The organism is Pseudomonas sp. 14P_5.3_Bac1 (assembly GCF_025466135.1).
GTDB lineage: Bacteria > Pseudomonadota > Gammaproteobacteria > Pseudomonadales > Pseudomonadaceae > Aquipseudomonas.
The window spans coordinates 115,344-198,982 of the sequence record NZ_JANLOF010000085.1; the positions used below are offsets into that span (position 1 = coordinate 115,344).

At 59.8% G+C, this 83,639-nt stretch carries 83 protein-coding genes, 9 tRNA genes and 2 pseudogenes (1 of these 94 only partly in view); 26 read left to right on the top strand and 68 right to left on the bottom strand.

Features of this window, described 5'->3' with window-relative positions; translation table 11 throughout:
- The 3 genes from NTD89_RS25275 to NTD89_RS29625 all read right to left on the bottom strand — a co-directional run.
- A protein-coding gene (locus NTD89_RS25275) for a Fe(3+) dicitrate ABC transporter substrate-binding protein FecB (RefSeq protein ID WP_410017229.1) crosses the window boundary here: on the bottom strand, window positions 1–814 show its 5' portion. 101 nt of this gene lie to the left of the window's left edge; only the first 814 of its 915 coding nucleotides appear in the window; it begins with the start codon at window positions 812–814; its stop codon lies off the left edge, out of view.
- A gap of 356 nt (window positions 815–1,170) precedes the next feature.
- On the bottom strand, window positions 1,171–3,576 hold the full coding sequence (locus NTD89_RS25280) for a TonB-dependent receptor (RefSeq protein WP_262210319.1): 2,406 nt from the start codon (window positions 3,574–3,576) through the stop codon (window positions 1,171–1,173).
- A gap of 97 nt (window positions 3,577–3,673) precedes the next feature.
- On the bottom strand, window positions 3,674–3,928 hold the full coding sequence (locus tag NTD89_RS29625) for an Lrp/AsnC ligand binding domain-containing protein (protein ID WP_410017230.1): 255 nt from the start codon (window positions 3,926–3,928) through the stop codon (window positions 3,674–3,676).
- 120 nt (window positions 3,929–4,048) lie between these two features.
- Here NTD89_RS29625 and NTD89_RS25285 point away from each other — a divergent pair, with 120 nt between their 5' ends.
- On the top strand, window positions 4,049–4,675 hold the full coding sequence (locus NTD89_RS25285) for a CatB-related O-acetyltransferase (protein ID WP_106580540.1): 627 nt from the start codon (window positions 4,049–4,051) through the stop codon (window positions 4,673–4,675).
- Window positions 4,676–4,773: 98 nt separating this feature from the next.
- Here NTD89_RS25285 and NTD89_RS25290 read toward each other — a convergent pair whose 3' ends face one another.
- Window positions 4,774–6,396, bottom strand: a complete 1,623-nt coding sequence (locus NTD89_RS25290) for a methyl-accepting chemotaxis protein (RefSeq protein WP_262210322.1) — start codon at window positions 6,394–6,396, stop codon at window positions 4,774–4,776.
- Between the two features lie 494 nt (window positions 6,397–6,890).
- The gene (locus NTD89_RS25295) at window positions 6,891–7,529 is read right to left on the bottom strand and encodes a lysis system i-spanin subunit Rz (protein WP_410017231.1); all 639 of its coding nucleotides are present in this window, start codon (window positions 7,527–7,529) and stop codon (window positions 6,891–6,893) included.
- Between the two features lie 152 nt (window positions 7,530–7,681).
- Between NTD89_RS25295 and NTD89_RS25305 the strand changes: the two genes are divergently transcribed.
- Window positions 7,682–8,215: a hypothetical protein gene (locus tag NTD89_RS25305; protein WP_262210323.1), complete on the top strand. Its 534-nt coding sequence runs from the start codon at window positions 7,682–7,684 to the stop codon at window positions 8,213–8,215.
- 33 nt (window positions 8,216–8,248) lie between these two features.
- Here the strand turns inward: NTD89_RS25305 and NTD89_RS25310 are convergent, their stop codons facing one another.
- The 4 genes and pseudogenes from NTD89_RS25310 to NTD89_RS25325 form a co-directional block, all read right to left on the bottom strand.
- Window positions 8,249–8,437, bottom strand: coding sequence for a hypothetical protein (locus NTD89_RS25310; RefSeq protein WP_262210325.1), 189 nt, complete (start codon window positions 8,435–8,437; stop codon window positions 8,249–8,251).
- Window positions 8,437–8,667 carry a hypothetical protein gene (locus NTD89_RS25315; protein ID WP_262210326.1) on the bottom strand — a complete coding sequence of 77 codons (231 nt, stop codon included), beginning with the start codon at window positions 8,665–8,667 and terminating at the stop codon, window positions 8,437–8,439. Before NTD89_RS25315 ends, NTD89_RS25310 begins: the two co-directional genes overlap by 1 nt.
- 57 nt (window positions 8,668–8,724) lie before the next feature.
- Window positions 8,725–9,063, bottom strand: coding sequence for a hypothetical protein (locus NTD89_RS25320; RefSeq protein WP_262210327.1), 339 nt, complete (start codon window positions 9,061–9,063; stop codon window positions 8,725–8,727).
- A pseudogene (locus NTD89_RS25325) lies at window positions 9,063–9,191 on the bottom strand (chemotaxis protein); the annotation flags it as partial. The gene NTD89_RS25320 and the pseudogene NTD89_RS25325, both read right to left, overlap by 1 nt.
- On the opposite strand from NTD89_RS25325, the pseudogene NTD89_RS25330 reads away from it, so the two are divergent.
- Window positions 9,185–9,967, top strand: a pseudogene (locus NTD89_RS25330) (tyrosine-type recombinase/integrase); the annotation flags it as partial. The pseudogenes NTD89_RS25325 and NTD89_RS25330 overlap by 7 nt on opposite strands.
- Before the next feature lie 69 nt (window positions 9,968–10,036).
- Here the strand turns inward: NTD89_RS25330 and NTD89_RS25335 are convergent.
- From NTD89_RS25335 to thrS, 9 genes are all read right to left on the bottom strand, one after another.
- Window positions 10,037–10,113 (bottom strand) — tRNA-Pro (locus NTD89_RS25335).
- A gap of 90 nt (window positions 10,114–10,203) precedes the next feature.
- Complete coding sequence (locus tag NTD89_RS25340; RefSeq protein WP_003174972.1) at window positions 10,204–10,560, bottom strand: MerR family transcriptional regulator; 357 nt, start codon at window positions 10,558–10,560, stop codon at window positions 10,204–10,206.
- Window positions 10,541–10,843: an integration host factor subunit alpha gene (ihfA, locus tag NTD89_RS25345; RefSeq protein ID WP_002553164.1), complete on the bottom strand. Its 303-nt coding sequence runs from the start codon at window positions 10,841–10,843 to the stop codon at window positions 10,541–10,543. The genes NTD89_RS25340 and ihfA overlap by 20 nt, the downstream gene beginning before the upstream one ends.
- 3 nt (window positions 10,844–10,846) lie before the next feature.
- Window positions 10,847–13,225, bottom strand: coding sequence for a phenylalanine--tRNA ligase subunit beta (gene pheT, locus NTD89_RS25350; protein ID WP_262210330.1), 2,379 nt, complete (start codon window positions 13,223–13,225; stop codon window positions 10,847–10,849).
- Between the two features lie 26 nt (window positions 13,226–13,251).
- Window positions 13,252–14,268: a phenylalanine--tRNA ligase subunit alpha gene (gene pheS, locus NTD89_RS25355; protein WP_057721572.1), complete on the bottom strand. Its 1,017-nt coding sequence runs from the start codon at window positions 14,266–14,268 to the stop codon at window positions 13,252–13,254.
- 109 nt (window positions 14,269–14,377) lie between these two features.
- Window positions 14,378–14,734, bottom strand: coding sequence for a 50S ribosomal protein L20 (gene rplT, locus NTD89_RS25360; RefSeq protein WP_053257052.1), 357 nt, complete (start codon window positions 14,732–14,734; stop codon window positions 14,378–14,380).
- A 30-nt stretch (window positions 14,735–14,764) separates the two neighbouring features.
- A complete protein-coding gene (gene rpmI / locus NTD89_RS25365; RefSeq protein WP_002553160.1) occupies window positions 14,765–14,959 on the bottom strand; it encodes a 50S ribosomal protein L35 in 195 nt (64 codons plus the stop codon).
- Between the two features lie 60 nt (window positions 14,960–15,019).
- Window positions 15,020–15,571 (bottom strand): translation initiation factor IF-3, encoded by a 552-nt coding sequence (gene infC / locus NTD89_RS25370; protein WP_015884933.1) that lies wholly within the window; start codon window positions 15,569–15,571, stop codon window positions 15,020–15,022.
- Window positions 15,571–17,493 carry a threonine--tRNA ligase gene (gene thrS, locus NTD89_RS25375; protein WP_119742672.1) on the bottom strand — a complete coding sequence of 641 codons (1,923 nt, stop codon included), beginning with the start codon at window positions 17,491–17,493 and terminating at the stop codon, window positions 15,571–15,573. The genes infC and thrS overlap by 1 nt, the downstream gene beginning before the upstream one ends.
- Before the next feature lie 368 nt (window positions 17,494–17,861).
- Between thrS and NTD89_RS25380 the strand changes: the two genes are divergently transcribed.
- Window positions 17,862–18,173: a hypothetical protein gene (locus NTD89_RS25380; protein WP_106580537.1), complete on the top strand. Its 312-nt coding sequence runs from the start codon at window positions 17,862–17,864 to the stop codon at window positions 18,171–18,173.
- Between the two features lie 292 nt (window positions 18,174–18,465).
- Window positions 18,466–18,678: a cold-shock protein gene (locus NTD89_RS25385; RefSeq protein ID WP_003234260.1), complete on the top strand. Its 213-nt coding sequence runs from the start codon at window positions 18,466–18,468 to the stop codon at window positions 18,676–18,678.
- Between the two features lie 74 nt (window positions 18,679–18,752).
- Here NTD89_RS25385 and NTD89_RS25390 read toward each other — a convergent pair whose 3' ends face one another.
- Both NTD89_RS25390 and NTD89_RS25395 read right to left on the bottom strand, forming a co-directional pair.
- A complete protein-coding gene (locus tag NTD89_RS25390) occupies window positions 18,753–19,073 on the bottom strand; it encodes an I78 family peptidase inhibitor (protein WP_262210337.1) in 321 nt (106 codons plus the stop codon).
- Window positions 19,074–19,216: 143 nt separating this feature from the next.
- The gene (locus tag NTD89_RS25395; RefSeq protein ID WP_262210338.1) at window positions 19,217–19,522 is read right to left on the bottom strand and encodes a hypothetical protein; all 306 of its coding nucleotides are present in this window, start codon (window positions 19,520–19,522) and stop codon (window positions 19,217–19,219) included.
- A gap of 157 nt (window positions 19,523–19,679) precedes the next feature.
- Here NTD89_RS25395 and NTD89_RS25400 point away from each other — a divergent pair, with 157 nt between their 5' ends.
- Window positions 19,680–19,892: a hypothetical protein gene (locus NTD89_RS25400; protein WP_032886978.1), complete on the top strand. Its 213-nt coding sequence runs from the start codon at window positions 19,680–19,682 to the stop codon at window positions 19,890–19,892.
- A 33-nt stretch (window positions 19,893–19,925) separates the two neighbouring features.
- On the opposite strand, the gene NTD89_RS25405 is transcribed toward NTD89_RS25400, so the two are convergent.
- Genes NTD89_RS25405 through NTD89_RS25435 form a run of 7 tightly spaced genes read right to left on the bottom strand, consistent with a single transcriptional unit; the run spans window position 19,926 to window position 26,893 of the window.
- A complete protein-coding gene (locus tag NTD89_RS25405; RefSeq protein WP_262210340.1) occupies window positions 19,926–20,954 on the bottom strand; it encodes a nucleoside hydrolase in 1,029 nt (342 codons plus the stop codon).
- Window positions 20,955–20,980: 26 nt separating this feature from the next.
- Window positions 20,981–21,385 carry a D-ribose pyranase gene (gene rbsD, locus NTD89_RS25410; RefSeq protein WP_145165845.1) on the bottom strand — a complete coding sequence of 135 codons (405 nt, stop codon included), beginning with the start codon at window positions 21,383–21,385 and terminating at the stop codon, window positions 20,981–20,983.
- The gene (gene rbsK, locus NTD89_RS25415; RefSeq protein WP_262210342.1) at window positions 21,382–22,299 is read right to left on the bottom strand and encodes a ribokinase; all 918 of its coding nucleotides are present in this window, start codon (window positions 22,297–22,299) and stop codon (window positions 21,382–21,384) included. Before rbsK ends, rbsD begins: the two co-directional genes overlap by 4 nt.
- 23 nt (window positions 22,300–22,322) lie before the next feature.
- Window positions 22,323–23,345, bottom strand: coding sequence for a LacI family DNA-binding transcriptional regulator (locus NTD89_RS25420; RefSeq protein WP_145165843.1), 1,023 nt, complete (start codon window positions 23,343–23,345; stop codon window positions 22,323–22,325).
- Between the two features lie 3 nt (window positions 23,346–23,348).
- Entirely contained in the window at window positions 23,349–24,326 is a 978-nt protein-coding gene (locus NTD89_RS25425; RefSeq protein ID WP_145165842.1) for an ABC transporter permease, read from the bottom strand.
- Window positions 24,323–25,876: a sugar ABC transporter ATP-binding protein gene (locus NTD89_RS25430; protein WP_145165841.1), complete on the bottom strand. Its 1,554-nt coding sequence runs from the start codon at window positions 25,874–25,876 to the stop codon at window positions 24,323–24,325. Before NTD89_RS25430 ends, NTD89_RS25425 begins: the two co-directional genes overlap by 4 nt.
- A gap of 57 nt (window positions 25,877–25,933) precedes the next feature.
- Entirely contained in the window at window positions 25,934–26,893 is a 960-nt protein-coding gene (locus NTD89_RS25435; RefSeq protein WP_145165840.1) for a sugar ABC transporter substrate-binding protein, read from the bottom strand.
- A 496-nt stretch (window positions 26,894–27,389) separates the two neighbouring features.
- Between NTD89_RS25435 and NTD89_RS25440 the strand changes: the two genes are divergently transcribed.
- The 3 genes from NTD89_RS25440 to NTD89_RS25450 all read left to right on the top strand — a co-directional run bounded on the left by NTD89_RS25440 (window position 27,390) and on the right by NTD89_RS25450 (window position 29,579).
- Window positions 27,390–28,478: an asparaginase gene (locus tag NTD89_RS25440; RefSeq protein WP_262210344.1), complete on the top strand. Its 1,089-nt coding sequence runs from the start codon at window positions 27,390–27,392 to the stop codon at window positions 28,476–28,478.
- Window positions 28,479–28,633: 155 nt separating this feature from the next.
- The gene (locus NTD89_RS25445) at window positions 28,634–28,885 is read left to right on the top strand and encodes a DUF1654 domain-containing protein (RefSeq protein WP_106580525.1); all 252 of its coding nucleotides are present in this window, start codon (window positions 28,634–28,636) and stop codon (window positions 28,883–28,885) included.
- A gap of 4 nt (window positions 28,886–28,889) precedes the next feature.
- Entirely contained in the window at window positions 28,890–29,579 is a 690-nt protein-coding gene (locus tag NTD89_RS25450; RefSeq protein WP_242195142.1) for an endonuclease, read from the top strand.
- 31 nt (window positions 29,580–29,610) lie between these two features.
- On the opposite strand, the gene NTD89_RS25455 is transcribed toward NTD89_RS25450, so the two are convergent.
- Window positions 29,611–29,976: an SPOR domain-containing protein gene (locus NTD89_RS25455; RefSeq protein ID WP_262210394.1), complete on the bottom strand. Its 366-nt coding sequence runs from the start codon at window positions 29,974–29,976 to the stop codon at window positions 29,611–29,613.
- A gap of 262 nt (window positions 29,977–30,238) precedes the next feature.
- Here NTD89_RS25455 and csrA point away from each other — a divergent pair, with 262 nt between their 5' ends.
- The 3 genes from csrA (at window position 30,239) to NTD89_RS25470 (ending at window position 31,297) form a co-directional block, all read left to right on the top strand.
- The gene (gene csrA / locus NTD89_RS25460; RefSeq protein ID WP_003192511.1) at window positions 30,239–30,433 is read left to right on the top strand and encodes a carbon storage regulator CsrA; all 195 of its coding nucleotides are present in this window, start codon (window positions 30,239–30,241) and stop codon (window positions 30,431–30,433) included.
- Between the two features lie 209 nt (window positions 30,434–30,642).
- The gene (locus tag NTD89_RS25465; protein ID WP_262210347.1) at window positions 30,643–30,906 is read left to right on the top strand and encodes a hypothetical protein; all 264 of its coding nucleotides are present in this window, start codon (window positions 30,643–30,645) and stop codon (window positions 30,904–30,906) included.
- Window positions 30,907–31,000: 94 nt separating this feature from the next.
- Window positions 31,001–31,297: a hypothetical protein gene (locus tag NTD89_RS25470; protein ID WP_242195145.1), complete on the top strand. Its 297-nt coding sequence runs from the start codon at window positions 31,001–31,003 to the stop codon at window positions 31,295–31,297.
- A 37-nt stretch (window positions 31,298–31,334) separates the two neighbouring features.
- On the opposite strand, the gene NTD89_RS25475 is transcribed toward NTD89_RS25470, so the two are convergent.
- The gene (locus NTD89_RS25475) at window positions 31,335–32,012 is read right to left on the bottom strand and encodes an HAD family hydrolase (protein ID WP_262210350.1); all 678 of its coding nucleotides are present in this window, start codon (window positions 32,010–32,012) and stop codon (window positions 31,335–31,337) included.
- Between the two features lie 215 nt (window positions 32,013–32,227).
- Between NTD89_RS25475 and NTD89_RS25480 the strand changes: the two genes are divergently transcribed.
- From NTD89_RS25480 to NTD89_RS25500, 5 genes are all read left to right on the top strand, one after another.
- Window positions 32,228–32,998: an alpha/beta fold hydrolase gene (locus tag NTD89_RS25480; protein WP_262210352.1), complete on the top strand. Its 771-nt coding sequence runs from the start codon at window positions 32,228–32,230 to the stop codon at window positions 32,996–32,998.
- A gap of 111 nt (window positions 32,999–33,109) precedes the next feature.
- Window positions 33,110–33,370 (top strand): DUF2790 domain-containing protein, encoded by a 261-nt coding sequence (locus tag NTD89_RS25485; protein ID WP_262210353.1) that lies wholly within the window; start codon window positions 33,110–33,112, stop codon window positions 33,368–33,370.
- Window positions 33,371–33,412: 42 nt separating this feature from the next.
- Entirely contained in the window at window positions 33,413–34,084 is a 672-nt protein-coding gene (locus NTD89_RS25490) for a heavy metal response regulator transcription factor (RefSeq protein ID WP_145165833.1), read from the top strand.
- Window positions 34,081–35,481 carry a heavy metal sensor histidine kinase gene (locus NTD89_RS25495; protein WP_262210355.1) on the top strand — a complete coding sequence of 467 codons (1,401 nt, stop codon included), beginning with the start codon at window positions 34,081–34,083 and terminating at the stop codon, window positions 35,479–35,481. Before NTD89_RS25490 ends, NTD89_RS25495 begins: the two co-directional genes overlap by 4 nt.
- A 203-nt stretch (window positions 35,482–35,684) precedes the next feature.
- A complete protein-coding gene (locus tag NTD89_RS25500) occupies window positions 35,685–35,930 on the top strand; it encodes a hypothetical protein (RefSeq protein WP_145165831.1) in 246 nt (81 codons plus the stop codon).
- 15 nt (window positions 35,931–35,945) lie between these two features.
- Here NTD89_RS25500 and pcp read toward each other — a convergent pair whose 3' ends face one another.
- The 5 genes from pcp to NTD89_RS25525 form a co-directional block, all read right to left on the bottom strand.
- Window positions 35,946–36,590 carry a pyroglutamyl-peptidase I gene (gene pcp, locus NTD89_RS25505; RefSeq protein WP_262210356.1) on the bottom strand — a complete coding sequence of 215 codons (645 nt, stop codon included), beginning with the start codon at window positions 36,588–36,590 and terminating at the stop codon, window positions 35,946–35,948.
- An 8-nt stretch (window positions 36,591–36,598) separates the two neighbouring features.
- Window positions 36,599–37,549, bottom strand: coding sequence for a DUF979 domain-containing protein (locus NTD89_RS25510; protein WP_262210357.1), 951 nt, complete (start codon window positions 37,547–37,549; stop codon window positions 36,599–36,601).
- Complete coding sequence (locus NTD89_RS25515) at window positions 37,546–38,262, bottom strand: DUF969 domain-containing protein (protein WP_242195166.1); 717 nt, start codon at window positions 38,260–38,262, stop codon at window positions 37,546–37,548. Before NTD89_RS25515 ends, NTD89_RS25510 begins: the two co-directional genes overlap by 4 nt.
- A gap of 241 nt (window positions 38,263–38,503) precedes the next feature.
- Window positions 38,504–38,929: a GNAT family N-acetyltransferase gene (locus NTD89_RS25520; RefSeq protein WP_262210359.1), complete on the bottom strand. Its 426-nt coding sequence runs from the start codon at window positions 38,927–38,929 to the stop codon at window positions 38,504–38,506.
- Window positions 38,896–39,333 carry an ROK family protein gene (locus NTD89_RS25525; RefSeq protein ID WP_262210360.1) on the bottom strand — a complete coding sequence of 146 codons (438 nt, stop codon included), beginning with the start codon at window positions 39,331–39,333 and terminating at the stop codon, window positions 38,896–38,898. Before NTD89_RS25525 ends, NTD89_RS25520 begins: the two co-directional genes overlap by 34 nt.
- Window positions 39,334–39,605: 272 nt before the next feature.
- Between NTD89_RS25525 and NTD89_RS25535 the strand changes: the two genes are divergently transcribed.
- Entirely contained in the window at window positions 39,606–40,961 is a 1,356-nt protein-coding gene (locus tag NTD89_RS25535) for an MFS transporter (protein WP_410017232.1), read from the top strand.
- Window positions 40,958–41,155 (top strand): hypothetical protein, encoded by a 198-nt coding sequence (locus NTD89_RS25540; protein WP_145165826.1) that lies wholly within the window; start codon window positions 40,958–40,960, stop codon window positions 41,153–41,155. The genes NTD89_RS25535 and NTD89_RS25540 overlap by 4 nt, the downstream gene beginning before the upstream one ends.
- Before the next feature lie 433 nt (window positions 41,156–41,588).
- Here the strand turns inward: NTD89_RS25540 and NTD89_RS25545 are convergent.
- A tRNA-Val gene (locus NTD89_RS25545) sits at window positions 41,589–41,665 on the bottom strand.
- Between the two features lie 184 nt (window positions 41,666–41,849).
- On the opposite strand from NTD89_RS25545, the gene NTD89_RS25550 reads away from it, so the two are divergent.
- Window positions 41,850–43,133 carry an NAD(P)/FAD-dependent oxidoreductase gene (locus NTD89_RS25550; protein WP_106576691.1) on the top strand — a complete coding sequence of 428 codons (1,284 nt, stop codon included), beginning with the start codon at window positions 41,850–41,852 and terminating at the stop codon, window positions 43,131–43,133.
- Window positions 43,134–43,291: 158 nt separating this feature from the next.
- Here the strand turns inward: NTD89_RS25550 and NTD89_RS25555 are convergent.
- The 19 genes from NTD89_RS25555 to leuC form a co-directional block, all read right to left on the bottom strand.
- Window positions 43,292–43,368 (bottom strand) — tRNA-Asp (locus NTD89_RS25555).
- Window positions 43,369–43,472: 104 nt separating this feature from the next.
- Window positions 43,473–43,549 (bottom strand) — tRNA-Asp (locus NTD89_RS25560).
- A gap of 55 nt (window positions 43,550–43,604) precedes the next feature.
- Window positions 43,605–43,680, bottom strand: a tRNA-Val gene (locus NTD89_RS25565).
- Between the two features lie 107 nt (window positions 43,681–43,787).
- A complete protein-coding gene (locus NTD89_RS25570) occupies window positions 43,788–44,552 on the bottom strand; it encodes an SDR family oxidoreductase (protein ID WP_106576690.1) in 765 nt (254 codons plus the stop codon).
- 11 nt (window positions 44,553–44,563) lie between these two features.
- Complete coding sequence (locus NTD89_RS25575) at window positions 44,564–45,775, bottom strand: O-succinylhomoserine sulfhydrylase (protein WP_099583998.1); 1,212 nt, start codon at window positions 45,773–45,775, stop codon at window positions 44,564–44,566.
- 65 nt (window positions 45,776–45,840) lie between these two features.
- Window positions 45,841–47,346 (bottom strand): amidophosphoribosyltransferase, encoded by a 1,506-nt coding sequence (gene purF / locus NTD89_RS25580; protein WP_058426877.1) that lies wholly within the window; start codon window positions 47,344–47,346, stop codon window positions 45,841–45,843.
- 41 nt (window positions 47,347–47,387) lie between these two features.
- A complete protein-coding gene (locus tag NTD89_RS25585; protein ID WP_003192538.1) occupies window positions 47,388–47,945 on the bottom strand; it encodes a CvpA family protein in 558 nt (185 codons plus the stop codon).
- Between the two features lie 254 nt (window positions 47,946–48,199).
- Complete coding sequence (locus NTD89_RS25590) at window positions 48,200–48,877, bottom strand: SPOR domain-containing protein (RefSeq protein ID WP_262210364.1); 678 nt, start codon at window positions 48,875–48,877, stop codon at window positions 48,200–48,202.
- Window positions 48,861–50,168, bottom strand: a complete 1,308-nt coding sequence (gene folC, locus NTD89_RS25595; RefSeq protein ID WP_262210365.1) for a bifunctional tetrahydrofolate synthase/dihydrofolate synthase — start codon at window positions 50,166–50,168, stop codon at window positions 48,861–48,863. Before folC ends, NTD89_RS25590 begins: the two co-directional genes overlap by 17 nt.
- Window positions 50,165–51,085 carry an acetyl-CoA carboxylase, carboxyltransferase subunit beta gene (gene accD / locus NTD89_RS25600; RefSeq protein WP_262210367.1) on the bottom strand — a complete coding sequence of 307 codons (921 nt, stop codon included), beginning with the start codon at window positions 51,083–51,085 and terminating at the stop codon, window positions 50,165–50,167. Before accD ends, folC begins: the two co-directional genes overlap by 4 nt.
- 243 nt (window positions 51,086–51,328) lie before the next feature.
- A complete protein-coding gene (locus NTD89_RS25605) occupies window positions 51,329–51,961 on the bottom strand; it encodes a phosphoribosylanthranilate isomerase (RefSeq protein WP_262210368.1) in 633 nt (210 codons plus the stop codon).
- A gap of 64 nt (window positions 51,962–52,025) precedes the next feature.
- A complete protein-coding gene (gene truA, locus NTD89_RS25610; RefSeq protein ID WP_106576685.1) occupies window positions 52,026–52,850 on the bottom strand; it encodes a tRNA pseudouridine(38-40) synthase TruA in 825 nt (274 codons plus the stop codon).
- A gap of 234 nt (window positions 52,851–53,084) precedes the next feature.
- Window positions 53,085–55,679 carry a FimV/HubP family polar landmark protein gene (locus NTD89_RS25615; RefSeq protein ID WP_262210370.1) on the bottom strand — a complete coding sequence of 865 codons (2,595 nt, stop codon included), beginning with the start codon at window positions 55,677–55,679 and terminating at the stop codon, window positions 53,085–53,087.
- 161 nt (window positions 55,680–55,840) lie between these two features.
- The gene (locus tag NTD89_RS25620) at window positions 55,841–56,851 is read right to left on the bottom strand and encodes an aspartate-semialdehyde dehydrogenase (protein ID WP_262210371.1); all 1,011 of its coding nucleotides are present in this window, start codon (window positions 56,849–56,851) and stop codon (window positions 55,841–55,843) included.
- Between the two features lie 239 nt (window positions 56,852–57,090).
- Window positions 57,091–58,203, bottom strand: a complete 1,113-nt coding sequence (gene asd / locus NTD89_RS25625) for an aspartate-semialdehyde dehydrogenase (RefSeq protein ID WP_058412147.1) — start codon at window positions 58,201–58,203, stop codon at window positions 57,091–57,093.
- 64 nt (window positions 58,204–58,267) lie between these two features.
- Window positions 58,268–59,350 (bottom strand): 3-isopropylmalate dehydrogenase, encoded by a 1,083-nt coding sequence (gene leuB, locus NTD89_RS25630; protein WP_262210373.1) that lies wholly within the window; start codon window positions 59,348–59,350, stop codon window positions 58,268–58,270.
- Window positions 59,351–59,402: 52 nt separating this feature from the next.
- Complete coding sequence (locus NTD89_RS25635; protein ID WP_262210374.1) at window positions 59,403–60,167, bottom strand: class I SAM-dependent methyltransferase; 765 nt, start codon at window positions 60,165–60,167, stop codon at window positions 59,403–59,405.
- 129 nt (window positions 60,168–60,296) lie between these two features.
- Window positions 60,297–60,941, bottom strand: coding sequence for a 3-isopropylmalate dehydratase small subunit (gene leuD, locus NTD89_RS25640; RefSeq protein ID WP_094953214.1), 645 nt, complete (start codon window positions 60,939–60,941; stop codon window positions 60,297–60,299).
- 10 nt (window positions 60,942–60,951) lie between these two features.
- On the bottom strand, window positions 60,952–62,370 hold the full coding sequence (gene leuC / locus NTD89_RS25645) for a 3-isopropylmalate dehydratase large subunit (protein ID WP_145166122.1): 1,419 nt from the start codon (window positions 62,368–62,370) through the stop codon (window positions 60,952–60,954).
- A gap of 147 nt (window positions 62,371–62,517) precedes the next feature.
- On the opposite strand from leuC, the gene NTD89_RS25650 reads away from it, so the two are divergent.
- Both NTD89_RS25650 and NTD89_RS25655 read left to right on the top strand, forming a co-directional pair.
- Entirely contained in the window at window positions 62,518–63,408 is an 891-nt protein-coding gene (locus NTD89_RS25650; RefSeq protein WP_106576678.1) for a LysR family transcriptional regulator, read from the top strand.
- A gap of 65 nt (window positions 63,409–63,473) precedes the next feature.
- The gene (locus NTD89_RS25655; RefSeq protein ID WP_262210375.1) at window positions 63,474–66,752 is read left to right on the top strand and encodes an EAL domain-containing protein; all 3,279 of its coding nucleotides are present in this window, start codon (window positions 63,474–63,476) and stop codon (window positions 66,750–66,752) included.
- A gap of 3 nt (window positions 66,753–66,755) precedes the next feature.
- Here the strand turns inward: NTD89_RS25655 and NTD89_RS25660 are convergent, their stop codons facing one another.
- From NTD89_RS25660 to NTD89_RS25690, 7 genes are all read right to left on the bottom strand, one after another.
- Complete coding sequence (locus NTD89_RS25660; RefSeq protein WP_262210377.1) at window positions 66,756–68,039, bottom strand: hypothetical protein; 1,284 nt, start codon at window positions 68,037–68,039, stop codon at window positions 66,756–66,758.
- 104 nt (window positions 68,040–68,143) lie between these two features.
- Window positions 68,144–69,094, bottom strand: a complete 951-nt coding sequence (locus tag NTD89_RS25665; RefSeq protein WP_262210379.1) for a CsgG/HfaB family protein — start codon at window positions 69,092–69,094, stop codon at window positions 68,144–68,146.
- A gap of 89 nt (window positions 69,095–69,183) precedes the next feature.
- Window positions 69,184–70,179, bottom strand: a complete 996-nt coding sequence (locus tag NTD89_RS25670; protein ID WP_262210381.1) for a hypothetical protein — start codon at window positions 70,177–70,179, stop codon at window positions 69,184–69,186.
- A 364-nt stretch (window positions 70,180–70,543) separates the two neighbouring features.
- Window positions 70,544–71,503 (bottom strand): tRNA dihydrouridine synthase, encoded by a 960-nt coding sequence (locus tag NTD89_RS25675; protein WP_145166116.1) that lies wholly within the window; start codon window positions 71,501–71,503, stop codon window positions 70,544–70,546.
- Window positions 71,504–71,558: 55 nt separating this feature from the next.
- Window positions 71,559–71,993 carry an acyl-CoA thioesterase gene (locus tag NTD89_RS25680; RefSeq protein ID WP_106576673.1) on the bottom strand — a complete coding sequence of 145 codons (435 nt, stop codon included), beginning with the start codon at window positions 71,991–71,993 and terminating at the stop codon, window positions 71,559–71,561.
- A 38-nt stretch (window positions 71,994–72,031) separates the two neighbouring features.
- On the bottom strand, window positions 72,032–72,865 hold the full coding sequence (locus NTD89_RS25685) for an alpha/beta hydrolase (RefSeq protein WP_262210382.1): 834 nt from the start codon (window positions 72,863–72,865) through the stop codon (window positions 72,032–72,034).
- A gap of 15 nt (window positions 72,866–72,880) precedes the next feature.
- Window positions 72,881–73,420, bottom strand: a complete 540-nt coding sequence (locus NTD89_RS25690) for a TetR/AcrR family transcriptional regulator (protein ID WP_083357717.1) — start codon at window positions 73,418–73,420, stop codon at window positions 72,881–72,883.
- 270 nt (window positions 73,421–73,690) lie between these two features.
- Between NTD89_RS25690 and NTD89_RS25695 the strand changes: the two genes are divergently transcribed.
- Window positions 73,691–73,987: a hypothetical protein gene (locus tag NTD89_RS25695; protein ID WP_262210385.1), complete on the top strand. Its 297-nt coding sequence runs from the start codon at window positions 73,691–73,693 to the stop codon at window positions 73,985–73,987.
- 160 nt (window positions 73,988–74,147) lie between these two features.
- On the opposite strand, the gene NTD89_RS25700 is transcribed toward NTD89_RS25695, so the two are convergent.
- From NTD89_RS25700 to uvrB, 6 genes are all read right to left on the bottom strand, one after another.
- Window positions 74,148–74,223 (bottom strand) — tRNA-Glu (locus tag NTD89_RS25700).
- Window positions 74,224–74,302: 79 nt separating this feature from the next.
- Window positions 74,303–74,378: transfer RNA gene (locus NTD89_RS25705), tRNA-Ala, on the bottom strand.
- 50 nt (window positions 74,379–74,428) lie between these two features.
- Window positions 74,429–74,504 (bottom strand) — tRNA-Glu (locus NTD89_RS25710).
- A gap of 78 nt (window positions 74,505–74,582) precedes the next feature.
- A tRNA-Ala gene (locus tag NTD89_RS25715) sits at window positions 74,583–74,658 on the bottom strand.
- Between the two features lie 147 nt (window positions 74,659–74,805).
- A complete protein-coding gene (gltX, locus tag NTD89_RS25720) occupies window positions 74,806–76,287 on the bottom strand; it encodes a glutamate--tRNA ligase (protein WP_262210387.1) in 1,482 nt (493 codons plus the stop codon).
- Window positions 76,288–76,472: 185 nt separating this feature from the next.
- Window positions 76,473–78,488, bottom strand: coding sequence for an excinuclease ABC subunit UvrB (uvrB, locus tag NTD89_RS25725; RefSeq protein WP_106576669.1), 2,016 nt, complete (start codon window positions 78,486–78,488; stop codon window positions 76,473–76,475).
- Window positions 78,489–78,831: 343 nt separating this feature from the next.
- On the opposite strand from uvrB, the gene NTD89_RS25730 reads away from it, so the two are divergent.
- On the top strand, window positions 78,832–80,028 hold the full coding sequence (locus NTD89_RS25730) for an amino acid aminotransferase (protein WP_262210388.1): 1,197 nt from the start codon (window positions 78,832–78,834) through the stop codon (window positions 80,026–80,028).
- A gap of 314 nt (window positions 80,029–80,342) precedes the next feature.
- Window positions 80,343–80,552: a hypothetical protein gene (locus tag NTD89_RS25735; RefSeq protein ID WP_078738148.1), complete on the top strand. Its 210-nt coding sequence runs from the start codon at window positions 80,343–80,345 to the stop codon at window positions 80,550–80,552.
- A 109-nt stretch (window positions 80,553–80,661) separates the two neighbouring features.
- On the opposite strand, the gene ptrR is transcribed toward NTD89_RS25735, so the two are convergent.
- Window positions 80,662–81,534, bottom strand: a complete 873-nt coding sequence (ptrR, locus tag NTD89_RS25740; RefSeq protein WP_262210390.1) for a putrescine utilization regulator PtrR — start codon at window positions 81,532–81,534, stop codon at window positions 80,662–80,664.
- Between the two features lie 102 nt (window positions 81,535–81,636).
- Here ptrR and NTD89_RS25745 point away from each other — a divergent pair, with 102 nt between their 5' ends.
- Complete coding sequence (locus NTD89_RS25745) at window positions 81,637–83,028, top strand: aldehyde dehydrogenase family protein (RefSeq protein WP_262210391.1); 1,392 nt, start codon at window positions 81,637–81,639, stop codon at window positions 83,026–83,028.
- Window positions 83,029–83,639: the final 611 nt, after the last annotated feature.

Genomic DNA, 83,639 nt, shown 5'->3' on the forward strand with positions numbered 1-83,639 from the left:
CGTCGACTTCGGCCACATGGTGGTTACGCACCGCACCAAGCACTTGCCACAGCGGCTGCTTGCTCCAGGTGTCGACGATGCTTGGGCGGCGGTAGTGACCGACCAGCAACCAGCCCGGATCCAGCGCGAGCAATTGCTCCAGGCTGACAAACTCGGTGGGGGCGGCGTTGGCGCGCACCGAAGGTACTTTCAGGCCAATGGCTTGCAGCACGCTGCCGGCGTAGGAGTCCGGGCCGTGCACGGAAAAGCTGTCTTCCCGGGCGACGCCGAACAGCACGCTGGCACCGGCGGGTATCTGCTTGGCAATCGCCTGCAAATGCTCGCGGTTCTGCGCAATACGCGCCTCCATCTGCGGGCTTTTGCCCAGGGCCTTGCCGATCAGCTCGGCGGATTTGAGGCTGCCCTGGTAATCCTCACCACGCGAAGGCAACAGCAAGGTGGGCGCGATGCTCGACAGGTCGCTGTACAGCGCCTGGTGGCGATTGAGGTCGGCGACGATCAGGTCCGGCTTGAGCCGGGCGATTTCCTCGATGCTCGGCTGCGAGCGCAGGCCCACCGATTTCCATTGGCCGATGGCCTGGCGCACGCGTGGCAGCACTCGGTTGGCGTCGCCATCATCGGCAGCGCCTACGGGCGTAACGTCAACAGCGGCGAGGCTGTCGAGAAAGGAAAACTCCAGCACCACCACGCGCTTGGGCACATCCGGCAAGTGCACTGCGTGCTGACCATCATTGAGGTCGATGGGCGCAGCGCTTAACACACTGGAAGAGAACGCCAGGAGGCAGGCGGCAAGGGTCGGGATGGAGCGCAGCATTCGCATGACAGGGACCTCGGCGTTGGAACACCCCGGCTGGACAGGCTGGGGAAAACGGCGGGTACTATTCCATATCGGGACGATGCAATCAAAAAACATTCTTATTAACGCCTTTTCATTTACAAGCGCTGTACATCCTGTTGGCAGTTGGGCTGTTGTGGCGAGCGGGCTTGTTGTGGCGAGCGGGCTTGCCCCGCGTTGGGCTGCGCAGCAGCCCCTATTCAGTCACCGAAGTTTTTTCAGTCAGAACTCATTGGCAGGTTTTGGGGCCGCTTCGCAGCCCAACGCGGGGCAAGCCCGCTCGCCACATCAAGCACGCTTGCCTCGACAAGCCCGCTTGCCCTCAAGTTGCGCAGTTAGAAGTCGACGGTGGCCGAGAGCAAGTACGTACGCGGTGTCGACAGGGTCAATCCCGGTTCGCTGTCATCCGAGGCTCCGGCCGAGCTCCAGTAGCGTTTATCGGCGACGTTCTCGATATTGGCGCGCAAGGTGATGTGTTTGTCATCCACCTTGAAGGCGTAACGCGCGCCGACGTCGATGCGGTTCCAGGCATCAATTTCTTTCACGTTGGACTGATCCAGGTACTGCGAGCTGGAATAAATGCCCCGGCTGGTCAGGGTCAAACCCTCGAGCGTCGGCACATCCCATTCCGCCCCCAGGTTCACGTTGTACTTGGGTGTGGCCGGTGCGCGGTTGCCGTCGTAGGTGCCGTTGGTGGTATGGGTCAGCTCGCTGTCGATGTACATCACGCCACCGAGCAGGCGAAAGCCCTTGAGCGGCTCGCCAAACACACTCAGCTCCACCCCGTCGTTCTGGCGTTTGCCGTTGGGGCCGAACACTCGCGTGGTGGCGTTGGTTTCATAGGCTGGCTGTTTGATGCGGAACACGGCGGCGGTGACGGCAAAGGCGCCCGCGTCGTATTTGGCACCGACTTCGACCTGCCGGCTGATAAACGGCGGGAAGATTTCGTCTTCGTTGATCGAGGTAGAAGGTGCGATTTTGCCCTGGCTCAGGCCTTCCATGTAGTTGGCATACAGCGACAACGTGTCGGTGGCCTTGAAGAGGATGCCACCCGACGGCGAGACTTTTTCCTCGTCATAGGCGGTGTCACCTTTGACGTTGTCGGTCCAGTCATCCACCTTCACCCGCTGCCAGCGCGCGCCGAGGGTCAGCAGCAATCGGTCGTCAAAGAAACCCAGGGTGTCGGACAGCGCGACACCGCTGAACTTATTCTCTGTGTAGACCTTGGAATCGAAGCGCGTCGGCCGCGAGGGGGTCGGGGTTTGCACGGGGTCGTAAAGGTTACTTGGCGCCGCCGCGTAGCGCGCCCCGCCATTTTCAAAGTCCATATAAAAGTAGCTGGCAGCCAGGTTGAGCTCATGGCTGACGGGGCCGGTGTGCAACCAACTGCGCACGCCCGCCGTGGCGGTGCGCACGTTTTCGTCACGGGTAAAATCACGCGGCTGCACGCTGAAATCCCCGGCGTTGTTGGTGACGGACACCGCGTGGCGCAGGAAGTCGTGATTACTTTTCCGCGCGCCAACACCGCCGTAGAGCATCACGCTATCAGTGAGGTCGAACTCGCCGTTGACGGTGCCGAACGTGTCGTTGGTGCTGGCCTTGCTCCAGGGTTGCGCGTAGTTGCGGCGCACATCGCTGGCACTCGGCACGCGGGCATTCGGGCCGATCTGGACACGCTCCTGCGGGGCATCGGTGTCACGCTCGGTGTGACCGATGTCAGTGGAAAGGCGCAGGCGATCGCCACGAAAATCCAGGCCCAGAACGGCCATCTCACGGTCGACACTCTGGTGGTCCCACTCGGTGTCGCCAGACTGCTTCACGCCGTTGAAACGGATGCCGAATTTGTTGTCCTCACCAAAGCGCCGACCCACGTCCACCGCGCCGCCAGCCTGGCTGCCGGAGGCCCAGGTACCGGTAAACGAATTGATGTCTTTGTCGGTGGCGCGCTTGGGCACCACGTTGATTCCGCCGCCGACGCTGCCGCGTGGTGAGATGCCGTTGAGCAACTGGCTCGGGCCTTTGAGGATATCGACGCGCTCGGCCATTTCCATGTCGATGGTGTACGTCGGCAACACGCCGTACAGGCCGTTGTAGGCCACATCACTGTTGAACAGACTGAATCCGCGAATGGTGAACTGCTCATAGCGCCCACCGGCCGGGTTGGTGGCGCGCACTGAGGGGTCGCTGGCGACCAGGTCGCCGAGGGTGCGCGCCTGCTGGTTCTTCACCGCTTCCTCGGTGTAGGTGGTCATGCTGAACGGCGTTTCCATGAAGTCCCGCGAACCGAGCAAACCCTGCGAGCCACGACGCGCCACTTGCCCGCCAGCGTAGGTATCGCCGCCCTCCTGCCCCGCGCTGCCGATGATTGACGTCGGCGCCAATTGCAGGCTGCTGCCTTCGGGCACCGGCACCAGCCTGTACGCCTGCTCACCCATCGGTTGCAATTGCAGGCCAGAGCCTTGCAACAGGTGAGCAAAGCCCTCCTCCACGCCATATTCGCCGGCCAGGCCACTGCTGCTGCGACCGCTGACCAACGCAGGATCTACCGACAGATTGACCCCCGACAACCCGGCGAAACGGGTCAACGCCGCGCTCAGGCTGCCGGCCGGCACCTGGTAGCTGCGCCGAGCACTGCTGTCTTCGGCATAGCTGATCGGGACGAATAATGGGCTGGCACTGAGGCTCAGCATCAGGCTCAAGTTCAGTAACGGGCGCAGGCGCAAGGGTGGGACGGCGGGCATTGGCGGAAGCTCTCGATTTGATTCACTTGCCATGAATGACAGGCGAGGTGAAAAAAAGGGACAGGCATCGGCCATTTTTTTTCAGACAATGAAGCGCTCAACTGATCGGTACTTTTAGCCCCACCTTGCCCCGGTCCAGCGCCTGGTATTCCCGCAGGCTGGCGACATTCAGTATCAGCACGAAATCCACTTCGCCGGTGACGGGGTAGCAATGGCGCGCCTGGGGCAGGATCGACCCGTCGAAACTGTCCAGGACCAGGGTGGAGAAGAAGGTCAGTGGGTGCGCCTGGCGTGCCTGATCAACCCTGCTGGTGACGTTGATGGGACTGTTGCTGCTGGCGGTGGTTGGCAGCTAAACGCTTATGTGCCAGGGTTCTCCCGGCCATTACCCTGAGCATTTTCGTCTTGCATAGAAGCCACCCATTGCTCAGGATGGCGGCCTGATTTCAACCTCTGCAAGAAGGCTCGACGCATGAAACTATTGCGTAAATGGCGCGAACATCAAGCGCGCAAGGCATTACGCGCGCTCTCCCCCCTGGAGCGTTCGACGCAGAAACTGCGCAACCGTTACCCCGACTACAGCTTTGGCATAGGGACCTACGGGGACCTGAAGGTTCACGACTGGCATGAAGGCACGACCTTGCGCGTGGGTGCCTACACGTCCATTGCCGGCAATGTCGAAGTGTACCTGGGGGGCCATCATCGCACCGATTGGCTCAGTTGCTATCCCTTCCCGGCCAAGGTCAAAAGCCTCGCGCACATCACTGATTTTGGTGGCAGCAAGGGCGACGTGATCATTGGCAATGATTGCTGGATCAGCTCGCACGCGAAGATTCTGTCCGGCGTCACCATCGGCAATGGCGCGGTCGTCGCGGCCGGCTCCATTGTGACCAAGGACGTTGCCCCGTACGCCATCGTGGGCGGCAACCCCGCCAAACATATCCGCTGGCGCTTCGATGAGCCCACCCGCCAGATCCTCGAACAGTCCGCCTGGTGGGAATGGCCGGAAACCGAGGTGCGCGCGATCGCTCATTTGCTCTGCAGCACGGATATCGACCCGTTTGTGGATTACCTCAAGCAGCGCGCCACTGGCGCCTGACGGGTGCCGACAGGCAGCCCACGGAAAAAATAGCGCGCATGAAAAAGCCCAACCTTTTCAGGTTGGGCTTGATCAAGAATATGGTTTCTGCCACTCCATTACAGACGAAACCGACCTACTTCCTGTTTAAGTCCTATCGCCAACTGATTCAAATCGTTGCTGGTGCGCAGAAGATCTTGCACAGACTGATTATTTTGCTCAGCCATCTGTGCAGATCGTTCGACGTTACGTGCGACGTCCTGACTTGCAGCTGTTTGCTCACGCAAGGCCAAAGAAATCTGTTCGACCACCTCGAGCACTTGGCCAGAGCTTTGACTAATTTCAGTAATAGCCTTGCCAGCTGACTCCGCCATTTCCACACCCTGGCTAACTTCCATCACGCCGCTGCGCATACTCTCCACAGTCTCACGGACTCCGAGTTGGATCTTGTCGATCATGCCGGCAATTTCCTGGGTAGATTTACCGGTGTTCTGCGCGAGCAACCGTACCTCGTCGGCGACTACTGCAAAGCCGCGGCCTTGTTCACCCGCTCGAGCAGCCTCAATGGCAGCGTTGAGGGCGAGGAGATTGGTTTGATCTGCGATGCCTTGAATAACACTGATAATGGTAGATATCTGCTCGGAATGGTGGCCCAACTCTGACACTTTGGTTGAGGCATGCTGCACGGTCTTCGCGATACCATTCATGCTGGTCAGTGTGTTCTGGATGACGGTGGATCCATCTATTGATTGCTGACCAGAGCGATGAGCGAGTCCGCCGGCCTCGCCTGCGTTATTGGATACATGGTTGATACTTACCGTAAGTTCTTCAACCGTGGCCGCCATCGCGGATGCCGAGTTTGATTGTTCGTTTACCGCGCTGGAAAGCTGCTCCGAAGCTCCTGAAATCTTCTGTACGGATTCAATCAATTGACTGGCAGCTTGATTGATCTGCTGAATCATTTCCCGCAGGCGCGTTTGCATGCGATCAAATGCCCTGGGCAGTTCATCGCTGCTGCTGGTATCAATCACGGTGTCCAATCTACCTTCGGCAACCGCTGTCGCCGCGTCTATAGCCACTTGCAGGCGGGCGCGCGTGGTGCGGCCTAAAGCATAGGCGAGGATGACCGCCAAAAAGGCCGCAATCAAACCACCGGCCACCAGAATCGTAATCGCGCGATCCTTGGCGTTGTTCATCTCTTGAGTGCGGCTTGCCAACAGAACGTCTTCTGCCTGCGATAGCTCTGCAATAATGCCGCGCATGCCATCCATTTTGGCTTTGTCTGCGCCGCTGCTTATGCGCTGATTCAGCGAATCACCGGAGGTGCCGCTTTGCGTCAGCTCACGCCGTTGCGCGATGATCGAATGAACGTCTTCGTCCAGCCACCGCTTTTGTAGCTGCTCCAATGAGGCAAGCCGTTTCTGCTGCTCGGCGTTATCAATCGTCAGTTCTTTGAGCGTCGCAAGACTGCTAGAGAATGTACTTTCACCGGCAATCTGGGGCTCAAGAAAGTTGTCCTTGCCGGTGATGACGAAGCCGCGCATACCGGTCTCGATATTGATCAACTGTTCAAGGGCTATCTTGGACTGACTTAACACGCGATAACTGTGGACGTTGCTGCTGATCGCACTGTCGACCTGTCCGAACCCACGGTATGCGCTGATGACAAGGATGCCCAACAGAAACACGATGGCGGCAAAGCTGAGGTAGAGCCTTTGGGAAATACTGAGTTTGCTATACATATGTATGCTCGAATGGTGGAGCATCCTTGGCTCGGACTTTTAGATTTTTAATGCAAAGATCGAATGATGTCGTATCGACATCACTCTTTATCGACTGCTAGTGCCCTAGCTTGAGTGGCGCTCTCAACAGGCATCAAATTTACTGGAGTGCGCCTTAAGACATGAGTCTGGGCATCACGTTTAGTCAACAGAAAGCCCCCCATAGCAGGCTGCCACCCCTCACGGGAAGCGGAGCCAAAGCTGCAGAATGGTTGGAGTCCGCTCGATCACTGCTTGTCTCCCACTCATAACCTGTAGCCGCTGGTGGACCGGTGATCGAGCCTCTAGCAAAACAATGGCTCATTGACATCATCGCAACCGTCAGACAACCCCTATTTAAGTAAAGGAATGTTGAAACAGCGGTTAGGAAAACCCCTACCCCAATGCGCTGGTCACAAAATCGACGGCAGCGATGAGCAAGACAAAAGCGCCAAAAAGGACTGCTTACCCATAACTTAATAACTCCTCCAGTGCGAAGTTAAAATGCTTTTCACATAACCCTGACAGGCCCGCAGCGCGATCAATCCTTGGTCGCCGGCGTCGGTGATGCCGATAATTCTTTGAGCATGCGCTGGGTCAAGTTGGGCTCGACGGGCTGCATGAACCACGCCGACGGTGCCGGCGGCGGTAGGCACGTTGCAGCCACTGGCTGGATCGTCGGCAAGGAGGACTGACAGCCGCACATCAGCAGTGGCAAGGCGATCGCGCAGCAGAGCCTGGTTACGTTGAGCATCGGATAGTTCTCGAGTGTGTTGTTGGTCCTGGGCCGCGAGATCCTGCTCGATGGCCAGGCGCTTGTTCTGTTCTGCGCGGGCTTGCGCGCTGGCGGCTTTAGCTATTGCGGCCAAATCATCCTTGTGCAGGCCGGCCTGCTCGGCGAACCAATCACGCATCTGTTGCTCCATCCGGGCTTTCTGCCAACCGCCGGCGCGGAAGGCTACCTGTTCGGCCTGGCCAAGAACTGTTCTGCCCTGCTTCTCGAAGCTCGATGACGCCCACATCACCCGGATGTCTGCATCCAATAGGTGGGCATGGTCTTCGTTGTGAATGCTACCGGTTTCGGCAAGGATCTCGGCTTGGAGCCAGTCCCACACCTCTGGAGCTGGGGTCAGGCGAATATTGTGAGAAGACAAAATCTAAGGGATCGAGCAACGAAGCAACAGGCATCGGCCTTTTCACGACTCCCCCATAACGTCTTTGAGATGGTAGGTTCTCGTGCGTAACGAACGACCTAGAGCTTAATGAAATGAAAGACCTGAGCCATCAAGAACCTAAGCCCCCAAGATTCAAACTTCTTAGCTTGCTAAAGGACGGGACGTGGTTTGCAAGCTTCACAGTACTGTTAATTTTTGCGATCAATGTCGTAGATGAACGAAGTCAACTTAGAAGCGACGTCAAACACCTGACTGACAAGTTGGCGGAGGTGAGAAAGGACCTTGAGTCAGCTCACCTCGAAAACAAGCAGCTCAACGATTCACTGCTCCAAAGCCGAATCGATCTCGCCACGAAAGAGGTTCGTCTCGAAGAGTTCGATAAACAACTCGCCTCCATCAATCGGGACGCTTTGAACTCTAAGGCAGAAGCTGAAACCTACAAAGCACTCACGGCATCTGATAAACGCTGCGAACCCTACAGGCAAGATATTTCAAGACTGGAGAGCAAACTCGCTATATCGGCACTGGATGTATTCTCGACTCGAGGAGAGCAGCGCAGAGAGACACTGGCGGCGCTGGAACGGAGCAAAGACTCATTGGATGCTTGCATGGGGATAAAACGTTAACTGCCTGATCTCACCCCAGCTCCTTACGGCTATTCAACTCACCATGATGTGGGTTTGTACGTGTGCGTGCCCATGCAGCTCCGCGACGATCAGCCCTTGAGGGATTCCGGCGACCCGAGCAGCGTCGACCGCCTTGGCGATGGCAACATCCAGGTCGGTCAGTGCCTTGTTGATGTCCTGGCTCATCGGCAGCGCGTGGCGCAGGCGGGTTACGTTGCTCATCAGCTGAACGGATCGGCAGGTTTAGCGATCGAGCGCACAAACCACATGAAACCCTGCTGCAGATTGGACTTTGCCAACGCTAACAGTCGCGGGTCAACGCCTTCAATCTGGCCGATCTGCTTGAACAGCTCGCCGGCGTCGGCTTCCAGAGCTTTGATCGAGTTCATGCCGTCGATCTCGGACTGACTCAGGTCGCGGTAGCCGGTGATTTTCTTGTGCTGGTTATCCATGGGGGATTCCTCATGATTGCGCGCCACGATTTGGCGCATTCGAAAACGTGGCGCGGATTACGGCGCCTGCCGCTCTACCGCTTCGCTGACCTTCTCGGCCGCCTTGCTAGCGATATCAGCCACCTGGACTGCGGAGCGTGAAGCGTCTTGCACCTTCACTGCAGCGTCCTGGGTCTTCTCGGCCAGGGTAGTCAGTCGCAGGTCGCGCTTGCCCAGTGCGGCGTCGTAAGCGGCGCGAACCTCGGCAAGCTGTTTGGTCTGCTCGCTACTGGCGGACCACACGCCGGCTTGGTAGCCAAGTGTCAGCCCGCCGAACACCAGCAGGATCGCAATGCCCCATACTTCGGCGCGCCGCCACCAATGGCGGGCGATGAAGTTGATTGCGCATCTGTCCATCAGTTGATGCCTCCCAGCTTGGTTCGCAGTCGGGCGATCTCTTCGCTCTGCGAGGTGACCGTTGCCGTGAGCTGCGCGACCTGGCTTGTGAGGGATTCGATCTTCCCTTCCATGCCCCCTACTGCAGCGCGTCGTCAGGATTTTAAACCTATGCCACCGCAAGTGGCGCGATGCTGAAAAGCGGCCGTGGCTGGAGAGCGTGCCGATGATATCGATGCTTGAGGAAAAGAGGTCTGCCCGGAAACCCTACCCGATGTCCTGGGAAGAGCAGGCGATTCTGTTCCCTGAACTGCCGGATCACCTGTTGAGGATGGCCCTCTATAAGGTGAACACGGGGTGCCGGGAACAGGAAGTGTGCAAGTTACGATGGGAGTGGGAAATACGGGTGCCGGATCTGAACACCAGTGTGTTTTTGATACCTGCCGGATTCGGTGGGCGAAGTGATAAAGCAGGTGTGAAGAACGGCGATGAACGCCTGGTGATCCTGAACAGAGTGGCGATGAACATCATCGACAAGCAACTCGGCCTGCATAAAGACTTGGTGTTCCCCTACGGACAGCCAGATCAATATGGGGCCACCACCATGGACAGAATGAACGACACGGCCTGGAGGAAGGCCAGGAAGCGCGCGGCGGACAAGTGGGAGGTAGCCAACCAGTCGCCGGCGCATCCAGGGTTCAGGGCATTCCGGATTCACGACCTAAAGCACACCTTTGGCAGAAGGCTACGTGCAGCGGGCGTGACAGAGGAGGATCGGAAAGCATTGTTGGGGCACAAGAACGGCAGCATTACGAGCCACTATTCTACCCCGGAGCTGCAGCACCTGATTGAGGCTGCGAACAAAGTGTCGGCAACTGACTCTAGGGGGCCAGCGCTGACTATCTTGAGAAGGAAATCGGGCTGATCCCCCGCAAAAGTCCCTATGCATGAAAAAGCCGAACTGGTTAGAGTTCGGCTAAGTCATTGAAAAATATGGTCGGGACGGAGTGATTCGAACACTCGACCCCTAGCACCCCATGCTAGTGCGCTACCGGACTGCGCTACGCCCCGACTAGGCGTGTTACTGGGTTCGCTTCGCTACGAAGCGATCCGGAATATACCGCAAGCTTTTGAAATGTGGAAGTATTTTAAAAGCCGGCGTTATTTCTTCAAAACCACCAGCACATCTTCGAGTTCGGAGATCATCTGGCGGATCAGTTGCTTGTATTGGGTGGTGTCGTCTTTGGCTTCATCACCGGACATGCGCTGGCGCGCGCCACTGATGGTGAACCCTTGGTCGTACAGCAACGCGCGGATCTGTCGGATCATCAGCACATCCTGGCGCTGATAATACCGACGGTTCCCGGTGCGTTTGACGGGGTTGAGTTGAGGAAACTCCTGCTCCCAATAGCGCAGCACGTGCGGCTTGACCGCACAGAGCTCGCTGACTTCACCAATGGTGAAGTAGCGTTTGCCTGGGATGACGGGTAGTTCGTCGTTATGACTTGGTTCCAGCATAAGCCTCAACTCGGGCCTTCAACTTCTGCCCTGGACGAAAGGTGACCACACGGCGAGCCGTGATCGGGATTTCTTCTCCCGTTTTTGGATTGCGGCCAGGCCGCTGGCGTTTGTCCCGCAGGTCAAAATTGCCGAAACCGGACAATTTGACCTGTTCGTTGTCTTCCAGAGCGTGCCTGATTTCTTCAAAAAACAGCTCGACCAATTCCTTGGCTTCGCGTTTGTTCAGACCCAGCTCTTCGTACAGACGTTCCGCCATCTCAGCTTTCGTCAAAGCCCCCATACGTCACTTCCTTAACGTGGCGTTCAACCTTTGTTCAAGCGAGGTGAGGATATTTTGTGTCGTGGTATTCACCTCATCGTCATTAAGAGTGCGCGATGGATGCTGCCAGGTCAAGCCAACTGCAAGGCTTTTTCTATGCGGATCAATGCCTTTACCCTGATAGACGTCAAATAGCCTGAGGTCTGTCAGCCATTCCCCTGCATTTTCACGGATTACATCCAGAACGGCAGTGGCGGCGACTTCGCGATCGGCGATCAGGGCCAGGTCACGACGCACTTCAGGGAAGCGCGACAACTCGCTGAATTTAGGCATCTTGCCCGACGCAACTTCCGCCAAGACTAGCTCAAAAACGAATACCGGACGGTCCAGGCCGAGGGTTTTCGACAACTCCGGGTGGATGGCACCTACGTAGCCCACCAGGCGCCCTTCGCGTTCGATACGCGCAGTCTGGCCTGGGTGCAACGCTGGGTGGCTGCCCGGCACGAACGTGAAATCGTCAAGCGCGCCGGCAAAGCCCAATACCGCTTCCACGTCAGCCTTGACGTCGAAGAAGTCCACGGCGTCGCGGCCTTGGGCCCAGCCCTCAGGCAGGCGGCTGCCGCACACCACGCCAGCCAGCATCGGTTCTTGTTTCAGGCCGTCGAGTTGGCCGACAAAACGCAGACCGCTTTCGAACATGCGCACGCGGTCTTGCTGACGATTAAGATTGTGGGACAGTGCCTTTACCAGGCCCGGCCACAACGACGAACGCATGGCCGCCATGTCGTTCGAGATCGGGTTAGCCAACAGCAGTGGCTCGACGCCCGGGTTGAACAACTCGAACTGTTTAGGATCGATGAAGCTGTAGGTCACCGCTTCCTGGTAGCCACGAGCGACCAGCAGGCGACGCAACTCCGGCAGGTGCGCACGGGCCTCAGCTTTAGGCTGCGGCGCCAGGCGTGCTTGCGGATAGCGAACCGGCAGGCGGTTGTAGCCATACAGGCGGGCCAGTTCTTCGATCAGGTCAACTTCCAGGCTGATATCGAAGCGATGGCTTGGCACTTCGACGTGCCACTGCCCTTCCCCGCTCGCGGCAATGCTCAGGCCGAGGGCCGACAGCAGTTGCTCGATCTGAGCCGGCTCGATCACCAGGCCGAGCATTTGCTCGACGCTCTTGGCGCGCAAGGTGATCGGTGCAACGGATGGCAGGTGCTGCTCGCTCACGGTTTCAGTGATCGGGCCAGTTTCGCCGCCGGTGATTTCCAGCAGCAGGCCAGTGGCGCGCTCCATGGCTTCACGGGCCAGATTCCAGTCCACGCCACGCTCATAGCGGTGCGAAGCATCAGTGTGCAGGCCGTAGGAACGGGCTTTGCCAGCGATGGCGATCTGATCAAAGAACGCACTTTCAAGGAAAATATCACGCGTGGTCGCGGACACGCCGCTGTGCTCGCCACCCATCACGCCGGCAATGGCCAGGGCGCGGGAATGATCGGCGATCACCAGGGTATCGGCGCGCAGGGCCACTTCCTGGCCGTCGAGCAGTACCAGCTTCTCGCCTTCTTCAGCCATGCGGACGCGGATGCCGCCGTTGATTTCGGCGAGATCGAACGCGTGCAGCGGTTGGCCCAGCTCCAGCATCACGTAGTTGGTGATGTCGACGGCAGCGTCGATGCTGCGTACATCGGCGCGGCGCAGGCGCTCAACCATCCACAGCGGGGTTGGCTTGGACAGGTCGACGTTGCGGATCACACGGCCCAGGTAACGCGGGCAAGCGTTGGGAGCCAAGACTTCGATCGGGCGCACTTCATCGTGCACAGCGGGCACGGCGGCAACCACCGGACGAGTAACCGGGACGTTATACAACGCACCCACTTCGCGTGCCAGACCGGCCAGGGACAGACAGTCGCCACGGTTCGGGGTCAGGTCGACCTCGATGCTGGCGTCTTCGAGTTCCAGGTAAACGCGGATGTCCTGGCCCACTGGCGCGTCGGCCGGCAGTTCCATCAGGCCGTCGTTGCCTTCGCCCACTTGCAGTTCAGCCTGGGAGCACAGCATGCCGTTGGATTCAACGCCACGCAGCTTGGCTTTCTTGATCTTGAAGTCACCCGGCAGTTCGGCGCCGATCATGGCAAACGGAATCTTCAGGCCCGGGCGCACGTTAGGCGCTCCGCACACGACCTGAAACGTCTGCGCGCCGTCACTGACCTGGCACACACGCAATTTGTCGGCATCCGGGTGCTGCTCGGTGCTCAGCACCTCGCCCACCACGACGCCGCTGAAAACACCGGCGGCCGGCGTGACGCTATCGACCTCAAGACCGGCCATCGACAGACGAGCAACCAGCTCGTCGCGATCTACCTGCGGGCTTACCCAGCCACGCAGCCATTGTTCACTGAATTTCATCCTGCTCTCCTAAAGATTCGTTACGACTAGCGAAATTGCGCGAGGAACCGCAAGTCGTTGTCGAAGAACAGACGCAAGTCGTTCACGCCGTAACGCAGCATGGCCAGGCGCTCAACGCCCATGCCGAAGGCAAAGCCCGAGAACTCTTCCGGGTCGATCCCGGACATGCGCAGCACGTTAGGGTGAACCATGCCGCAGCCCATCACTTCCAGCCAACCGGTCTGTTTGCAGACGCGGCAGCCTTTGCCGCTGCACATCACGCATTCCATGTCGACTTCAGCGGACGGCTCGGTGAACGGGAAGAACGAAGGACGGAAACGCACCGCCAGCTCTTTCTCGAAGAACACCCGCAGGAATTCTTCGATGGTGCCTTTGAGGTCGGCGAAATTGATATCGCGATCAACCAGCAGGCCTTCGACCTGGTGGAACATCGGCGAGTGGGTGATATCCGAGTCGCTACGGTACACACGGCCTGGGCAGACGATGCGGATCGGCGGCTTGGTCGCTTCCATTGTGCGGACCTGTACCGGCGAGGTATGGGTGCGCAACAGCATGTTCGCGTTGAAATAGAAGGTGTCGTGCATCGACCGGGCCGGGTGATGGCCTGGGATGTTGAGCGCCTCGAAGTTGTGATAGTCGTCTTCGACCTCAGGGCCTTCGGCAATGCCGTAGCCGATGTGGGTAAAGAACTGCTCGATACGTTCCAGAGTCCGGGTGATCGGATGCAGACCGCCCGAGGCCTGGCCACGGCCAGGCAGGGTCACGTCAATGGACTCGGCGGCGAGTTTGGCCGCAAGATCGGCCTCCTCGAGCGACGCCTTGCGCGCATTGAGAACCTCTGTGACACGCTCCTTGGCAACGTTGATCAGCGCACCGACTTGCGGACGCTCTTCAGCCGGCAAATTCCCCAGGGTCTTCATCACCTGAGTCAATTCACCTTTCTTGCCAAGGTAGTGAACCCGGATTTGCTCCAGGGCATTTACATCTTCAGCGCTTTGCACAGCCTCAAGGGCTTGAGCGACGAGCGCGTCCAGGTTTTCCATGTACAGACTCCAGATACAAAATAGGGGAAGAGCTTGAAGGCTCTTCCCCTATTTATGACGTTTACCACCTTGAGCTGCAGGAGCAGCCCAGGGTGACTGTCGGGGGTACTTAAGCCAAGGTGGCTTTAGCTTTCTCGACAATCGCAGCAAACACCGCTTTATCGTTCACGGCCAGTTCAGCCAGAACCTTACGGTCGATTTCGATGGACGCTTTTTTCAGGCCAGCGATGAAACGGCTGTAGGACAGACCGTTAACACGAGCACCAGCATTGATACGAGCGATCCACAGAGCGCGGAACTGACGTTTTTTCTGACGACGGTCACGGTAGGCGTATTGGCCTGCCTTGATTACCGCTTGCTTGGCAACACGGAATACGCGTGAGCGTGCGCCGTAGTAGCCTTTAGCGAGTTTCAGAATTTTTTTGTGACGTTTACGGGCAATGACGCCACGCTTTACACGAGCCATGAGTTACTTCCTCTAGTCTTGATCCAAAAATTAACGAAGGCGCAGCATGCGCTCGACTTTTGCCACGTCAGACGGATGCAGCAAGCTGCTACCGCGCAGTTGACGCTTACGCTTGGTCGACATTTTGGTCAGGATGTGGCTCTTGAAAGCGTGCTTGTGCTTGATACCGTTAGCAGTTTTCAGAAACCGCTTAGCAGCACCACTTTTAGTCTTCATCTTTGGCATGTTCGGATACTCCGCATTCAGTTGATAAACATAATCAGAAGGCCTGCCGTGCCCTGTTGATTACTTCTTCTTTTTCGGGGCGATGACCATAATCAGCTGGCGTCCTTCCATCTTAGGATGCTGCTCGACGGAACCGTACTCCAGCAGGTCAGCTTCAACCCGCTTGAGGAGTTCCATCCCCAGCTCCTGGTGGGCCATCTCACGGCCGCGGAATCGCAAGGATACCTTGGCCCTGTCCCCATCACTCAGGAAACGTACCAGGTTGCGCAGTTTTACCTGGTAATCCCCTTCCTCCGTCCCTGGACGAAACTTGATTTCTTTTACTTGAATCTGCTTCTGGTTCTTCTTCGCTGCGGCAACCTGCTTCTTCTTCTCGAAGATCGACTTGCCGTAGTCCATCACCCGGCAAACGGGTGGGATTGCATCGGCGGAGATTTCCACCAGGTCCAATTTGGACTCTTCAGCAATACGAAGCGCTTCATCAATCGAGACGATGCCAATCTGCTCGCCGTCAGCGCCAATTAACCGAACCTCGCGTGCCGAGATATTCTCGTTGATCGGGGCTTTCGGTGCAGCTCGTTTATCTTGTCTCATTTCACGCTTAATAATAATTACTCCGAATCTGGGCGACCACGCCGGGAAACCGCTTGCGCGAGGAACTCAGCGAACTGGGCGACGGGCATCGAGCCCAGGTCAGCACCTTCACGAGTACGCACAGCGACAGTCTGCATCTCGACTTCCCGATCTCCGATAACCAAAAGATAGGGAACCTTGAGCAAAGTATGCTCGCGGATTTTAAAGCCGATCTTTTCATTTCTCAAGTCGGACTTGGCACGAAATCCGCTTTCGTTGAGAGTTTTTTCAACTTCAGCCGCAAAATCTGCCTGTTTATCAGTGATATTCATGATCACTGCCTGGGTCGGAGCAAGCCAAGCAGGGAATGCACCCTCGTAGTGCTCGATCAGGATTCCGACAAACCGTTCGAAGGAGCCAAGGATCGCTCGGTGCAACATAACCGGGTGTTTCCGGCTGTTGTCTTCGGAGACGTATTCGGCTCCCAAACGGATCGGCAGGTTAAAATCGAGCTGCAAAGTACCACATTGCCAGACACGACCAAGACAATCTTTCAGCGAGAACTCGATTTTCGGACCGTAGAAGGCGCCCTCACCCGGCTGCAGATCGTACGCAAGGCCCGCGCTGTCTAGGGCTGCGGCCAGTGCAGCTTCGGCGCGATCCCACAGTTCGTCGGAGCCGACGCGCTTTTCCGGACGAGTGGACAGCTTCATTTCGACTTCGGTGAAGCCAAAATCGCGATAAACGTCCATGGTCAGCTTGATGAACGCGGCGGATTCAGCCTGCATCTGCTCTTCGGTGCAGAAGATGTGTGCATCGTCCTGAGTAAAGCCGCGCACGCGCATGATGCCGTGCAGCGCACCCGATGGCTCGTTACGGTGGCAGGCACCAAACTCGGCCAGACGCATCGGCAACTCGCGGTAGCTTTTCAGGCCCTGGTTGAACACCTGCACGTGGCATGGGCAGTTCATCGGTTTGATGGCGTAGTCGCGGTTTTCCGACTGAGTGGTGAACATGTTGTCGGCGTAGTTGGCCCAGTGCCCGGACTTTTCCCAGAGGCTGCGGTCAACGACCTGCGGAGTCTTGATCTCCAGGTAGCCATTTTCGCGCTGAACCTTGCGCATGTACTGCTCGAGCACCTGGTACAGGGTCCAGCCGTTCGGGTGCCAGAACACCATCCCAGGCGCTTCTTCCTGAAGGTGGAACAGGTTCAGGCGCTTGCCGATCTTGCGGTGGTCTCGTTTTTCGGCTTCTTCAATGCGCTGGATGTAGGCCGCCAGCTGCTTTTTGTCAGCCCAGGCAGTGCCGTAGATACGCTGCAGTTGCTCGTTCTTTGCATCGCCGCGCCAGTAGGCGCCGGACAGTTTGGTCAGCTTGAACGACTTGAGGAAGCGCGTATTCGGCACATGCGGGCCACGGCACATGTCGACGTATTCTTCGTGGTAGTACAGGCCCATTGCCTGCTCGTCCGGCATGTCTTCCACCAGACGCAGCTTGTAGTCTTCGCCACGCGCGGTGAACACGTCGATCACCTCGGCGCGCGGCGTGACCTTCTTGATTACGTCGTAATCTTTTTCGATCAGCGCGTGCATGCGCGCCTCGATAGCGGCCAGGTCGTCCGGAGTGAAAGGACGTTCGTAGGCGATATCGTAATAGAAGCCTTCATCGATAACCGGACCGATCACCATTTTTGCGGTGGGGTACAGCTGTTTGACCGCATGGCCGATCAAGTGCGCGCAAGAGTGGCGAATGATCTCCAGCCCCTCTTGATCCTTGGGCGTGATGATTTGCAGGCTGGCGTCGCTGGTGATCAGGTCGCTGGCGTCTACCAGCTTGCCGTCGACCTTGCCGGCTACGGTGGCCTTGGCCAGGCCTGCACCAATGGAAGCGGCGACCTCGGCTACGGATACCGAATGATCGAATGAACGTTGACTGCCGTCGGGAAGAGTAATAGTTGGCATGGCGCCTCCTCTCCTAGTGGTGACCCCTACCAAAGGTCACGTGGGTTGGGATGAGCCAGTACAAGATCCAACACCAGGCCGTTCAATGATGAACGCCTGCCTTACAGCGGCAGGAGCCTTTCGGCCAACCGATAATCGAACCAGAGTGACTGGAGTGAGCTAAAAAGAACATGGCAAGGCGGCAACTTGGCACGCCTGGAAATAGCCAGGCCGAGGATGCTAGCACAGATGAACGGTCATCGTGCTGGCGCCGCCTTTCTGAAAGACAAATTCGAGGCTTTATAGGTGCAAAAGTGAACTTGAGCTGTACGCCATGCCTCAAACACACCGAGAATCGCTGTTCGTCCTCGACCCAAAGGAGCATCCACATGATGCGTTTCACCTCGACCCTCGCTCTCGCTGCTTCCCTGGCCTTCCTGTCGCTCGGCGCCCAGGCAGCCGCCCCATCGAACTGGCCAACCGGCGCTCGCGACAACTTCATCAAAGATTGCAGCTCGGCAGCCCAGCAAAGCGTGGACGCCAAAACTGCCAAAGACCATTGCGAATGTGGCGCTGACAAGATCAACGCCGAATTGAGCACCGCAGAGATCAAGGAGCTCATGACCAACCAGAACGCAGATCCGGCGCTTAAGAACAAAGCTGTCGCGGCTATTTCGTCCTGCAAAGTCGTGAAGAAATAATCAGAACGACCACTGATCAGACGGCCGTCGCGCTGAAAAAACAGCCCGAAAACTGCCATTTCGCACAAATTACGCAGCTTTTACGGCTTTTTTTAACAGCTGATATTTCGCACCAAAGCCCCGTAAATCGGGGCTTTCAGCCAGCCCAGGCAGCAAATGCAACGCTATTGATTAGCAAACAATGCCTTGGGGGGGCTCCCAAGTCGAACATTTCGACTATGATAGCCAAGTGTGCCCAGTTGGCCTGAGCAGCACAGCACTACTGAAAATATATGTTTCTTGGAGATACACCATGTCTAATCGCCAAACCGGCACCGTTAAATGGTTCAACGATGAAAAAGGCTTCGGCTTCATCACTCCTCAAGGTGGCGGTGACGACCTGTTCGTACACTTCAAAGCTATCGAAAGCGACGGTTTCAAAAGCCTGAAAGAAGGCCAAACCGTTTCCTTCGTGGCTGAGAAAGGCCAAAAGGGTATGCAAGCTGCACAGGTTCGCGGCGAGTAATTCTCCGCTGAGCTAAAAAAAACCCCGTCCATGTGACGGGGTTTTTTATGGGCGCTACAAAAGTGCCGAGGTTCTTAGCCGCAGTTGACTCGCGTGATCACCAGATTGTCATCGGTGTTCAGGTTCAGGCGGTCGGAGCGGTATTCCAGGGCGATCATGTCATTAGGCTTGAGGATACGTGCGTTCTGCGCACCGGCACGTGTACGCGCCTGCTCCAGCAACTGGGGCGAGGCTTTCTGGCCGATCGCGAACTCGGCGGCCTTCGCCTCACAGCGGCTATGACCGGCATCGGCCACGGCGGCGTCTTTGGCTGGCTCAGAGGTACCCGGGGTGCTGCAACCCGCCAACGCGAATGCTGCCAACAAAGTACCGAATGATGCGAGCTTCCAAGGCATGAAGCCTCCTATGATAAAAATGGACAGAGATCGTGCGACAGCGATCTGGGGGATTGGTTTCAAGACGTGAATCGCCCGCAGGCAAGTCTGCCTGACTCAGGCCGAGCATTCGCTCGGTCAATCGTCACCAGATATGAATGTATTCAGTAGATGTCGATGTAGTCGAACGGCGGCTTCGGCCAGTTCTGCTTGAGCGCGTTGAATATCTGCATGACCCAGACTTCATCACTGGCCGCTACGTTACCGACATAACCGGAGCCTTTGGCCCAGGTCTCAAGGCGAAACAGCAAGCCGGCGATATCAGTGCCGCCCACCACGCCTGACGAAATGTAGGCAATCCCGGCCTTGGTTACCCGCAGTTGGGTATGCTGGTCATCGCTGGCGCTGGCCAGCATCTGACGAACAGCTTCCAGTGTCAGGTTCTCGGGGTTGTTCAAATCGATCTGCACCTGGCGTTCCCCGGCAATTAAACAGGGCCACAGTGTCGCACAGCACATGCCTCATGCCTAAGTAGCAGTGCCAAACGCCACCCAAAAATGGTTAACTGCGCCGGTAAAAGCCGCGTTTCAGCGCACTGCCCAGTACTTCCAACTCCGCGAGACACCCATGACCACTGTTACCCTCCAAGCCGACATCAAAGCCAAGTGGCCCCAAGGACAAAGTTCCTACAGCCCCGGAAGCCCGGAGGAGTTGGCAATCATCGGAATCGACCTGCTGGTCAAGGAACTCGGCACTCAGGCTGCACAGGCCTTCATCGGCCAGGTATTCGAAAAATACCCGGCCGATCACATGGGCGCACACAACCCCGAGCGCGAATAAGAACCGGCCGACGAACGCCGACCGGCACACACATTACTTCAGACGCGCCAGACGCTCGGTCAGCAGATCGAAGAAGCCCTGAGCATCGCCGTTCTCAACCCAGAAGGCATTCTTCGGCTGCTTCAGGCCATCGTACCAATCGACGATGGTCTGGCCGAAGGTCGGGCCTTCACGGCTGTCCACCACCACATTAACTTCACGGCCGCTGAACAACTCAGGTTTGAGCAGGTAGGCAATAACGGTGGCATCGTGAACCGGGCCGCCTGGAATGCCGTAGTGCTCCATATCGCCTTTGACGTATTCATTCAGAATATCGCCGACTACTTTGCTCGCGTTGTTGTTGATATCGGCGATTTGCTTGAGGCGCGCCTCACTGGTCAACACCTTGTGGGTGACGTCCAGTGGCAGGTAAGTCAACTTGACGCCGCTTTTGAGCACGACCTCAGCCGCAATAGGGTCGGCAAACAAGTTGAATTCGGCCACCGGCGTGATATTGCCGCCGTTGAAGTGCGCACCGCCCATCACCACCACTTCCTTGATGCCTTGGGTGATTTCCGGAGCCTGGGTCAACGCCAGCGCCAGGTTGGTCTGTGGGCCGAGCATGGCGATAGTGATGCTGTGGGGCTTGGCGGTGCTCAGGGTTTTGATCAGGTAATCAACGGCATTGCCTTCGGCCAGGCCTTTTTTCGGCTCGTGCACGGTAACGCCCGAAATACCCTCTTTACCGTGAATATTCTCGGCGTAGATCGGCGTGCGCAGCATCGGTTTTGGCGCCCCTGCGTACACCGGAATATCCTCGCGCCCTGCCCATTCGCGGGCCAGGCGCGCATTGCGGGAGGTTTTGTCGAGGCGCACGTTACCGGCGACGGTGGTCAGCGCACGAATATTCAATTCCTGTGGAGAGGCCATTGCAAACAGCAAGGCCACTACATCGTCAGCACCCGGGTCGGTGTCGATGATCAGGTCGATTTTTTCCGCCGCGTGGGCGCTGGCTGCTGTGAGCGCGGACAAAAGCAGGACACTCCGAAACAGTTTTTTCAGGGATGGAAGACCACGTTGCATGAAACACTCCTTGTCGTAGGAAATCTCTAGAAAGTTACGCCGGACACCAGCGCGATATTGCAATAAGGCTGGCACTCGCCGGTGCGCACGACGGCGCGAGCCTTGCGGCTCAGTTGCTTGAATTCTTCGTGACTGACCAGGCGTCGCTCGCCCAGGGCTGCCTGCTCGGTCAGGGTGTTGAGCGCAGTGAGTGCAGGCGGTTGCTTGAGCAGGATTTCTTCGGCCAGCACGTGGCTTTCCACCTGCATCTCGCTGAGCACAATGCGCAAGGTACTGATGAAGTCAGGAATACCTTGGGTCAGCGCCAGGTCGATCAGCTCGACACCCGGCGGCACGGGCAAGCCGGCATCGCCGATCACCAGGACGTCACCGTGACCGAGAGACGCAATGACACGCGACAGGGCAATATTGAGCAGCGGTGTCTTTTTCATGAGGGCACAAAACCTTGAACGTCGTGCAGCGTGGGAATAGAGGGTTGCGCACCGGCGCGAGTCACAGACAGCGCTGCGGCCACCTGACCAAAGCGGATGGCCTCGGCTTCGCTCTTGCCATTGGCGAGCGCGGCGGCAAACCCGCCGACAAAGGTGTCGCCCGCCGCCGTGGTGTCCACCGCCTTGACCTTGGGCGCCACCAGATGCTCAAAGCCTTGGCCATCGGCAAACAATGCGCCCTGGGCACCGAGGGTGATGATGACCTTGCCCGCGCCTGCCTTGATCAACTGCGTCGCAGCGACCTTGGCACTGTCGAGAGAGTCGACCGTCACGCCGCTCAAGGCGGCGGCTTCACTTTCATTGGGAATCAGGTAGTCAATCGAGGCATACCATTCGGCCGGCAAAGGGCCGCTGGCGGGTGCCGGATTGAGTATCACCGTCTTGCCCAGGTCACGTCCGCGCTTGAGGGCCTGGCCTACCGTGTCCATCGGCGATTCCAGCTGGCAGACGATGACGTCGGCGGCCTGCAACACTGCGTCAGCCCGTTGCAACGAGGCTGGCGTCAGCGCACCGTTGCCGCCGGCCACGATCACAATTGCGTTCTGGCTGCTGTCATCCACCACAATCAACGCCACGCCGCTGGAGCCGTCTACCGTGCTCACGGCCTGACAATCAATGCCCTCCACCACCAGCGCATCACGCAATTGGGCGCCGTAGGCATCAGTGCCGACACAGCCGACCATCGCCACATCAGCGCCCAGACGCGCAGCAGCCACTGCCTGGTTGGCGCCCTTGCCGCCGGGGACGGTAGAGAACGTTTGGCCGATCAGGGTTTCACCGGCACGCGGCAACCGACTGGCGCGGGTGACCAGGTCCATGTTCAAGCTGCCTATTACCACTACTTTTGCTGGCATACATCAGTACTCATCAATTCGGTTCAGCGGTATTGGGCGAACACACCGGCGACCGGCGCCGTCGACTCACGCAAAACAATACTCGGCGTCACGATACGTTGATCGATCGGCAGTTGGGGGGTTGCAATTCTTCGCAGCAAAAGCTCGGCCGCCGTTTCGCCCAGTTGCACGATCGACTGCCCGACCGTAGTCAGCGCCGGGTACACGTAACGGCCCATTTGAATATCATCGAAACCAATCACCGACAATTCGCCGGGCACGCGAATATTGCGCTCTGCCGCAGCGCGCAACACGCCGAAACCGATCATATCGTTACTGGCAAAGATCGCGCTCGGCGGATTGTCCGACAGCAACTGCACGGCTGCGGCATACCCGCCGATGCTGGTGAAGTCGCTCTCTTGAGTGCGATTGGCCGCCACTTGCACACCCGCCTCACGCAGCGCCCGGTGATACCCCGCCAGACGCATTTGCGCCACGCGGGTGTGGCCGGGGCCACCAATGCAGGCGATGTCGCGGTGACCGAGTTCAAGCAAGTGCCGGGTCGCCAGGTAGGCGCCCTCCTCGTGGTCGATGCGCACCAGATCGACATCGATGCCATCCAGCGCACGGTCGACGATCACCATGGGCGTGCGCACCGCGCTCAAGCCAGCGGCAAGGCCGCTGTCGTCGCCCCCTACCGAGGTCACGATCAAGCCGTCGATGCGCTTTTCGAGCAACACACGCAAGTAGCTGCGCTGTTTTTCAGCGTTGTCGTCGGAGTTGCAGAGGATCACGCAATAACCATTACGCTCGCAGTAATCCTCGATCCCGCGGGCCAACTCGGCAAAATACGGGTTGAGGCTGTTCGGCACCAACAGGCCGATGGTGGCGGTGGTCTTGGCCTTGAGCGATCGCGCGACCGCACTGGGCACATAGTCGAGCTGCTTGATCGCCGCTTCGACCTTGATCCGCACAGGCTCACTCACCGGCCGCGTCTTGTTCACCACATGGGACACGGTGGTGTAGGAAATACCCGCAAGCGCTGCCACATCCTTGATCGTCGCCATGGTTCAGACTCGCCGGCTGGCGCGCTGGCTGCGGTAAGTGTCGAGGACCACGGCAATCACGATCACAGCACCGGTGATGATGCGTTTGGTGGGCTCCGTAGCACCGATCTGCGCCAGGCCAGCGGCCAGTACCGAAATGATCAACACGCCGAAAAAGGTGCTGATAACCGAACCGCGTCCGCCCATCAAGCTGGTGCCGCCGATCACCACAGCGGCGATCACCTGCAGCTCCAGGCCGGAGCCGGCATTCGGGTCCGCCGCTTCCAGGCGCGAAATCTGGAACAGTGCCGCCACACCGGCCAACAGCCCCATCAGGCTGAACACCAGGATTTTGTACGGCTTGGGATTGATCCCGGCCAGGCGCACGGCCTCTTCGTTGGTGCCGATACCGATCAGGTAGCGACCAAACACCGTGCGCGTCAACACCAACTGAGCGGCAATGATCACCAGCAAGGCAATGATGAACGACGGCGAAATTCCGAAGGCAATCGGGTTCGACAGCCAGGCAAACGAATCACCAATATAGGCGGTGCGCGAGCCGGTCATTTGGTATGCCACGCCGCGCGCCATCTCCAGCACGCCGAGGGACACGATAAACGAGGGGATTCGCCAGGCCACAGTAATCGAGCCGGTGATAGTGCCTGCCACTGCCGCACAGCCCATGCCCAGCAGCGCTGCCGGCAGCACGCTCCAGCCCCAGCCGAGAATCGCCACGCTGACCGCCGACGCGGCCAACGCCAGCACCGAGCCAACCGACAGGTCGATGCCGCCGATAATCAGGATGAACGTCATGCCCACCGCCAACACCATCAAGTCCGGAATCTGGTTGGCCAGGGTGCTGAAGGTGTCATAGGACAGGAAGTGATCGCTCAACACTGAGAACAGCGCGATCATCGCCAGCAAGGCGCCAGCCAGACCCAGGTAAGTGCCCAGGCCGTAAAAGTTGCCGCCGGTTTTACCCGGGGAAGTTGTGGTTTTCATGGGGTATCCCTAAGCGCTGCGTCGTTGAGCAGCGCGTCACGTTTTTGGTAGCCGGCAAAAGCGGCGGCGAGCAATTCGTCCTGGGTCCAGCTGTCGCGCTCGAAGGTTTCGATCAGGCGCCCGGCGGACAGCACACCGATGCGGTCACAGATCAGCATCAGCTCACGCAGGTCGCTGGACACCACCACCAGCGCTTTGCCCTGGCGCGTCAATTCGCCGAGCAAGGCATAAATGTCGAACTTGGCGCCGACGTCGATGCCTCGGGTCGGCTCATCGAACAGCATCACCGCGCAATCGCGCTCCAGCCAACGGCCGATCACGACTTTCTGCTGGTTACCGCCCGACAGCTCAGACACCAACTGCGCAGGACTGGAGCTGCGGATGCGCATGGCGTCGATCTGGCGCTTGGCCAAGGCGGTTTCGTCGCGGCTGTTCACCACGCCGCCGCCGGAAATTTCCGGCATGTTGCCCAAAGCAATGTTGGCGCTGATCGACTGGGTCAACAGCAGGCCTTCGCCCTTGCGGTCTTCGGTGATCAGGGCAATGCCATGGCCCACCGCATCCACCGGGGAACGAATGCTCACCACCTGGGCCGGCGAACCCAAGGCGACAGTGCCGCTGTCCGCCAGGTCCGCGCCGAAGATCAGGCGCAGCAGCTCGGTGCGGCCGGCGCCGATCAGGCCGGAGATGCCATAGATCTCCCCGGCGCGTACTTCAAAGGACACATCACGCACCTTGTCCGAGCGGGTCAGCCCTTTCACGGTCAAGGCGGGGCCGCCGATAGTGCGCGGGCCCAGGTCGATCTGTTCACCCAGCTCGCGCCCGACCATCAGGGTGACCAGTTGCTCACTGTTGTAGTTGGCCATCGGCTCGACGCAGACCAGTTTGCCGTCGCGCAATACCGCAATACGCTGGGCAACACGGGCCAGCTCTTCGAGCCGGTGTGAAATATAAATGATCGCCACGCCCCGAGCCTGCAGGCGAGTGATTTGTTCAAAGAGCATTTCGACTTCGCGCGCGGTAAGCATCGCCGTGGGTTCGTCGAGAATCAGTACGTGGCAGTCGCCGATCAGGTTGCGGGCGATTTCGACCATTTGTTGATGGCCAATGCCCAAGGTGCCGACCAGCGTGTCGGGGTCAATCGCATCCAGGCCGACCTGGGCCATGGCTTCGATCGCGGCTTTGCGCAGTTGCTTACGGCTGATCCAGCCACATTTGCTGGGCAGGTTATCCAGAAACAGGTTTTCGGCCACCGTCAGTGTGGGCAGCAGGTTGAGCTCCTGCATGACCATGCGCACGCCCAGCTCTTCAGCCTGGGTGCGGCTGCCGGGACGGTAGTCCTGACCATTGAACTGCATGTGCCCGGTGGTCGGCGTGACCAGCCCGCCGATGATTTTCGACAGTGTACTTTTACCTGCGCCGTTCTCACCGGTCAGCGCCAGCACTTCCCCACGATTGAGCGTCAGGGTGATGTCGGACAGAACCGGTTGGGCATAGGTCTTGCCGATACCGCTGACCGAGAGGACAGCGTTCGGGGCGGAAGATGACATAGGAAAATCTCCAGGCGCCCACTCAGGACGAGCGGGCGCTGTTGGGTGCTGCCAGGATTACTTCTTGAGGACGAGTTCGACCGGGGTTTCGATCACACCGTCTTTGGCATCGACTTTCTCACCCTTGACCAGCTTGAGCGCGTTCTGGATACCGAACACGGCTTGCTGGGCGGCAGCCTGGTCAGCGGTCGCAAGCACACGGCCATCTTGCAGCATTGGTTTGATGGCTTCGATGTTGTCGTAGCCTACGACCAGCACTTTGCCGGCTTTGCCCGCAGCGCGCACGGCAGAGACAGCGCCCAAGGCCATGTTGTCGTTACCCGCCAACAGTGCCTTGAGGTCCGGGTATTCGCTCAACATGGCGGAGGCGACTTTCTGACCCTGGTCGATTTCCCAGTTGCCCGACTGAGTGGAGACGATCTTCATGCCGGCAGCGTCCATCGCGTCCTTGTAGCCTGCGGTGCGCTGCTGCGCGTTGGTGGTGGTCGGGACACCTTCGATGATGCCGACCTTGTCACCCGCGGCCAGTTGCTTGGCCAGGTAGTCACCGACCAGCTTGGAGCCTTTACGGTTATCCGGGCCTACGAACGGAATATCGAGGTTTTTGCTTTTCAGTACATCCGGATCAAGGCGGTTGTCGATGTTGACGACCTTGATGCCCGCATCGGAAGCTTTCTTCAATACGGTGACCAACGCCTTGGAATCAGCCGGAGCAATCACGATGGCGTTTACTTTGGCGAGGATCATCTGGTTGACGATATCGATCTGCGCGCTGGTATCGGTTTCGTTCTTGATCCCGTTGGTGATCATGTCGAAATCACCGGCGTGGTCTTTTTGATACTTCTTGGCGCCGTCCTGCATGGTCACGAAGAATTCGTTGGCGAGGGACTTCATCACCAGGCCGACCTTGGGTTTGGCGGCGGCGTCATCGGCAAAAGCAGAGGAAAGGGGCAGAGCAGCGGATGCAGCGGCAAGCACAGCGACAGCAAGAAGACGTCCAGCGAATGGCAGCTTCATGGGTTCACTCCGATCTTATGATTATTGTGAGCAACGCTTGCACGGCAGACCGTCTCGCAAACGTTTGCGTTAGTCAAACTATGAGAACCTTGTCGAGATTTGTCAACGGGTGAAAAACGCCTTTCATCCAAGTCCATTGCTACCTGCCATTGCGCCCCATTCGGTGGATGTGACTAAACATCGCCCTCGCCCGCCCGTTCTCTAAAACGACAGCCTGTGACACTCATGTCATACGCAACCTGTCGATATGCCCTGATGGCCTTCGGACAACCGAACACGATACTGCCTCCCCGTTCGGAAAGCCGGACGGGTGCTTTTTCATCCTCTCTGAGATATCTGTAATTATTGTTTTAAATCAATACCTTAATTTATAAGCACGAACACAATCAGCTTGGTACAAATCCTGCTCTTTCCTGGCACCTCGTGGCGTTCAGAACCGCCCGGGTGTTCTAGATGAACCTGCGACCGCACTCATCAAAAACCAGAGAGAAAAATAATGAAATCTGCACTGAAGTCTTTTGTTCCGGGCGCACTCGCCCTCCTGCTGCTGTTCCCCGTTGCCGCTCAGGCAAAGGAAGTTGAAACCAAGACCAAACTGTCCAGTGTGGTGATTCTTGCCACCGGCGGCACTATTGCCGGCGCTGGCGCCAGCGCTGCCAACAGCGCCACTTATCAGGCGGCCAAGGTCGGCATCGAGCAATTGATCGCTGGTGTTCCTGAGCTTAGCCAGATTGCCAATGTGCGCGGCGAGCAAGTGATGCAAATTGCGTCCGAAAGCATCAACAATGAAAACCTGCTGCAACTGGGTCGCCGCGTTGCCGAACTGGCCGACAGCAAGGACGTCGACGGCATCGTGATTACGCACGGTACCGACACCCTCGAAGAAACCGCCTACTTCCTTAACCTGGTGGAAAAAACCGACAAGCCAATCGTGGTGGTCGGCTCGATGCGTCCGGGCACCGCCATGTCGGCGGACGGCATGCTCAACCTGTACAACGCCGTCGCCGTCGCCGGCAGCAAGGATGCACACGGCAAGGGCGTGCTGGTCACCATGAACGATGAGATCCAGTCGGGTCGTGACGTCAGCAAGATGATCAATATCAAGACCGAAGCGTTCAAGAGCCCATGGGGGCCATTGGGCATGGTGGTTGAAGGCAAATCCTATTGGTTCCGCCTGCCGGCCAAGCGCCACACCCTGGATTCTGAATTCGATATCAAAACCATTAAAAGCCTGCCGGACGTTGAAATCGCTTATGGCTACGGCAATGTGAGCGACACCGCCGTCAAGGCCCTGGCTCAGGCTGGCGCCAAAGCCATCATCCATGCCGGCACTGGCAATGGTTCGGTGTCTTCCAAGGTCGTCCCTGCCCTGCAGGAACTGCGCAAACAAGGGGTGCAGATCATTCGCTCGTCCCACGTGAACGCCGGCGGTTTCGTGCTGCGTAACGCCGAACAGCCTGACGACAAGTACGACTGGGTGGTTGCCCATGACCTGAACCCGCAGAAAGCGCGGATCCTGGCGATGGTTGCGCTGACCAAGACCCAAGACAGCAAAGAGCTGCAACGGATGTTCTGGGAATATTGATTTCTGATAACACTGTGGAGGCGGGTTTACTCGCCTCTATCTTCCCTTGAAACTTCCCCGCCACAACTCCCCGCGCAAGCCCTGAGTTTTAAGCAGTTGCGAAATTCCTTATAGTTAAATACTGTATACACATACAGCAAACTAAGGAATGCTCCGTGGCAAAGTCCTCTTCCGCAGCCCCAACCCCGCCTGACGCTTACGCACGCTTGGCCGTTCGTGTGCAAAAAATCATCAATTCGACCAATGCCCAGAAAGCCAAGGCAGCCTTGATCTTCCGTTTACCGGAAGAGCCCGAAGATGAATGGGCGCGCTTGCTGGAAGAAATTGCAGAGAACGACAACGTCACCCTCGCTTATCGGGACGACGGTGGTGTGCAGATTTTCTGGGTTGTGCCGAAGGAAGATTGATTCAATGAGTGTTCGCTTTACTGCGTTGTTTTGTCTGTTTTTTGCCATTACTGCCAACGCCCAGGCGCCTCGAACCTTCAGCGAAGCCAAGAAAGTTGCCTGGAAACTCTATGCGCCACAATCCACAGAGTTTTACTGCGGCTGCAAATACACCGGCAACCGGGTGAATTTAAAAGCCTGCGGGTATATTCCACGCAAAAATGCCAACCGTGCCGCACGCATCGAATGGGAGCATATCGTTCCAGCCTGGCAGATCGGCCATCAGCGTCAATGCTGGCAGAACGGTGGACGCAAGAACTGTACGCGCCGCGATGATGTGTTCAAGCGTGCAGAGGCCGACTTGCACAACCTGGTGCCGAGCATCGGGGAGGTCAATGGTGACCGCAATAACTTCAGTTTTGGTTGGCTGCCTGTGCAAACCGGACAGTACGGCTCATGTTTGACCCAAGTGGACTTCAAGGCAAAAAAGGTCATGCCCCGCCCGTCTATTCGCGGAATGATTGCCCGGACCTACTTTTACATGAGCAAACAATATGGTTTGCGCCTGTCGAAACAGGACCGCCAACTATATGAAGCCTGGAACAAGACTTACCCGGTACAAACCTGGGAGCGCCAGCGCAACCAGACCGTGGCCTGCGTGATGGGGCGGGGCAACGAGTTTGTCGGCCCGGTTAACCTGAAAGCCTGCGGTTGAGGGCGGGAGGAGCTCCCGCCCGGTCTGTTGGTTACTGTGCGGCCTTGTGTTCAATCACCTGGGACTCGGTGTCATTTTTCTTGGCGCGGGCCAGTTTTTCGGTCAGTTGCGCCTGCTTGGCTTCGGCTTCGGCCTTACTGGCGAACGGCCCCAACAGGACATCGTCCTTGCCTTCTGTTTTCACGATATAAAAATTAAACCCATGTTCCAGCAACCAGGCAGTCAAGTCAGTGATTGCCTGGAGCTTGTGGTCCGGCGGGCCGACCCACACATCCCATTCCTGAGCGGCAATCGCGCCGGTGTCTGGCTGGCTTTCAGTCACGGCAGGCTTGGCCTTGGGCGCTTCGACAGGTTTGCCTTCACCGCAACCGGCCAATGCCAACACCGCAATTGCCATCGCTACTTTACGCACTGCCCTGCTCCTTTGAGGATAAAGAGGCAACTTTATCATTCACTGTCTATTCTGGCCGTCATAAACGTTGGCTTAAACAATGCGAATGATGTATCGCAGACCTGTATGATGCCGCCATGGGAATTAATGTCGCCTCTATGCGTCCTAAAAGAGGCAGTCACAGGGAAGCGCTTAGCAGTAAGCTACACACATCCGACATCTGCCCTGTCTGAAACATGTGTCCTTAAAAGTAATCAAGGAGAAGTCCATGCTTATACTCACCCGCAAAGTCGGTGAAAGCATAAACATCGGTGATGACATCACGATCACCATTCTGGGCGTCAGCGGCCAGCAAGTACGAATCGGCATCAACGCACCCAAGGACGTTGCCGTGCATCGCGAGGAGATTTACCAGCGTATCCAGGCTGGCCTGACGGCTCCGGACAAAAACCAGACTCCTTGACGCACTCTCAGTAGCCAGCCCTTTCGTTCACTGTAACGGCTGGCGAAGACCCTTCAAGCCTGCTCGCGTCTCTTGCGTGAACAGCACGTTTTGCGCCTTGCGCTTCGCCCCAAGATGAAACTGTCTTGACGACTTGAACTTGTTGCGTAATCCACAGCCGAATCTTCTGACTCTTATTCTGCCGTCCGAGTGCATTCAGGAGCACGTCGATGAGGCACGCCGCCCCCAAGCCCCTCGTTTCCAAGTCCTGGTGGATCGTCCTGCTGATAGGGCTGGTCTTCGTGACGCTGGTTTATGGCCTGAGATACGAAATTGAAAGTAGCAGCGCCTCCCATGGTAGCTCTTGGCCTGATCTGGCGCTGTTTCTGTGCGGTTACCTGTTTGCGTTCTGCCTCAAGCCTATTCAGAAGGCGATTCTGCGCAAGTTGTGTCAACGCGCCGCTCAACGAACGCACCACAAAACTGCACGATGACGCCTCCTTGCGGGCTATCAGATCACCGGCATTTACAGTGTCGCAGCAAGACCTATGCTTGGGCTTGCACGGTCAGTATTAAGGGCTGAAACAGATGGATACCCTGAGTAAATCCGAAATTGAAACTGCGCTGGCGGCCCGCCTGCCCAGTTACACAATCGCCTGCACACTGCACGCTGACGGCACATTGTCGGCTGTTCTCAGCGGCCCTGAAACCGACCACTTTGCAATCACCGGTATCGTGCGCGCGCACTATCGCGGCGCAGAAGCGATAGCCCGGTTGGCGAACGAAATCCTCAGAGAAATGGTGATGTCCCGACAGGGCCTTCGCAGCAGCCGACTGCAGGCCCTACCGGAAAACAGCGTAAGGTCGGACCGACCCGGCAACTGATGAAATCAGGAGCGATAACGGGTTTGGCTTTCGTGTATCAAGCCACGACGATCGATAAACTCAGCAACCCGTCATCGTTACGATGCACGCGCACGCGCTCATACCCCTGAATCGACGCATGCACCGTGACCATGGGCTGCAAGTGCGTCGAGGTCACGACTACCACGTCAGCCCCCGCCGCCTCCGCGGCGCGAATCCCCACCGTCGCATCCTCGAACACCAGGCAGTCCTGCACCGGTACGCCCAGACGCTGCGCACCCAGCACATAACAAGCCGGATCCGGTTTGCCGCTGGCGACATCCTCGGCCGTCACCAGCACTGCCGGCGGCGCAATGCCCGCCGCTTGCAGGCGGCGCAACGCCAACTCCCTGGGGGCAGACGTGACCAGCGCCCACTGATCGCCAGGCAAACTGTTCAGAAACTCGACAGCGCCTGGAATCGCGACGACACCCTCGACATCGTTGATTTCTGCCTCGGTTATCCACTGCGCTTCAACTTCAGCGTCCACGCCTGGCAATGCCTGCCGGGTGATCGTATCAATGGCTCGTGCGCCGTGAATGGTACTCAGAAAAGCCGCCACCTCCAGGCCGTGGCGTTCAGCCCAGATACCCCAGACCCGTTCGGCGGCGGCGATAGAGTTGAGCAAGGTCCCATCCATATCGAATAAAAAGGCGCGGTAGCGTTGGGTAAATGCGGCTGGACCTTGAATAGACACTGCGGGGTTTCCTTTTTATCGCTGACAAATGCTGACCCCGATGCAATCTACGGATCACGTCAACACTTGTAAACGTTGCAGAGCACTGCCCTCCCCCTTTGCATTACAAGCTTGTAATGAAGCTGTAAGTCTTGTCAGCACCCTCACTTCATACAGTGGCGTCGCCAGTCACCCACACCGGGTGACACACCCGCACACTGATGAAGGGCCGCACGATGAAACCTGCAAGCACACTCTGCCTGATCGCCGCCAGCTTGTTGATGCTGGGCACCGGTACCGCCATGGCCGGCACCGTCGCACCGATCAAAGCCAACAACGTGGTCCTGGTGCACGGCTCCTGGGCGGACGGCTCGAGCTGGTCCGAGGTGATCACCCGTCTTCAGGCCGCCGGCCTGCATGTCACCGCCGTACAGAACCCGCTGACCTCGGTGGCCGATGACGTCGCCGCCACCAACCGCGTACTCGATCAACAGGACGGTCCTACCGTCCTGGTCGGCCATTCCTACGCCGGCACCGTGGTCAGCGACGCCGGCGCGAACCCGAAGGTCAGCTCTCTGGTGTATGTGGCAGCCCGCGCACCGGACGCCAATGAAGACTTTGTCGCGCTCTCCGCCAAATACCCGAGCATGCCGGTGCGAGCCGGCGTTGAAGAGCACGACGGTTACCTGACCCTGAACCAGGACGCTTTCCTGAAGTACTTCGCCGCCGACGTGCCCCGCGCCAAGGCACTGGAGCTGTACGCCGTACAACAACCGATTACCAAGACGCTGTTCAGTGGTCGCACCGTGAATGCCGCCTGGCACACCAAGCCGTCCTGGTACGCCGTGTCGAGCAATGACCAGACCATCAACCCGGAGCTGGAACGCTTCCTCGCCAAGCGCATGAACGCCACCACCATCGAGCTGCCTTCGAGCCACTTGTCGTTGGTGTCCCACGCCAAGGAAATCACCGACCTGATCCTCGAAGCGTCCGGTCGCCAGCCTTGAATCCGTTGATTACGAACTTGTCATGATCCTGTTGGTTGGCTGTTTGGGGCGCCTGGTTACTGTGAACTCACTGCCAATCCCGGCAGCCGACCCTTTAAGAGAACTACTGCCATGAAACTGTTTATCCTGGGCTTCGCCGCGCTGCTTGCCACCGGTTCCGCATTTGCTGCCGACACCCCTTCCGCCACCAACGTGATCCACGACAAGACCGGCTTCTTCGTGCACCTGGACGTCGACAAAGTGCTGTCGAGCACCGACACCTACGGGCAGTGCGGCATCGTCCCTGCCCGCCTCGATTACCTCGACCACCAGGGCCGCGAACATGTGCTGGACTACCAGGTACAGGGCATCGGTTGCGCCAGTGACAATTGATCGGGCTACACTTGCGCCACGCACAGAACCAGGGCACTTCCCATGAATATCCTTGTAGTCGAAGACGAACCCAAGGCCGGCAATTACCTGCTCAATGGGCTGCAGGAACTGGGTTACTCCGTGAGCCTTGCCCGTGACGGTGTGGACGGGTTGCACCAGGCGCTGGAAACGTCATTCGACGTGATCGTGCTGGATGTGATGATGCCGAAAATGGACGGTTGGGAAGTGCTGCGCCGCCTGCGCAAGGAGGCCGACACGCCGGTGCTGTTTCTCACCGCCCGCGACGACATTGCCGACCGCATCAAGGGCCTGGAACTGGGTGCCGATGATTACTTGATCAAGCCGTTCTCCTTCGCCGAGCTGGTCGCGCGTTTGCGCACCTTGACCCGCCGCGGCCCGAGCCGCGAAGAAGAACAGCTGCACATCGCCGACCTGCAGATCGACGTGCTCAAACGCCGCGTCACCCGCGCCGGCACGCGCATTACCCTGACCAATAAAGAGTTCGCCCTGTTGCATCTGTTCGCGACCCATCAGGACCAGGTGCTGTCACGTTCGATGATCGCCTCGCGGGTCTGGGACATGAACTTCGACAGCGACACCAATGTAGTCGACGTCGCCGTGAGGCGCCTGCGCCTGAAAATCGACGATCCGTTCCAGCTCAAGTTGATCCACAGCGTGCGGGGCATTGGCTACCGCTTCGACACTCAGCCATGAACAACCGCCGCCACTACTCGCTCACCCTGCGCCTGGCGCTGATCTTCGCCCTGCTCGCCTTTGCCCTGCTGGCCACCCTGGGCGTGGCGCTGTACCGCGAACTTGAGCGTGAACTGATCAAGCGTGACGATGCCGCGCTGATCTATCGCGCCGACCAGTTGCGCAACCTGCTCAACGACAGCAACACCCTGGACCTGATCAAGACCAAGCCGGAGCTGTTCCGGAACATGCTGGGCAACAGCGAGTCGGTGCTGAGTATCGCGGCGCCGGGGCAGAAGCCGTTATTGCTGGTCAACCCGGGCAACATTGAAATGCCGAACGTAACGCCCGTGCCAAAGGACCATGAACTGGGCTTTTCCGACGTGCACCACTTACCTGGAGTGAACGGCGTACCCTTCGCCACCGTCGCCGCCTCCATTGATTCCGGAGACCTGGGAAGCCTGCAAGTCACCACGGGACGCTTGATGAGCGAACGTACCGCCATGCTTGCCAGCTATCGCCTGAGCGTATTTATCCTGGCCAGCATCGCGGCGATTATCCTCGCCCTGGTCGGTTACCTGCTGGTGTACCGAGGCCTGCTGCCGCTGCGGCGTCTGGCCACACACGCCCAAGGCATCGGCGTGGGCAACCTTGCCGAACGACTCGACAGCCACGGTGCGCCGAAAGAACTTCTGCCGATGATCGACTCTTTCAACACCATGCTCGAGCGGTTGGCCAAGGGTTTTGTGCAACTGGGCCAGGTGTCGACCGACATGGCCCACGAACTGCGCACGCCGATCAACAACCTGCTGGGCGAAACCCAGGTCGCGCTCCAGCAGAGCCGCAGCATCGAAAGCTATCAGCAATTGCTGGCCTCCAATGTCGAAGAGCTCGAACGCCTGGCACGGATGCTCGACAACATGCTGTTTCTCGCCCGCACCGATCCGGCCAGCGCCTTGCGCCAGCGCCAGGAGCTGAGTGCGGCGGATGAAGTGCAACGCATGGCTGATTACTTCGAAGGGTTGGCGAACGATGTGAATATCAGCATCCTCGCGCAGGGCGAAGGCGTGATCTGGGCTGAACCGATGCTGCTGCGCCGGGCGCTGGCAAACTTGTGTGCCAATGCCATCAAATACGGCGCCCCCGGTTCGGAGCTGGTGATTCAAGCCACGCCAAATGCCGAAGGCATCCGCCTGAGCGTCAGCAATCAGGGAGAGACCATCCCCGCCGAACACCTGCCCAGGCTGTTCGAACGGTTTTATCGGGTGGACGAATCGCGGGAACGCTCGGCCCAGTCCAACGGGCTGGGTTTATCGATCGTCGCGACCATCATGCAGCTGCATAACGGCCGCTACAGCGTCACCAGTGAAGGCGCATTGACATGTTTTGAGCTGATTTTTCCAAAGCGGGAACACTGAGCAGTGCGTGCCAGAACCCTGGTGTTATTTTGCAAAGTTTTGTAGGTCGCAGCCGTTCCCATCTGCCTCTACTCTTGCCCAGAGCGCTCTCTCAGATCATTCAAAACAGGTGTCACGCTTTGGAGAACAAACAGCATCAATCAGGCGGGACGAACACGCTGACTCAGGGTAGAGCCGGTGCAGGTAATAACGGAGATTCTGGTATGGAAAAACGCTTGGGTTTACTGGAAAAAGGGCTGGCTGACATGAAAGAGAAGCTGATCGCCGTTTCGAACAGGGCAGAAGCCATTGAAAGGCACTCCACCACCCATGAAAAACACTATGCAACCCGCGCGGACCTGGCAACCACAGAGCTGAACCTGATCAAATGGTATGTGGCCACTGCGTTCGCGATGACGGGGTTGGCCTGCGCCATTACCTTCGGGCTGACCCGAGCGTTGGCCGGTTGAGGCAAGCCTGGCAGGTCAACTGACCTGCCCACCGGTTTGCACGATATCCACCTGCGTATCCCACGCCGTCTGTAGCGCAACCCGCAAACCTTCAACCATTGTCACCAGTGCCATAGAGGGCTTTGCCGCCCCAGAGACCTGATCCGGCAGGCTGGGGGGTACGTGGATAAAGCCACTGCGTATCGCCGTGCCGGCCAGGGCATGCTGCAACAGGTAAAACACCTGATTACACACAAAGGTCCCCGCCGTCTGTGATACCGACGCCGCGATCCCGGCCTCGCGCACAGCCTTGACCATCGCTTTGATCGGCAAGGTCGTGAAGTAGGCCGCCGGCCCCCCGACCACCACTGGGGTATCGACCGGTTGTGCCCCCAGATTGTCTGGGATGCGTGCGTCGTTCACGTTGATCGCCACACGCTCCATGGAGAAATCGCTACGGCCGGGGGCGAGGCCTGTGGCAATCACCATCACCGGGTCAAATTCGGCGATCAACCGCGTCAGGCACGCCCCCGCCGTGGCAAACGCACAGGGCAGTCGACGCGCCACAATGTGCACATCTTCGCTCAGTCGCACGCCGTCCAACTGGCGCGATGCCTCCCAGGACGGGTTCATCAGGTCCTGGTCAAAGGGCTCGAAGCCCGTCAGCAACACAGTTTGCATTTTTGGCCTCACATCAACAGGTAGAGCAGCACGATATTGACCACCAGCATTATCAAAGCCGTCGGCAGTTGAGCCTTGATCACTGCGTTCTTGTCCGGCAACTCCAGCAACGCCGCCGGGACGATATTGAAGTTGGCAGCCATGGGCGTCATCAACGTGCCGCAATAGCCGGAGAACATGCCAATCGCCGCCATCACCGCCGGATTGCCGCCATACACGCCCACCAGCACCGGTACGCCGACACCGCCGGTCATCACCGGAAACGCCGCAAAGCCGTTACCCATGATCACCGTGAACAGCGCCATACCCAGCACGTAGACCATCACCGCCACCAACTTGAAATCAAGGTTGATGTAGGTAGTGGTGACATGCGCAACGGCCGTGCCCACTCCGGCTTCATTGAACAATAGCCCCAGCATTGCAAGCATCTGCGGCAACACCATGGCCCAGCCGAGGGCCTCGGTCAGGCGCCGGGATTCACGCAAGGCTTGCACCGGTGTATCGCGGGTCAGCCAGCAAGCCAGGCCGAGGGCGATCAGACAGCCGATGCCCAAGGATACAAAGGTGGTGTTTTTCGGGTCCAGCAGCGGCACGCCGCCGATCTCGGTGTGTTTGAGCAACACCGAACCAATCACGGTGGTCAGGGGAATGGCCAGCGCGGGAATAAACAATTTATGCCCCAGGCGCCCGGCACTCGCGCGGGAGGCCTTGTCATGCAGTTCGGCATGCTTGCCGCGGCCGACGCCACCCAAGCCTGCGATCAGCGCCATCACCACCACGCCGACACCAATGACCACCGACGGCAAGCGCTCCCCCACCAGGAACGGCACAGCAAACAAGAGCCAGAACAGCGCGGTTGACCAGCGTTTAGGGTGGGTTCGATCCAGCAGGATCATTCCTGCAGTTATCAGCAATAGAACACCGGCAAGCCAGTACAGGTACTCAATGGAGATGATCATTGTGCAGCCTCCACCGGCGTGGCGGCGGGCGTCATCTCGCGCGTAAGCCTGCGATCAAACCGGTGCAGGCGAATGGCGTGGATGATAAAGGCGCAAATCGCCGTCGGAATGCCCCACACCGCAATGTGCAGTGGCTCCACATCAATCCCCGAACCCAGCAGGAAGGTGTGCATCAACGCGATCGCACCAAAGGCGACAAAGATGTCCTCACCGAAAAACAGCCCGACGTTATCGGTTGCCGCACACATGGCCAACACTTTGTGGCGCAACGTATCCGGCAGTTTGCCGTAGCGTTTTTCCGCCGCCCCTTCGGCCATGGGCGCCAGCAGCGGCCGCACCATTTGCGGATGCCCGCCCAGGCTGGTCAGGCCCATGGCGGCGGTGGACTCGCGCACAAACAGGTAAATGATCAACAGGCGCCCGACCGTGGCTCGCTCGAAACGCGCGATCCAGTTTTGTGCATGCAGGCGCAGGCCATGGCGCTCCAGCAGGCCAATGACAGCCAGGGGCAATAACAGGATCAGTTGCAGCGCGCGGGTCTGAAGGAAACCATCACCCATGCTGGCGAGAATTTTTTCCAGCGGGAAATGGGCAGCCAGCCCGGTGGCAATGGCGGCGGCGGTGACCACCAACAGCGGATTGAAGCGCAAGACGAAGCCAACCACGATGACAAGTACGCCGATCAACGGCCATAGGTTCACAACAGTTTGCATGACGAAGAGGTCCTTGAATGCGCGCTGCGGCGCCATTACAGCAGGATGTGAACAAAGGGTTCACAGCATGAAAGTGGCATGCAGCCCGGCGCGGTTTTTATTGTTGACCCGATAGGTCGAGCGTCAGTGGCGGCAACTTTGCTGCCTGGGGGCGGGAGGTGTCCAACAAGAAAAATTGTTGCTGCAAACCAATAAATTTTGTGGGTGATTGGCGCCGGGCGATCCGGCGCCGTACGAAGATTCAGCCGAGGCGTTTCTGGAAAAAGTGCCGCTGGTGACCCGCCGGGTAATCAGCGATATGGCCAAATTCACTGAAGCCCAGCTTTCGATAAAACCCCGGCGCCTGGAAGCTGAAGGTGTCCAGCCAAATCCCGACACATTGCCGCTCACGGGCCAACTCTTCGGCGGCGCGCATCAACCGCGTGCCGGTACCTTGGGTACGCATCTGATCCGGGATGCTCAACAGCTCAATGAACATCCACCCATAGGAAATTTTTCCATAAAGGCCACCGACAACCTCTTGTGTAGCGGGGTCTCGCAACAAAATCCCGATGGTTTCGAACGCCATGTTGCCCGTGTGACTGAGGTTGTACGCCCTCAGCGGTTTGAGGATGGCCTCACGCTCCTGCGCCGTTACGTCGAACGACACTTCCATTGCCACTTCCATAGCGTGCTCCCTGGTATGAATTGAGTCGGCGACCAGTATGCAGGCTTACTGCGGCTTGACCAGCCTCGTAATCCGGGCTGATCTGCGCCAGGATCATCAAGGCTGCCGCCCCCAATGCCACTGCGTCCTGCCCTGCGACCCCAGGTGCTCCAACACCCTTGGTTACCGCAGGAACACGCCTTGCCACCCGGAATCACCGTCGTGTGCCCGATCTCACCAGCATTGTGCCAGTGGCCGGAATACGGGTAGTTACACAGGTACAAACCGGCACCGAGACCGCTGCCGATAAACAGGTGCACAAAATTCGTCAGCTCGCTGGCGACGCAATAGAGGCGTTCAATTGTGATTGATCGCGGCGCGGCACGGCTTGCGAAGGCCTGTTGCCCAGCGTGCCGACCGCACATGCGCTACTGGAACCCTTCACGATGATTCAAGGGTTCTATGTGAGCGCAGCGCAGCTGGCTGTGACGCGCGGGCGCAATCCGGATCAGCCGCGGTATTTGAAGAAGGTGACGCAGACGCGGTAATTCGAGCGTGCGGGCCCAGGGCTGACCCGGTATTGTCGAGTGCGATCGACCTTCACTGAAAAAGGCCAACACCGGTGACTTCATCCGTTACACCTGTTTCAAGCGTGCAAACCCGTTTGATCGCCCTGGTGGTCGCCGTGACCTTTTTCATGGAGAACCTCGATGCCACCGTCATCGCCACCGCCTTGCCCACCATGGCGTCCGCGTTCGGGGTCACGGCGGTCGACATGAATATCGGCATCACCGCGTACATTCTTGCCGTGGCGATCTTCATCCCGCTGTCCAGTTGGATCGCCGACCGTTTTGGCGCACGCCGGGTGTTCGCCGGTGCGATCATCATCTTCACCCTGGCTTCGCTGCTTTGCGGGTTGAGCCAAAGCCTTGAGATGTTCGTGATCGCCCGGGTGCTGCAAGGCGTAGGCGGCGCGCTGATGGTGCCGGTGGGGCGCCTGGCGGTGCTGCGCAATACCGACAAAAAAGACTTGGTGAACATGATTGCGGTGATCACCTGGCCTGGGCTGGTCGCGCCGATTCTAGGGCCGGTGGTGGGTGGTTTGATCGTGACCCACGCAACGTGGCCGTGGATTTTTTACGTGAATCTGCCTCTGGGGGTGCTGGCCTTGGCTGCCGCATTGTGGCTTGTGCCCAAGGGGCGCGAGGCCAGCGTACGGCGATTCGATGCCAAAGGCTTTGTGCTGCTGGCAGGTGCGTGTGTGGCAGTGCTGGGCGGGCTGGAATGGCTGGGCAACCAGACCAGCGAAACGCTGATCCCGGGTTTTGTACTGGTGGCCACGGGCACGTTGCTCGCGGCATGGGCCGTGCGTCATTGCCGCCAGCATGCCGAACCGTTATTACCGCTTCAGACCCTGTCCATCGGCACCTTTCGCGTGAGTGTTCTTGGCGGGTCGCTGTTCCGTCTCGCCATCAGCGCCCTGCCTTTCCTGCTGCCCCTGTTGTTTCAAGTGGGTTTTGGCCTTTCGCCGGTCGATGCCGGCTTGCTGGTGCTGGCGGTGTTTGCCGGCAACCTGGTAATGAAACCCTTCACGACGCCCATCATGCAACGCTTCGGGTTTCGCCCGGTGCTGCTGGTCAATGGCGCTATTGGCGTCGCATTGGTTGCGGCCTGTGCCTTGTTCACGGTGCAAACGCCCTTGCCGCCGATAGCGGCCGTGCTGTTCGTGGGTGGGCTGTCACGGTCGATGCAGTTTACTTGCTACAACTCAATCGGCTTCGCCGACGTCCCCAAGGCGCAGATGAGCGAGGCGTCGGCGCTGTTCAGCATGGCGTTCCAGCTGGCGATGGGTCTGGGGGTTTCCATGGCGGCGCTATTGTTACGGGCGTCGATGGCTGTGCAAGGGCACGCCGTGCACGCGGCTGTCGGGGACTTTCGGGTGGCCTTCGTGGGCGTGGCGCTGCTTGGGCTCGTGGGATTGATTGACGTGTATCGTTTACCGATGAGCGCCGGCGAAAACGTGCTGAATCGCGCCAAAATGACGGGACCGTGAAGAATCCTGTTCCAGACCTATACTCACTTGAGCTGTTGCGCGTTTTGCGCACCGCTCACGGCAGTATTGCCGACCAAGAGGTAGCCGCTATGTACGCAGGACAAATGAATATGACCACAACAAATGGTGAAATACGCTGCCAGATGGTTGTTCAAATCATCTGCCTTTTGTCGGTTGCCACGCTGTTCTGCTGACCCATCAGTACTGCCTGCCTTTCAACCTCCGCTGCGTATAACCGCGCGGGGGCCGCGTTCGCGCTGAAGATCTTAAATAATAGGCCTCAAGGCCTTGAACACCCCGCCAGAACATTCAAGGCCTTGGCGTATCGGACCAGACGTGCGCCTAGCTCAACAAACAGACGAAAGCCGAAAATAAAGCCGACAACGACAAACCAGATGGATAAATAGGTGAGCTTTTCCGCGTCGGTGGAATCGCGCCCACACCGATATTGACTATTTTGAGTAAACCTCAATCACATCGACGCGGCGTGTGATCAGCACCGATGCACTCAGGGCGATTCGAATAAAAAGGCGGGCGCCGAACGGGGCGTGGGTAAATCGCAGACAACAAAAAAGGGCCCACCTTTCGGTGAGCCCTTCTAGACCGCCCAGCAGAGCGGATTTTGTTTGGTAGGCGCGATTGGACTCGAACCAACGACCCCCACCATGTCAAGGTGGTGCTCTAACCAACTGAGCTACGTGCCTGCTGTGAGGCGGCATTCTACGGAATTCCGGAGGGGTGTCAACATCTTTTTTGCAGCTAACCCTATGAATATGCGAATTATTTATTTGCGCCGGGTGCACCGGTGATTTTCGGGTGGCTGGCAGGCAATTTTCAACTCAGGTAGGATCGGCGCACTCGTAAAAAATATAAAACAGAGGTTCCAGGATGGCGAACACCCCCTACCCCCAGTCGTATTACGCCGCGTCCGCGAATGCGGTTCCGCCTCGCCCGGTACTGCAAGGTGACGTCGAAACCGATGTGTGTGTGATTGGCGCCGGCTACACCGGCCTTTCCAGCGCACTGTTTCTGCTGGAGAACGGTTTTCGCGTCACCGTGCTGGAAGCCGCCAAGGTGGGGTTTGGTGCGTCGGGCCGTAACGGCGGACAAATCGTCAACAGCTACAGCCGCGACATCGATGTGATCGAGCGCAGCGTCGGCCCCAAGCAAGCGCAGCTGCTGGGGCAGATGGCGTTTGAGGGCGGCAGGATCATTCGCGAGCGCGTGGCCAAATATCAGATCCAGTGCGACTTGAAGGATGGCGGCGTGTTCGCCGCCCTCAACAGCAAGCACATGGGCCACCTGGAATCGCAGAAACGCTTGTGGGAACGCTACGGGCATACGCAACTCGAGTTGCTGGACGAACGCCGTATCCGCGAAGTGGTGGCCTGTGACAACTATGTCGGCGGATTGCTCGACATGAGCGGCGGGCACATTCACCCACTCAACCTCGCACTGGGCGAAGCGGCTGCCGTTGAATCCCTGGGCGGCACGATCTACGAGCAATCGGCCGCGGTGCGCATCGAGCGCGGCGCGAACCCGGTGGTGCACACCGCCGAAGGCAAGGTCAGGGCCAAGTTCATCATCGTCGCGGGCAACGCTTACCTGGGGAACCTGGTGCCGGAGCTGGCGGCCAAATCGATGCCTTGCGGCACACAAGTCATCACCACGGCACCGCTGGGTGATGAACTGGCCAAGACGCTGCTGCCCCAGGATTATTGCGTCGAAGACTGCAACTACTTGCTCGACTACTACCGCCTCACCCGCGACAAGCGCCTGATCTTCGGCGGCGGCGTGGTGTACGGCGCACGTGACCCGGCCAACATCGAAGCGATCATCCGCCCGAAGATGCTCAAGGCCTTCCCGCAGCTCAAGGACGTGAAAATCGATTACGCCTGGACCGGCAATTTCCTGCTGACCCTTTCGCGCTTGCCGCAGGTGGGCCGTCTGGGCGACAACATCTATTACTCACAAGGCTGCAGCGGCCATGGCGTGACGTACACGCACCTTGCAGGCAAGGTGCTGGCGGAGGCACTGAGAGGTCAGGCGGAGCGTTTTGATGCGTTTGCCGACCTGCCGCACTACCCGTTCCCGGGCGGGCAACTGTTGCGCACGCCGTTTGCGGCGCTGGGCGCCTGGTATTACGGGTTGCGGGACAAACTGGGGTTCTGAGTACGCAGTGGGAGCCGGCTTGCCGGCTCTTGCAGCAGAAAGCCAAATCGCAGAAACAAAAAACCCCGGTCTTTCGACCAGGGTCTTTGCTATCGGATCAAAGTCAGCCAAGGGCTTTCTTTGTGCTTCAAGGCGTTCAGTGGGCCTTGAGGCAGATATGGCGCAGCGGACGGGACTCGAACCCGCGACCCCCGGCGTGACAGGCCGGTATTCTAACCGACTGAACTACCGCTGCGTATCGCTTGACCAGTTGAGCGTAAACACTCAACTGTCTTTAAACATCTGATCGATCAGCTGGGCTGTTCAATCTCAAGCTCGACATGTCGAACCTGGAAAATATGGCGCAGCGGACGGGACTCGAACCCGCGACCCCCGGCGTGACAGGCCGGTATTCTAACCGACTGAACTACCGCTGCGCGTCGGTGCAACCTTTAACGTTGCGTCTTGCCCTAGGGCAAAACTGTCAAGAAGTGGTGGGTGATGACGGGATCGAACCGCCGACCCTCTGCTTGTAAGGCAGATGCTCTCCCAGCTGAGCTAATCACCCTTTGCTTCGTTGAGGCCGCGAAATTTACGCAGGTAGCGGACCTAAGTCAATAGCCTGCTTGAAGTTTTTCTGAAAAAGACAAAATTGCTTCAAGACGGCTATCTGCCCTACTCGCTGTAAATCATCTTCTTGCTCATGCCACCGTCCACCACAAACTCTTGCCCGGTGACAAACCCCGCCTGGCGCGACAGCAACCACGCCACCATCGCCGCCACATCTTCAACCGTACCCACCCTGCCCGCCGGATGCTGGGCATGGTCGGCATCCGTCAAAGGCTCGGCACGTCGGGCCGCCGGATCACGCGCATCGATCCAGCCAGGGCTGACGGCATTGACCCGCACCTCCGGCCCCAGGCTCATGGCCAAGGCATGCGTCAGGGCCAGCAGGCCGCCCTTGCTCGCCGCATAAGCCTCGGTGTCCGGCTCCGACTGACGCGCCCGGGTCGATGCCAGGTTGACGATGGCACCGCCATGGGCACGCAGGTACGGCGCGCAGTGCTTGGCCAACAGCATCGGCCCACTGAGATTCACCGCAAGCACACGGTTCCAATAAGCCAAATCGAGGCTTTCCAGGGTGATATTGCGCGGGTCAGCCACGGCCGCGTTGCACACCAACGCGTCCAGCCGCCCGAATTGCCCCAGTACTTCTGCGACACCTTGGGCCACTTGTTTCTCGTCGGCGACGTCCATGGTGATAAACCAGGCATTGTCGCCCAGCACCTTGGACACCTTGGAGCCGCGCTCGCGGTCCAGGTCGGTCAACACCACTTGCCAGCCTTCGCTGATCAGCCACGCCGCGATCCCGAGACCAATGCCCCGCGCCGCGCCCGTCACCAGTGCGACGCGGCCGTTACCGACCGCCGCAGCATCCATGGACCACTCGATCACAAGGCCGCCAGCCCGCGGGCCAGGTCTGCCTGCAAGTCCGCCACATCTTCCAGGCCCACTGCGATGCGGATCAGGCTGTCGCGGATGCCGGCCGCTTCACGCTCTTGCGGCGCCAGGCGACCATGGGAGGTGGTGCTCGGGTGCGTAATGGTGGTCTTGCTGTCGCCCAGGTTGGCGGTGATCGAAATCAAGCGAGTGGCGTCGATAAAGCGCCAGGCACCCTCTTTGCCGCCCTTCACTTCGAAGCTGACCACGGCGCCGAAACCACGCTGCTGGCGCTGGGCCAATTCGTGTTGCGGGTGGCTCTTGAGGCCGGCGTAGTGCACTTTCTCGATGCCATCCTGCTGCTCCAGCCACTCGGCCAGGGCCTGGGCATTGGCGCAATGGGCCTTCATGCGCAGGCTGAGGGTTTCCAGGCCCTTGAGGAAGATCCAGGCGTTGAACGGGCTCAGCGTCGGGCCGGCGGTGCGTAAGAAACCCACCACTTCTTTCATCTGCTCGCCACGTCCAGCCACCACGCCGCCCATGCAACGGCCCTGGCCGTCGATGAACTTGGTGGCCGAGTGCACGACGATGTCTGCGCCCAGCTTCAACGGCTGCTGCAATGCAGGCGTGCAGAAGCAGTTGTCGACCACCAGCATCGCGCCCTTGGCGTGCGCCACTTCGGACAATGCGGCGATGTCCACCAACTCGGCCAGCGGGTTGGACGGCGACTCGACGAACAGCAATTTGGTGTTGGCCTTGATCGCCGCATCCCAACCGGACAGGTCTGCCAGCGGCACGTAGTCCACTTCAATGCCGAAGCGCTTGAAGTACTTCTCGAACAGGCTGATGGTCGAACCGAACACACTGCGTGACACCAATACATGGTCGCCAGCGCTGCACAAGCTCATCACAACGGCGAGGATGGCCGCCATGCCAGTCGCCGTGGCCACCGCCTGCTCAGCGCCTTCAAGGGCCGCAATACGCTCCTCGAACGCACGGACGGTCGGGTTGGTGTAGCGCGAGTAGACGTTGCCCGGCACTTCACCGGCAAAACGCGCGGCGGCGTCGGCGGCGGTGCGGAACACATAGCTGGAGGTGAAGAACATCGGGTCGCCGTGCTCACCTTCCGGGGTGCGGTGCTGGCCGGCGCGCACAGCCAGGGTATCGAAAGCTACGCCATCGAGGTCGCTGTCCAACCGACCGGCATCCCATTCCTGACTCATGCTGCGACTCCTTACTCAATTCTTTATTTAAGATACAAAACCGGCCCCTCAGGGCCGGTGTTTACTCAGTTGTTGTACAGATCGATGATCGCGCTGACCGCCTGGGTCTTGATCTTCGACGAGTCGTTGCGCGCCTGTTCGATCTTGTTCAGGTAAGCCTCGTCGACATCGCCGGTCACGTACTTGCCGTCGAACACGGCGCAATCGAACTGCTCGATCTTGATCTTGCCGCCGCCAACCGCTTCGATCAGGTCCGGCAGGTCCTGATAGATCAGCCAATCGGCGCCGATCAGGTCGGCCACATCCTGGGTCGAACGGTTGTGGGCAATCAGCTCGTGGGCGCTCGGCATGTCGATACCGTACACGTTCGGGTAACGCACAGCTGGCGCAGCAGAGCAGAAGTACACGTTCTTGGCACCCGCTTCACGGGCCATCTGAATAATCTGCTTGCACGTGGTGCCACGTACGATGGAGTCGTCCACCAGCATCACGTTCTTGCCGCGAAATTCCAGCTCGATTGCGTTGAGCTTCTGGCGAACCGACTTCTTGCGCGCCGCCTGGCCCGGCATGATGAAGGTACGGCCGATGTAGCGGTTCTTGACGAAACCTTCGCGGAACTTGACGCCCAAATGGTTGGCCAGCTCCAGCGCAGCGGTACGGCTGGTGTCCGGAATCGGGATTACCACGTCGATGTCGTGCTCAGGACGCTCGCGCAGGATTTTCTCGGCCAGCTTCTCGCCCATGCGCAGACGCGCTTTGTACACCGAAACGCCGTCGATGATCGAATCCGGACGCGCCAGGTAGACGTGTTCGAAAATGCACGGGGTCAGTTTCGGCGCAACAGCGCACTGACGGGTGTGCAGCTTGCCGTCTTCGGTGATGTACACCGCTTCGCCCGGGGCCAGGTCGCGGATCAGGGTGAAGCCCAGCACGTCCAGGGACACGCTTTCGGAGGCGATCATGTACTCGACGCCTTCGTCGGTGTGACGCTGGCCGAACACGATCGGGCGGATGCCATGCGGGTCGCGGAAACCGACGATGCCGTAACCGGTGACCATGGCCACGACCGCGTAACCACCGACGCAACGGTTGTGCACGTCAGTCACGGCGGCGAACACGTCTTCTTCGGTTGGCTGCAGCTTGCCGCGCTGGGCCAGCTCGTGGGCGAACACGTTGAGCAGCACTTCCGAGTCGGAACTGGTGTTGACGTGGCGCAGGTCAGATTCGTAAATCTCCTTGGCCAGTTGTTCAACGTTGGTCAGGTTACCGTTGTGCGCCAGGGTAATGCCGTAGGGCGAGTTGACGTAAAACGGTTGAGCTTCGGCCGAGGTCGAGCTACCGGCAGTCGGGTAACGCACATGGCCAATGCCCATGTGCCCGACGAGGCGCTGCATGTGACGCTGATGGAACACGTCACGCACCAGGCCATTGTCCTTGCGCAGGAATAACCGGCCGTCGTGGCTGGTCACAATACCGGCAGCGTCCTGGCCGCGGTGCTGGAGGACGGTTAGCGCGTCATACAGCGCCTGATTCACGTTCGACTTACCGACGATACCGACGATGCCACACATGCGACGCAACCCCTACTTAATGAATCTTGACTGAACACTGCTTACTGAGGCGTTTTGGCCGGCAAGAGGTGTTCCTTGAACGGAAGATCAGCGGGTACGCTGATTCCGCTGGCCAGCCACTGACTGCTCCACCCCAGAATGAGGTTCTTGGACCAATCTGCAACCAATAGAAATTTTGGCACGAGTACCGACTCCTGCCACCACGAATCCTGCTGTACCGGCCCCAGGCTCAACAGCCCGACCGCCACGACCACCAGCAACGCGCCACGCGCAGCGCCGAAGGCCATGCCGAGAAATCGATCGGTCCCGGAGAGGCCGGTGACACGTATCAACTCGCCAATAAGATAATTGACCATTGCCCCCACCAGCAGCGTGGCGATGAACATGATGGCGCAGCCCGCGATGACGCGAGCCGAAGGTGTCTCGATGTAACCGGCCAGGTAAACCGACAATGAACCACCGAACATCCAGGCTACGACTCCTGCGATGATCCAGGTCAGCAACGACAATGCTTCTTTTACGAAGCCGCGGCTTAGACTGATCAAAGCGGAGATGGCGACGATTGCAACGATCGCCCAATCAACCCAGGTAAATGGCACAGTGCAGCCTACGTACGGATAAGGCGGCGCATTTTAGCAGAGCGCCGGGCTGTCGGTAAGCTGTGATTGCGGGTGCTTTGCAAATCAATGGGTTGAGTAGGGCGAAGGCCCCCTCAGGACCACCAAATACAATGTGGGAGGGGGCTTGCCCCCGATAGCGATGGGTCATTATCAGAGATGCTGACTGACCTACCGCCATCGGGGGCAAGCCCCCTCCCACATTGAGTGCATTCCAAGCTGAAACGGGGGTGAAATCAGCCGCGCTCAGGCTGAAAACGCACCACAAAGCCATTCAGGTTCTGCTGGCGACCCAGCAAGTCGCGCAGACGATCGGCCTCGGCGCGCTCGATCAGCGGCCCGATAAACACCCGGTTCTTGCCATCGGCACTGCGGATATAGGCGTTGTAGCCCTGAGCACGCAGCTTTTTCTGCAAGGCTTCGGCGCTCTCGCGATTGGCCAGGCTGGCGAGCTGGATCGACCAAGTGATCGGCAGGCCATTGGGATCGATACGGCTTTGACCAACGTCCGGCTTGCCCGGCGCGGCAGGTTGCGGCGCAACCGGCTTGGGCGCTGGTGCCGGCGCGGCCGGCTTGGCGGCAACCGCAGGCGCTGCCGGAGCGGGCGCAGCTGCGGGTGCGGGCTTGACCACTGGCACGCTCGGCTGCACCGGCATGCTCGGCGCCTGCTGCGCAGCCACATCCGCATCACTCGGCACAGGCTCCTCAGGCAACGCCTGCGGCTCGGGCACCACCACCGGCTCGACCTGAACTTGCGGTACCGTCGGCGCCTGGGGCGCAGCCGGCGCCTCAACAACTACCTGGCGCTGCTCGTCCTGACGCGAAAACAGCATCGGCAGAAAAATCACCGCCAACGCCACCAGCACCAGGGCTCCAACCATTCGCTGCTTGTATGCGCTATCCAGTAATGCCATGTGCAGCTTCCTCCGTGGAGCGCCGGGCCAACCACTCTAGCGCCTCGGCAACACAATAAAATGATCCGAACAACAGAATCTCGTCCTCGGCCGTTGCCACCGCACACTGCGCTTCAAGCGCGGCGGTGACGCTTGCATACGACGCCACTGGCGCACCAAGGTTCTGCAAGGCCGTCTCCAATTCAGCGGCCGGCCGACTGCGCGGCGTATCCAGCGGCGCAACCGCCCAAGCCTGGACATTGTCCAGCAACGGCGCAACCACGCCGCCCAGGTCTTTGTCAGCCAACAGCCCGAACACCGCCAGGCGGCGACCCACCGGCGGTGTACGCGACAGGCGTTGTGCCAGGTACTCGGCGGCATGCGGGTTGTGCCCCACATCCAGCAGCAGGTTCAGGCGCTTGCCCTCCCACTCGAAGGTGCGACGATCCAGGCGCCCTACCACCCGAGTGGCCAGCAATGTCGCGGCAATCTGCTCGGCATGCCACGGCAGATCCAGCAGCAGGTAAGCCTGCAACGCCAGCGCAGCGTTTTCCATCGGCAGGTTCAGCAGCGGCAGATCATGCAGCTCTACCACCTGGCCGCGCGCATCATGCCCACGCCATTGCCAATGTTGAGCACCGATGTCGAGATTGAATTCGCGGCCACGCAGGTAAAACGGGCAATCCAGCTCGCACACCTTGTCGAGCAAGGGTTGCGGCGGGTCCAGATCACCACACAGCGCAGGCTTGCCCTGGCGGAAGATCCCGGCCTTTTCATAGGCCACCGACTCGCGGGTATTGCCCAAGTAGTCGGCATGGTCGACGCCAATGCTGGTGACCAGCGCCAGGTCGGCATCCACCACGTTGACCGTGTCCAGACGCCCACCCAGGCCGACTTCCAGGACCACCACATCCAATTGCGCACGCTCGAACAGCCAGAACGCCGCCAGGGTGCCCATTTCGAAGTAAGTCAGGGAAATTTCGCCGCGCCCAGCATCCAGTGCGGCGAAGGCTTCGCAGAGCTGCTCATCAGTGGCTTCTACACCATTGAGCTGCACCCGCTCGTTGTAACGCAGCAGGTGCGGGGAATTGTAGACGCCGACTTTCAGCCCTTGGGCTTGCAGCAGCGCCGCGACAAAGGTACAGGTAGAGCCTTTGCCGTTGGTGCCGGTCACCGTGATCACACGCGGTGCCGGCCGGCCCAACCCGAGGCGGGCCGCTACCTGTTGCGAGCGCTCCAGGCCCATGTCGATGGCTGACGGATGCAACTGCTCAAGGTAGGCGAGCCATTCGCCCAGGGTACGTTGGGTCATAGGTTTGCAGGCACCGGCGGTACAACGATCGGTTCGACTTTAGGCGCGACGTACACAGGCGTCGGCAGGCCCATCATTTGCGCCAGCAGGTTACCCAGGCGTGGACGCAGCTCGCCACGGGCGATGATCATGTCAATCGCGCCGTGCTCCAGCAGGAACTCGCTGCGCTGGAAACCTTCCGGCAGTTTTTCGCGAACGGTCTGCTCGATCACGCGCGGGCCGGCAAAGCCGATCAGGGCCTTGGGTTCGCCGACAATCACGTCACCCAGCATCGCCAGGCTGGCGGAAACGCCGCCATAGACCGGGTCAGTCAGCACGGAGATGAACGGAATGCCTTCTTCACGCAGACGCGCCAGTACCGCGGAGGTCTTGGCCATTTGCATCAGGGAAATCAGTGCTTCCTGCATGCGCGCGCCACCGGAGGCGGCGAAGCAGATCATCGGGCAACGGTTTTCCAGGGCGTAGTTGGCGGCACGTACGAAACGCTCACCGACGATGGCGCCCATGGAGCCGCCCATGAAGGAAAACTCAAACGCAGACACCACCACAGACATGCCCAGCAACTTGCCGCTGACGGAAATCAGCGCGTCCTTTTCACCAGTCTGCTTTTGCGCGGCAGTGAGGCGATCCTTGTACTTCTTGCCGTCGCGGAACTTGAGACGGTCAACCGGCTCCAGGTCAGCGCCCAGCTCGGCACGGCCATCGGCGTCGAGGAAAATGTCGATGCGGGCGCGGGCGCCGATACGCATGTGGTGGTTGCACTTGGGGCAAACGTCCAGGGTCTTTTCCAGCTCCGGGCGGTAGAGCACCGCGTCGCAGGATGGGCACTTGTGCCACAGACCTTCAGGAACCGAGCTTTTCTTCACCTCGGAACGCATGATCGAAGGGATCAGTTTGTCTACTAACCAGTTGCTCATGCTTTCTTTCTCCAGTACCGGTGGCTTGAACACAGCCCCGCGTATGCCCTTGAGCTAAATTCATATGTGGCGATGACACAGGCTGGACGGGGTCAGACGTTCGACCAGCCACTTCCTGCCTGTATCCTCAGCCTTCCAGACAACCTGCAGCGCGGGTTGCCACTACATTTCCGGGCCTCCCGCAGGCGGCGCCGATGCTGTTTTACACAGTGGTAGTTATGGACGGCGGCAGACTGCGAGCCGTCACATCACACCATTGCTGTTGCGCACCGCTTGCATGAATGCGCGAATCTTGTGGTGATCCTTAATGCCCTTGCCCTGCTCCACCCCACCGCTGACGTCGACGGCGTACGGCCGAACCTGCTCGATGGCAGCCCCGACATTCGCGGGGTTGAGCCCGCCGGCCAGGATAATCGGCTTGCTCAGCCCCTCGGGAATCAGCGTCCAGTCGAATGCTTCGCCCGTACCGCCCGGCACGCCTTCGACATAGGTATCCAACAGAATGCCACGAGCGCCAGTATAGGCAGCGCACGCGGCGGCGATGTCATCCCCGGCCTTGACACGCAGCGCCTTGATATACGGGCGTTGGTAGCTTTTACACTCGTCGGGGCTTTCGTCGCCGTGAAACTGCAGCATGTCCAGCTGCACGGCATCCAGGGTTTCGTTGAGCTCGCAGCGGCTGGCGTTGACGAACAAGCCAACGGTGGTCACGAACGGCGGCAACGCGGCGATGATTGCACGCGCCTGCAACACATTCACCGCCCGTGGGCTCCTGGCATAAAACACGAAACCGATGGCATCCGCCCCCGCCTCGACTGCCGCCAGCGCGTCTTCTATGCGGGTGATCCCGCAAATCTTGCTGCGAACGGCTGACATGTCGTAGAAACCTCAGGGGTTGAGCCGAGAAAGTCCCGGATGGTAACAAAAGCTATTCCGGGCGTCAGCCGCCAAGTTCGCTGAAACCTGTGAGGAAGTGTGGCCCGATGAAACGATCCGGCAATTCGAACTCGTCGCGGTACTCCACGTCCACCAGATACAGGCCAAAGGGATGCGCCGTCACCCCACCTGTGCGGCGGATACGACTTTCCAGCACTTCTTTGGCCCACTCCACCGGGCGCTCGCCGGTGCCGATGGTCATCAACACGCCTGCAATATTGCGCACCATATGGTGCAGGAAGGCGCCGGCGCGGATATCCAGCACGATCATCTTGCCGTGACGGGTCACCCGCAGGTGATGGACTTCCTTGATCGGCGACTTGGCCTGGCACTGGCCGGCACGGAACGCGCTGAAATCATGCACACCGACCAAATGCTGCGCGGCCTCGGCCATGCGCTCGGCGTCCAGCGGGCGATGGTTCCAGGTTATTTCCTGGTTGAGGTGCGCCGGACGGATCTGGTCGTTGTAGATCACGTAGCGATAACGCCGGGCAATCGCCTTGAAGCGCGCATGAAAATGCGCAGGCATGACCTTGGCCCAGGTGACGCTGACGTCATGGGGCAAATTGATATTGGCGCCCATCACCCACGCTTTCATCGTGCGCTCGGCCTGGGTGTCAAAGTGCACCACCTGGCCACAGGCGTGCACACCGGCGTCGGTTCGCCCGGCGCACATCAGCGACACCGGCGAGTCGGCGACCTTGGACAAGGCGTTTTCGAGGGTTTCCTGCACCGTCAGCACACCCGAGGCCTGGCGCTGCCAGCCGCGATAGCGTGAGCCTTTGTATTCCACGCCCAGGGCGATGCGGTTAAAGCCTGCGGCCGCCATTTCGGCGGCCGCGTTATCTATATTTGCCAAGAACTGAGAGCCCGATGAGTTGCGCAAAGGCGGCCATTATAAAGGCGGCGCACGCAGGAGGGGCGCTTTTGTTGCGAGGCCACCCGCCAAACCAACTGTGGGAGCGGGCTTGTTCGCGAATGCAACGTGCCGGTCGCTCAATCAGCTAACCGGCACGTCACCCTCGCGAGCAAGCCTGCTCCCACACTGGTGTTACACCACCCTTCAGATTTTGCCGAGCATTTCCTTGGCTTCACCGCGCTGGGCTTCGTCGCCCTCAGTCAGCACTTCGGACAGAATGTCGCGCGCGCCGTCGGCATCGCCCATGTCGATGTACGCCTGGGCCAGGTCGAGCTTGGTGGCCACTTCATCGGTGCCAGAGAGGAAATCGAACTCCGGCTCATCAGCGCCCAACGCCGCATCTTCAGCGGTAAAGGAAGGCTCGATCGGCGGATGCTCGAGGCTCTGGGACAGGCGATCGAGCTCAGCGTTGACGTCGTCCAGCTCGGACGTGAAGGCATCCGGCTTGGCGGCCGGCGGCGCTTGCGGTTCGTCAGCCAGGGACAGGTCGAAGTCTTCCGGCAGGTCGAAATCATCCAGTGCGGCAGGGGTAAGGGTCGGCGGCTCAACGGCCGGCACATCCTTCATCTGGTCTTCAAGGCCCGAGAGGAAGTCATCGTCCGATTGCGTGGACGACGGCGCATCCAACTGCAGGTCCAGATCGAAGTCCGACATATCATCCGGGGCAGGCTTGGCTTGCGTCTGGCGCTGCAGGACCGACTCGAAACTCGACTCATCCTTGGGGCTGACCACGGCCGGCGAAGCGGCTTCCAGATCGTCCAGGCTCAAGTCGAAATCCGTATCGAACGCGTCGGGTTCCGGGGCTGGTGCTGCCGGTTTGTCTTCGAGCAGGTTCTTCACGTATTGAGCGTCCAGCGCCGCCGCGGCCACCGCAGCACTGACGCCCGCGGCCAACACGGCCATGGCCGGGAAGCGACTCTTGAGCTGCTCGACCTGAGCGTGGTTTTCGCCCGTGGCCACCAGTTGACGCTCTTGCGTGACGAAGCCGTCCTTGTCGCTCTGCAGACCGTAGACTTCCATCAGCTTCAAACGCAGGTCACTGCGCTTGGGCTCGCGCTTGATCGCCTGCTCCAACACATCGGCGGCCTGATTCAGGTGACCACGGTCGATATGGGATTGAGCTTGTGCCAGCGCGTCGCTGGAGTTTACCGGGGCCACGGCGACCGCCAACGGCGCCAGCACGGAAGCCACGCTCGGCACCACCACAGGCTCAACCACGGGGGCAGGCGCTGGCGCGGCAGCCAGCTTGACGTTCGGCGGCGGCACTTCCAGGCCTTCGAAGCTGTCCGGTGGCAGGTCGTGATCCACACTCGGCGAGAACTGTGGCTCTTCAGCCAGCGCCCGCGCCATACGCAGGTGCTTTTCCTCTTCGAGGCGAGCATTGCGGTGACGGGCCCACAGCAGCAGGAGCAACAACACCAGTAAGCCGGCAGCACCGCCGATGACCCCAAGGACAATCGGGTTGGTCAGCAGATCGTTGAATTTACCTTCGGTGGTGCTCGCCGGCGCGGCATCCGCCTTGATCGGCTCGGGCGTGGCCACCACGGCAGCCGGCGTCGCATCGGGTGCCGGCGCTGCCGCCGCAGTGGCCGCAGGCTCGCCTGGCAGCTGCGCGGGGATGGTTGCTGTCGTCGGCGCAGTGCCCGGCACTGCCGGGTTACCGCCCTGAGCCTGCAACTTGGCCAGTTGATCGTTTTTCAGTTGAATCAGCTTTTGCAGCTTGTCCAGCTGGCTTTGCAGGTCGGCTGCGCGGCTTTTCAGCTCGGCATTGTCGCGGCGCGTGGTATCCAGTTCTTCCTGGGTCATCGCCAGCTTGTCGCTCAACGCACGACCATCAGCGGCCCTGCCCTTGGCACCTTTCTTGGCGGACTCGGCCGACACCAGGCTCAAATTGTCCTTGGCATTGGTGCTCGAGGGCGCATCGCCTGCCTGGGTGCGCCGAGTGGCGTCCAGTTGCTGCTTGCCGGCGGCCTGATTATTGGCCGTGCGACGCCCCTGGCGCCAGGCGGCATTTTGCGCAGTGACTTCGGCAATCGCCTCCGGCTGCGGCAAGCTGGTGGCTTGCTGGCGATCCGGAAGACGCAGCACCTGGCCGGTTTTCAGGCGGTTGATATTGCCGTCGATGAAAGCATCAGGGTTGAGCGCCTGGATCGCCAGCATGGTTTGCTGGACCGACGCGCCGTTGCGGTTCTTCGCGGCAATTTCCCACAAGGTATCGCGAGACGTCGTGGTGTGCTGCGCAGCTTTGCTGACCGTGGGCGCCGTGTTGGCAGGTGCCGACTGGGTCGGCGCACTCAAGCGCGGTGCAGGAGCGCTGGCGGTCGGTGCCGGCTGCTCGAACTTGGCCGGGTCGAGCAGCACACTGTAGTCGCGCATCAGGCGGCCGTTGGGCCATTGCACTTGAAGCAGAAAACGTACGTAGGAATCAGGCAGCGGCTTGCTGGAGGTAACGCGCACCACACTGCGGCCATTGGGGTTGATTACCGGGGTAAACGTCAGATCATTCAGAAACGCCTGGCGATCCACGCCGGCGTCCACAAACGCCTGGTCAGACGCCAGGCTCGGGGTGATCTCGGAGGCGGTGAGGCCGCCGACGTCGAGCAATTCGATTTCCACCGCCAACGGCTGGTTCAACTTCGACTTGAGGGTCATCTCCCCAAGCTGCAGCGCCTGCGCCATACCGGAAGACAGCGCCGAGGCGGCCGCTATTGCTAACACCAGTTTGCGAACTTGAACCATAGCCTCATCCTTTGTTTGAACACTCCCCGGCCTGCGAGAAGGTTGGTAACCGCTGCCATAAGGCATGGCGAGCCGATAGGTTACCGACGCGCTTCTGTTTCGCTTGGGGCCAAGCATAGCGCCTGGCTAGAATCAATCTACAAATTGCCGCCAAGTATCTTTTACACAAGGCCTTTTATCAACAACTGCGCCAGCTGCACGGCGTTCAATGCCGCGCCCTTGCGTACGTTATCTGACGTCAGCCACAGATTTAGTTCCGCCGGGTCGTCAACGCCCGCACGCACTCGTCCAACGTAGACCACATCCTGGCCGACCGCATCCCCAACGGCCGTAGGGTAGTCGCCCTCTTCCACCAACTCGATCCCCGGCGCTGCCTCCAGTGCACGGTTGACAGCGGCCAGGTCGACCGGCGCGCCCAACTGCAAAGACACTGTCAGGCTATCGCCAAAAAACACCGGGGCTTGAACGCAGGTTGCGGAAATCTTTAGCAGAGGTGTTTCCAGCACGGCGCGCAGTTCGTGTACGAGGCGTTTCTCCAAGGCTGTATGACCTTGGGCGTCAGGCGTGCCGACTTGCGCCAGCAGGTTGAAGGCCATCTGCCGATCAAAGAACTTCGGCTCCAGCGGGCGCACGTTCAGCAGCTCGGCGGTCTGGCGGGCCAGCTCGCTGACGGCCTCGCGGCCCTGGGCCGAAACGGCCAGGTTGGCAGTGACGCTGACGCGCTGGATATCCAGCACGCCGCGCAACGGCGCCAGAACCACCGCCAGGTTGGTGGCCGACGGGCTCGGGCTGCCGAGCTGGAAGGGCTTTTTCAGGCCCTTGAGAATATGCGCGTTGGCTTCCGGCACGACCTGAGGTGCCTGGTCGGCCGGCAATGCGCCGGAGAGGTCGATCACCGAGCAACCGGCCGCCGTGGCGCGTGGCGCGAAACTCAGGGTCACCGCCGGGCCTGCCGCGAAGAAGGCCAACTGGGCTTTTTTGAAGTCGAACTCATCAACTTCCTTGACCCGCACGTTTTTGCCGCGAAACGGCACCGAGGCGCCGGCCGAGTTGCTGCCCGCCAGCAAATACAGAGTGCCTACCGGAAAATCCAGCTCTTCGAGAATCTGCACCAGGGTTTCACCCACGGTGCCGGTTGCACCGATCACGGCGATTTCAAAGGTCTGGATCATGGTGGCTGCCTCGGGCGTTGCGGGGGGAGCGGCACTTTACCGGGTGGTGGGGAGTGAGGCAATTGGGCTGGGCCCTGGGGTGAGGCTGATGGCCCCATCGCGGGCAAGCCCGGCTCCCACATTTTGATTTGTGAACACAGTCAAATGTGGGAGCTGGCTTGCCTGCGATGAGGCCCTCAAGAGCAATAAAAAACCCGCGCCTGTCACCAGAACGCGGGTTTCTCACTCACCAGCAGCGATCAACGCTCCAGCAAAATCCGCAGCATGCGACGCAGCGGTTCAGCCGCGCCCCACAGCAGTTGGTCACCGACGGTGAACGCGCCCAGGTACTGAGTACCCATGTTCAGCTTGCGCAGACGGCCAACCGGTACATTCAGGGTGCCGGTGACCTTGGTTGGGCTCAGCTCCTGCATGCTGATGTCGCGGTTGTTCGGCACCAGCTTGACCCATGGGTTGTGCTGGCTGATCAGCCCTTCGATATCGGCGATCGGCACGTCTTTGTTCAGCTTGATGGTCAGCGCCTGGCTGTGGCAGCGCATGGCGCCGATGCGCACGCAGATGCCGTCCACCGGGATCGGGTTCTTGAAGCGACCGAGGATCTTGTTGGTCTCAGCCTGGGCCTTCCACTCTTCGCGGCTCTGGCCGTTCGGCAGTTCCTTGTCGATCCATGGGATCAGGCTACCGGCCAATGGCACGCCGAAGTTTTCGGTCGGGTAGGCATCGCTGCGCATGGCTTCGGCCACACGGCGGTCGATGTCGAGGATCGCGCTGGCAGGGTCGGCCAGTTGATCAGCCACAGCGGCGTGGGTGGCGCCCATTTGCTTGATCAGCTCGCGCATGTTCTGCGCACCGGCGCCGGAGGCCGCCTGATAGGTCATGGCGCTCATCCACTCGACCAGGCCAGCTTCGAACAAGCCGCCCAGGCCCATCAGCATCAGGCTGACGGTGCAGTTGCCGCCCACGTAGTTCTTGGTGCCAGCGTCCAGCTGCTGGTCAATCACCTTGCGGTTCACCGGGTCGAGGATGATCACGGCGTCGTCCTGCATGCGCAGGCTCGAGGCGGCGTCGATCCAGTAACCCTGCCAGCCGGCTTCGCGCAGCTTGGGGAAGACTTCGCTGGTGTAGTCGCCACCCTGGCAGGTCAAAATCACGTCGAGGGTTTTGAGCTCTTCAATGCTGTAGGCGTCTTTGAGCGGAGCAATATCCTTGCCCACGGACGGCCCTTGGCCACCCACGTTCGACGTGGTGAAAAACACCGGCTCAATAAGATCGAAATCCTGCTCTTCCAGCATCCGCTGCATGAGCACGGAACCGACCATACCGCGCCAACCGATCAGACCTACACGTTTCATCGCAACTACACCTTGTTAAAAAGTGGGCCGCCTTGCAGCAACAACTGCAAGCGGGCCCGAGAGATTACAGATTCCGCAGCGCGGCGACTACTGCGTCGCCCATTTCTTGCGTCCCAACCTTGGTGCAACCCTGCGACCAGATGTCGCCGGTGCGCAAACCCTGGTCCAGCACCAGGCTCACAGCCTTCTCGATCGCATCCGCCGCTTCGCTCAGGTTGAAGCTGTAACGCAGCATCATCGACACCGACAAGATGGTCGCCAACGGGTTGGCAATGCCTTGGCCTGCAATGTCCGGCGCCGAACCGTGGCACGGCTCGTACATGCCTTTATTGTTGGTGTCCAGGGACGCCGACGGCAGCATGCCGATGGAACCGGTGAGCATCGACGCCTGGTCGGACAGGATGTCGCCGAACAGGTTGTCGGTGACGATCACGTCGAACTGCTTGGGTGCACGTACCAGCTGCATGGCGGCGTTGTCGACGTACATGTGGCTCAGTTCGACGTCCGGGTAGTCCTTGGCCACTTCTTCGACGATTTCGCGCCACAGTTGGCTGGAGGCCAGTACGTTGGCCTTGTCGACCGAGCAGACCTTTTTGCCGCGCACGCGGGCCATGTCGAACCCGACACGGGCGATACGGCGGATCTCGCTCTCGCTGTACGGCAGCGTGTCGTAGGCCTGACGCTCGCCATTTTCCAACTCACGCACGCCGCGTGGCGAGCCGAAGTAGATACCGCCGGTCAGCTCGCGCACGATCAGGATGTCCAGGCCCGCCACCACTTCCGGCTTGAGGCTCGATGCATCGGCCAGCTGCGGGTACAGAATCGCCGGACGCAGGTTGCCGAACAGGCCCAGTTGCGCGCGAATCTTCAGCAGGCCGCGCTCCGGGCGGATGTCACGTTCGATTTTGTCCCACTTCGGGCCGCCCACGGCGCCGAGCAGTACGGCGTCGGCTGCACGGGCGCGGTCCAGGGTTTCGTCAGCCAGGGGCACGCCGTGCTTGTCGATGGCGGCGCCGCCGATCACGTCGTGGCTCAATTCGAAGCGCAGGCTGTACTTGCTGTTGGCCAATTCCAGGACTTTGACCGCTTCGGCCATGATTTCCGGACCAATACCGTCGCCAGGAAGAATCAGAATCTGCTTGCTCATGCGTTCCTCATTTCATCAAGCGACCCGCCCGTGGGCAGGTCGGGAAAATTAATCAGCGTTCGGCAAACACCACCAGCACGTCGGTGCTGAAGGTGCCGTCGGCTTGAATCTCGTAGTAATCACGCACTTCCTGGCCCATCGCCTGCTGCAACTTGAGGATCGCGGCGCGCAATACCTCGGGCGTACGCATGCGCTCCACCCACGAGGTGTATTCCAGGCGCAGGCGCTGACGGCTGCTGTTGCGGACGTGCAAGCCGGCTTCGCTGAGCTGGCGCATCCATTCGGCGGCGGAATAATCGCGCACGTGACTGGTATCGCGCAGCACTTCGACGGTTTGCAGGTAAGTGTCCAACAGCGGGCTGCCCGGTGACAAGACATCGACAAATGCCGCGATGCCGCCAGGCTTGAGCACCCGACGCACTTCGCGAAAGGCCAGGCCAAGGTCACTCCAGTGGTGGGCCGAGTAACGGCTGAACACGAAGTCGAACTCGCCATCGGCAAATGGCAGGCGCTCGGCGGCGCCGTGCACGGTGCGGATGTTGTTCAGGCCACGCTCTTTTGCGGCGGCTGCCACCACGTCGAGCATTTGCTGGGACAGGTCGTAGGCCACCACTTCTTTAACCAGCGGCGCAACGTGGAAGCTCACATGCCCGGCACCGCAACCCAGGTCCAGCAGTCGTGCGGCGCCCTGCCCGGCCAGTTCGGCCTGCAGCAGTGCGAATTCGCTGCCTTGAGCGTGCACGGCACTGCTCAGGTAGGCCGAGGCCTGTTCGCCGAATTGTTTTTGCACGACTTGGGTGTGGGCGGTGTTGGTCATGGTGGCTTTCCTTGGGTTTTGGGGTGGTTGTACGGGCGCTATCGCAGGCAAGCCAGCTCCCACAGTTGGAATGCATTCCAAGGTTGGAGTCGGGCTTGCCCGCGATGGGGCCCGCACGGTTACCGCAAATCAGGCATCGCGAAACAACCAGGGCTGGCTCGCCCGGTGCTTGGTTTCAAACGCGGCAATCGCATCGCCGTCCTGCAAGGTCAGGCCGATATCGTCCAGGCCATTGATCAGGCAGTGCTTACGGAACGCATCAACTTCAAAGTGATAGACCTTGCCGTCCGGACGGGTCACGGTCTGCGCGGCCAGGTCAACGGTCAGTTGGTAGCCAACATCGGCTTCGACCTGCTTGAACAGCTCGTCCACTTCGGCGTCGCTCAAGATGATCGGCAGCAAGCCGTTCTTGAAGCTGTTGTTGAAGAAGATGTCGGCGTAGCTCGGCGCGATGATGCTGCGAAAGCCATATTCTTCCAGGGCCCACGGCGCGTGTTCACGGCTGGAGCCGCAGCCGAAGTTCTCGCGGGCCAGCAATACGCTAGCGCCTTGGTAACGCTCGGCGTTGAGCACAAAATCCTTGTTCAACGGGCGCTTGGAGTTGTCCTGGTAGGCGTAGCCCACGTCCAGGTAGCGCCACTCATCGAACAGGTTCGGGCCGAAGCCGGTGCGCTTGATCGACTTCAAGAACTGCTTGGGAATGATCTGGTCGGTGTCGACGTTGGCACGGTCCAACGGCGCGACAAGACCGGTGTGTTGGGTAAAAGCTCTCATCGGGTATTCCTCAGATCAATTCGCGAACGTCGATGAAACGACCGTTGACGGCAGCGGCGGCGGCCATGGCCGGGCTGACCAGGTGGGTACGCCCACCGGCGCCCTGACGCCCTTCGAAGTTACGGTTGGAGGTGGACGCGCAATGCTCGCCCGACTCCAAACGGTCCGGGTTCATCGCCAGGCACATGGAGCAGCCCGGCTCGCGCCATTCAAAACCGGCCTCAAGGAAGATCTTGTCCAGGCCCTCGGCTTCGGCTTGCGCTTTGACCAGGCCCGAACCTGGCACCACGATGGCTTGCTTGATGGTCGAGGCCACTTTGCGGCCTTTGGCGATCACCGCCGCGGCGCGCAGGTCTTCGATCCGCGAGTTGGTGCAGGAACCGATAAACACGCGGTCCAACTGGATGTCGGTAATCGCCTGGTTGGCCTTCAAGCCCATGTACTTCAAGGCGCGCTCGATGGAGCCACGCTTGACCAGGTCGGTTTCCTTGGCCGGGTCCGGCACGTTCTGGTCAACGGCCAGGACCATTTCCGGCGAGGTGCCCCAGCTGACTTGCGGCTTGATCTGGGCGGCGTCGAGCTCAACCACCGTGTCGAACACTGCATCGGCGTCAGAGACCAGGTCTTTCCAGGCTTCGACCGCTGCGTCCCAATCGGCACCTTGCGGGGCGAAGGGGCGGCCTTTGACGTATTCAACGGTTTTTTCGTCCGCCGCGACCATGCCGACACGAGCACCGGCTTCGATGGACATGTTGCAGATGGTCATGCGGCCTTCGATGGACAGGTCGCGAATCGCGCTGCCGGCGAACTCGATGGCATGGCCGTTGCCGCCGGCGGTGCCGATCTTGCCGATCACCGCGAGCACGATGTCCTTGGCGGTCACGCCGAACGGCAAGGTGCCTTCGACTTTAACCAACATGTTCTTCATCTTTTTGGCGACCAGGCACTGGGTGGCGAACACATGCTCCACCTCGGAGGTGCCGATGCCATGGGCCAGAGCGCCGAACGCGCCGTGGGTGGAGGTGTGGGAGTCACCGCAGACCACGGTCATGCCTGGCAAGGTGGCGCCCTGCTCCGGGCCGATCACGTGCACGATGCCCTGACGCACGTCATTCATCTTGAATTCGGTGATGCCATATTCATCGCAGTAGTCGTCGAGGGTTTGCACCTGCAAACGCGACACCTGGTCGGCGATGGCCTCGATGCCGCCCTTGCGCTCCGGGGTGGTCGGTACATTGTGGTCCGGGGTGGCGATGATCGAGTCGACGCGCCAAGGCTTGCGCCCGGCCAGCCGCAGGCCTTCGAACGCTTGGGGCGAGGTCACTTCATGGATGATGTGACGGTCGATATAGATCAGCGACGAGCCATCGTCGCGCCGTTTCACTTCATGGGAATCCCAAAGCTTGTCGTAAAGCGTTTTGCCGGCCATCAGTCGGTCCTCATCATCGGTCTTTCTATGCCCCGGGCCTTGAGACATTCAATAACCCTTTGGCTTGTGAGGCTGATGGTATGGCGCTACATTAAATAACTCAAATTCATATTTTTTATGCTTTGGATTACCAACTGGAATACCTCAATGGACTTGGCCAACCTTAATGCCTTTATTGCCATCGCCGAGACCGGCAGCTTCTCCGGCGCCGGTGAACGCCTGCACCTGACCCAACCGGCCATCAGCAAGCGCATTGCCGGGCTGGAACAACAATTAAAGGTACGTTTATTCGACCGCCTGGGCCGTGAAGTCGGCCTGACCGAGGCCGGGCGCGCCCTGCTGCCACGTGCTTATCAGATTCTCAATGTGCTGGACGACACCCGCCGCGCGCTCACCAACCTGACCGGCGAAGTCAGCGGCCGCCTGACGTTGGCCACCAGCCACCACATCGGCCTGCACCGCCTGCCACCGATTTTGCGCACCTTTACCCGCGAGTACCCGAATGTAGCGCTGGATATTCAGTTCCTCGATTCGGAAGTGGCCTACGAGGAAATCCTCCATGGCCGCGCTGAAGTGGCCGTTATTACCCTGGCGCCCGATCCGCACAACCTGGTACGCGCCACACCGGTGTGGGACGACCCGCTGGATTTCGTGGTGGCGCCCGAGCACAGCCTGACCGCCAATGGCACGGTCAACCTGGCCGATATCGCCAAACACCCGGCAGTCTTCCCCGGCGGCAACACCTTTACCCACCATATTGTCAGCCGCTTGTTCGAAGCCCAGGGCCTGACGCCGAACATCGCCATGAGCACCAACTACCTGGAAACCATCAAGATGATGGTGTCCATCGGCCTGGCCTGGAGCGTGTTGCCGCGCACCATGCTTGATGAACAGGTGGCAAGTATCGCTTTGCCGGGCATACAGCTCAGTCGCCAGCTAGGCTATATCGTGCACACCGAAAGGACGCTGTCGAACGCTGCGCGGGCTTTCATGAGCCTATTGGATGCACAGGTCGATCTGCCAGGGACACCGGCATGAAGCTGTGCGGCCTCAAGGTCTGAATAAACCGCGCCGAACGCCCATTGAGCCAAGGCCCTTTGATAATGCGCAACCCCGTCGATTCCGTGCCACCCCTGCCCCGCATTTACGCCCTGGACCCTCAAGAGGCGGAACGAAGCTGGGACAGCGCCCCGCAGTTGCTGGCAGCCCTCAATGCTGCCCGCCTGGGCGCGTGGTGCTGGGAAATCGACACCGGCAGGATCAGTTGGTCACGCGGTACCCAGGCGCTGTTCGGCTACGATCCGCGCCAGCCGCTGCCCAAAGACCTGGATTACCTGGATCTGCTCGCGCCGTCGGACCGCGCGCGCGTGGTGCGGGCCTTTCACGCCGTGCTGGCGGGCGAGCCGTTTGAGCAGGCCATGCACCACCACATCCAGTGGCCGGATGGCAGCCATCACTGGCTGGAAATCAACGGCAGCCTGGCACCGGACAAGACCGGCCGGCGCCGCATGATCGGCGTGATTCGCGAAACCACTCGCCAGCGCGAGCGCGAGCACGCCCTTATCCACTCGGAAAAACGCTTCGCCACGCTGTTTCATCTGTGCCCCAATATGGTCCTGCTGACCCGCCAGGCCGACGGCCTGATCAGCGAAGCCAACCAGTATTTCGAGATGCTCTTCGGCTGGCCCGTGGCCCAGGCCATCGGCCGCACCACGCTGGACCTGGGCCTGTGGCGTGACCCGCAACAGCGCGCCCTGCTGGTCAGGGCCACCCAACGCAAGGGCGAACCCATCAGCATGGAAGTGCAGTTCTGCGCCAGCAACGGCCAGATCCACGACGGCACCTTGAGCGCACAAAAAGTCGAGCTGGAGGGTGAGGCCTACCTGATCAGCACGTTTGTCGACACCACCGAACGCAAAAACGCCGAGCAGGCGCTCAAGGACAGCCAGGAGCGTCTCGACCTGGCCCTGGATTCGGCACAGCTGGGCACCTGGGACTGGCATATCCCCAGCGGCATGCTCTATGGCTCGGCCCGCGCGGCGCAACTGCACGGCCTGGAGGCGTTGCCGTTTCACGAACCTTTCGATGCGTTTTTTGAAGGCATGTCCGATGAAGAGCGCGAGGGCATGCGCAACGCCTATCGCAGCCTGCGCGAAGGCCCGGGCGGCAACTACCAATTGACCTACCGCGTCCAGATGGAGGACGGCAGCGCTCGTTACCTGGAAAGCCGCGCGCGGCTGTATCGCGACGAATCGGGTAAACCGTTGCGCATGGCCGGCACCTTGCTGGATATCACTGACCAGGTGGAACGCGAGCAGCGCATCACCGCCTCCGAAGAAAAGTTCGCCAGCCTGTTCCAGGCCAGCCCCGACCCGATCTGCGTGACCTACCTGGACAGTGGTGCCTTTATCGAAATCAACCCCGCGTTTACGCAGACCTTTGGCTGGACCGCCGCCGAGGTGCTCGACAAAAGCGCCGACCAGATCGGGCTGTGGGATGACTCGAGCAAGCGCCTGCAACGTATCGAGCGGGTGATTCGCGAGCAGTCATTAAACAATGTCGCCATTGGGGTGCATCACAAAAATGGCCAAAGCCTGACCTGCGTGATTTCCAGCCGCTTGATCAAGGTGGGCGACCAACCCTGCATCGTCACGACCCTGCGCGATATCACCCAGCAACAACGCTCCGAGGCCGCCCTTAAGGCCAGCGAAGAAAAATTCGCCAAGGCCTTCCATTCAAGCCCCGACGCCATCTCCATCACCGAACGTGACACCGGCCGTTATGTGGAGGTCAATGACGGCTTCTGCCGCCTCACCGGCTACCGCGCCGAGGAGGCCATCGGCCTGACGCTGTATCAGATCGGCATCTGGGCTGATGAGAATCAGCGTGCGGCGCTGCTGGCCGAACTGCAGATCAAGGGCCGAATTCATCACCTGGAAATGCTTTGGCACAACAAACGTGGCGAATTGTTGGCCGTGGAGGTATCGGTCGAACCGATCACCCTCAATGAAACGCCGTGCCTGCTGCTGACGGCGCGGGACGTGAGCCTGCTGAAAAACGCCCAGGCGCAGATCCGTCACCTGGCCTATCACGACCCGCTGACCAACCTGCCCAATCGTGCGTTGCTGATGGACCGCCTGAGCCAGCAGATCGCCCTGCTCAAACGCCATAACCTGCGGGGCGCCCTGCTGTTTCTCGACCTCGATCATTTCAAGCACATCAACGATTCCCTCGGCCACCCGGTGGGCGACACCGTGCTGAAAATCGTCACCGCACGCCTCGAAGCCAGCGTGCGCATGGAAGATACGGTGGCGCGCCTGGGCGGCGATGAGTTCGTGGTGCTGCTCAGCGGCCTGGAAGGTACACGCGTGGAAGTCAGCGCTCAGGTACAGGAACTGGCAGACACCCTGCGCGAATTGCTCTCGGAACCGATGTTCCTCGACGGCCATCGCCTGCAGGTCACGCCGAGCATTGGCGTGGCGCTGATCCCCGACCACGGCTCGACACCCGCAGACCTGCTCAAGCGTGCCGACATTGCGCTGTATCGGGCCAAGGATTCAGGACGCAACACCACGCAGATGTTTCATAACAGCATGCAGAAAACCGCCAGTGAACGCCTGCGCATGGAGACCGACCTGCGTCTGGCGCTGTCACGCGGTGAGTTCAGCGTGCATTACCAGCCTCAAGTGGATGCGCGCGGCAACCGCATCATCGGTGCCGAAGCACTGGTGCGCTGGCAGCACCCGCAACTGGGAGCGCAGTCACCCACCGAATTTATCAAAGTGCTGGAAGACAGCGGCCTGATCCTGGAAGTCGGCACCTGGATTCTTGATGAAGCCTGCGGCGCCTTTGCCCAATTGATCGCCGATGGCCTGGTGGACCCGTTGAATTTCAGCCTGTGCGTGAATATAAGCCCGCGCCAGTTTCGCCAGAACGACTTCGTGGAGCGGGTGGAACGCTGCCTCAAGCAGCATCACCTGCCGTATAGCTTGCTGAAACTGGAAATTACCGAAGGCATCGTGATTCAGAACCTGGATGACACCGTGGCCAAGATGCGCCGCCTGAAAAAACTCGGCGTAAGTTTTGCCATGGATGACTTCGGCACCGGCTATTCGTCGCTGACCTACCTCAAGCGCCTGCCGGTGGATGCGTTGAAGATCGATCAGTCCTTTGTGCGCGACGCCACCCACGACCCCAACGATGCCGAAATCATCCGCGCCATCGTCGCCATGGCGCGCAGCTTGAACCTGGAAGTGATCGCCGAGGGCGTGGAAACCCCGGAACAACTGGCATTCCTGCAAAAGCTGGGCTGCCATTTGTTCCAGGGGTATTTACACAGCCGGCCTCTGCCCATCGAGGCGTTCAGGAAGCTATTGGTGTGACCCTTACACCAGCTTCAATGCGCGAAACCCGCCGTTCATCCATCGCGATGACGCCAGGTCCTGCTTTCGCCCATAGAAATCCAGCGCGCCATTGATGACCGCGACCGAGTGGCCGGTGTCTGCCAGCGTGCCGACCGCGCCCCGGGCCAGCTCTTCAACCGTGCTTTCACGTATATAGGCGTACAACCCAAGCCGCCGAAGCGCCTCCCCCGGGTGCTCGCCGTCGTTGAGGGTGTGCAGGGCCGTTGCATAACTCTGCCCGGCGCGCATGTCGTTATTCTCCAGGTGCGCGCGCTTGGCACTGACCGCGTACAAGAAGTTGGCGTAGTTGATCAACTGCGTATTGCTGCCGTGGAAGTTTGACGCGACGATGGCCTGGCGCAGCTCATCATGGGTCACCGTCAGCGTGAAGGAGTCCCTCATGACCACCTCAAAACCGTCGGGGGTGACTTGGATGCGCTTATAGATCCCCTGGGGGTCCTGCCAGAACCGGATGATCGCCGCCTTGATCGCCGACACCGTGACGCAATTGCCTTCCACGCCCTGATAAAAACCACCCCAGATCTGTTCGGGCGTCATGCCGGACACGACATCGGACACCTGCCGGGCGTTGTCGGGTACCGCCGGCTTGTCGTCGAACAACACGTACCCGTAACCCTGCCTGGTCTGGCGCCGCTCGTCGTAATAATGGCTTACGCCGTCCATCACCAGCGCCGAGCCAAAGTTGTGAGTCTCCATGACCCCTACCGCGCCCTTTGCCTGCATGGCACTTGACGGCACGTACTGGCACACGCCGAACAGGCCCAAGCCCTGCAAACATCGCTGGACGGTCTCGCCCTCCAGTGTTGTTGCCAGCGCGGCTTCAAACGTCGGGTAATTGCCGGTCAGTTGCTTGCGCTTTACGAACGCCGCGAACACAAAGTTGGCATCCTTGACTGCCCCGCTATCGTCGCCGCTGAACCTCGAAGCCTGCGTCGCCTGCGCCAACTCCTGGCGAGACAACTGAACCTTGAACTCGTCCTTCATGGTGATGTGATAGCCATCGCCCGTGGCAGTCAGCGCATTGAACATGCCAGCCGGGTGCTGCCCGAAGGTTGTCATCATCAGTTTGATGACGGCTGCGTGGGTGCTGGTGTCAAAGTGCTCGCCAAACTCCCCCCGCGCCGCATTGAATGCACGGATGATATGCGCAGGTTTTTCCCCCGCACGTTTTGACGAAAACACCGAAGCCGCGTCGTCGTACCCGTTGGCCGGCGAGCCTGGGCCATTACTTGCTGTGATATTCATTCACTGATTTCCTGAGACTTACCGAAGCAATAACCTGCAAAACACAATCGGGGCGGGGCGGCGTTGCGATGGGTTGAGCCGCCCGCATCGCCTGTGGTCGCCCCCTAGAAAAGCGCTATCGCCTGACCGCGGGCAGGCGTGGCGCCCCTGCGCCCCCACAACTCTTCGCGGCCGTTGATCACCGCCACCGAATGCCCGGTGCGATTGCACATGCCCAATTGCCCACGGGCGAGTTCCCGCACAGAGACCGTTTTCATGTGCTTGCGCAGCCCCAGCCGCATGAACCCCTCCCCCGGCCCACGCTCATCCTCACCGTTGTTCAGGCTGCGAATCGCCGCCTGATAACTTCTGCCCGCCGTGTAATCGTTGTTTTCCATCTGTGCGCGCTTGGCACTGACCGCAAACAGAAATTGCGCATCCTTGAGCATGCCCTTGTCCTGCCCTCTGAACCTGGCGCCTCGCGCACCTTCGGCCAATTCACGGTCAGTCAGCGTGAGCTGAAAGTCATCGCGCATCACCACTCGATAACCGCCGCTGAGGCGCGTGACTTGTTGGTAGATATCCGTGGGGCTTTGACCAAATCGGTGCATCGCCGCCTTGATCGCCGACACCGTCACGCAGTTGCCATCGGGGCCTTGGCGAAACCCACTCCAGATGTTGTCCGGCTTCGCACCGCCGCGCTTGTTTGAAAGGCACGCGAGCGCGGCTTCGGAATTGGGCCTGGGAGTGACCGGCTCGTGCACTACCGACGGATTGACCGGTGGCGTGGGTATAACGGGGACTAACTTATCTTTGGTGGCCGACAACGCCCTCAGTATCTGAGTCAATAAAGAACTCAACAGCACCGCAAACGACTGCACCGCATCGCGTTCATTATCGCCGCGCACCCGACGCGCCGAACCGTTGATAGATGGCCGACAAACAGTCGCAGCAGTCTTTCTTTCAATCACGTTCAAGTGAACATCCGCTGCATGATTGGCACTTGTTAAATCACTATTGATCACCTGCCTGACATCGATGACACGCGCAATATTATTAATTAAACAGTTAGACATATTCCCCCCCATTGAGCAGGCGCCTCTTCGCAACTTATAGCCACAGAGGCGCCTGCACGCTTCAAGAAGTTAAACCAAGTGTGGGACTATCAGGCCTTGAACATTGGCTTGGTATTTAACCGCCAGTTTCTTGGATCAAAATAATCTTCAACCGGGCCTGGGCTGGTTAAGTCCGGAGCCGGCGTATCAGGCAAGGGCTTTGGAGCGATGTCCGGCACCACGGAGGGCGTTGGCTCTGGCTTAACCACCGGCGTGACGATGCCTGGCACCGCATGTGTGTGGCCTGGCTTGATCTCGGTCTTTGGCGCAGGCGGCACGCCAGGCTTGGTATCCGACTCGACCTCAGGCGTGACGGTGCCGGGTACCTCAGGGGTGTGTTCTGGCGTGATGTCAGCCTTCACGTCCGGTGTCACACCCGGCTTGATCCCCGGTTGCGGGCCGGTTTCAGGCAATGGCGACAGATCCAGCACACGCTTCAGTCGTGGGACGTTGTTCACAACCGCCTGCGCATCCGTGCAATGGCAATGACCGGCGTTCACATTGACGTGTACGTTGGTCTTACCGTCATTCGTCACGGTAATCGCCGGCTCGGGCGCGGGCAGATGTGGCAGCGCAGCTGGCGCTTTGAGTGCAGTAGGCACTACCACCGCAGCGTCCATCAGCTGCAGCTTCGCTTGCGGCTCCGGTACCTGCGGTTTCGCCGGCAAGTTGCCCACATCCGGCGAACTCGGCTGCTTGGCGACCTCGGAATTCACCGGCACCGTGCGCGCCTCAGGCTTGGCGTCTGGCACAACGCCCGGGCCGGACAGCAGCGCGGGCGTTAAATCCTTTCCGGCGACCATTTCGCGTATAGCCTTGAAAACCTGCTCGAGCATGTCAAATAACCGCGTGAGCGCAGCACCCGGAATCATCAGTTCGTTGGGCGAGAACCGGGAGTTATCAGTACTCAGCGGCGTATTGGCAACACGCGCACCGGAAACCTGCACCTCTGTCGTTTCAGCAAACTTAGCGGATGAAATACTGTTTCGATCAAGGACAGACGCGTTAACTTTCATGAACGATGGATTATTAACCGACAGCGACATTTAGCAATTCCTTATTCAACAGAGCCTGGCCGTATCAGCGGACCAGAGAAGTGAGAGTGTTAATAGCTGAAAACAACCACGTTGCTTCACAGTCCTTACTTTCGTGGAAAGTTAGGCTATCGAGTTCCGCCAATCGCAGCTCATATAAGGAAACCAATGCGCGCTATCAGACTTTGCCGCATGAACTATCGCGACAAACCGCGAGGCAAGCCGCTCTTGGCGCTAAAAAATCGTCACACCCGTTAATACACTGCGGGCATGCAACTCATCGACAAGATTAAACCGCCTGTTCGCCACTCTTTTGTGCTAGCCCACAAACGAAAAAAGGGCGCCAATGGCACCCTGTTTTAGTGAACGTGAACAATCAGGCTGCAATGGGGTGTTGCATGCCCAGCAGGTGGCTGACGTGCTTCAAATCCGTCTCGCGCCGCAAGGCGGTAAACAGCACCACTGCTTCGGGATAATTGCGCGTCAGCATCGCCAGCCATTGCTTCAACCGGCCAGGCGCCTGCTTTTCAGTCAGCTGCGCCACTGATTGGGTCCAGAACGCCTGAAGCATCGGCTGCATCTGCGCCCAGGTCATTTCCACCACCTCTTCGCCCGCCTTGGCTGCCACAATTTGGCGCGCCAGGTCAGGCCGTGCCACCAGGCCGCGACCAAGCATGATGTCTTCAACGCCGCTGATTTCACGGCAACGCTTCCAGTCTTCGACGCTCCAGATATCCCCATTGGCGAACACCGGCACCTTGACCACGTCCTGCACCCGCGGGATCCACTCCCAGTGGGCCGGCGGCTTGTAGCCGTCGGTCTTGGTACGCGCATGCACCACGATATGCGCCGCGCCGCCTTCAGCCAGCGCCGTAGCGCACACCAGCGCACCGTCCGGGCTGTCGAAGCCAAGGCGCATCTTGGCGGTCACGGGGATATGCGCGGGCACGGCACGGCGCACATGTTCAACAATCTGATTGAGCAGCTCCGGCTCCTTGAGCAGCACGGCGCCGCCGCGCGACTTATTGACCGTCTTGGCCGGGCAGCCGAAGTTCAGGTCAATCACCTGGGAACCCAGCTCGCACGCCAGGGCGGCGTTTTCGGCCAGGCACACCGGGTCGGAACCCAGCAATTGCACACGCAACGGCACGCCCGCCGCGGTGTGGGCACCGTGCAGCAGTTCCGGGGCGAGCTTGTGGAAGTAGGCGGGGGTCAGCAGGCGGTCGTTGACGCGGATGAACTCGGTCACGCACCAGTCAATACCGCCCACGCGGGTCAGCACATCGCGCAGGATGTTGTCGACCAACCCCTCCATGGGCGCCAAAGCAATTTGCATGGAAAACACTCAACAAAAATCGTGGCGCAGTTTACTGGGTTTCCTGCAAGAAACGTTAACCCCCTGTCAGCGCAGGACCGTAGCCGTCGAGAAATTCGGCCGGCATACGCTTGGGCTTGCCCGTGGAGAGTTCGATGCAGACAAACGTGGTGTGCGCGCGCAGCAAGGTTGCGCCGTCGCGAGGACGGACCAGCTGGAAACGGCGGGTCATCTTCAGGCGCTGGTCCCAGTCGACGATCCAGGTCGCCAGCTGCAGCTCATCACCTTCGTAGCCGGCCGCCAGGTAGTCGATCTCATGGCGCACCACGGCCATGGCGCGGTCGAGCCGGCGGTATTCGGTAAGGTCCAGCCCCAGGCGCTGGGAATGGCGCCAGGCGCAACGCTCCAGCCACGACACATACACCGCATTGTTGGCGTGCCCGAGGCCGTCGATGTCTTCAGCGCCAACCTGCAGATCGATGATGAATGGCGTTGCCAAGTCCCAGCCCATGCCTTGCTCCAGTCGATTGATGTCGGCGGGGCAGTGTATCAGGCCGTTTGCCGCGCCTGTAGACGGCGGCCGGCCAACAGGGCAAGCACACCCTCGATCACCCGCGGATCGGCCAGCACTTTCTGGTGCCCGCCCTGTTCCAGGCGCAACAAGCGGCTGTCGAACCAGGCCTCGTGAATGGCTTGCGAGGCTTTGACCGGGACAAAGGTGTCGTCTTCGGCGTGCACGATCAAACCGGGAATATTGAGCTGGTAGTGAGCCACGTCCAGGTGTTTGAGCGGCATGCCGAAGGTCAATTCAACTTCCTGGATAAACGCCGAGCGCGCCCGTGGCGGCAACCCGAGCATGCCGGCGAAACCGCGCAGCACGTCGAGAAAGCGCGAAGGCGCCGCAATGCTCACCAGCGCCTCGGTACGCAGGCCCAGCTGCACCGCCAGCATCGCGCTGGCACCGCCCATGGAATGCCCCACCACCGCGTGCAACGGCGGCAACTCGGCGGCAGCTTCGAGCATGGCGCGGGCGAACAGCAGCACATGCGCCTCGCGCCCCGGTGAACGGCCATGGGCCGGACCGTCGAGGGCAATCACCGAATAGCCGTTATCCACCAACGCCGTGATCAGGCTGGCGAACTGCGTGGGGCGCCCTTCCCAGCCGTGCATCAGCAGCACGGCGGGGCCCTGGCCCCAACGCAACGCCGACAGGCCGAAACGCAAGGTGATGCGCTCCGATTGCGCCAGCAGCGGCAACTCCCAGTCGCGCGGCGGCAGGTTGCGTGGCGTCATGAAGGTACGACGCAACTTGCTGGCCACCAGGTGCGGCGCCACGCGGCCGACGGTGCCATTGAAGCCTCGAATCCAGGTTAATGCGCCCATCAGGCGACTCCTTTTTCAGCGCACCGCCGATTTGGCCGCGCGCAACACGCGGTCCGACAACTCGCCCGGCCCGAGCGCGCGAGCCAAAGCCAGGCCGCCAATCATCAAGGCCATATCCGCCAGGGCTTTGTCGGTGTCCTCCGGGCTGGCAGCCAATTGCGCGGCCATCAGCTCCGTATGCTCGTTGAGTGCCTGGCGAAACTCATCCGGCAAGCGGCTCATCTCGCCCACAGTGGCGGGTATCGGGCAGGCCTGGTCCGTGGAGTCACGGTGCTTGCGCGACAGATAAAACGCCGCCACCAGGCCTCTGCGCTCCTCACCGGTGAGTTGCGCGTCCATGTCGTCAATCGACGCGCGCCGCCGGGCGAGCAACTGGGTGAAGGCCTCCAGCATCAACGCGTCCTTGCTTTCAAAGTGCGCGTAGAAGCCGCCGACCGTAAGCCCCGCCGCGCCCATGACTTCGCCGACACTCGGTTCGGCCGGGCCGCGCTGGATCAACGCCGCGCTGGCAGCCTGCAAAATGCGTTCGCGGGTTTGCGCTTTTTTATCGCTCATCGTTGCCTCCGTCTCTCATGGGTTGAATATTATTACCATAATAATATTTCGCAAGCCACCCGCGTGACCGCTCGTCCGAGCAGCACAGATCACATCAAAGGAATAAACCGCCCGCCCCAGGCCTTCTCAATGCAATGAACTGCACATCGCAGAGAACGTCATGGCCTGGCGGCAGCAAAACCAGAACTGTGCGTGGGTAGCCGGAGAAGCCCCCCCCCTACGTGTTCGCCAACGAATACACCGCCAACTTCAAAGGTTGAAGGCGAAGGCGTGGGCAACCAGCCGTTCGGCAAATTCTTCAACGACGCCGACGGGCATGCCGAGGCCAACTTCCCGGAGGCCCTGTGCGCCAATGACTGGGTGTTCGATGCGGGGTATCAGGAGATCGTGGTGAGCCTCAACAACTCACCGTGCCGGCAATGCTGCGTGCTGTTCAGGCAGTTCATGGAGGACATCCTGCTGCGCTTTCCAAACACACGGCTTGCGATTTCACGCTTGCCCGGCATTCGCGTCGAAATGTGCAACGTCGCACTGGGGGGACGCCCAGAACAGAGGTCCGCAGGTTGATCGGCAAAAGGAACTGGCGCGCATCAACGAATCCCTGCGCACCGCCAATGGGGTACGCAGGATGCCGTAAACGGCCGCGGGAAAAACCCAAACGCCAGACAAACAAAAGGGCCATTCAATAATTGAATGACCCTTAAAAATCCCGCAGAGCGGGTAATCGTGGCGTCCCCTAGGGGACTCGAACCCCTGTTACCGCCGTGAAAGGGCGGTGTCCTAGGCCACTAGACGAAGGGGACACAAACCTTCTATACAACTGACCAGCGCTGAGAGCTGATCGATTCAAGGACGGTGTGGCCAGACCTTGAACCTGTAAATTGGTGGAGCTAAACGGGATCGAACCGTTGACCTCTTGCATGCCATGCAAGCGCTCTCCCAGCTGAGCTATAGCCCCTGATTTTTCGCCTCGCGGCGCAGCAGACCTTTCGAGCTGCTTGTTGAAACTGGCGTCCCCTAGGGGACTCGAACCCCTGTTACCGCCGTGAAAGGGCGGTGTCCTAGGCCACTAGACGAAGGGGACAAAACCTTCTGTACATCTGATCAGCGCTGAGAACTGATCAATTCAAGGACGGTGTGGCCAGACCTTGAATCTGTAAATTGGTGGAGCTAAACGGGATCGAACCGTTGACCTCTTGCATGCCATGCAAGCGCTCTCCCAGCTGAGCTATAGCCCCTCATCGGTGAGGACGGGGCGAATCTTAATGGCGGTTTGGAAACGTGTCAAATTTATTTTCAACTATTTCCAAAATTTTTTGCCGGGATAACAATCACTTACCGACGAAACCCCGGAAAACCGGGGTTTCGTCGTTACAACAGCCGACTTAAGCGATAGCGCCCAGCAGCTTTTCCCACTCTTTGTTTTCTTTCTTCGACACACCACCAAGCAAATCAAGGGCTTGGCGCAGACGGAAACGCGTCAGGTCCGGGCCGAGAATTTCCATCGCATCCAGTACCGACACCGAACTGGCCTGCCCGGTGATCGCGGCAAACATCAGTGGCATGGCATCGCGCAGTTTCAGCTCAAGGGACTCGACCACCGCCTGAATCGTCGCGGTGATTGCATCCTTCTCCCACTGACGCAGGCTTTCGAGCTTCCACAGGATCAACTGCATCAGTTGGCGAACCTGATCACCCGAGAGCTTCTTGGACTCAAACAGCTTGGCATCCGGGTTTACGCCACCGGCAAAGAAGAAGCTGGCCAACGGAGCCACCTGGCTGAACGTCTCCACCCTGCCCTGCACCAACGGCGCGATCTTCATCATGTACTCGGGGTTCAACGCCCACTGCTGCACGCGGCTGGCGAACTCTTCTACCGGCAGGTCGCGCAGCCACTGGCCGTTGAGCCATGACAGCTTCTCGATATCGAAAATCGGCCCGCCCAGGGATACGCGCGACAAGTCGAAGTTATCGACCATTTCCTGCAGCGAGAACTTCTCACGCTCGTCCGGCATCGACCAGCCCATGCGGCCCAGGTAGTTGAGCATCGCTTCGGGCATGAAGCCCATGCGCTCGTAGAACGTCACCGAGGTCGGGTTCTTGCGCTTGGACAGCTTGCTCTTGTCCGGGTTACGCAGCAGCGGCATGTAGCACAACTGCGGCTGTTCCCAGCCGAAGTATTCGTAGAGCAGGATCAGTTTGGGCGCCGACGGCAGCCATTCTTCGCCGCGCAGCACGTGGGTGATGCCCATCAGGTGGTCGTCGACCACGTTGGCCAGGAAGTACGTCGGCAGGCCGTCGGTCTTCATCAGCACCTGCATGTCCATGCGGTCCCACGGAATCTCGACGTCACCGCGCAGCATGTCCGGCACCACGCACACGCCTTCGCTCGGCACTTTCATGCGAATCACGTGAGGCTCACCGGCAGCCAGGCGCTGGGCCACTTCTTCTTTGGATAGAAGCAGCGCACGGCCGTCGTAACGCGGGGTTTCGCCACGGGCCTGTTGCTCGGCACGCATCTGGTCCAGCTCTTCGGCGGTGCAGAAGCACGGGAACGCATGGCCCATGTCGACCAATTGCTGGGTGTACTGCTTGTAGATCTCGCTGCGCTCGCTCTGGCGATACGGGCCGTGCGGGCCACCGACGTCCGGGCCTTCGGCCCAGGTGATGCCCAACCAGCGCAAGGCATCGAAAATCTGCTGTTCCGACTCACGGGTCGAACGCAGTTGATCGGTGTCTTCGATCCGCAGGATGAATTCACCGCCGTGCTGCTTGGCAAAGCAGTAGTTGAACAGGGCGATGTAAGCAGTGCCGACGTGGGGATCCCCAGTAGGCGATGGCGCAATGCGCGTGCGGACGGTGGTCATGGCAGGTCTCGAATGGGCGATATAACTGAAAATTGAAACAAGGGGCGAATGGTAACAGCCTGGGGGATTTCTGGAAAACCGAGGCGCGGCCATCGGGGGCAAGCCCCTCCCACACTTTGGCGTGTGAACGCCGTCAAATGTGGGAGGGGGCTTGCCCCCGATGACGCCCGCTCATTCACCGCAAATCAAACAGCCAACAACCGCTCGCGCAACTTGCCGATCTCATCGCGCATCTGCGCCGCCGCTTCAAACTCAAGGTCGCGCGCCAGCTGGTACATCTTCTCTTCCAACTGCCGGATACGCTTGGTGATCTCACTCGGCGAGCGCAATTCATTCTCGTACTTGGCGCTTTCTTCAGCGGCCTTGGCCATGCCTTTGCGCTTCTTGCTGCGCGAGCCCGGCACAGTGGCGCCTTCCATGATGTCGGCGACGTCCTTGAACACGCCTTTGGGGATGATGCCATTCTCCAGGTTGAAGGCGATCTGCTTGTCACGGCGGCGTTCGGTCTCGCCAATCGCGCGCTCCATGGAGCCGGTGATACGGTCCGCATACAGAATCGCCCGGCCATTGAGGTTACGCGCCGCCCGGCCGATGGTCTGGATCAGCGAGCGCTCGGAGCGCAGGAAGCCTTCCTTGTCGGCGTCCAGAATCGCCACCAGCGACACCTCTGGCATGTCCAACCCTTCACGCAACAGGTTGATGCCCACCAGCACATCAAAGGTGCCCAGGCGCAGGTCGCGGATAATCTCGACGCGCTCCACGGTGTCGATGTCCGAGTGCAAATAGCGCACGCGCACGCCGTGGTCGGCCAGGTAATCGGTCAAGTCTTCGGACATGCGCTTGGTCAGCGTGGTGACCAGCACCCGCTCCTCCAGGGCCACGCGCTTGGTGATTTCCGAGAGCAAGTCATCGACCTGGGTCAGCGCCGGACGGATTTCGATTTGCGGGTCCACAAGACCGGTCGGGCGCACCAGTTGCTCAATCACGCGGCCCGCATGTTCGGCTTCGTAGTTACCCGGTGTGGCCGAGACGAAAATCGTCTGCGGGCTGATACTTTCAAACTCGTCGAAACGCATCGGCCGGTTATCCAGTGCCGACGGCAGGCGAAAACCGTATTCCACCAGGGTTTCCTTACGCGAGCGGTCACCTTTGTACATCGCCCCCACCTGCGGCACGCTGACGTGGGATTCGTCGATCACCAGCAGGGCGTCGTCCGGCAGGTAATCGAACAAGGTGGGCGGCGCCTGCCCGGATTCGCGACCCGAGAGGTAGCGCGAGTAGTTTTCGATGCCGTTGCAGTAACCCAGCTCCAGGATCATTTCCAGGTCGAACCGCGTGCGCTGCTCCAGGCGCTGGGCTTCCACCAGCTTGTTGTTGGCGCGCAGGTAATCCAGGCGCTCCGCCAATTCGGCCTTGATGCCTTCGATGGCGCCCATCAGCGTTTCGCGCGGCGTTACGTAGTGGCTTTTCGGGTAGAAGGTGAAGCGCGGCAGCTTGCGTATCACCTCACCGGTCAACGGGTCGAAGGCCGACAGGCTCTCGACTTCGTCGTCGAACAGCTCGATGCGGATGGCTTCGAGGTCGGATTCGGCCGGGTAGATGTCGATCACATCGCCGCGCACACGGAAGGTGGCGCGGGCGAAATCCATGTCATTGCGGGTGTACTGCAAGCTCGTCAGGCGCCGCAGCAGCTCGCGCTGGTCGAGTTTGTCGCCGCGATCAACGTGCAGCACCATCTTCAAATAGGTTTCCGGGCTGCCCAGGCCGTAGATGCACGACACCGTGGTGACGATAATCGCGTCTTTGCGTTCCAGCAGCGCCTTGGTCGCCGACAACCGCATCTGCTCGATATGGTCGTTGATCGACGCGTCCTTCTCGATGAAGGTGTCAGAGGATGGCACGTAGGCTTCGGGCTGGTAGTAGTCGTAGTAGGAAACGAAGTACTCCACCGCATTGTTCGGGAAAAACGCCTTGAACTCGCCATACAGCTGGGCGGCCAGGGTTTTGTTCGGCGCCAGCACCAGGGTCGGGCGATTGGTCTGCGCAATCACATTGGCAATGCTGAAGGTCTTGCCTGAACCGGTCACCCCAAGCAGCGTCTGGTGCGCCAGGCCGGCTTCAATGCCTTCAACCATCAGGCGAATGGCTTCGGGTTGATCGCCGGCGGGTTCAAAGCGGGTGACGAGCTGGAAATCCGACATAACGTACCTCGTGAAGTCACCCCAGACTCGAAACCGCCAGGGACGAAAAAGCTCAGCAACCCGCGAATAGTCAACGCAGGTTGCAGGAAAAAACCATGATAGCTGTAGAAGTGGAGGCGAATGTGACGGGTTTCAAGGCAATCGTCCTACCTGCCGTCGCCGCCCCATGTTGCAATAAGACTAACGGTCGGCAAATAAACCGAAAAACTTGGCCGAAAAGCCGTTTCGGTTGTCGCCCTGAGCCTGGATGGCCTCTATACTAGCTCCCCGTTTGTGCACCGCTCTAGTGCATTCGGCTGGAGCGCGACACGTCCCTCCATTCCCCCATAGAGCTGCCGCAAAAATGAGCCTGTTCTCCGCTGTCGAAATGGCACCACGCGATCCAATCCTGGGCCTCAACGAAGCATTCAACGCCGACACACGAACCACCAAGGTCAACCTTGGCGTGGGCGTTTACTGCAACGAGGAGGGGAAGATTCCACTCTTGCGTGCCGTTGCCGAAGCGGAAGCCATTCGCGTGGCGCAACACGCCGCCCGTGGCTACTTGCCGATCGACGGTATCGTTGCCTACGACCAGGCCGTGCAAAAGCTGCTGTTCGGCGCCGACTCGCCGCTGCTGAGCGCTGGCCGTGTGATCACCGCGCAAGCCGTCGGCGGCACCGGCGCGCTGAAAATCGGCGCAGACTTCCTCAAGCAACTGCTGCCCAACGCCGTGGTTGCCATCAGCGACCCTAGCTGGGAAAACCACCAGGCGCTGTTCGAAAAAGCCGGCTTCCCGGTGCAAACCTACCGCTATTACGACGCCGCCACCCACGACGTCAACCGCGCCGGCCTGCTCGAAGACCTCAACGCCCTGCCGCCACAGTCCATCGTGGTGCTGCACGCCTGCTGCCACAACCCGACCGGCGTCGACCTGAGCCCGGCCGACTGGCAAAACGTGCTGGACGTGATCAAGGCGAAAAACCTCGTGCCGTTCCTCGACATGGCCTACCAGGGCTTTGGCGATGGCATTCACGAAGATGCCGCCGCCGTGCGCCTGTTCGCTGAGTCGGGCCTGACCTTCTTTGTGTCCAGCTCGTTCTCCAAATCGTTCTCGCTGTACGGCGAACGCGTGGGTGCGTTGTCGATCGTCAGCGAATCCAAGGAAGAAAGCGCGCGCATCCTGTCCCAGGTCAAACGCGTGATCCGCACCAACTACTCCAACCCGCCGACCCATGGCGCGGCGATTGTGGCGGCGGTGCTGAACAACCCTGAGCTGCGCGCCCAGTGGGAAGCGGAACTGGCCGAAATGCGCCTGCGCATCCGTGGCATGCGTGAGCAGATGGTGGCTGAACTGGCCAAGGCTGCCCCGGGTCACGACTTCAGCTTCGTCGGCCGCCAGCGTGGGATGTTCTCCTACTCCGGCCTGACCGTGGAGCAAGTCACCCGCCTGCGTACCGAGTTTGGCATCTACGCGCTCGACACTGGCCGCATCTGCGTAGCGGCGCTGAACCAGTCGAACATTGGTGCAGTGACCCAGGCGATTGTTCAGGTGCTGTAAACCTGCAACGGTTGCGACAAAGGGGAAGCCATTCAATGGCTTCCCCTTTTTTGTAGCCAACGCGCCTCCCGTGGCAAACAGGCCTCCTGTGGCCCGCAGGCCTCCCGTGGCGAGCGGGCTTGCCCCGCGTTGGGCTGCAAAGCAGCCCCATAAAGCCCCCCCGTGAACTTACTGAAAGAACCCGATGCCTGAACAAGGGGCCGCGACGCCCCCCCAACGCGGGGCAAGCCCGCTCGCCACAGGAAGAAAACCTCGCTGCCTGCCGCGACCAGCCCTAGACTGAACCCCAACTGCCCCTTTGCTGTGAGAGCCCTATGAGAAACGACGACCTGGACCTGCGCGCCGACCGCGACGAACTGCATGACTTCACCCCGCGCGCCCCGCAAGCCAAGCGCCAGAAAAGCCTGGTGCTGCAAGTGGCACTGGGTGTGTTCCTCGGTGGCCTGGCCCTTTGGTTGGTACAACTGGGCGCCACGGCCATCATGGCAAAACTCGCCATGGGCACCCTGCAATTTGGCGGTTGAAAACACGATGAACAGGTGGGAGCCGGCTGGCCTGCGATGACGTCAGTCCAGCCTGCACGGCCTTGGCTGATACACCGCTATCGCAGGCAAGCCAGCTCCCACATTTGATCTAAGTGGCTACCAGACCACGTTCCTCCAGCAGCTTCACAAAACTGTTCAAACTCTGCGACACCGTGCCCCGGCGCCAGATCAGCCAGGTATTGAGGAGGCGGAACGCGTCGCTCAGCGGCCACACACTCACCGCCGTAAACCCCGGCATGCTCTCCAGCATGCTGCGCGGCATCAGTGCCAGGCCGGCCCCGGCACTGACGCAGGCGAGCATGCCGTGATAAGACTCCATTTCAAAGATCTTGCCCGGCACCGCGCCATCCTGTGAAAACCAGCGCTCGAAGTGATGGCGATACGAGCAGTTCGAGCGAAACGTATAGATGCTCTCCCCCGCCACATCCTGCCCGCGCGTGATCGGCGCATGGTGCAGCGACGCAATGACCACCATCTCCTCCTCAAACACCGGCACGCCTTCCAGCGTGGCATGCAGCACCGGCCCGTCGACAAACGCGGCCGCCAGGCGCCCCGACAACACGCCCTCGATCATCGTGCCGGACGGCCCGGTGCTCAGGTCCAGCTCGACCTTGGCGTGTTTCTGGTTATACGCCGCGAGCAACGCCGGGATGCGCACCGCCGCCGTGCTCTCCAGCGAACCCAGCGCAAACGCGCCCTGGGGCTCCTCTCCCGCCACCGTGGCGCGGGCTTCTTGCACCAGATCAAGAATGCGCCGCGTGTAGCCGAGGAAATTCCATCCGGCCGGCGACAGGCGCAGGCGACTCTTCTCACGGATAAACAACTCCACGCCCAAGTCCTGCTCCAGTTGCTTGATGCGCGTGGTCAGGTTCGACGGCACGCGATGAATCAACTGCGCGGCGGCGCTGATGCTGCCTTGCTCGGCAACGGCCTTGAAGATTTCCAGCTGCACCAGGTCCAAATCATTCTCCAATCGTGAATGTATTGCTTAATATTATTCAGTTTACAGAAAACATGCAGCCCCGTAGGCTGAACCCATCCACTCATTCAGCCGGACGGTGCCATGAACGCTATCTCTCACCAGACTCACGCCTTGTCGATCAACCCCGCCACTGGCGAAACAGTCGGCAGCTACCCTTACGAAACCGAGGCGCAGTTGGACGCGGCGCTTAACCGCGCCACGGATGCCTTCCGCAGCTGGCGCCGTCAACCGGTGAGCCAGCGCGCCGAATTGCTACTGGCCCTGGCCGGTGCCTTGCGTGACCAGGCCGAAGACATGGCGCAGATGATCACCCTGGAAATGGGCAAACCCATCGCCCAGGCCCGCGCCGAAATCGAAAAATGCGCGCAACTCAGCCAATGGTATGCCGCCCACGGCCCGGCCATGCTCGCCCCGGAACCCACGCTGGTGGACAACGGCAGCGCCCAGATCGAATACCGCCCACTGGGCCCGATCCTCGCCGTCATGCCGTGGAACTTCCCGGTCTGGCAAGTGCTGCGCGGCGCCGTGCCGACCCTGCTCGCCGGCAACACCTACGTGCTCAAACATGCACCCAACGTGATGGGCAGCGCCTACCTGATGAAGGCGGCGTTTCAAAAAGCCGGTTTCGCCGATGGCCTGTTTGAAGTGGTCAACGTGACCAACGACGGCGTGTCCAAGGCCATCGCCGACCCACGCATCGCCGCGGTCACCCTCACCGGCAGCGTCCGCGCCGGCGCCGCCATCGGCTCCCAGGCCGGCGCCGCGCTGAAGAAATGCGTGCTGGAACTGGGCGGCTCCGACCCGTTCATCGTGCTCAACGACGCCGACCTCGACGCCGCCGTCCAGGCGGCGGTGATCGGGCGTTTCCAGAACAGCGGCCAAGTCTGCGCTGCCGCCAAGCGCCTGATCATCGAAGAAGGCGTGGTGCAAGCCTTTACCGCCAAATTCCTCGCTGCCAGCCGCGCCTTGGTGATGGGCGACCCGACCGAAACCAGCACTTACGTCGGCCCAATGGCCCGCTTCGACCTGCGCGACGAGCTGCACGGCCAGGTGCAGGCCACGCTGGAAGAAGGCGCAATCCTGCTGCTGGGCGGCAACAAAGTGGCCGGTGCCGGCAACTACTACGAACCGACCGTGCTGGCCGACGTCACCGACCAGATGACCTCGTTCAAACAGGAACTGTTCGGCCCCGTGGCCTCGATCATCACCGCCCGCGATGCCGACCACGCCGTGGCCCTGGCCAACGACAGCGAGTTCGGCCTGACGGCGAGCGTCTTCACCACCGACGCGGTGAAGGCACGGGATATCACCAACCAGCTGGAAACTGGCGCAGTATTCGTCAACTCGTTCAGCGTGTCCGACCCGCGGGTGGCATTTGGCGGGGTGAAAAAGAGTGGGTTTGGGCGGGAGTTGTCGCACTTTGGCGTGCGTGAATTCTGCAATGCGCAGACCGTGTGGCTGGATCGCAAATAAACAGGCAACACCCTTCAACTGTGGGAGCGGGCTTGCCTGCGATAGCGGTGGATCAGTGACAACTCCTTGGCTGACACACTGCAATCGCAGGCAAGCCAGCTCCCACCTTTGATCTGCGGCGTTTGTGGCCGTGGGTGAATTCTGCAATGCACAGACCGTGTGGCTGGATCGCAAATAAAACAGGCAACACCGTTAACTGTGGGAGCGGGCTTGCTCGCGAAGGCGGTGTATCAGTTGGCAAATTTGTCGACTGACAGACTGCATTCGCGAGCAAGCCCGCTCCCACTCAAGCCAGCTCCCACCTTTGATCTGCGGTGTTCGTGGCCGTGCGTGAATTCTGCAACGTGCAAACCGTGTGGTTGGATCGCAAATAAAACAGGCAACACCCTTCAACTGTGGGAGCGGGCTTGCCCGCGATAGCGGTGGATCAGTGACAACTGCTTGGCTGACACACTGCAATCGCAGGCAAGCCAGCTCCCACCTTTGATCTGCGGTGTTTGCGGCCGTGCGTGAATTCTGCAATGCACAGACCGTGTGGCTGGATCGCAAATAAAACAGGCAACACCCTTCAACTGTGGGAGCTGGCTTGCCTGCGATAGCGGTGGATCAGT

Coding starts and splice junctions, on each gene's coding strand:
- NTD89_RS25280 (WP_262210319.1), bottom strand. CDS start 3,576: ATGCCCGCCGTCCCACCCTTGCGCCTGCGCCCGTTACTGAACTTGAGC.
- NTD89_RS25285 (WP_106580540.1), top strand. CDS start 4,049: ATGAAACTATTGCGTAAATGGCGCGAACATCAAGCGCGCAAGGCATTA.
- NTD89_RS25290 (WP_262210322.1), bottom strand. CDS start 6,396: ATGTATAGCAAACTCAGTATTTCCCAAAGGCTCTACCTCAGCTTTGCC.
- NTD89_RS25305 (WP_262210323.1), top strand. CDS start 7,682: ATGAAAGACCTGAGCCATCAAGAACCTAAGCCCCCAAGATTCAAACTT.
- NTD89_RS25310 (WP_262210325.1), bottom strand. CDS start 8,437: ATGAGCAACGTAACCCGCCTGCGCCACGCGCTGCCGATGAGCCAGGAC.
- NTD89_RS25315 (WP_262210326.1), bottom strand. CDS start 8,667: ATGGATAACCAGCACAAGAAAATCACCGGCTACCGCGACCTGAGTCAG.
- NTD89_RS25320 (WP_262210327.1), bottom strand. CDS start 9,063: ATGGACAGATGCGCAATCAACTTCATCGCCCGCCATTGGTGGCGGCGC.
- NTD89_RS25340 (WP_003174972.1), bottom strand. CDS start 10,560: ATGCTGGAACCAAGTCATAACGACGAACTACCCGTCATCCCAGGCAAA.
- ihfA (WP_002553164.1), bottom strand. CDS start 10,843: ATGGGGGCTTTGACGAAAGCTGAGATGGCGGAACGTCTGTACGAAGAG.
- pheT (WP_262210330.1), bottom strand. CDS start 13,225: ATGAAATTCAGTGAACAATGGCTGCGTGGCTGGGTAAGCCCGCAGGTA.
- pheS (WP_057721572.1), bottom strand. CDS start 14,268: ATGGAAAACCTGGACGCGCTCGTCGCTCAAGCCCTTGAGGCTGTGCAA.
- rplT (WP_053257052.1), bottom strand. CDS start 14,734: ATGGCTCGTGTAAAGCGTGGCGTCATTGCCCGTAAACGTCACAAAAAA.
- rpmI (WP_002553160.1), bottom strand. CDS start 14,959: ATGCCAAAGATGAAGACTAAAAGTGGTGCTGCTAAGCGGTTTCTGAAA.
- thrS (WP_119742672.1), bottom strand. CDS start 17,493: ATGCCAACTATTACTCTTCCCGACGGCAGTCAACGTTCATTCGATCAT.
- NTD89_RS25380 (WP_106580537.1), top strand. CDS start 17,862: ATGATGCGTTTCACCTCGACCCTCGCTCTCGCTGCTTCCCTGGCCTTC.
- NTD89_RS25385 (WP_003234260.1), top strand. CDS start 18,466: ATGTCTAATCGCCAAACCGGCACCGTTAAATGGTTCAACGATGAAAAA.
- NTD89_RS25390 (WP_262210337.1), bottom strand. CDS start 19,073: ATGCCTTGGAAGCTCGCATCATTCGGTACTTTGTTGGCAGCATTCGCG.
- NTD89_RS25400 (WP_032886978.1), top strand. CDS start 19,680: ATGACCACTGTTACCCTCCAAGCCGACATCAAAGCCAAGTGGCCCCAA.
- NTD89_RS25405 (WP_262210340.1), bottom strand. CDS start 20,954: ATGCAACGTGGTCTTCCATCCCTGAAAAAACTGTTTCGGAGTGTCCTG.
- rbsD (WP_145165845.1), bottom strand. CDS start 21,385: ATGAAAAAGACACCGCTGCTCAATATTGCCCTGTCGCGTGTCATTGCG.
- rbsK (WP_262210342.1), bottom strand. CDS start 22,299: ATGCCAGCAAAAGTAGTGGTAATAGGCAGCTTGAACATGGACCTGGTC.
- NTD89_RS25420 (WP_145165843.1), bottom strand. CDS start 23,345: ATGGCGACGATCAAGGATGTGGCAGCGCTTGCGGGTATTTCCTACACC.
- NTD89_RS25425 (WP_145165842.1), bottom strand. CDS start 24,326: ATGAAAACCACAACTTCCCCGGGTAAAACCGGCGGCAACTTTTACGGC.
- NTD89_RS25430 (WP_145165841.1), bottom strand. CDS start 25,876: ATGTCATCTTCCGCCCCGAACGCTGTCCTCTCGGTCAGCGGTATCGGC.
- NTD89_RS25435 (WP_145165840.1), bottom strand. CDS start 26,893: ATGAAGCTGCCATTCGCTGGACGTCTTCTTGCTGTCGCTGTGCTTGCC.
- NTD89_RS25440 (WP_262210344.1), top strand. CDS start 27,390: ATGAAATCTGCACTGAAGTCTTTTGTTCCGGGCGCACTCGCCCTCCTG.
- NTD89_RS25450 (WP_242195142.1), top strand. CDS start 28,890: ATGAGTGTTCGCTTTACTGCGTTGTTTTGTCTGTTTTTTGCCATTACT.
- NTD89_RS25455 (WP_262210394.1), bottom strand. CDS start 29,976: ATGGCAATTGCGGTGTTGGCATTGGCCGGTTGCGGTGAAGGCAAACCT.
- csrA (WP_003192511.1), top strand. CDS start 30,239: ATGCTTATACTCACCCGCAAAGTCGGTGAAAGCATAAACATCGGTGAT.
- NTD89_RS25465 (WP_262210347.1), top strand. CDS start 30,643: ATGAGGCACGCCGCCCCCAAGCCCCTCGTTTCCAAGTCCTGGTGGATC.
- NTD89_RS25470 (WP_242195145.1), top strand. CDS start 31,001: ATGGATACCCTGAGTAAATCCGAAATTGAAACTGCGCTGGCGGCCCGC.
- NTD89_RS25480 (WP_262210352.1), top strand. CDS start 32,228: ATGAAACCTGCAAGCACACTCTGCCTGATCGCCGCCAGCTTGTTGATG.
- NTD89_RS25485 (WP_262210353.1), top strand. CDS start 33,110: ATGAAACTGTTTATCCTGGGCTTCGCCGCGCTGCTTGCCACCGGTTCC.
- NTD89_RS25490 (WP_145165833.1), top strand. CDS start 33,413: ATGAATATCCTTGTAGTCGAAGACGAACCCAAGGCCGGCAATTACCTG.
- NTD89_RS25495 (WP_262210355.1), top strand. CDS start 34,081: ATGAACAACCGCCGCCACTACTCGCTCACCCTGCGCCTGGCGCTGATC.
- NTD89_RS25500 (WP_145165831.1), top strand. CDS start 35,685: ATGGAAAAACGCTTGGGTTTACTGGAAAAAGGGCTGGCTGACATGAAA.
- pcp (WP_262210356.1), bottom strand. CDS start 36,590: ATGCAAACTGTGTTGCTGACGGGCTTCGAGCCCTTTGACCAGGACCTG.
- NTD89_RS25510 (WP_262210357.1), bottom strand. CDS start 37,549: ATGATCATCTCCATTGAGTACCTGTACTGGCTTGCCGGTGTTCTATTG.
- NTD89_RS25515 (WP_242195166.1), bottom strand. CDS start 38,262: ATGCAAACTGTTGTGAACCTATGGCCGTTGATCGGCGTACTTGTCATC.
- NTD89_RS25520 (WP_262210359.1), bottom strand. CDS start 38,929: ATGGAAGTGGCAATGGAAGTGTCGTTCGACGTAACGGCGCAGGAGCGT.
- NTD89_RS25525 (WP_262210360.1), bottom strand. CDS start 39,333: ATGTGCGGTCGGCACGCTGGGCAACAGGCCTTCGCAAGCCGTGCCGCG.
- NTD89_RS25535 (WP_410017232.1), top strand. CDS start 39,606: ATGGAGAACCTCGATGCCACCGTCATCGCCACCGCCTTGCCCACCATG.
- NTD89_RS25550 (WP_106576691.1), top strand. CDS start 41,850: ATGGCGAACACCCCCTACCCCCAGTCGTATTACGCCGCGTCCGCGAAT.
- NTD89_RS25570 (WP_106576690.1), bottom strand. CDS start 44,552: ATGGATGCTGCGGCGGTCGGTAACGGCCGCGTCGCACTGGTGACGGGC.
- NTD89_RS25575 (WP_099583998.1), bottom strand. CDS start 45,775: ATGAGTCAGGAATGGGATGCCGGTCGGTTGGACAGCGACCTCGATGGC.
- purF (WP_058426877.1), bottom strand. CDS start 47,346: ATGTGTGGCATCGTCGGTATCGTCGGTAAGTCGAACGTGAATCAGGCG.
- NTD89_RS25590 (WP_262210364.1), bottom strand. CDS start 48,877: ATGGCATTACTGGATAGCGCATACAAGCAGCGAATGGTTGGAGCCCTG.
- folC (WP_262210365.1), bottom strand. CDS start 50,168: ATGACCCAACGTACCCTGGGCGAATGGCTCGCCTACCTTGAGCAGTTG.
- accD (WP_262210367.1), bottom strand. CDS start 51,085: ATGAGCAACTGGTTAGTAGACAAACTGATCCCTTCGATCATGCGTTCC.
- NTD89_RS25605 (WP_262210368.1), bottom strand. CDS start 51,961: ATGTCAGCCGTTCGCAGCAAGATTTGCGGGATCACCCGCATAGAAGAC.
- truA (WP_106576685.1), bottom strand. CDS start 52,850: ATGGCGGCCGCAGGCTTTAACCGCATCGCCCTGGGCGTGGAATACAAA.
- NTD89_RS25615 (WP_262210370.1), bottom strand. CDS start 55,679: ATGGTTCAAGTTCGCAAACTGGTGTTAGCAATAGCGGCCGCCTCGGCG.
- NTD89_RS25620 (WP_262210371.1), bottom strand. CDS start 56,851: ATGATCCAGACCTTTGAAATCGCCGTGATCGGTGCAACCGGCACCGTG.
- asd (WP_058412147.1), bottom strand. CDS start 58,203: ATGAAACGTGTAGGTCTGATCGGTTGGCGCGGTATGGTCGGTTCCGTG.
- leuB (WP_262210373.1), bottom strand. CDS start 59,350: ATGAGCAAGCAGATTCTGATTCTTCCTGGCGACGGTATTGGTCCGGAA.
- NTD89_RS25635 (WP_262210374.1), bottom strand. CDS start 60,167: ATGACCAACACCGCCCACACCCAAGTCGTGCAAAAACAATTCGGCGAA.
- leuD (WP_094953214.1), bottom strand. CDS start 60,941: ATGAGAGCTTTTACCCAACACACCGGTCTTGTCGCGCCGTTGGACCGT.
- leuC (WP_145166122.1), bottom strand. CDS start 62,370: ATGGCCGGCAAAACGCTTTACGACAAGCTTTGGGATTCCCATGAAGTG.
- NTD89_RS25650 (WP_106576678.1), top strand. CDS start 62,518: ATGGACTTGGCCAACCTTAATGCCTTTATTGCCATCGCCGAGACCGGC.
- NTD89_RS25655 (WP_262210375.1), top strand. CDS start 63,474: ATGCGCAACCCCGTCGATTCCGTGCCACCCCTGCCCCGCATTTACGCC.
- NTD89_RS25660 (WP_262210377.1), bottom strand. CDS start 68,039: ATGAATATCACAGCAAGTAATGGCCCAGGCTCGCCGGCCAACGGGTAC.
- NTD89_RS25665 (WP_262210379.1), bottom strand. CDS start 69,094: ATGTCTAACTGTTTAATTAATAATATTGCGCGTGTCATCGATGTCAGG.
- NTD89_RS25670 (WP_262210381.1), bottom strand. CDS start 70,179: ATGTCGCTGTCGGTTAATAATCCATCGTTCATGAAAGTTAACGCGTCT.
- NTD89_RS25675 (WP_145166116.1), bottom strand. CDS start 71,503: ATGCAAATTGCTTTGGCGCCCATGGAGGGGTTGGTCGACAACATCCTG.
- NTD89_RS25680 (WP_106576673.1), bottom strand. CDS start 71,993: ATGGGCTGGGACTTGGCAACGCCATTCATCATCGATCTGCAGGTTGGC.
- NTD89_RS25685 (WP_262210382.1), bottom strand. CDS start 72,865: ATGGGCGCATTAACCTGGATTCGAGGCTTCAATGGCACCGTCGGCCGC.
- NTD89_RS25690 (WP_083357717.1), bottom strand. CDS start 73,420: ATGAGCGATAAAAAAGCGCAAACCCGCGAACGCATTTTGCAGGCTGCC.
- gltX (WP_262210387.1), bottom strand. CDS start 76,287: ATGACCACCGTCCGCACGCGCATTGCGCCATCGCCTACTGGGGATCCC.
- uvrB (WP_106576669.1), bottom strand. CDS start 78,488: ATGTCGGATTTCCAGCTCGTCACCCGCTTTGAACCCGCCGGCGATCAA.
- NTD89_RS25730 (WP_262210388.1), top strand. CDS start 78,832: ATGAGCCTGTTCTCCGCTGTCGAAATGGCACCACGCGATCCAATCCTG.
- NTD89_RS25735 (WP_078738148.1), top strand. CDS start 80,343: ATGAGAAACGACGACCTGGACCTGCGCGCCGACCGCGACGAACTGCAT.
- NTD89_RS25745 (WP_262210391.1), top strand. CDS start 81,637: ATGAACGCTATCTCTCACCAGACTCACGCCTTGTCGATCAACCCCGCC.